This window comes from Flavobacterium sp. DSP2-3-1, assembly GCF_049896865.1.
Lineage (GTDB): Bacteria > Bacteroidota > Bacteroidia > Flavobacteriales > Flavobacteriaceae > Flavobacterium.
The window spans coordinates 115,344-230,686 of sequence record NZ_JAFCVD010000007.1 but is presented as its reverse complement, the minus strand read 5'-3'; the positions used below and the strand labels follow the sequence as shown (position 1 = coordinate 230,686).

At 34.1% G+C, this 115,343-nt stretch carries 100 protein-coding genes, 5 tRNA genes and 2 pseudogenes (1 of these 107 only partly in view); 58 read left to right on the top strand and 49 right to left on the bottom strand.

The window, feature by feature from the left end; all coding sequences use genetic code 11:
* The 3 genes from gpmI to ACP7AT_RS10170 all read right to left on the bottom strand — a co-directional run.
* Positions 1 to 302 carry the 5' end (the start) of a 2,3-bisphosphoglycerate-independent phosphoglycerate mutase gene (gene gpmI / locus ACP7AT_RS10180; RefSeq protein WP_426064213.1) on the bottom strand. 1,216 nt of this gene lie to the left of the window's left edge, so only the first 302 of its 1,518 coding nucleotides appear in the window; the start codon lies at positions 300 to 302; its stop codon lies off the left edge, out of view.
* A gap of 140 nt (positions 303 to 442) precedes the next feature.
* Entirely contained in the window at positions 443 to 2,848 is a 2,406-nt protein-coding gene (locus ACP7AT_RS10175; protein ID WP_426064212.1) for a DUF5916 domain-containing protein, read from the bottom strand.
* A 147-nt stretch (positions 2,849 to 2,995) separates the two neighbouring features.
* Positions 2,996 to 5,389 carry a DUF5916 domain-containing protein gene (locus ACP7AT_RS10170; RefSeq protein ID WP_426064211.1) on the bottom strand — a complete coding sequence of 798 codons (2,394 nt, stop codon included), beginning with the start codon at positions 5,387 to 5,389 and terminating at the stop codon, positions 2,996 to 2,998.
* A gap of 189 nt (positions 5,390 to 5,578) precedes the next feature.
* On the opposite strand from ACP7AT_RS10170, the gene ACP7AT_RS10165 reads away from it, so the two are divergent.
* On the top strand, positions 5,579 to 6,319 hold the full coding sequence (locus ACP7AT_RS10165; RefSeq protein ID WP_426064210.1) for a murein L,D-transpeptidase catalytic domain family protein: 741 nt from the start codon (positions 5,579 to 5,581) through the stop codon (positions 6,317 to 6,319).
* Here ACP7AT_RS10165 and ACP7AT_RS10160 read toward each other — a convergent pair.
* Entirely contained in the window at positions 6,308 to 7,816 is a 1,509-nt protein-coding gene (locus ACP7AT_RS10160; protein ID WP_426064209.1) for a L,D-transpeptidase family protein, read from the bottom strand. The two genes, ACP7AT_RS10165 and ACP7AT_RS10160, sit on opposite strands and share 12 nt — an antisense overlap.
* A gap of 328 nt (positions 7,817 to 8,144) precedes the next feature.
* The gene (locus ACP7AT_RS10155; RefSeq protein WP_426064208.1) at positions 8,145 to 8,333 is read right to left on the bottom strand and encodes a hypothetical protein; all 189 of its coding nucleotides are present in this window, start codon (positions 8,331 to 8,333) and stop codon (positions 8,145 to 8,147) included.
* A 172-nt stretch (positions 8,334 to 8,505) separates the two neighbouring features.
* Between ACP7AT_RS10155 and ACP7AT_RS10150 the strand changes: the two genes are divergently transcribed.
* Both ACP7AT_RS10150 and ACP7AT_RS10145 read left to right on the top strand, forming a co-directional pair.
* Positions 8,506 to 8,578: transfer RNA gene (locus ACP7AT_RS10150), tRNA-Gly, on the top strand.
* 45 nt (positions 8,579 to 8,623) lie between these two features.
* Positions 8,624 to 8,699, top strand: a tRNA-Gly gene (locus ACP7AT_RS10145).
* A 158-nt stretch (positions 8,700 to 8,857) separates the two neighbouring features.
* On the opposite strand, the gene pepE is transcribed toward ACP7AT_RS10145, so the two are convergent.
* Positions 8,858 to 9,565 (bottom strand): dipeptidase PepE, encoded by a 708-nt coding sequence (gene pepE / locus ACP7AT_RS10140; protein ID WP_426064207.1) that lies wholly within the window; start codon positions 9,563 to 9,565, stop codon positions 8,858 to 8,860.
* Positions 9,566 to 9,710: 145 nt separating this feature from the next.
* Here pepE and ACP7AT_RS10135 point away from each other — a divergent pair, with 145 nt between their 5' ends.
* From ACP7AT_RS10135 to ACP7AT_RS10100, 8 genes are all read left to right on the top strand, one after another.
* The gene (locus tag ACP7AT_RS10135; RefSeq protein ID WP_426064206.1) at positions 9,711 to 10,466 is read left to right on the top strand and encodes a hypothetical protein; all 756 of its coding nucleotides are present in this window, start codon (positions 9,711 to 9,713) and stop codon (positions 10,464 to 10,466) included.
* Entirely contained in the window at positions 10,456 to 11,184 is a 729-nt protein-coding gene (locus tag ACP7AT_RS10130) for a hypothetical protein (protein WP_426064205.1), read from the top strand. Before ACP7AT_RS10135 ends, ACP7AT_RS10130 begins: the two co-directional genes overlap by 11 nt.
* Positions 11,171 to 11,932, top strand: a complete 762-nt coding sequence (locus ACP7AT_RS10125; RefSeq protein ID WP_426064204.1) for a hypothetical protein — start codon at positions 11,171 to 11,173, stop codon at positions 11,930 to 11,932. The genes ACP7AT_RS10130 and ACP7AT_RS10125 overlap by 14 nt, the downstream gene beginning before the upstream one ends.
* A gap of 34 nt (positions 11,933 to 11,966) precedes the next feature.
* The gene (locus ACP7AT_RS10120) at positions 11,967 to 12,722 is read left to right on the top strand and encodes a hypothetical protein (protein WP_426064203.1); all 756 of its coding nucleotides are present in this window, start codon (positions 11,967 to 11,969) and stop codon (positions 12,720 to 12,722) included.
* Positions 12,719 to 13,222, top strand: a complete 504-nt coding sequence (locus ACP7AT_RS10115) for a DUF6702 family protein (RefSeq protein ID WP_426064202.1) — start codon at positions 12,719 to 12,721, stop codon at positions 13,220 to 13,222. The genes ACP7AT_RS10120 and ACP7AT_RS10115 overlap by 4 nt, the downstream gene beginning before the upstream one ends.
* A 64-nt stretch (positions 13,223 to 13,286) precedes the next feature.
* The gene (locus ACP7AT_RS10110) at positions 13,287 to 15,530 is read left to right on the top strand and encodes a M1 family metallopeptidase (protein WP_426064201.1); all 2,244 of its coding nucleotides are present in this window, start codon (positions 13,287 to 13,289) and stop codon (positions 15,528 to 15,530) included.
* A gap of 112 nt (positions 15,531 to 15,642) precedes the next feature.
* Positions 15,643 to 16,044 carry a Sec-independent protein translocase subunit TatA/TatB gene (locus tag ACP7AT_RS10105; RefSeq protein ID WP_426064200.1) on the top strand — a complete coding sequence of 134 codons (402 nt, stop codon included), beginning with the start codon at positions 15,643 to 15,645 and terminating at the stop codon, positions 16,042 to 16,044.
* Positions 16,044 to 16,619, top strand: a complete 576-nt coding sequence (locus tag ACP7AT_RS10100) for a phosphatase PAP2 family protein (protein WP_426064199.1) — start codon at positions 16,044 to 16,046, stop codon at positions 16,617 to 16,619. The genes ACP7AT_RS10105 and ACP7AT_RS10100 overlap by 1 nt, the downstream gene beginning before the upstream one ends.
* A gap of 115 nt (positions 16,620 to 16,734) precedes the next feature.
* Here the strand turns inward: ACP7AT_RS10100 and ACP7AT_RS10095 are convergent, their stop codons facing one another.
* Positions 16,735 to 17,376: an O-methyltransferase gene (locus ACP7AT_RS10095; RefSeq protein WP_426064198.1), complete on the bottom strand. Its 642-nt coding sequence runs from the start codon at positions 17,374 to 17,376 to the stop codon at positions 16,735 to 16,737.
* Between the two features lie 82 nt (positions 17,377 to 17,458).
* Between ACP7AT_RS10095 and rlmN the strand changes: the two genes are divergently transcribed.
* From rlmN to ACP7AT_RS10070, 5 genes are all read left to right on the top strand, one after another.
* Entirely contained in the window at positions 17,459 to 18,502 is a 1,044-nt protein-coding gene (gene rlmN, locus ACP7AT_RS10090; RefSeq protein ID WP_426064197.1) for a 23S rRNA (adenine(2503)-C(2))-methyltransferase RlmN, read from the top strand.
* A gap of 209 nt (positions 18,503 to 18,711) precedes the next feature.
* Positions 18,712 to 19,689, top strand: a complete 978-nt coding sequence (locus ACP7AT_RS10085; RefSeq protein ID WP_426064196.1) for a polyprenyl synthetase family protein — start codon at positions 18,712 to 18,714, stop codon at positions 19,687 to 19,689.
* Between the two features lie 214 nt (positions 19,690 to 19,903).
* Positions 19,904 to 20,464 carry an RNA polymerase sigma factor gene (locus ACP7AT_RS10080; RefSeq protein WP_426064195.1) on the top strand — a complete coding sequence of 187 codons (561 nt, stop codon included), beginning with the start codon at positions 19,904 to 19,906 and terminating at the stop codon, positions 20,462 to 20,464.
* Complete coding sequence (locus tag ACP7AT_RS10075; protein ID WP_426064194.1) at positions 20,451 to 21,170, top strand: hypothetical protein; 720 nt, start codon at positions 20,451 to 20,453, stop codon at positions 21,168 to 21,170. Before ACP7AT_RS10080 ends, ACP7AT_RS10075 begins: the two co-directional genes overlap by 14 nt.
* Before the next feature lie 34 nt (positions 21,171 to 21,204).
* Positions 21,205 to 22,800 carry a hypothetical protein gene (locus ACP7AT_RS10070; protein ID WP_426064193.1) on the top strand — a complete coding sequence of 532 codons (1,596 nt, stop codon included), beginning with the start codon at positions 21,205 to 21,207 and terminating at the stop codon, positions 22,798 to 22,800.
* 124 nt (positions 22,801 to 22,924) lie between these two features.
* Here ACP7AT_RS10070 and ACP7AT_RS10065 read toward each other — a convergent pair whose 3' ends face one another.
* The 3 genes from ACP7AT_RS10065 to ACP7AT_RS10055 form a co-directional block, all read right to left on the bottom strand.
* Positions 22,925 to 23,068 (bottom strand): hypothetical protein, encoded by a 144-nt coding sequence (locus tag ACP7AT_RS10065; RefSeq protein ID WP_426064192.1) that lies wholly within the window; start codon positions 23,066 to 23,068, stop codon positions 22,925 to 22,927.
* Positions 23,069 to 23,708: 640 nt separating this feature from the next.
* Positions 23,709 to 24,776, bottom strand: coding sequence for an ATP-binding response regulator (locus ACP7AT_RS10060; protein WP_426064191.1), 1,068 nt, complete (start codon positions 24,774 to 24,776; stop codon positions 23,709 to 23,711).
* A 7-nt stretch (positions 24,777 to 24,783) separates the two neighbouring features.
* Positions 24,784 to 26,751: a PAS domain S-box protein gene (locus ACP7AT_RS10055; protein WP_426064190.1), complete on the bottom strand. Its 1,968-nt coding sequence runs from the start codon at positions 26,749 to 26,751 to the stop codon at positions 24,784 to 24,786.
* Positions 26,752 to 27,422: 671 nt separating this feature from the next.
* On the opposite strand from ACP7AT_RS10055, the gene ACP7AT_RS10050 reads away from it, so the two are divergent.
* On the top strand, positions 27,423 to 28,202 hold the full coding sequence (locus ACP7AT_RS10050) for a response regulator transcription factor (protein ID WP_426064189.1): 780 nt from the start codon (positions 27,423 to 27,425) through the stop codon (positions 28,200 to 28,202).
* A gap of 1,630 nt (positions 28,203 to 29,832) precedes the next feature.
* Here the strand turns inward: ACP7AT_RS10050 and ACP7AT_RS10045 are convergent.
* Positions 29,833 to 33,381, bottom strand: a complete 3,549-nt coding sequence (locus ACP7AT_RS10045) for a PAS domain S-box protein (protein ID WP_426064188.1) — start codon at positions 33,379 to 33,381, stop codon at positions 29,833 to 29,835.
* 312 nt (positions 33,382 to 33,693) lie between these two features.
* Between ACP7AT_RS10045 and dnaG the strand changes: the two genes are divergently transcribed.
* Positions 33,694 to 35,676, top strand: coding sequence for a DNA primase (dnaG, locus tag ACP7AT_RS10040; protein WP_426064187.1), 1,983 nt, complete (start codon positions 33,694 to 33,696; stop codon positions 35,674 to 35,676).
* A gap of 157 nt (positions 35,677 to 35,833) precedes the next feature.
* Here dnaG and ACP7AT_RS10035 read toward each other — a convergent pair whose 3' ends face one another.
* Complete coding sequence (locus ACP7AT_RS10035) at positions 35,834 to 36,463, bottom strand: LuxR C-terminal-related transcriptional regulator (protein ID WP_426064186.1); 630 nt, start codon at positions 36,461 to 36,463, stop codon at positions 35,834 to 35,836.
* Between the two features lie 97 nt (positions 36,464 to 36,560).
* Entirely contained in the window at positions 36,561 to 37,358 is a 798-nt protein-coding gene (nadE, locus tag ACP7AT_RS10030; RefSeq protein ID WP_426064185.1) for an NAD(+) synthase, read from the bottom strand.
* A 100-nt stretch (positions 37,359 to 37,458) separates the two neighbouring features.
* On the opposite strand from nadE, the gene gldB reads away from it, so the two are divergent.
* Positions 37,459 to 38,415 carry a gliding motility lipoprotein GldB gene (gene gldB, locus ACP7AT_RS10025; RefSeq protein WP_426064184.1) on the top strand — a complete coding sequence of 319 codons (957 nt, stop codon included), beginning with the start codon at positions 37,459 to 37,461 and terminating at the stop codon, positions 38,413 to 38,415.
* Complete coding sequence (gene gldC, locus ACP7AT_RS10020) at positions 38,415 to 38,750, top strand: gliding motility protein GldC (RefSeq protein WP_426064183.1); 336 nt, start codon at positions 38,415 to 38,417, stop codon at positions 38,748 to 38,750. The genes gldB and gldC overlap by 1 nt, the downstream gene beginning before the upstream one ends.
* 80 nt (positions 38,751 to 38,830) lie before the next feature.
* Here the strand turns inward: gldC and yihA are convergent, their stop codons facing one another.
* Together yihA and ACP7AT_RS10010 are read right to left on the bottom strand one after the other, a co-directional pair.
* The gene (gene yihA / locus ACP7AT_RS10015) at positions 38,831 to 39,451 is read right to left on the bottom strand and encodes a ribosome biogenesis GTP-binding protein YihA/YsxC (protein WP_426064182.1); all 621 of its coding nucleotides are present in this window, start codon (positions 39,449 to 39,451) and stop codon (positions 38,831 to 38,833) included.
* 31 nt (positions 39,452 to 39,482) lie between these two features.
* Positions 39,483 to 40,256, bottom strand: a complete 774-nt coding sequence (locus ACP7AT_RS10010; protein ID WP_426064181.1) for an alpha/beta fold hydrolase — start codon at positions 40,254 to 40,256, stop codon at positions 39,483 to 39,485.
* A gap of 382 nt (positions 40,257 to 40,638) precedes the next feature.
* Here ACP7AT_RS10010 and mraZ point away from each other — a divergent pair, with 382 nt between their 5' ends.
* The 16 genes from mraZ (at position 40,639) to ACP7AT_RS09930 (ending at position 58,280) form a co-directional block, all read left to right on the top strand.
* A complete protein-coding gene (mraZ, locus tag ACP7AT_RS10005) occupies positions 40,639 to 41,112 on the top strand; it encodes a division/cell wall cluster transcriptional repressor MraZ (RefSeq protein WP_426064180.1) in 474 nt (157 codons plus the stop codon).
* Complete coding sequence (gene rsmH / locus ACP7AT_RS10000) at positions 41,087 to 41,995, top strand: 16S rRNA (cytosine(1402)-N(4))-methyltransferase RsmH (protein ID WP_426064179.1); 909 nt, start codon at positions 41,087 to 41,089, stop codon at positions 41,993 to 41,995. The genes mraZ and rsmH overlap by 26 nt, the downstream gene beginning before the upstream one ends.
* A 108-nt stretch (positions 41,996 to 42,103) precedes the next feature.
* On the top strand, positions 42,104 to 42,451 hold the full coding sequence (locus ACP7AT_RS09995; RefSeq protein WP_426064178.1) for an FtsL-like putative cell division protein: 348 nt from the start codon (positions 42,104 to 42,106) through the stop codon (positions 42,449 to 42,451).
* The gene (locus ACP7AT_RS09990) at positions 42,442 to 44,445 is read left to right on the top strand and encodes a penicillin-binding protein (protein WP_426064177.1); all 2,004 of its coding nucleotides are present in this window, start codon (positions 42,442 to 42,444) and stop codon (positions 44,443 to 44,445) included. Before ACP7AT_RS09995 ends, ACP7AT_RS09990 begins: the two co-directional genes overlap by 10 nt.
* Positions 44,442 to 45,905, top strand: coding sequence for a UDP-N-acetylmuramoyl-L-alanyl-D-glutamate--2,6-diaminopimelate ligase (locus ACP7AT_RS09985; RefSeq protein ID WP_426064176.1), 1,464 nt, complete (start codon positions 44,442 to 44,444; stop codon positions 45,903 to 45,905). The genes ACP7AT_RS09990 and ACP7AT_RS09985 overlap by 4 nt, the downstream gene beginning before the upstream one ends.
* Positions 45,906 to 45,911: 6 nt before the next feature.
* On the top strand, positions 45,912 to 47,141 hold the full coding sequence (mraY, locus tag ACP7AT_RS09980) for a phospho-N-acetylmuramoyl-pentapeptide-transferase (RefSeq protein WP_426064175.1): 1,230 nt from the start codon (positions 45,912 to 45,914) through the stop codon (positions 47,139 to 47,141).
* 1 nt (position 47,142) lies between these two features.
* A complete protein-coding gene (gene murD / locus ACP7AT_RS09975; RefSeq protein ID WP_426064174.1) occupies positions 47,143 to 48,474 on the top strand; it encodes a UDP-N-acetylmuramoyl-L-alanine--D-glutamate ligase in 1,332 nt (443 codons plus the stop codon).
* A 73-nt stretch (positions 48,475 to 48,547) separates the two neighbouring features.
* Entirely contained in the window at positions 48,548 to 49,834 is a 1,287-nt protein-coding gene (locus ACP7AT_RS09970; RefSeq protein WP_426064173.1) for an FtsW/RodA/SpoVE family cell cycle protein, read from the top strand.
* Positions 49,835 to 49,884: 50 nt separating this feature from the next.
* Positions 49,885 to 50,976, top strand: coding sequence for an undecaprenyldiphospho-muramoylpentapeptide beta-N-acetylglucosaminyltransferase (gene murG, locus ACP7AT_RS09965; protein WP_426064172.1), 1,092 nt, complete (start codon positions 49,885 to 49,887; stop codon positions 50,974 to 50,976).
* A 35-nt stretch (positions 50,977 to 51,011) separates the two neighbouring features.
* Positions 51,012 to 52,361 (top strand): UDP-N-acetylmuramate--L-alanine ligase, encoded by a 1,350-nt coding sequence (gene murC / locus ACP7AT_RS09960; RefSeq protein WP_426064171.1) that lies wholly within the window; start codon positions 51,012 to 51,014, stop codon positions 52,359 to 52,361.
* The gene (locus ACP7AT_RS09955) at positions 52,348 to 53,070 is read left to right on the top strand and encodes a cell division protein FtsQ/DivIB (RefSeq protein ID WP_426064170.1); all 723 of its coding nucleotides are present in this window, start codon (positions 52,348 to 52,350) and stop codon (positions 53,068 to 53,070) included. Before murC ends, ACP7AT_RS09955 begins: the two co-directional genes overlap by 14 nt.
* A gap of 6 nt (positions 53,071 to 53,076) precedes the next feature.
* On the top strand, positions 53,077 to 54,456 hold the full coding sequence (gene ftsA / locus ACP7AT_RS09950; RefSeq protein ID WP_426064169.1) for a cell division protein FtsA: 1,380 nt from the start codon (positions 53,077 to 53,079) through the stop codon (positions 54,454 to 54,456).
* A 56-nt stretch (positions 54,457 to 54,512) separates the two neighbouring features.
* Entirely contained in the window at positions 54,513 to 56,450 is a 1,938-nt protein-coding gene (gene ftsZ, locus ACP7AT_RS09945; RefSeq protein ID WP_426064168.1) for a cell division protein FtsZ, read from the top strand.
* A gap of 355 nt (positions 56,451 to 56,805) precedes the next feature.
* Complete coding sequence (locus tag ACP7AT_RS09940; protein ID WP_426064167.1) at positions 56,806 to 57,255, top strand: GatB/YqeY domain-containing protein; 450 nt, start codon at positions 56,806 to 56,808, stop codon at positions 57,253 to 57,255.
* Positions 57,256 to 57,322: 67 nt separating this feature from the next.
* Positions 57,323 to 57,396 (top strand) — tRNA-Arg (locus ACP7AT_RS09935).
* 83 nt (positions 57,397 to 57,479) lie between these two features.
* Complete coding sequence (locus tag ACP7AT_RS09930; RefSeq protein WP_426064166.1) at positions 57,480 to 58,280, top strand: zinc-dependent peptidase; 801 nt, start codon at positions 57,480 to 57,482, stop codon at positions 58,278 to 58,280.
* A 35-nt stretch (positions 58,281 to 58,315) separates the two neighbouring features.
* Here ACP7AT_RS09930 and rpe read toward each other — a convergent pair whose 3' ends face one another.
* From rpe to ACP7AT_RS09905, 5 genes are all read right to left on the bottom strand, one after another.
* A complete protein-coding gene (gene rpe / locus ACP7AT_RS09925) occupies positions 58,316 to 58,978 on the bottom strand; it encodes a ribulose-phosphate 3-epimerase (protein WP_426064165.1) in 663 nt (220 codons plus the stop codon).
* A 546-nt stretch (positions 58,979 to 59,524) separates the two neighbouring features.
* On the bottom strand, positions 59,525 to 60,388 hold the full coding sequence (locus ACP7AT_RS09920; protein ID WP_007137700.1) for a sigma-70 family RNA polymerase sigma factor: 864 nt from the start codon (positions 60,386 to 60,388) through the stop codon (positions 59,525 to 59,527).
* 164 nt (positions 60,389 to 60,552) lie between these two features.
* Entirely contained in the window at positions 60,553 to 62,688 is a 2,136-nt protein-coding gene (locus tag ACP7AT_RS09915) for a polyribonucleotide nucleotidyltransferase (protein WP_426064164.1), read from the bottom strand.
* A gap of 235 nt (positions 62,689 to 62,923) precedes the next feature.
* Entirely contained in the window at positions 62,924 to 63,190 is a 267-nt protein-coding gene (rpsO, locus tag ACP7AT_RS09910) for a 30S ribosomal protein S15 (RefSeq protein ID WP_091202563.1), read from the bottom strand.
* Positions 63,191 to 63,302: 112 nt separating this feature from the next.
* On the bottom strand, positions 63,303 to 63,758 hold the full coding sequence (locus ACP7AT_RS09905; RefSeq protein ID WP_426064163.1) for a GAF domain-containing protein: 456 nt from the start codon (positions 63,756 to 63,758) through the stop codon (positions 63,303 to 63,305).
* Between the two features lie 75 nt (positions 63,759 to 63,833).
* Between ACP7AT_RS09905 and xrtF the strand changes: the two genes are divergently transcribed.
* The 5 genes from xrtF to ACP7AT_RS09880 all read left to right on the top strand — a co-directional run bounded on the left by xrtF (position 63,834) and on the right by ACP7AT_RS09880 (position 67,994).
* Positions 63,834 to 64,370, top strand: a complete 537-nt coding sequence (gene xrtF / locus ACP7AT_RS09900) for an exosortase family protein XrtF (protein WP_426064162.1) — start codon at positions 63,834 to 63,836, stop codon at positions 64,368 to 64,370.
* Entirely contained in the window at positions 64,360 to 64,803 is a 444-nt protein-coding gene (locus tag ACP7AT_RS09895) for an exosortase F system-associated membrane protein (RefSeq protein WP_426064161.1), read from the top strand. Before xrtF ends, ACP7AT_RS09895 begins: the two co-directional genes overlap by 11 nt.
* Positions 64,804 to 64,861: 58 nt before the next feature.
* On the top strand, positions 64,862 to 65,692 hold the full coding sequence (locus ACP7AT_RS09890; RefSeq protein ID WP_426064160.1) for a restriction endonuclease: 831 nt from the start codon (positions 64,862 to 64,864) through the stop codon (positions 65,690 to 65,692).
* 43 nt (positions 65,693 to 65,735) lie between these two features.
* Positions 65,736 to 67,091, top strand: a complete 1,356-nt coding sequence (locus ACP7AT_RS09885) for an MBL fold metallo-hydrolase RNA specificity domain-containing protein (protein ID WP_426064159.1) — start codon at positions 65,736 to 65,738, stop codon at positions 67,089 to 67,091.
* Between the two features lie 222 nt (positions 67,092 to 67,313).
* Positions 67,314 to 67,994, top strand: coding sequence for a DedA family protein (locus ACP7AT_RS09880; RefSeq protein ID WP_426064158.1), 681 nt, complete (start codon positions 67,314 to 67,316; stop codon positions 67,992 to 67,994).
* Between the two features lie 81 nt (positions 67,995 to 68,075).
* On the opposite strand, the gene groL is transcribed toward ACP7AT_RS09880, so the two are convergent.
* The 13 genes and pseudogenes from groL to ACP7AT_RS09815 all read right to left on the bottom strand — a co-directional run bounded on the left by groL (position 68,076) and on the right by ACP7AT_RS09815 (position 80,116).
* Entirely contained in the window at positions 68,076 to 69,704 is a 1,629-nt protein-coding gene (groL, locus tag ACP7AT_RS09875) for a chaperonin GroEL (RefSeq protein WP_091202549.1), read from the bottom strand.
* Positions 69,705 to 69,840: 136 nt separating this feature from the next.
* Positions 69,841 to 70,116: a co-chaperone GroES gene (locus ACP7AT_RS09870; RefSeq protein ID WP_426064157.1), complete on the bottom strand. Its 276-nt coding sequence runs from the start codon at positions 70,114 to 70,116 to the stop codon at positions 69,841 to 69,843.
* A gap of 135 nt (positions 70,117 to 70,251) precedes the next feature.
* The gene (secG, locus tag ACP7AT_RS09865) at positions 70,252 to 70,596 is read right to left on the bottom strand and encodes a preprotein translocase subunit SecG (RefSeq protein ID WP_426064156.1); all 345 of its coding nucleotides are present in this window, start codon (positions 70,594 to 70,596) and stop codon (positions 70,252 to 70,254) included.
* Between the two features lie 3 nt (positions 70,597 to 70,599).
* Positions 70,600 to 71,451, bottom strand: coding sequence for a tetratricopeptide repeat protein (locus tag ACP7AT_RS09860; protein ID WP_426064155.1), 852 nt, complete (start codon positions 71,449 to 71,451; stop codon positions 70,600 to 70,602).
* Positions 71,452 to 71,479: 28 nt separating this feature from the next.
* The gene (locus ACP7AT_RS09855; RefSeq protein ID WP_091202539.1) at positions 71,480 to 71,983 is read right to left on the bottom strand and encodes an LptE family protein; all 504 of its coding nucleotides are present in this window, start codon (positions 71,981 to 71,983) and stop codon (positions 71,480 to 71,482) included.
* Between the two features lie 100 nt (positions 71,984 to 72,083).
* The gene (locus tag ACP7AT_RS09850; protein WP_426064154.1) at positions 72,084 to 73,340 is read right to left on the bottom strand and encodes a sigma-54 interaction domain-containing protein; all 1,257 of its coding nucleotides are present in this window, start codon (positions 73,338 to 73,340) and stop codon (positions 72,084 to 72,086) included.
* 56 nt (positions 73,341 to 73,396) lie between these two features.
* A complete protein-coding gene (locus tag ACP7AT_RS09845) occupies positions 73,397 to 73,771 on the bottom strand; it encodes a GxxExxY protein (RefSeq protein ID WP_426064153.1) in 375 nt (124 codons plus the stop codon).
* Positions 73,772 to 73,856: 85 nt separating this feature from the next.
* On the bottom strand, positions 73,857 to 75,302 hold the full coding sequence (gene miaB, locus ACP7AT_RS09840; protein ID WP_426064152.1) for a tRNA (N6-isopentenyl adenosine(37)-C2)-methylthiotransferase MiaB: 1,446 nt from the start codon (positions 75,300 to 75,302) through the stop codon (positions 73,857 to 73,859).
* A gap of 163 nt (positions 75,303 to 75,465) precedes the next feature.
* Positions 75,466 to 75,630, bottom strand: a complete 165-nt coding sequence (locus tag ACP7AT_RS09835; RefSeq protein ID WP_426064151.1) for a hypothetical protein — start codon at positions 75,628 to 75,630, stop codon at positions 75,466 to 75,468.
* A gap of 269 nt (positions 75,631 to 75,899) precedes the next feature.
* A complete protein-coding gene (locus ACP7AT_RS09830) occupies positions 75,900 to 76,238 on the bottom strand; it encodes a hypothetical protein (RefSeq protein ID WP_426064150.1) in 339 nt (112 codons plus the stop codon).
* Positions 76,239 to 76,261: 23 nt separating this feature from the next.
* A complete protein-coding gene (locus ACP7AT_RS09825) occupies positions 76,262 to 76,993 on the bottom strand; it encodes an MIP/aquaporin family protein (protein WP_426064149.1) in 732 nt (243 codons plus the stop codon).
* A 60-nt stretch (positions 76,994 to 77,053) separates the two neighbouring features.
* Positions 77,054 to 78,509, bottom strand: a pseudogene (glpK, locus tag ACP7AT_RS09820) (glycerol kinase GlpK).
* Positions 78,510 to 78,533: 24 nt separating this feature from the next.
* Positions 78,534 to 80,116, bottom strand: a pseudogene (locus tag ACP7AT_RS09815) (FAD-dependent oxidoreductase).
* Between the two features lie 143 nt (positions 80,117 to 80,259).
* Here ACP7AT_RS09815 and ACP7AT_RS09810 point away from each other — a divergent pair.
* From ACP7AT_RS09810 to ACP7AT_RS09775, 8 genes are all read left to right on the top strand, one after another.
* A complete protein-coding gene (locus ACP7AT_RS09810) occupies positions 80,260 to 81,024 on the top strand; it encodes a DeoR/GlpR family DNA-binding transcription regulator (RefSeq protein ID WP_426064148.1) in 765 nt (254 codons plus the stop codon).
* A 239-nt stretch (positions 81,025 to 81,263) separates the two neighbouring features.
* Positions 81,264 to 83,792, top strand: coding sequence for a type I DNA topoisomerase (topA, locus tag ACP7AT_RS09805; RefSeq protein ID WP_426064147.1), 2,529 nt, complete (start codon positions 81,264 to 81,266; stop codon positions 83,790 to 83,792).
* Positions 83,793 to 83,795: 3 nt separating this feature from the next.
* Positions 83,796 to 84,947, top strand: a complete 1,152-nt coding sequence (locus tag ACP7AT_RS09800) for a formimidoylglutamase (protein ID WP_426064146.1) — start codon at positions 83,796 to 83,798, stop codon at positions 84,945 to 84,947.
* A gap of 271 nt (positions 84,948 to 85,218) precedes the next feature.
* Positions 85,219 to 86,622: a gliding motility lipoprotein GldK gene (gldK, locus tag ACP7AT_RS09795; RefSeq protein WP_426064145.1), complete on the top strand. Its 1,404-nt coding sequence runs from the start codon at positions 85,219 to 85,221 to the stop codon at positions 86,620 to 86,622.
* A 44-nt stretch (positions 86,623 to 86,666) separates the two neighbouring features.
* Entirely contained in the window at positions 86,667 to 87,314 is a 648-nt protein-coding gene (gldL, locus tag ACP7AT_RS09790; protein WP_426064144.1) for a gliding motility protein GldL, read from the top strand.
* Positions 87,315 to 87,359: 45 nt separating this feature from the next.
* Positions 87,360 to 88,904: a gliding motility protein GldM gene (gene gldM, locus ACP7AT_RS09785; protein ID WP_426064143.1), complete on the top strand. Its 1,545-nt coding sequence runs from the start codon at positions 87,360 to 87,362 to the stop codon at positions 88,902 to 88,904.
* A gap of 47 nt (positions 88,905 to 88,951) precedes the next feature.
* Complete coding sequence (gene gldN, locus ACP7AT_RS09780; RefSeq protein ID WP_426064230.1) at positions 88,952 to 89,842, top strand: gliding motility protein GldN; 891 nt, start codon at positions 88,952 to 88,954, stop codon at positions 89,840 to 89,842.
* 99 nt (positions 89,843 to 89,941) lie between these two features.
* Positions 89,942 to 90,994: an NAD(P)/FAD-dependent oxidoreductase gene (locus tag ACP7AT_RS09775; RefSeq protein WP_426064142.1), complete on the top strand. Its 1,053-nt coding sequence runs from the start codon at positions 89,942 to 89,944 to the stop codon at positions 90,992 to 90,994.
* Between the two features lie 2 nt (positions 90,995 to 90,996).
* Here the strand turns inward: ACP7AT_RS09775 and ACP7AT_RS09770 are convergent, their stop codons facing one another.
* Entirely contained in the window at positions 90,997 to 91,380 is a 384-nt protein-coding gene (locus tag ACP7AT_RS09770) for a DUF983 domain-containing protein (RefSeq protein ID WP_426064141.1), read from the bottom strand.
* 85 nt (positions 91,381 to 91,465) lie between these two features.
* On the opposite strand from ACP7AT_RS09770, the gene ACP7AT_RS09765 reads away from it, so the two are divergent.
* Positions 91,466 to 93,373, top strand: a complete 1,908-nt coding sequence (locus ACP7AT_RS09765; protein ID WP_426064140.1) for an ATP-binding cassette domain-containing protein — start codon at positions 91,466 to 91,468, stop codon at positions 93,371 to 93,373.
* 30 nt (positions 93,374 to 93,403) lie between these two features.
* Here the strand turns inward: ACP7AT_RS09765 and ACP7AT_RS09760 are convergent, their stop codons facing one another.
* A complete protein-coding gene (locus ACP7AT_RS09760; RefSeq protein ID WP_426064139.1) occupies positions 93,404 to 94,372 on the bottom strand; it encodes an App1 family protein in 969 nt (322 codons plus the stop codon).
* A 64-nt stretch (positions 94,373 to 94,436) separates the two neighbouring features.
* On the opposite strand from ACP7AT_RS09760, the gene ACP7AT_RS09755 reads away from it, so the two are divergent.
* A complete protein-coding gene (locus ACP7AT_RS09755) occupies positions 94,437 to 95,327 on the top strand; it encodes a diacylglycerol/lipid kinase family protein (RefSeq protein WP_426064138.1) in 891 nt (296 codons plus the stop codon).
* On the opposite strand, the gene ACP7AT_RS09750 is transcribed toward ACP7AT_RS09755, so the two are convergent.
* The gene (locus ACP7AT_RS09750; protein ID WP_426064137.1) at positions 95,320 to 96,468 is read right to left on the bottom strand and encodes an 8-amino-7-oxononanoate synthase; all 1,149 of its coding nucleotides are present in this window, start codon (positions 96,466 to 96,468) and stop codon (positions 95,320 to 95,322) included. The genes ACP7AT_RS09755 and ACP7AT_RS09750 overlap by 8 nt on opposite strands.
* 212 nt (positions 96,469 to 96,680) lie before the next feature.
* On the opposite strand from ACP7AT_RS09750, the gene ACP7AT_RS09745 reads away from it, so the two are divergent.
* On the top strand, positions 96,681 to 96,842 hold the full coding sequence (locus tag ACP7AT_RS09745) for a 4a-hydroxytetrahydrobiopterin dehydratase (RefSeq protein ID WP_426064136.1): 162 nt from the start codon (positions 96,681 to 96,683) through the stop codon (positions 96,840 to 96,842).
* Between the two features lie 58 nt (positions 96,843 to 96,900).
* On the opposite strand, the gene ACP7AT_RS09740 is transcribed toward ACP7AT_RS09745, so the two are convergent.
* Entirely contained in the window at positions 96,901 to 97,383 is a 483-nt protein-coding gene (locus ACP7AT_RS09740) for a DUF1761 domain-containing protein (protein WP_426064135.1), read from the bottom strand.
* A gap of 179 nt (positions 97,384 to 97,562) precedes the next feature.
* On the opposite strand from ACP7AT_RS09740, the gene ACP7AT_RS09735 reads away from it, so the two are divergent.
* Positions 97,563 to 98,417: a leucine-rich repeat domain-containing protein gene (locus tag ACP7AT_RS09735; RefSeq protein ID WP_426064134.1), complete on the top strand. Its 855-nt coding sequence runs from the start codon at positions 97,563 to 97,565 to the stop codon at positions 98,415 to 98,417.
* Positions 98,418 to 99,125: 708 nt separating this feature from the next.
* Here the strand turns inward: ACP7AT_RS09735 and ACP7AT_RS09730 are convergent.
* Together ACP7AT_RS09730 and ACP7AT_RS09725 are read right to left on the bottom strand one after the other, a co-directional pair.
* A tRNA-Met gene (locus tag ACP7AT_RS09730) sits at positions 99,126 to 99,198 on the bottom strand.
* A 32-nt stretch (positions 99,199 to 99,230) separates the two neighbouring features.
* Positions 99,231 to 99,303: transfer RNA gene (locus ACP7AT_RS09725), tRNA-Met, on the bottom strand.
* A gap of 117 nt (positions 99,304 to 99,420) precedes the next feature.
* Here ACP7AT_RS09725 and era point away from each other — a divergent pair.
* Positions 99,421 to 100,302 (top strand): GTPase Era, encoded by an 882-nt coding sequence (gene era / locus ACP7AT_RS09720; RefSeq protein ID WP_426064133.1) that lies wholly within the window; start codon positions 99,421 to 99,423, stop codon positions 100,300 to 100,302.
* Between the two features lie 161 nt (positions 100,303 to 100,463).
* On the opposite strand, the gene ACP7AT_RS09715 is transcribed toward era, so the two are convergent.
* On the bottom strand, positions 100,464 to 100,961 hold the full coding sequence (locus ACP7AT_RS09715; RefSeq protein ID WP_426064132.1) for a hypothetical protein: 498 nt from the start codon (positions 100,959 to 100,961) through the stop codon (positions 100,464 to 100,466).
* A 107-nt stretch (positions 100,962 to 101,068) separates the two neighbouring features.
* Here ACP7AT_RS09715 and der point away from each other — a divergent pair, with 107 nt between their 5' ends.
* Positions 101,069 to 102,379, top strand: coding sequence for a ribosome biogenesis GTPase Der (der, locus tag ACP7AT_RS09710; protein WP_426064131.1), 1,311 nt, complete (start codon positions 101,069 to 101,071; stop codon positions 102,377 to 102,379).
* 81 nt (positions 102,380 to 102,460) lie between these two features.
* Positions 102,461 to 103,252, top strand: coding sequence for an SDR family oxidoreductase (locus ACP7AT_RS09705; protein WP_426064130.1), 792 nt, complete (start codon positions 102,461 to 102,463; stop codon positions 103,250 to 103,252).
* Between the two features lie 68 nt (positions 103,253 to 103,320).
* On the opposite strand, the gene ACP7AT_RS09700 is transcribed toward ACP7AT_RS09705, so the two are convergent.
* The 9 genes from ACP7AT_RS09700 to ACP7AT_RS09660 all read right to left on the bottom strand — a co-directional run bounded on the left by ACP7AT_RS09700 (position 103,321) and on the right by ACP7AT_RS09660 (position 111,289).
* Positions 103,321 to 103,563, bottom strand: a complete 243-nt coding sequence (locus tag ACP7AT_RS09700) for a hypothetical protein (protein WP_426064129.1) — start codon at positions 103,561 to 103,563, stop codon at positions 103,321 to 103,323.
* Positions 103,564 to 103,696: 133 nt separating this feature from the next.
* Positions 103,697 to 104,437 (bottom strand): DUF2490 domain-containing protein, encoded by a 741-nt coding sequence (locus ACP7AT_RS09695; protein ID WP_426064128.1) that lies wholly within the window; start codon positions 104,435 to 104,437, stop codon positions 103,697 to 103,699.
* Positions 104,438 to 104,626: 189 nt separating this feature from the next.
* Positions 104,627 to 107,170 carry a TonB-dependent receptor gene (locus tag ACP7AT_RS09690; protein ID WP_426064127.1) on the bottom strand — a complete coding sequence of 848 codons (2,544 nt, stop codon included), beginning with the start codon at positions 107,168 to 107,170 and terminating at the stop codon, positions 104,627 to 104,629.
* Between the two features lie 246 nt (positions 107,171 to 107,416).
* Positions 107,417 to 107,827, bottom strand: a complete 411-nt coding sequence (locus tag ACP7AT_RS09685) for an RrF2 family transcriptional regulator (RefSeq protein ID WP_426064126.1) — start codon at positions 107,825 to 107,827, stop codon at positions 107,417 to 107,419.
* Positions 107,828 to 107,959: 132 nt separating this feature from the next.
* Complete coding sequence (locus tag ACP7AT_RS09680) at positions 107,960 to 108,772, bottom strand: TPM domain-containing protein (RefSeq protein WP_426064125.1); 813 nt, start codon at positions 108,770 to 108,772, stop codon at positions 107,960 to 107,962.
* On the bottom strand, positions 108,772 to 109,209 hold the full coding sequence (locus ACP7AT_RS09675) for a TPM domain-containing protein (RefSeq protein WP_426064124.1): 438 nt from the start codon (positions 109,207 to 109,209) through the stop codon (positions 108,772 to 108,774). The genes ACP7AT_RS09680 and ACP7AT_RS09675 overlap by 1 nt, the downstream gene beginning before the upstream one ends.
* 11 nt (positions 109,210 to 109,220) lie before the next feature.
* Positions 109,221 to 109,808 (bottom strand): LemA family protein, encoded by a 588-nt coding sequence (locus ACP7AT_RS09670; protein WP_426064123.1) that lies wholly within the window; start codon positions 109,806 to 109,808, stop codon positions 109,221 to 109,223.
* Positions 109,809 to 109,879: 71 nt separating this feature from the next.
* On the bottom strand, positions 109,880 to 110,212 hold the full coding sequence (locus ACP7AT_RS09665) for a MerR family transcriptional regulator (protein WP_091202441.1): 333 nt from the start codon (positions 110,210 to 110,212) through the stop codon (positions 109,880 to 109,882).
* A 99-nt stretch (positions 110,213 to 110,311) separates the two neighbouring features.
* A complete protein-coding gene (locus tag ACP7AT_RS09660; protein WP_426064122.1) occupies positions 110,312 to 111,289 on the bottom strand; it encodes a M23 family metallopeptidase in 978 nt (325 codons plus the stop codon).
* A gap of 340 nt (positions 111,290 to 111,629) precedes the next feature.
* On the opposite strand from ACP7AT_RS09660, the gene alaS reads away from it, so the two are divergent.
* On the top strand, positions 111,630 to 114,278 hold the full coding sequence (gene alaS, locus ACP7AT_RS09655; RefSeq protein ID WP_426064121.1) for an alanine--tRNA ligase: 2,649 nt from the start codon (positions 111,630 to 111,632) through the stop codon (positions 114,276 to 114,278).
* 234 nt (positions 114,279 to 114,512) lie between these two features.
* Complete coding sequence (locus ACP7AT_RS09650) at positions 114,513 to 115,292, top strand: hypothetical protein (protein WP_426064120.1); 780 nt, start codon at positions 114,513 to 114,515, stop codon at positions 115,290 to 115,292.
* Positions 115,293 to 115,343 lie beyond the last annotated feature (51 nt).

Genomic DNA, 115,343 nt, shown 5'->3' with positions numbered 1-115,343 from the left:
GTAAAGGCATCAACTAAAACTTGCTCCTTGGCTAAAGTATCGTGTGCAACAGCAAGATTAATTTTGGCTAAATCCTGATATACAATTCTTCCGGCACCTAGATTCATATGACCTACTTCACTGTTTCCCATTTGGCCGTCAGGAAGTCCAACATTTAAACCATCTGTTCGAAGTTGAGCACTTGGATAATTTCTATAGAGACTATTGATAAATGGGACGTTGGCATTGTCAATTGCTGATACCTTAGGGTCAGGAGATTTTCCCCAACCGTCCAAAATCATAAGAATTACTTTTTTGTTCATTGTACTTTATTTTAAACAAAGGTAAAGTATTTCTAAAAATGTTCGAATGAATGGAAATCACTATTATACATTCAGAGGTGATCCACAACAAAAAATGATTATTTTGTTGCGGATAGTTATCTTTTTTATAGTTAATGCATTTAGAATTTATTCTTAACCTGATTGTAGTCTATAAAATATCGCACACTTATCGAGAAAACATGACTCAAGGCATCGTTATTCAGTAAATTGGTGATATTCTCAGTAAATTTTTTATTGATGTTTCGGTCAAAACCGCCTGAATTATTTCGATATAAAACTGAAACTTGACTTCCCGGCGCGAACCACCAAGAGTAAGACAAATCAGCATTCCAGGAATAAAAACTCGAGTTTTTGTTGTCTGTGTATCCCGCAAAATCAGCCAGTCTTCCGTTTTGTAATAATGATAAAGCGTTTTTATTTTCGGCATACGACCAGTATTGACGTAAAGCAATATTAAATGTCATTTGACTGTTCAGTGAATACTTCCCGGAAAGCGCATTGGAATACGTAATTACATTTCTATTCGCAAAAATTATAGTATTTGGCGTAGCTGAATTGAGGTCGTCATTAATGCTGTCAATGTAGCCTTTATTATTGTTTTGTCTAAAAAAGTTGAAGTTATAGTTCAATGATAATTTATCATTAAAACGATATCTTGGACCCACAGAAAAACCATAGGAATTTCTTCCAGCCTCATCAAAAACAGCGTAAGATGGATTAAAATCAAAAGCGAAACTATTGTTGTAATTGGTTGAAATGTATATAAATCCGCCAATCTTTGTAGGTTTTATAACGTATCTGTCAGTGGTTCTCGGTTCATAATAATCATAAGTTTCGATAGGGTTAACATCAAAGCCTATTCCTAAATAATGATTTTTTTTAGTATTCGAATTAATCTGGAAGTTGATATTGCCGGACTGTAACTTACCGGTTTCTTTTTGAAATTGCGAATACGTGTTTATTCGGGCATTAAAGGAGTTGAAATACTTCGTTGGATTAAGGATTCGATAACTGCCGTTACCATATAGACTGTAATAGTTAGTCTCAAAGTTGATTCCTAAATCATTGTTGTCAAAATCTTTGGTTGTGATGTCAGCTCCCACACCATAACGGAATTTGCCACTGGTTTCGGAGAAATTCAATTGAGAATTAATTCCTTTTTTATCTTCTACACGATTGATGTAACTGTATTTGAAATCACCCGCAAGGTTGTAGGTGTTTTTCTTGGTATTTAAATCCCAGACTAATGCCGTCACATTTCCATCTCTAAAACTTCCGTTTCTGGTAACATTTGTGTTTACAAATGCAACGGAGGAATTTTTGCGAAAGCGCTGGTCTAGTACCAAAACATTGTAATTGGCAAGTGGTTCTATTTCATTTCTGATTTCGCCGCTTTCACCGTTGTATATAGACGTGGGTGTTTTTTTCGTGACAGCGTTTAAAATCCCTACTCCTAATCCATCTTTAGTTCTGCCCGAAATTTTAAATGCATTGATAAGACTAACATTTGGCGTCTCTGTAAATGATTCATTTTCATTTAACTTGTATGTTGGAACGCCCCCAATTCGTCTTGAATAAACTAAATTCCCTTTACTGAACAAATCAGTTCCTTCCGTGAAAAAAGGTCTGTTTTCATTAAATTGTTGTTCAAATGGACCTAAATTCAGGATTTGATCATCGTATTTTGTTTGTCCAAAATCAGGAATTAAAATCATATCCAGAGTAAAAGCATCATTTATTCCATACTTTAAATCCAATCCGCCTTTAAGCGTTCCGTATGTTTTTTGTCTCGCGTCAGCATTTACATAAAAAGAAGAATATGGTAAAAGAAAAAGTCGGGTAGGTGGTTTTATGTTTTCAATTCCTTCCAAAACTCCGGTTTGTTGGGTGAAAGTTCCTAGTTTAGAATCAATGAAATTCCAAGTGTATTTGTGACGGTCTCGTCTTATTTCTCTGAAAAAATTAAGTCCCCAAGTTTGTTTGTTTTCTCCGGAGAAACGCAGTGCAGCATACGGAATCCGCATTTCTACCACCCAACCTTTATCCGTAATAACAGCTTTGCTTTTCCAAACTGCGTCCCAAGAATAATCCTCGCCATTAGTATCAGTAGTGATACAATCGGCCTGACCGTCAGCAGCATTTACAAAAAACTGAAAATCTTGCTGTCCGTCATTGAACCCATTAATAAAAACACCAAAAACGTCTGAAGTACCAAAATTATCCCGTTGCGTAATTTCTCTTAAGATTTTTTTAGGATTGTCATCGAGCATCAGCGCTCCGATGTAGATCGCGTCATTATCGTATAATACCCGAATTTCAGTTTTCTTATTTTCAGGAATTGTTTTGCCGTTATCAGGTTCAAACATAATGAAATCTGAAGCTACTGCCGCAGATTGCCAAATCGTTTCATCTAAGTTTCCATCAACTTCAATTTTTTCTGAAATGAATTTGGTTTGTAATGTTTTTTTTTGGCTGTAACCAATAAAAGATAGTAATAAACAACAAAAGAGGAAGTGATTTTTCATGAAACGATTGATTGATTGATTGATTGGTGATTGATGCTAAATTATAAAAACCAAAATAGTTTCACAGGCAGCAATCACCAGTCCACTGAATAGTTTGAATGAATAGACTCCATTTTCAATGATATGTTACAGTTTGATTTAAAAAAATTAAAATTTATTTTTTACTGAATTGTAATCAATAAAATAGCGAATGCTTACAGAAAGCACGTTAGTAAGGTCACTATTGAAGATGTTTTTAAGATTTTTGGACAAATCTTTTTCTACTATGCTGGCTCTTTCTAAACCATAATTACGGTACAAAATAGATATTTCGCTTCCCGGAGCAAACCACCATGAATACGATAAATCGAAGTTCCAGGAATTAAAATTTCTATCTTTATTTTGTGCGTAAGTGCTGTTTGGGGTCAGATAACCGCTGTCTTGTAAAGTGAAAAACTCATGGTTTTTAGAATACGACCAATAATACCGTGCGGTTAGATTGATGGTCATTTTGTTGTTGAGAGCATATTTTCCAGTAAAATCATGCTGAGCAGTTTCTCTAATACGTTCGGCAAAAAAGATTCCGGTTTTGTCAGTATCAACCCAGCCACGATCGTTAGTTTTGTTAAAATATTCCAATACATAAGCAAGAGAAAATCTGTCATTAAATCTGTATTTTGGACTTATGTACAACCCATAAACGTTTCTGTCTTTCTCATTAGATATTGTTACTGACGGTTGCAGAACGATGGTGAAAGGATTATTGTCATTGGAAGTGAAATTTACAGCTGTAAAAACTTTTTGTGGCAAAAACACATATTTACCATATTCACGGGGTTCATAAAAATCATATGTTTTGAATGGTGAAAATTCAACAACAAACTCTAAAGCGTCGTTACTTAATGTTCTTGCTTTAATTTCTGTCCCAAAAGCTCCGGTTTGTAATTTTCCAGAGGTGTTGTCCATTTCAAAATTAATATATTGATTGATTCTGAAAGTATTAAAAAGTTTAGTTGGATTTACAATTCTGTAGCTTCCATTGGCATAAGCATTATGATAATTGGAATAAAAATTGATTCCCAAATCATTAATATCATAATTTTCTGAAACATATTTTCCGGAAAACCCATAACGATATTTCCCACTCGTTTTTGCAAAACCTATTTCGGTTTTAAAACCATCGTAATCTTCAATAGCATTGATAGCGCTGTATTTGAAATCTCCATACAAATTATAGGTATTTTGTTTTGTGTTTAAATCAAATAACAAAGCAGAGGAATTTGCATCTCTGAAATCGTCATTTCGGGTGGTATTTGCATTTACAAAAGAAACAGATGAGTTTTGGTTGAAACGCTGATCCAAAACAAACATATTATAATTAGTCAATGGTTCAATTACTTCTTTTCTAATTTCTCCTGTTTCATTATTTTTTATAGTAGCCTTTGTTTTTTCAGTAACGGCATTCAGGAATCCAATTCCTAATCCTTTCTCAGTACGACCTGATATTTTTATGGCATTCAGTAAATCTACGGTACTTGGATAATTAATGGTTTCTTCTTCATTGGCAAGGAGTAATTCAGTAGTGGAACCGCCACCAATTCTTCGAGAATAAAACAATCCTCCTTTGCTAAATAAATCAGTTCCTTCAGTAAAAAAAGGTCTGTTTTCTTCTAATTGTTGCTCGAAAGGTTCTAAATATAATATTGCATTATCAAATTTTGTCTGTCCAAAATCAGGAACCAAAATTGCATCTAATGTAAAGGAATCGTTGATGCCGTATTTTATATCCAACCCAGCTTTTAAAGTAATACCTGAACCAATATCACTTTGTTGGTAATAAGCAGAGGAATACGGAATCAAGAAAAGTCGAGTTGGAGTTTGTATTTTTTCAATTCCTTGAAGAATTCCTGCTTGTGGAATTACCGCCCCAATTTTAGTGTCAATCCTGTTCCACGTATATTTTTGCACATCCCGCTTTATTTCGCGCATAAAGTTTAATCCCCAATTTTGTTTGTCAGCTTTTGAAAAACGTAAAGCAGCGTAAGGAATTTTCATTTCCACAACCCAACCCAATTCGGTGATCACAACTTCACTATCCCAAATGGCATCCCAAGTAAAATCTTCATAATCCTCGGTCGCTAAACAATCCATTTGTACACCTGCAGCACTCACGAAAAATCTAAAATCCTGTTGGCCATCATTGAAACCATTGATGTAAACGGAGAAATGATCCGAAACCCCAAAAACATCTCTGTTGGTTATTTCTTTCTGAATTTTGCCGGGTTCGTTATCATACAGCATTGCCGATATGTAAATAGCATCATTGTCATAGAGCACTTTTACTTCTGTTTTTTTATCATTGTTTATGGGTTTTCCATTATCAGGTTCAAACATGATAAAATCTGAAGCGATCGACGCTGATTCCCAGATTTGCTCATTGATCTTTCCGTCGATTGTAATGTTTTCTGTGATGGATTTTGCTTGAAGTGTCTTTTTTTGACCAAAGGTGTTAATACTGCAAATAATTAAAAAAAGTAATGATAAATAAATACGTTTTGCCATGAATTATTGTTGTATGTGGGCAAAAATAACAAAAATAGTAGATAATGTATTTTTATTTTCTTGCGTTTAAACAATTTTTTTCACTATATTTTGTTATATTAAGATTAAAGTTTTTATAATTTTTGTTTTTACGGTGCTATTATGTGTAGGTTTGCCACCGAGAAATAAAGTTTAACTTAAAAAGAATCAATGATATATAAAATATTTCCTGCTGTTTTGTTTTTGCTGTTTTCATTTTCTACTAGCAAACCAAATTCTTCTGAACCAAAAAACAGTAAATCTGCAACACACGCAGAAGTAATTACTTCTGGAAAATTAATGGCCTCAAGAATAGATGCAAAAGTTGAAATGGTTTACAGCAGCTTACATTCCGACAAATTTGCGTTACCAAAACTAGAAAGTTTTGCTGTTGCCTTGAAAGGATATTATTCTTTGAAAGAAAAAGGATTGATTAAGAAAGACATTTTAACTTTGGTCGATTTTAGTTTATCATCTAATACCAAAAGACTTTGGGTAATTGATTTAACTACCGGAAATGTATTGTTTCATTCTCTTGTTGCTCATGGAAGAAATACAGGCGAAGAATTCGCTAATAATTTTTCAAATGCAGCTGAATCTTTTAAAAGCAGTTTAGGATTTTATGCTACAGGTGAAATTTACAATGGCAAACACGGCACGTCACTTCGTTTAGACGGTTTAGAAAAAGGAGTAAATGACAATGCAAGAGCAAGAGGTGTAGTAATGCACGCGGCTGATTACGTTTCTAATTCGTTTATTAAAAATAACCACAGATTAGGAAGAAGCCAAGGCTGTCCTGCTGTTCCTACTGAATTATCCAAAGAGATTATCAGCGTTATAAAAGACAAATCATGTTTCTTTATTTATCATCCTTCCAGAGTTTCTAATTTTGGAGCAAAATCAATTTCGTAATTTATCGTACAAAGCAGCATCAAGATTGTAAATGTCATCTCTGAAAATTAATTTATTGTTTTCGCTCCAAGCTGTCCAATACAACAAGTGAAATGCGATTTCTTTTTTGATGTTAACAAATTTTGTTCTCTCGTTTTGTAACGTCTCTGTAATTTTTGCCAAATTCCAATTGACTTCGTCATCTAATATATATTCTGTTAATTCTAATGGATTGTCTACTCTAACGCAGCCAGAACTTAATGAACGGTCTATTTTGTCAAAATAATCCCTGTGATTCGTATCGTGTAAATAAACCGAAAAACGATTTGGAAAAATAATTTTTACCATGCCCAACGAATTGAAAGTACCCGGGCTTTGCACGTAGCGATACGTTTTAGCCTGAGACAGTTGCCATTCATAAGGACTTACAATTCTTCCATTACTATCGTAAACTTTAATATTTGATTGAGTCAAGTAGCTTCGGCTTTTTAGAATAGCAGGAATTACATCTTCTCTCAGGATGGTTGGCGGAACCGTCCAAGTTGGGTTAAAAACGACTTGTGTCAATTTAGAACTCAATATCGGTGTTTTTCTTTTTGCTCTTCCCACGATGACTCTGTGCGTTCTCAACGTATCGTTGTTGTTAACCAGTGTCAACTTGTAATCAGGAATATTAATGATTAAGTATTCCTTTCCCATTTGTTTTGGATACCATTTCCAGCGTTCAAGATTTACGAGAATTTGTTGTATTCGTTGGTTTTTAGAAAAATTGAGAGATGCAATTGTTCCTGCTCCAATTTTTGCATCTGCGGCTAAACCGTGCCGACTTTGAAATTTTTTTAATGCATTCACCGTTTCTTCATCGTAAACTGGGGAAAGGCTGTCTTTAGGTTGCAATTCTTTCCAATAAATTAATCTCTTCTTGATGGCAATTAGTGAAGGATTGGTGTCATTAGGCGTTATTATTTTTGTAAATTTTATCGGCTTGAAATCATCTTTTGGAAAAGTATTAATTTGTCGAAGTGCTTTTTTTAATCTTTTGTAAACAATATGACTGGGTTTCAGTTGTTGTATTTTATAAGCCAAAGAATCGGTTTGAAGTAATAGGGCAACAGTTGCGTTTAAGTCAATATAGTTTTCTTTCAAATCCCATTTTTTGTATAATTTTCGGGGATTTAGTCTTCCATTAGTAAGATGTGAGATGTATTTTTGCAAACAGGAGGTCAATAAAATGTCATATTTTACAATGTCTAAAGAGTCTAAAGTTGTTGCTCTTTTTTCAAAATTATATAATGTTTTTAAGTTGTAATCCTCCGGATTGAGTCCCTCTTCACTTGATTTGAGAAGCTCGGCTAAAACTATTTTCCTCTTTTTTTCTGATTGCCAAACCGTTCTGTAATTTGTGGAGCTATAAAAATCCTTTAGCACTTTGTTGTGCGACGAAATTACAACAGCAGAATCAATGTTAGTTGGTTTTCCTTCCGGTTGCACACGAGGTTTTACAGTCTTTTTTTCCAAGATTAGCTCACTTTTTAGTGCTTCTTTCTTGCAGCTAATAAAGGTACACAGTAACACAATCAGAAATAAATTATTCATCATTTATAGCTTTAAACGTGACAATATGTTTCTCGACTCCTTGTATTTCAAAAGGCAGTCCTTTTGTTTGGTATTCCATTTTTGTATGAAAATAAATGGATTCCTTTGTGATATTGAGCCAGATTAAATCTGGTTTTTGTTTACTGTATTATTTTTCAGCATGAATAATCAGTTTTTCGCCCAAACCTTTTTTTTAATGCTGTTTCAAAACGGATATTCCATGAATTTGCAATTGTTTTTTGAATGTAAACTAATCATTTTTTGCTTCAAATAAGGAAATCACTTCCAAGAGATTGTCGGAGTCATACAGTCCAGAATGAACAGTAATTTCTAAAGTATCGCTATCAAAATAACAACTTTCTATGGGTTTTTCAGCCCGAAGGACAGCATGTCGTACCGCAGATGTCTTCAAAGCAATTATTTGTTCGATGTTTTTCACTGTTTTGTAAAAATATTTTTTGGGTATTATAAAGGTATAATATTTTCATATTAAATTCTTTATGATTTGTATCTCCTTAAATAAAAGAAACTCTGGGAGTGTGTTTGCGACTTTTTAAGAAAAAAACTTGCATTGAAGCAAACTTATTAATTATATTTGCACCGTTGTTAATGCGAAAGTAGCTCAGTTGGTAGAGCTCCAGCCTTCCAAGCTGGTTGTCGCGAGTTCGAGCCTCGTCTTTCGCTCTAAGTTTCAAGTTTTATTTTGAAATTTTATTTTATTGTTATAATGCGAAAGTAGCTCAGTTGGTAGAGCTCCAGCCTTCCAAGCTGGTTGTCGCGAGTTCGAGCCTCGTCTTTCGCTCCAGAAACCTCAAACTTTTGTTTGAGGTTTTTTATTTTAAGGTTGTGCGAGTCCCGAAGATTTGAAATATCCGCTTAAGAGATTGATATGGGAAGTCTCGGCTTTAACTCTTCATAGCCGAAACTTTATTGTTTCGGCTTTTTTTATTTAATTTTTCAACATTACTTTATAAAGTTCAAATCAGTTCCCGTTTCTAATTCTTCAATTTCTTGATTTTGTCTAAAGAGTCTGGCGGTAAGATTGCCTTTCAAAATGATTTTATCTCCTTTTACGTCAAGCCAACTGCCTTCTCTCAAACCTAAAACCGGAACAGTATTAAAAGCATGGTATTCCATAATTCGGGTTTCTCTGGTTTCGCCCATGTGTTTGAAACTGGTGTCGGGGTCTAAATAATGAGGATTTAAATTAAAAGGAATTAATCCCAGAGTTTTAAAACTTGGCGGATAAACAATGGGCATGTCGTTAGTAGTTTGCATTGTAAGTCCACAAATATTGCTTCCTGCGCTTGTTCCTAAATAAGGAGTGCCGTTTTTCACAACTTCCGAAAGGATTTCCATAACATTGTTCTTATGTAATTGAGATACGAGTACAAATGTGTTTCCGCCGCCCGTGAAAATTCCTTCTGCATTTTTTATTGCTTGTACGGCATCCTCAAATTCATGAATTCCGATTACTTTTTTATTTATTTTGGCGAAAGCTAAGCTTACCATTGTGGTATATTCCTCATGCGAAATACCGCCAGGTCTAGCGTAAGGAATAAAAAGAATCGTATTGCAGTTTTGAAAATGCAATTGCAATTCCGGTAATAAATACTCCAGATAATTCTCGTTTGCAAGCGTAGAGGTACTTGCGATTAGTATATTTTTCATTTTTGGTGGATAATTTGTGCAAAGGTATTAAATCGGTCTTTTTTATTTCAAATTTTTAATTAACATTTTTTTACCAACCCATTAATAATTAATTTGGAATGCATTAAGATACTTTTACGAGGTGTCAATAATGACTGTTTGCGTGATGATTAGAATTGTGTATTTATTTTTGGCTTTTGCTGCTACGAACGTTCTGTCGCAAGAGGCGCCCCGAACGCAATTATACGGAAAAGTGACTGCTGAAGTTTCGGTTTTGGAAGGTATTTATGTCATAAATAAAAAAACACAGAAGGCTTCTGTTACAAATCAAGAAGGTAATTTCTCCATTCAGGCAGCGGTGGGTGATACGTTACTGTTTTCGGCATCGCAATTCAAGGAAACTAAGTTACTTTTGACCCACGACCATTTTGCTAAAGGAATTCTTAATGTGAAAGTGACGCCTTTGATGAATCAATTGCGTGAGGTGATTGTCCGAAATGGGATTAACGCTGTTTCATTAGGAATTGTTCCCAAAGGACAAAAAATATATACTCCAGCAGAACGAAAGTTGTATACTGCCACTCATCTCAATGCGAGTGCTAATATGGGTAGCATGATGGGAGGATCTATTTCCGCAGATCCATTATTGAATTGGTTTTCGGGAAGAACGAAAATGTTGAAAAAAGAACTTGAAGTCGAGAAGAAAGAATCCTATTTGAGACAATTAGAGAATCTGTTTGCCACGGATTATTTTGTGAGTACATTAAAAATACCGGCGGAGTATGTCAAAGGATTTCAATACTATAGCATCGAAAATGAACGCTTTGTCACTGTTTTAAAATCTAAAAACGTTACAATGACTACTTTTTTGATAGGAGAATTAGCAACAAAGTATAAAGAAATAATTGCCAGTGAAAATTAAATATACGCTACAGTTTATAATCCTTTTATTGGTTCAAGTTACTTTTGGGCAGACCAATATTATAAAGGAAATTCGGGGAAAAATCACCGCAGATTCTGTTGCAGTGGATCGCATTACTATTGTAAATGTGTCAACAGAAAAAGCAACGGTTTCAGATGTTAATGGCTTTTTTACAATTCCCGTAAAAGAAGGCGATGTTCTGGTTTTCACAGCCGTTAATTTAGAAGGTCTTCGCAGGAAAATTAACAAACAGGATATGCTGCAGGAAGTTATTTCGGTTTTGATGATTCCTAAAAGCATTGTTTTGAAAGAGGTTGTGGTCAATGAATCTGCTATTTCGGCCGAGAGTTTAGGCATTATTCCCTATGGTCAAAAAAAATACAGCGCTGCTGAAAGAAAATTATACACGGCAACTTCCGGTGGAGGAATCGATGGATTGCTGAACACTATTTCAGGACGAAAAGCCATGCTGAAAAAAGAAATTATAATTGAGAAGAAAGAACAGTTATTGGCGAGAATTGATGTACTTTTTGAAGATAAATATTATACGGAAACATTAAGAATACCGGAGGATTATATCAAAGGGTTCCAGTATTATTGTGTGGATGATGCTGCTTTTGCAAACGCACTACGAGATAAAAACAAGACACTGGTTATGTATTTAATTGTCAAACTTGCAGAAAATTATAACGAAATTATAGTCCTTGAAAATAATTAGCATTTTAACGGGAATGTTGTTAGTACTGTGCCAGATTTCTTTTGGACAAATTCTCGATGAAAAGCTGCTGCAAGGAAAAATCAGCGTAGATTCTGTTGGCGCAAATGGAATAAATATCTTAAATTTAACAAACGGAAAAACAACGCAAACAAATAGTTCTGGTGAGTTTTTTATTTTGGCGAAAGCCAATGACATATTGGTCTTCACTGCTGTAAATCTTAAAAAGTATAGGGAAACAATCAGCTTTAGTGATTTTGAACTTGGGAAGCTTTCAATTATTCTGGAGCCCAAAATTACAGAATTGAAGGAGGTAATTGTAAATAAAAATGAAATTAACGCGCTTTCATTGGGTGTTGTAACTAGAGATGCGGTGAAATATAGTCCTGCAGAACGAAGGTTAAGAACCGCTGGAGATTTCAAACCGATAGAATTATTGCAGCTTCTGGGTGGTTCGATGCCACTGGATCCTTTAATACACAAGATCAATGGAAGAACGAAACGGCTTAAGAAATTAGTTATTTTGGAGAAAAAAGAAAACTTTATTAAATTGATTTCTGAATTGTACAGTCAAGAATTTTTTACGGTTCAACTTGGAATTGCAAATGATTACGTAAATGGGTTTAAATATTTCATAGTGGAAAATGAAAATTTTTTGAAAGTTTTAGAATCCGAAAATGAAGAAAGAACCTCGTTTTTTATGGTAACTTTGGCGCAAGAATACAAAGACATACTAAACAATGAAAATTGACTGGAATATAAAATACAAAACTTAAAACATCGAGATGAAAACGACAATAAAAATTCTTTGTTTGCTTTTCTTTTGCCAACATTGTTTTGGGCAAAACGAAAACAGAAAGTCACTGCACGGTCAGTTTGTAAATGAATTAGCTTTGGTGGACAACGGTTATGTTTTTAATCTGAACTCGAAAACGAGAACTTTTATCAGCAATCAGGGTTTTTTTGACATTTTGGCTAAGGCCAAAGATACTTTGCTGGTTTCGAGCCCTTCTTTTAAATCCAAAAAAATAGTGCTGCAGGGGAAAGATTTTTCAAAACCGTTGTTTGTGGTTGCTTTAGAAATGCAAACTACACTTTTGAAAGAAGTAATTGTAAAAGGTAAAACCGATATAAAGCCAGCCATTGGTAATTCTCAAGGAATTGTAGACATGCAATTTACTGACGATGCGAAATCTTCCCCGGTAAACAGAACCATGCCTTCGGACGGAACTATAGAAAATGGAATGGATTTTGTTAAAATATTTAAGATGGTTTCCAAAGTATTTAAAAAAGATTCGGCTGAACAAGCAGGATTGAATGCGCGAGTAGATTTTTCTGATGCAGTTTCCAAAGGTTTGGACCGCTATTTTTTTACCAATACCTTAAAGTTGAAAACTGAAGAAATTGGCCTTTTTCTGGATTATTGCGAAAACGATCCAAAATCAAAAAATCTTTTGAAAGAAGAAGATGAGTTTTTACTAATTGATTTTTTAATCACCAAGAACGAAGAATTTAAAAGAATTACTACTACACAAAAATGAAAAAAACAATCTTAATTATTTTTTTTGGGTTACTGTCTTTAACGTTAGCATCTTTTAATGTACATAAGTTTTATGTGGCATTGTATCAAGTGAATTACGCTCCGGAAAAGAAAATGCTTCAAATAACAGCTCGTATATTCGTTGATGATTTAAATAATGCCGTGGGAAAAAAGTATGGTAAGAAAAGTAATTTGGGTTCAGAAAATGAAACTGTCGAAGATGTAACTCTTTTGAAAAAATACTTCAATGAAAAATTCTACATCAAGGTAAACGGTCAGGCAAAGCCCGTCAATTTTTTAAGCAAAGAAATGGAAGGCGATGTTCTCATCTGTTATTTCAGCATGAAAGAAATCCAAAAAATAAATGCGCTGCAAATCTATAATGCAGTAATTACCGAAGGTAATTCAGAGCAACAGAACATTATGCATTTTAATGTTTTGGGAGTCAAAAACACGTTACTTTTTACGGAGTCTTCGTCTAAGGAAGTGTTAAAATATTAATTAATTTAGATACATCTACTTAAAATTATTATTTTCACACATTGAAATAACCAGATTTCCAACTATGAAAAAATTATCTTTATTATTATTTTTCCCTGCATTATTGTTTGCACAGGAAAAAACGGCTCCAGTCGCGCCAAAACCAGCAGGAAAGTACGACACCAATAAGTTTAGCCAAATGTATGATTTGTTAGCAACACCTAATATGTTTCGTACTGCTTCAGGGGCACCAGGTCCAGCTTATTATCAACAACAAGCGGATTATAAAATCAACATTGAGCTTGACGACAAAAATTCTAGATTAAGCGGTTCCGAAACCGTTACCTATTACAATAATTCCCCTGACACTTTAGAATATTTATGGGTACAATTAGACCAAAATCAAGCTGCGAAAAACTCACAGACTCCATTGGCAGAAAGCCAAAGAATGGAACAGGTTTTTCCGGCAGGAAACTTTGCTAATAAATTTTTGAAACAAGAATTAGAGCGCGGCTTCAACATCGAGTTTGTGAAAGATGCTAAAGGAAACTCATTGTCGTATACCATCAATCAAACGATGATGCGTATCAATTTGGCAGCGCCATTGAAACCTGGTGAAAAATTTTCTTTTGCAATCAAATGGTCTTACAACATCAATAATTACAGACAAGATGGTGGTCGTTCAGGATATGAACTATTCGAAAAAGACGGAAATAAGTTATATGTAATTGCTCAGTTCTATCCTAGAATGGCGGTTTATAATGATGTGGAAGGATGGCAGAATATGCAGTTCTGGGGAACGGGAGAATTTACATTGCCTTTTGGAAATTTTGATGTAAATATTACCGTGCCTGCGGACCACGTTATGGAAGCAACAGGAGAGCTGATGAACAGAAGTGAAGTGTTTACTCCGGAACAAGTGAAAAGATATGAATTAGCTATGAAATCATACGATAATCCAGTTGTTATCGTAACACAAGCAGAAGCAGAAGCAACCGAAAAAGGATTTTCTGATAAGAAGAAAACATGGAGATTTAGCGCTAAAAACGTAAGGGACTTTGGAATTGCCACTTCCAGAAAATTTATTTATGATGCTATGGCAGTTAAATTAAGTGAGAAAACGGTAATGGCAATTTCAGTTTATCCTAAAGAGAGTAATCCTTTATGGGGAGAAACTTCAACAAGAACGGTAGCACATACGCTGAAAAGTTATTCTGCACATACATTTGATTATCCTTATCCAAAAGCGGTTTCAGTATCTGCGGAAGATCAAGGTATGGAATACCCAATGATTTGTTGGAATTACGGTCGTCCTGACGAAAAAGGAGTGACCAGCGAACGTATTAAAAACGGTATGATTGGAGTGGTGGTGCATGAAGTAGGACACAATTTTTTCCCTATGATTGTCAATTCTGATGAGCGTCAGTGGTCTTGGATGGATGAAGGATTGAATACCTTTATGCAATACATGGCCGAACAGGAAATGGGAACGAATTTCCCTTCTAGTCGTGGTCCTGCAAGCAAAATTGTTCCTTATATGAGTGGTGATCAAAATTTTTTAGAGCCTATTATGTCTAACTCTGAAACAATAGTTCAATTTGGTGCAAACGCTTATGGTAAGCCGGCAACAGGATTGAATATTCTTAGAGAAACAATCATGGGAAGAGAATTATTTGACCATGCTTTTAAAGTATACGCAAACCGATGGAAATTTAAGCATCCTACTCCGGAAGACTTTTTTAGGACCATGGAAGATGCATCAGCAGTAGATTTAGACTGGTTTTTCAGAGGATGGTTTTACTCCACTGATTTTGTAGATATCGGAGTGAAAGAAGTAAAACAATATTACGTATCTGAGGCTGCAACTAAAGAATTAAAAGACGCTGTCGTAAGAAGAGGACGTTTTGGTCAGGAAAAAGGACCTTTCGTATATTTAGTTCCTGGATCAAGCGAAGAATTATCCGCTAAAGATAAGAAAGCATTAGCTATTTCAGATGTAAATTTATTATCCGAGTATGTAAATAAAAACTTTACAGCTGATGAAAAAACAAAATTAAAATCGCCTAAATATTTCTACGAAGTAGAGTTCAACAAACCGGGAGGAATGTTGATGCCAATTATTGTTGAGTTAACTTATAATGATGACTCAAAAGAAACGTTCAAATATCCAGCTCAAATTTGGAGAAAAAACAATGATACCGCTAAGAAAGTTTACGCGACTGAAAAAGCAATCAAAAAAATCCAAGTAGATCCAAAGTTAGAAACGGCGGATATCGATGTGACTAATAATACGTGGCCAAAAGAAGAAGTAAAGTCCAAATTCGACTAGACAAACAAATATTGCAAAAAAAGACTCTGAAAAGAGTCTTTTTTTTTATGAAAAAATTAAAAGTCAAAGATTCAAAATTTAATATCTTTGTAGTAATCAAAAATAAAAAAATATGTTTGGCATAGGTGGAGGCGAATTAATTTTTATCATGTTTATAGTACTCATGCTTTTTGGGTCAGATAAAGTACCGGAAATTGCCCGCACTATGGGTAAAGCAATGGCACAACTGAAAAATGCTACAAATGATATCAAAAGTGAAATTCAAAAAGGAGCAGAGGCCAATGGATTTGATACAAAATCATTGAGCGATTTCAGAGGCAATATTACTTCAGAAATTAATAAAGCCAAGGACAATCTATTGGGTGATACGACGCAATTTAACGATATCACCGGAAATATTACCTCCGAAATTAATAAAGCTAAAGACAGTTTATTGGCAGATACTACCGCTCCGATTGAAACTGCGAAAGAAGAGACAGAAGACATTTCAGGGCCTATAAAACGTCAGGTGTAATGTTGAAAAATTTTCTTTCCTTGGATACGGAATTATTTGTATTTTTAAATGGTTTAGGATCAAAGACCTATGACGGGCTTTGGTTACTCATTACCAAACAAAGCAATTGGATTCCACTATTTCTACTTTTGCTGTATGTTATTTTTAAAAAACTGGGAGCAAAACAAACGCTTTATTTACTATTGTTTGTAGCGGTATTAGTTACGTTTACAGATCAAACGACAAATTTGTTCAAAAACGGATTCCAACGTTTACGTCCTTGTAATAATCCAGAAATCAATTCGTATATACGCATCGTTCAAATCCGAAACTCATTTAGTTTTTTCTCGGGACATGCAGCAAACTCGATGGCAGTCGCGACATTTTTATATTTTAATTTTAAAGATAAAATCAAATTTTTCGGTTTTCTGTTTTTATGGCCGTTAATTTTTGCTTACAGCAGAATTTATCTGGGATTGCATTATCCATTAGACATTTTATCCGGCTATTTGTTCGGATTCATTTCTGGATTTTTAATTTTTATTGTATACAAAATAGCACAAGAAAGATATTTTCCGCAACCTATTAAATGGTAGGAGCAATTTCCTGCTGTCCGCTGTATCTTTTCTAGTCCTGAAAAAAGCTCAGGACTAGAAAAGGATGCCGCTTCCATCAGGGCTAGCACATTTGTTATTAATAGAACTTTTTATATTAAAGAACTCTGCTTACCGTTAATCCATCGCGAATAGGTAGTAAAACGGTTTCTACGCGGGGATCCGTTGCTAATAATTGATTGTATTCCAGCAATATTTTTGTGCTCAAATCTTTAGGATTCAGTGGTTCCAAAACTTTTCCGCTCCACAGGACATTGTCCGATAAAATTATGCCGCCTTTATTCATTTTTGGAAGAATCAATTCAAAATAGTTGAGGTAATTTTCCTTATCGGCGTCAATAAAAACCAAATCAAATTTTAAGTCAAGCGTTGGAATAATGCCAACTGCTTCCCCCAAATGCTGAATGATTTGTTTCCCCCAAACTGATTTGTCAAAATGTTTTCTTTGAAAATCAAGTAATTCTTCTTTGATGTCAATTGTATGCAACTGTCCGTTTTCCTGCATGCCTTCGCACAAACACAACGCGGAATAACCAGTATAGGTGCCAATTTCCAAAATATTAACCGGTCGAATCAATTTAGACAACATACTCAAAACCCGACCTTGAAAATGCCCGCTCAACATTCTCGGCAGCAGAATTTTTTGGTAAGTTTCTTTGTTTAAAGCCGCCAGTAAAGCCGGTTCTTTTTCAGAATGTTGTTCGATATAATCTTCTAATTGTTGGGAAATGAAATGCATTATTTTAAACTTTTTTCAATTGAGAGCAAAGTTATCAAATTATCAAATCAACAAATCAACAAATTGTCATTAAATTTGCAGCATGGAAATTGAGAAAAAAGACATACGATCTTTATCAAAAGAACAACTACGCGATTTTTTTGTCGCTAATAATGATAAAGCCTTTCGGGGTAACCAAGTCTATGAATGGTTGTGGAGCAAGGGTGCACATAGTTTTGAGGACATGACAAATGTTTCTAAAGGAACACGTACCATGCTGGAAACACATTTTGTTATCAATCACATTAAAGTAGATACGATGCAGCGCAGTGAAGACGGAACCGTGAAAAATGCGGTACGTTTGCATGATGGTTTGGTCGTTGAGTCGGTTTTGATACCCACAAATACAAGAACTACAGCTTGTGTGTCCAGTCAAGTAGGTTGTAGTTTGGATTGTAATTTTTGCGCCACAGCGCGCTTAAAAAGAATGCGAAATCTGGAGCCAGCTGAAATCTACGATCAGGTTATTGCTATAGATAAAGAAAGTCGTTTGTATTATAATCATCCGCTGTCAAATATTGTTTTTATGGGAATGGGAGAACCGCTCATGAATTACAATAATGTCTTGAAAGCAATCGAAATGATTACGTCTCCGGAAGGTTTAGGGATGTCTCCCAAGAGAATTATGCTTTCAACGTCTGGAGTTCCCAAAATGATAAAAAAACTCGCAGATGATGACGTGAAATTTAAATTAGCAGTTTCATTACACTCAGCAATCGATGAAATACGTTCCCGAATTATGCCGTTTAGTGCTAATTTTCCTTTGGCAGATTTACGTGAATCCTTAGAATATTGGTACCGAAAAACCAAAAGTAAAATTTCTTACGAATATGTCGTTTGGAAAGATATTAATGATAATAAGGCTTCAATCGATGCTTTGGTAAAGTTTTGTAAATATGTTCCTTGTAAAGTGAATCTGATCGAATACAATCCAATTGACGATGGAGAATTTCAGCAAGCTTCAGAAGAATCAATTAATGCATACATAAAAGCACTGGAAGCAAGCGGAATTGTGGTAAAAGTGCGAAGAAGCCGCGGAAAAGACATCGATGCTGCCTGTGGGCAACTCGCCAACAAAGAAGCATAAAAAGGTGTCCACGAATTATGAAAATTCATAGCGATAACTATTGCTTTGAATTACGTAATTTTTTTTAGCAATACAATTTCGTGGAATTCAACTTAAATAATCAATACAATTTGGGTCAATTCAAGTAATTTATAACTAAAAATTTTAAAAGCGAATGCTGTCAAATAGTTGCTGTTTTTTTATTTGGAAAGCAGTATATTTGAACTCCAATGAACATTACTTCACAAATAAAACAGCCCATCTTTGACGAAATGGAACTTTTTGAAAAAAAGTTCTACGAATCGATGACTTCACAAGTGGCTTTGTTAAATAGAATTACGTATTATATCGTCAACAGAAAAGGAAAACAAATGCGTCCGATGTTCGTTTTTCTGACTGCTAAAATGGTTTCAGCCGGAATTGTAAATGAAAGAACCTATCGTGGAGCTTGCGTTATCGAGCTGATTCATACCGCCACATTAGTTCACGATGATGTTGTAGATGACAGTAATCGCAGAAGAGGTTTTTTCTCCCTTAATGCACTTTGGAAAAATAAAATTGCTGTTTTGGTTGGTGATTATTTATTGTCCAAGGGATTATTACTTTCTATCGATAATGGAGATTTCGATTTGCTCCGAATTATTTCTGTCGCGGTTCGTGAAATGAGCGAAGGCGAATTACTTCAAATTGAAAAAGCAAGAAGACTTGACATCACAGAGGATATTTATTATGAAATTATTCGACAAAAGACAGCGACACTTATTGCTGCTTGTTGTGCTCTAGGGGCGAGATCCGTTATCGAGGATGAAATTCAGGTAGAAAACATGCGGAAATTTGGAGAACTCATTGGCATGGCTTTCCAGATAAAAGATGATTTATTCGATTATACCGATGAAGCTATTGGGAAACCAACAGGAATTGATATCAAAGAACAAAAGATGACTTTACCGCTCATTTATGTTTTGAATACATGTACTTCAAAAGAGAAAACATGGCTTATCAATTCCATTAAAAATCATAATAAGGATAAAAAACGCGTGAGAGAAGTTATTGCTTTTGTAAAAAACAATAACGGTTTGCTTTATGCGGAACAAAAAATGGTTGAATTTCAGCAAGAAGCACTTTTGTTGCTGGATAATTATCCAAATTCAGAGTTTAAAGACGCATTAATTTTGATGGTTAATTACGTCATTGAAAGAAAAAAGTAATTTTTTTTTAGAATATTTTCTCTCGTTACCGATTGCTTTCATTGACTTTTTTTATATTCCAACTTCAAAATCAAAAAAATTTATAGATCAGATGCAACCTTTTTGCATTGTCAATCGTCTATGTTAATAGAGATGAGGTTCAATATCAAGAATCAATTGCAATAGCAATGAGAGATATTGAAATTGAAATTGATTTTTGCCATTGAAATTATTTATGAAAGTAATCAACTTACATCACGGGGAAAATGAATTAATCCAGTTGGCTGTCGAAAACAATCGACAGGCGCAACAGCAGATTTATACTCAATTTTCTCCAAAAATGTTAAGCGTTTGCCGCCAATACATAAAAGACATTCATCAAGCCGAAGATATCATGATTACTGCTTTTATGAAAGTGTTTACGAATTTGAAGAATTTTCAGCACAAAGGAAGTTTCGAAGGTTGGATTAGGAGAATCATGGTAAATGAATGTATTTCTTTTATCCGAGTTGAAAAAAAACTGAAATATAGTGAAGATGAAACCTATTTTGAAGAAAGCTGCAACAACATCGAAAGCCAATTTTCAATAGATGATATTCAATTTATGATTGATAGTTTGCCGGATGGCTATAAAATGGTTTTTAATTTATATGCTATTGAAGGATACAAACATCACGAAATTGCAACTATGTTAGGGATTAAGGAAGGAACATCCAAATCGCAATTATCACATGCAAGGAAAATGCTGCAAGGGCAGATTAGTAAAATGAAAAATTATGAGTATGGAACTGAATAATTTAGAAACACAGTTCAAGGAGCAATTAAATTCTAGGGAAATCAAACCATCAGAAATGGCTTGGAGTAAACTGGATGAGCTGCTTACGGTGGCTGAAAAACCAAAAGCGAAATTTCCTTGGTTGTTTATGGCGGCAAGTTTTGTTGGATTTTTATTGATAGGAACAGTTTTTTTTAATAATTCTGAAACTGTAAAAATAAGTACGGTTACTCCGGTAGTTTTGGAACAAAAAAAAGATGTCAGTAATTTAAATGAGCCAGAAATAATCAATGAAGCAGTTTTGCCTGGCCAAATTAAAAAAACAACAGTGCAGGAACATGAAGTTGTTGCCGACAACACTATTTTAAAAAAGCATCCAAAACAACTTAATACTAAAGAGGAGGAGGTTTCAACCATCAATCCAACAAAAGAGAATAACGACATAGTTAATACTTCTGAAAACAAGAATTTTCCATTAACAAGCGGCAATAGATACGTTTCAGCAGAAAAATTATTGGCAGACGTTAGCAATACTAAATTTGAACCAAAAGTTGCCGATAGATCAATTGAAAAAACTAGAAAAGCTATTTCAATAAATCCAAACAGTTTATTGTCAAATGCTGAAACAGAATTAAATCAATCTTTTAGAGAATCAGCATTGGACAAATTCAACAAAAATTTTAATGCTATAAAAACAGTTTTAGTCAATAGAAATTACGAAGAATAAATATAAATCAATCATCAATCAAAAATCGAACATTATGCAAAAAATTATTTTAATCACAGTACTACTTTTATCTGCCTTTTTAACAAAAGTAAATGCGCAAGAAAAAGGCAATTATAAAAATATTCTAGACTGGACTTATTGGCAACCTGCGTCACCAAATTATGAAAGGAGTTTTGAAAAGAACCCCGAATTCAAAGAAGAAAATATTTTAACCATTAAATCGATTAAAAACAAAATCAATGGTTTTGGTACAATCATGAAAACAATAAAACCAGACTTATACTTAGGGAAAACGGTAAAAATGTCAGGATATTTAAAATGTGAAAATATTAAATCTTGGGCTGGTTTATGGATGCGTGTGGATTACTATGATGTGGCTGTTTTGGCTTTTGATAACATGCGCAAAAATCCCATAAAAGGCACAAAAGATTGGGCTAAATATGAAATTGTATTGCACGTACCAGCAGATGCAACTTCTATTTCATACGGAGTTTTATTAGATGAAACAGGTCAGGTTTGGTTTAAAGATATTGTTTTAGAACTAGTTGATGAAACTATACCTGAAACTGGATTTACTAGAGGAAGAGATCATAAATCAATTCCATTTGAGACCAAAGCCAAAGCAATTGGTAATCAAATTAAAACAATAACGGACACTCAGAAAAATGCTTTAAAAACTGAAATAGATGCTTTAGATAAAGAAGTTGCAAAAGGAATAATTTCTAAAGAAAAAGTAGAAGAACTCAAATTGAAAAAAGCGGAAGAACGCGCCGCTAATATTGAAACAAAAGTCGCTATTGAAGAGGGAAAATTAAATCAATTAATTCAAGATAAAGTTGATGGAAAGTTTGATGAAGAAAATGGAAATAATAGTGGTAGTACAAGTTTCATTATAGGAAGTAGTACTGATTCCATTGGGAAGAATAAAAGAGAAATCAATATTACATCCATGAAAGTTTACAACGGCCAAAGGGACAAAGATGACCGACAATCAAAACGAACTACAAGTCAGGTGGTTTTTGCTACAGGATTGAATAATGTGGTGACTAATAAAAGTGTCGAAAAATCAGATTTCAGGTATTTAGGTTCTGATTTTTCTGAAATAGGCGTTTCTTATAATAGCAGAATCGCAAAAAACAACAATTTACTTCATGCTAAATATGGCTTGTCCCTAATGTACAATAATCTTCGTCCTACTGATAATCGTAGTTTTGTAATCAATGGGAAAGAGACTAATCTGGTTATTAATTCTATTGATATTACAGATTCTCGTTTCAGAAATGTATATTTAGTGGCGCCAATTCATTTAGAGTTTGATTTTTCGGGTAAAAAAATGAAAGACAATATACCATTTTTCAGAACGCATCAAAGTGTTCGTTTTGGTATCGGTGGTTATGCAGGAATCAATTTGAAGTCAAAGCAAATTATAAAGTATGATGACAATGATTTGAAAGCTACTGAAAGAACTAAAGGGGATTTTAATGCCAGTAATTTTATTTATGGTTTGAGTTCTTATATTGGATATAGATCGACCAGTTTGTACTTGAAATATGATTTGAATCCTTTGTTTAAAGAGAATTTGGTAAAGCAAAACAACGTTTCGTTAGGACTGCGTTTTGATTTCAATTAAGATTTGTTTTGGTTAGTTTTATACTTTATAAAGCACTTTGAAAGAAGTGCTTTTTTTTTGTTTTAGGTACTCAAGCATTAGCCATTTTGCAAATAATCTGCCAGCGAATTGTGTATCGGAAAAATTAAAGTGATTGTAGTGCCTTGGTTTTTTTTATTTTAATTTCAAATTTCACTTCAAATTTTGGTACAGTTTTTTTACTAGGAAATATACCTTGTTCCAGACTCGTTTTATTTCTTTTGTTTACATCGGGGACTTTTTTATTCATTACAGGAAAAACTTTTTTAGTGGTAGATCCATCTCTAAAATTTCGGATTGTAATTACATATTGATGATCCCATTTTTTTCTTGAAATAAGTACTTTAAAATAATCTTCGAAAAATTCCAGAACACTTTTAATAAATTGATATAAAATTTAAAAATATTATTGTTCATTGATTTTTGAATTATAAATAGCAACGTTGGATGTTATTATAATATTCGCATTGACTTTAGTTTTTAAAATTTCTAGTGCAACTATAAGGGAAATATTAAGAGAATTTGCTCAATAATTTTGGTAGTATAATGACTTCATATTTTAAGTTGTGATACAATTTTACTTTAGGTATTTTCGGTAAATATTTTCGCTATAAATATTGTTTTTTATTTAAAGTAGAAGCTTTTTATCTCTTTATTTCATCATTTTTGGGTGATATTAAAACAAATAAGTTTTGAGTTATATTACAAAGGGCCATTTGAAAGAATGATTATCCGAATCTATTGTGCCGTCAACTAATTTAATTCTAAAAAAAGTGTTTCAATTTACACTGTAAGCTTTATTTTGTATCAATGTTAAAAACAAAATAACTATTCATATCCTATATTTTTTTAAAGATTACTGAGTTGTTAGTTTTAAACATTTCCTGAAATTAATTAGAGTTTTTTTGATTTAAAGGAAGTAATATTTTTATTCTAGTACCTTCATTTACTTTTGAGACGATAGAAAAAATACCATCTGATTTCTTAACAATAATTCTACTTAAAAAAAGTCCCAGACCTAATCCTTGATGCTCATTTTCTTCACGATTAAATTGCTGCGCTGCGCCTATTCGGCTTAATTCCTGCTTACTTAAACCAATCCCAAAGTCTCTAATCACTAATTCATAATATTCATCATTATGTTGTTCTCCTGAAACAATTATGATTTTATTATCAGATGAGAATTTTAATGCGTTGTCAATTAATTCATAAAATATAAATTGTAAATGTTTTTGACTAACTTTTATTGTTGCTTTATCAATTTCGAACGTGATTCTTTTCTCCTGACCTTCATGAATTTTAAATATTTTTTCTTTTGTATGTAGAAATGTATTGAAGATTTCACAAGTAGAATTATCATTAAATTCAATTAAGTTATTTTTAATATTTTGATAAAGAAGTACATTTGTTAATGTTCGATACAGCCGTTCTCCTGAAACTTTTATGGCATTGTTTAGATCCATAACCTCTTTTTTGTTCAGATGTTCTTTATATCCAGTTAGTAGTTCAATAGAACCTAAAATTCCATTAAGCGGAGTGTTTATTTCATGTAGAAATGAATTTCTTTTACCAGGATATAGATTATTGCTCGTGTTTTTTATTTTCTCAAATCTGTTGATTTTTGATTCAATCACGGTTGTTAGTTCTTTTATTTTAAATGGTTTATGCAAGAAGTCATCTGCCCCTTGTATTAAGCATTTGCGCATGAGATTGGTTTCTTTTTTGGCTGTCAAAAAAATAAAGGGAATAGTGTTTAAAGAAGGAATATCTTTAATAATTTCATGTAAGGCATTGCCATCCATAACTGGCATCATGATATCACATAAAATTAAGTCGGGGTCCCAATACTCTAATATATCGAGAGCTTCTTGACCATTTTTGGCCGTTTTTACATCGTAGTCTTGATAGAGAAGAAGTTCACTAATGGTCTCTCTTAGGTTTAATTCGTCATCAACCAAGAGAATTTTATTTTTGTGCATAAGGGAATAGTAATATAATTTGTGTTCCAAGGTTTTCTTGGCTTTGCAGTTCGATTTTGCCTTCGAGAAATTCTGTGAATTGTTTTACAATCACTAATCCCAGACCAGAGCCTATAATTGTAGTGGTGTTTGAAGCTCTGAAAAAGGATGTAAAAAGATTTTGCATTTCTTTTTTGGGAATTCCGATACCATAGTCTGTAACTTGAATTTCAATTTCTTTATCTAAATAGTTAATTTTCAGTTGTGGATTTGCTTTGCCTGCAGAATATTTAAATGCATTGCTTATTAAGTTTGTTAGTATATGAGTTAACAAAGTCTCGTCTGAGTAAAATATTTTCGCACTACCAGTTATTTCCATATTAATTTTGCGACCGCATCTTTCATTATCAAAATAAGTTAAAATTAGTGTACTTAAGAATTGTTCAAAGTTTAGAGGTTGAATTTCTTTTTCGATATTTCTTGATTCATATTGTCCAAAAATCAAAATATTATTCATAAGTAGTGTCATTCTATCTACTTCACTTTTTATTCTTTTTGTTATTGCACCAAAATCGTCAATAATAGTAGTACTTAAGTGTTTAAGTTTTATGTCGAGAAGTTCTGAATTAGAATAAATAACCGCTAATGGTGTTCTAAATTGATGTGAAGCCATGGATACAAATTGAGCCTTCAATTCGTTAAGTTTTTTTTCCTTAATGAATGCTACTTTCATGATTCGTTCATTTTTTACTCTTTCACTTATATCTCTAGAAGAGGTTTGAAATCCAACAACTTCATTGCTTGCTGTTATTATGACTTTAGTTGACAATTCTAGCCAAATGTAGCAATCTTTTTTATTTTTGAATCGAATCGATATTTCGCCAATTAGTTCGTTCTGAATGATCTTTTCGTAATATTTTTGAATAGATTTTAAATCTTTCTTCATTATAAAATTGCAAGGAGATTTGCTCAATAATTCTTGTGGTTTATACCCAAGGATTTCACAAAAAGAAGGCGATAGATAAGTAAAATTGCCGTCTAAGTCATGTTGACAAATTAAATCATTAGAATTTTCAGCTATAAATCTAAATTTTTCTTCAGATAATTTTAGTTGGTGTTCTTTATCTGTCAGTTCACTGATATCAATATACGTTCCTATAATTTTTACAGGTATTTTATCTTTATCTTTTTTAATCATGCCAAAATATTTTACTGTAACATAATGACCTTTTTTGTGTAATATTCTTCTAACACCACCATAATTTTTAGATTTACCAATGATGTAATTATTTATTTCACTTGAAATTTTATCGATCTCATCAGGATGGGAATTTTTGAAGAATAAATCATAAGCATCTAAAATCTCGTCATTTGTATACCCTAATATACTCGGCCAATTATTAGATATAGAACCAATATTGGTAGCAAGGTCTAATTCCCACATAGCTTGATTAGAATTTGACATGTAAAAATCAAATTTTTCAATGTTTGTTTTTAACTTCGAAGCGGTTGCATCTTGATTCAGGCGAAGACCTATGTTTTTGGCAATAGTATGAAGCGCATAAACTTCTTCTTCAGTCCATTGTCTTTTGTTTTTGCAGTCATCATATCCTATCCAGCGCCAGAAATCATTGTTAGAAAATATGGGAGTGAAAAGGTAAGATTGGATACCTTGCATTTCCATTGTAGCTTTGAATAAAGTATTATCACTATCTCTGACTACTCCAAAAATTGGCTCATCAAGAGATAATGAATCGTAAAGTCCTGGAAATTCATCATACGATAATCCGCTTAAAGCGGGGTTCCCGAGATAAGGTTCAATATTAGTATTACACCATTCATATTGATAATAAAGTTTCAGGTTACCGTTGATAATTTTATTAATAAAAATATAACACCTATCAATATCTTGTTCAGCTCCAATACCACTGATACAAAAGTTAAGTGCATCATTTATATTTGTCTCTTTTAACAAATGATGTTGGCTTTTGAAATACAACGCAATAGACTCTTCACTTGCTGGTTCCAGTATATAAATTGGGTATTATTTTTGGTTTTATCATTATAATGGTTGTTTGTTTTACGCTATGTAGATTAATTTAGTGAATTATAAGTGTTATTAATATTATTGTTAAAAATGGAATATTGCATATTTAATAATAGTTCTTTAGGATAAAATTTAATTCATTATTAAATTGTTGTCGGCAGCGTTTCTGTTGTCTTAGATTATATTTTTTCTTTCAATTCAAAACCATTCTGTTACGCTTTCTATCAATTAGTATTCAATGATCCGTTATAAAATGAATTACCTTTTAATGTTGCTCTGAAAAGGTCTTCAAAGCAAAAAAAGAGCTCCATGCCATACTCGCAGTATCACTTTTCAATGATTTTTTTTGTTATCAGTTCACATCGGAATGGTCTTTTAAAAAGAGCTAAAATGACTTTATTAAAAATATTAAATAGATGCTCTTGTCCGGTGGCAGTGAGGTCAATACAATTTATATTAAAGAATTTGTTTGACGCTACAAAAATATCATTATCAATGAGCAACGAAAATATAGAAAAGGTAACGGAGAAATGATTTAACTACTTATAAGTTAAAGTAAAAAACGAATAACTTAAAATTTAATTAACTAATTTTACTTAGTGATAAATTTAAAAACAAAGATTGCGTTAATTGAGGATGACCTCGCTTTGGGGGAAGCAATGTTAGAACTTCTGGTTTTGAGTGATTTTGAAGTAAATTGGCTTAAAGATGGAGCTAATGCTTTACTTTATTTTAAAAATAACATCCCTGATGTTATCATAAGTGATTTAATGATGCCAATTATAGATGGTGAGGAACTGTTTTTAAAAATCAGAAAAAACCGTAAGTTTAAAACTATACCGTTTATTGTTATCACCGCAAATATAGATGATAATATTAAGTTTAAGCAATTGGAAAATGGAGTCAATGATTTTATCACTAAACCCTTTAAAGTTCAGGAGCTGATCTATAAAATTAGAAATGTTGTTGAACTAAAAAAAAATATAGAGAAAAAATATTCTCCTGATCCGTTTTCAAAAGTAACTGTTAAACTGTCTACAAAGGATTTTTTAACAACTCTTAATGAGATAATTACAAAAAACGTAAAATCAAAAATTAATATCAACGAGCTATCTAATCAACTGTTTATTAGTAAGTCAACATTAGATAAAAGAGTAAGAAAATTGACTAATAAAAATATCAGTCAGTATATTCGGGAGTTTAAACTTGATTATGCTGTATATCTGATTGACTTAGGAGAGAGAAATATACAGTACTTAGTTGAGGAAACAGGATTTAACTCTTTTTCTTATTTCACCACTAGTTTCAGAGCTTACCTAAAAGTAACGCCCAGAGACTATATTAAAACAATTATAATTGAAAAACAGCATTTAGTATAAGATTGAACTGGAGTACTGGATATACATCAATTCTAATACAATCTACAAGAGCATATATATATTTAACACTTTTTTCAAAGTGTTTTTTTATGATTTTAAATTATTGATAAATTATTGTAACGTAAAAGGAATATCTACATGTTATCGCGGATGGTAAATTAGTTTTACCTGCTCAGTGAAAATAGGATTGTTTAAACGGAAATTATTAAAAAATGAAAATCAGTCCAATCCGAAGATTTGTGGAATTATTTAGACCTTGGGTCATTTTACGACAATGGAATGAAAGCTGAAACAAAAAAATGTTAAGTAAGAATTCTCGCGCTTGATATCGCGTTGTTTTTGGTAATATTAGAATTACTGCTGTCAAATTATAATATAGTAAGTGATTGAAAAGCGCAAGAAAGTTTCCAATTGTTTTTTTAGGGATCTATTTTACCGTCGGTAATAATTTGGACTTCTGTAAGTTTCAGTGATTGAAGGCGAATAAATTGACGGTACATACTACATAGCTAAATTTTTATTAGCAACAGTTGCTCTCTGGTTTGAGACAAAAATTATGAAACGGTAATTAACGATGTTTTTAAAAAAAGTTAAGATGATGAACGATAATACAAATCTAAAGAGAAGTCAAAATGTGGTACAAGAGAATCCGCTATACCTTGTTTCAGAATCAAAACTTATTTTTCGAAACAAGTATACCATAATAAACTTAAGTCAAATATCAAATATAAGGCTGATCAAATACAGAAGCTTTCGTTTAAATATTACCCTTTTAGTATTATTTTATGTATTGTACATAATTGTGTCATCTTATCTCAATTTTGATTGTATTTTGCTAGATATAACTATTGGACTTATCCCAATATTAGTCTCATTTACCATTAAAAGATATCCCTGTAAATTGCTTATAAATGTGAACAATTGTAATTATAATGAAATAGCTGTTAGGAAAACTAATCTTAGCTTTGCGAAAATGTTAGTCGATAGTTTTTCGCCTGTGATTAGTTTGCCAAACGATTCCAGTCAACACTCTAAGACGACTTTTCTGAAAGCGTTATAGTACCTTCCTTAACTATCAGTGTGTCTTTGCAATAATAAGTTTTTATACCTCAATGAACTTAGAGTCTAGTTAATTAAAGGTAAAATATAAAACAATTTATTCTTTTTGCCTGAAATAATTTGAGTCTTAATTTAGATAGTATTGTAAGCACAATAAAAAAATATAGGATAAAGACAACGATAAAAGCTTAAAAATTTATCATGGGCGTTGTCGTTTTTTTGTTGTGAAAAACACCATTAATTTTTGCATTATTTTTTTTATACTTGGCGATAAACATTTTTACAGTAACAGTAACTAAAAATTTTAAATTATACTTCTTTCTTTTTAACAGATCTGTCAAAAAAAGGGAAAACACATATTGCTTAATATATTTGTGCACAACAATGCATTTCTTACCTGACAGCTTGCTTAAAATTTGTTGTAAGTAATAAATTTTATAATTAAGATTTGGTTGATTATCGTAAGCTGTCGTGGTAGGAATACCAAGGTTTGTAAACACAGTAATTAAGTTTATATAAACTAAGAAGATTATTTTTTTGTCTTATGAATTATTTAGACCATTTAAAACCGTTAATTTATGGTTTTTTTACTTTTGTTTTTGTGTAACGGAAATTGTAACGTTACCTTTGTTCCCTCATCAACTGAACTTTCTACTTTTATAGTTCCTGAATTTTTTTCTGTAAACGTTTTAACAATAGAGAGTCCCAAGCCTGTGCCTTGAATTCCAGTGGTGTTGGACGCCCTAAAAAAGCTGTTGAAAAGTTTATGTTGATCGGCTTTTGGAATTCCGATACCATCATCGATAATTTCTAATTTAATAGTGTCTTCTGAAGTGAAAATATTAAGTACAACATCACCACATCCGACAGAATATTTGAACGCGTTATCAAGTATATTAAACAGCGAGTATTCCATTAGGTTTTTATCAGCAAGAATAGTAAAAGATTCTCCTTGATTTAAAATTTTTACTTTTCGTCCGTCTTTTTGGTCCGAATAATTGACGTTAATTATGTTTTGACAAACTTGCTTTAAATCAAAATGGATTGGGTTGAACTCCGTTTTTCCTGCATCCTCTTTAGAAATTATTAATACGGTATTCATTAAGTCAACTATTCGATCGATTTCTTCTGTGATTATTGTAACTCGTTTTTTTAGACGATTATCATTAGAGGGATTATTATTTTCTAAATACATTGTGATTAATTCGGCGCTAGTTCTTATAGTGGTCATTGGCGTTCGAAACTCATGTGATATTGTGGCTACTAAATTGGTTCGTAATTCATTTAGTTCTCGTTCTCTTGTCAAAGTATTTATGATTATTTCTTCTGCTTCTTTTTGTTGAGTAATATCGCGACTACTAGATTGAAATCCTATAGTCAAGCCATTGTCAGTGAGCATGCTAGCTTTGGTTTCGAGCCATTTATAATCACCTTCTTTGGTTAAAAATCTACATTGTACAGATTCATCATCTTTCTTTTCAATGAAGTTATAAAATTTTTCTAACAGTTCTTTTAAATTATCGGGATGAACATAATCTAAAGCAGATTTGCCTAAAAGCTCTTCAGGGGTATAGCCTAAGAGTTTTTTTATGGAGGGTGAAATGTATTCAAAAATGGTGTTTAAGTTATGTAAACAGACCAAATCGACTGTATTGTCAGCTAATAAGCGATACATACTTTTAGCTTCGTTAAGCTGAATAGTTTTGTTTTTATTGTTTTCATCGGTTAATAATTTGTTTTCCTCTTCAATTTTTTTTCTTTCGGTAATATTAACAATTTGTGGAATATAATGCTGAATTTCTCCAATATTATTTCTTACCAAAGAAACGGAAAAATGCACCCAAACTAATGATTTGTTTTTATGAATGTACCTTTTTTCTATATTGAAATTAGAAGCTTTTCCTAAAACTAATTTTTCTTTATTTGCTAAATCTTGGGCTATATCTTCAAAATAAGTGATTTCTTGACAAGTAAATGTTTTAAACTCTTCTTTAGAATATCCCAACATTTCACACAAGCGATCATTCACCTCGATCCAATAGCCATCAATATCTACAATAGCCATTCCTACGGCAGAATGCTGAAATGCTCCTTTAAATTGTTCTTCGCTTTGTTGTAATTCATTTTTTAGCTTTTTTTCTTGTGTGATATCTTTCATGGCACCAATAATACGAATGGCTATCCCTTCTTCATTTCGAACGATTACTACTTTGTCACTTATAGAGGCATACGTACAATCGGATTTTAAATAGCGGTATTCAAACGAGCATTTGTGGGTATTACTATTTAAGGCTTCAGTAAGCGATTCGAGATAGGATACTTTGTCTTCTGAATGAATAAAATTTTCGTATTCTTGTCTTTTTATAATATTGTTCTCAAATTGATGTCCAAAAAGATCGCAATAGCTCCCCCCAACATAAATTTCATCAGTAATTATGTTCCAATCCCAAAGCGCATCCGAAGTAGCTTTACTAGAATAAGCAAAACGTTCATTGCTGATGATTAATGCTTCCTCAGCATTTTTAAGTGCTGTAATATCATTGAAGGAGCTTATTACATAAAGTAATTCATTTGAGTCTCCAAAGACGGGAATAGCGTTAACTAATAACCAAATTAGGTCGTTATGGAGGGGGCGATGAACACCCATAACAATATTATTTATTGGTTTTAAATGTTGTATCGCCTGTGCTACAGGATGATTATCAGCTAGGAAAGTTGATCCATCTAGATGAATTACTTTCCACGGAGCATCAAAACAGGTTTTGCCAAGCAATTGATCTTCGGTAAGACCGAGCATTTCGCATGCAGCTTTGTTGTTTTTCAGTATTTCAGATTGGGGTCCCTGAACTAAAATACCAACAGCTACGTTCTGAAGAATACTTTGAGTAAGTTGTCTGCTTTGCAGGATTTCTTCTTGAATCTTCTTGTTCTCAGTAATGTCAACGCCAAAACCTACCATCATTTCAAGGGATCCATCGTCGCGAAAAACAGGAGTTAATTTTCGTGTATAAATTGCTTGTTTACCATTCAAACTCTCAATGGTGTCCTCCCATTCAATTAAACGCTTAGATTCTACGGCTTGTAAAAACTTGATACGTCTCATTTTTGCAAAAGTATCATCCCTGCCAGTATGTTTTGCGTATTCAAAATCATTTTTCCCTAAAATGAATTTTCTTAATTCATTATTTTTAATGGCTGCTGGATTTAAATATGTGTATCTATAATCACTATCAAAAACAGCAACATCAGTAGGAAGTCTGTCTAATATTTTTTCATAAAAGTCCTTTTGTAATACAATTTTTTGTAATGCTTCACTATATTCTGTTATATCTCTACAATTTCCTCTATAAATTTTCTCTCCTTCCTTTATAAATGCTTTTATGCTAAATACATGCCACACATAGTATCCATTTTTATGTAAAATTCGATAGTTAATTTCGTTTAATATTTCTCCGAAATCACTTGTAATGAAAAAAGTATTAACCATTTCTAAGTCATCTGGGTGCAAGAATAAAAGGTTTTTTTTACCAATTACCTCATGAGGTTGATGTCCTAAAAGAGTTGTCCAGTTTGTAGAAACATAAGTGATTATTCCGTCAGAATTCAGTTCGAAAAAAATCTCTTTTGAATTGTCGATAAAGGATTGAAATTGAGTTTTTTCCGCATTAATTTCCGTTTCCAGAATATAAATTTTTTGCCATAATTTGATAGTAGCTTGAATTTGTGAAACGGAATAATCTAATGTCTTTAATTCTGTCTCGGATAGTTTTTTAGGAGTCGAATCCATGATGTAAAGTATTCCTATACAATTGTTATTAATTGATATGGGAAATCCGGCCAAGAAAGACAAGTCATTAAAAATAGTATTTTTAATTGATTTATGAAGGGGATTTTTATTTATATCGGGAAAAATACAGATCGTGTTTTTTTTGATTATTTGATCATTATAAATCGACAACCCTTCAGGGATATTAAATGAATAATCTAACCCTTTTTTAGCAATAAAAAATGGTGTATCAGTTTTAGTCAGTATGATAGCTATATATGGAACTTTACAAAGTTCCGCGGTATGGGATAGGATAGTACTGAATTCTTGATGCAAATTTTTATTGTTAAACAAAATGGATGGGTTTTTATTTAAAATTAAAGGACGTAATTTTTATACATTAACAGCTTATAATAGAATAAATGGAACGCTTAATTAGACTTAGAAGTGCAAAATAACTCTTATTTTATTGTAAACAAAAATGTATCAAATATTAATTAAAAATTTAAGAAAAACGAGGATAATTTGCAGTTATTTTTTGGGATATTAGACTTGTAATTTTAAAATCTTTAGTTTGAATTATTGTCTTTTTTAATGTGTTTTAATTATTTAATGAATAATAAGTTTGATTAAACTTTGTAACTTTGGATTTTAAAAATAAATAATTTGATTTCAAAAGCTACTATTGATATTGTTTTCGAAACTGCTCGAGTAGAGGAGGTTATTGGTGATTTTGTAAACTTAAAACGTGCAGGAAGTAACTGGAAGGGTTTGAGCCCTTTTTCTGAAGAGCGTTCTCCCTCGTTTATGGTTTCGCCGGCTAAAGGGATTTGGAAAGATTTTAGTTCTGGAAAAGGTGGAAATTCCGTGGCTTTCCTAATGGAGCATTCTCATTTTACGTACCCGGAAGCCATTCGGTACTTAGCTAAAAAATACAATATTGAAATTGAAGAAACGGAGCAAACCGATCAAGAAAAAGCGCTTACGGATGTTCGGGAAAGTATGTATTTGGTATCGGAATTTGCAAAAACCTATTTTAATAACACCCTTTTAAATTCGGAAGAAGGGAAAGCAATTGGGTACTCTTATTTTAAAGAAAGAGGATTTACGAATGAGACTATCAAGAAATTTAGTTTAGGATATTCGCCTGAAAGTTGGGATGCTTTTACCAAAGAAGCTTTAGGCAAAGGATATAAATTAGAGTTTCTGGAAAGTACGGGACTTACAATTCCTAGAGATGACAGGCCATTTGATAGGTTTAAAGGCCGTGTGATGTTTCCTATAGAAAGCATGTCAGGACGAGTTCTTGGTTTTGGAGGTCGTATTCTTACCAATGATAAAAAAGCGGCAAAATACCTGAATTCCCCTGAAAGTGAAATTTACCACAAAAGCAAAGTGTTGTATGGTATTTTTCAAGCCAAACAATCCATTGCGAAATTAAATAATTGTTATCTTGTTGAAGGATATACGGATGTAATTCAATTCAATCAATCTGGGATTGAGAACGTTGTAGCTTCATCTGGAACTGCATTGACGCCTGACCAAATCCGATTAATTAATAGATTGACTAAAAATATAACGGTGCTTTTTGACGGGGATGCAGCCGGTTTACGAGCATCAGTTCGAGGAATTGATTTGATTCTTGAAGAAGGTATGAATGTAAAAGTCTGTACTTTTCCTGATGGTGAAGATCCGGACAGCTTTGCCAAAAAAACATCCTATGATGATTTAGTTTTATATCTCGAAAATAATGCTAAGGATTTTATTCAGTTCAAAGCATCGCTTTTGATGAATGAAGCCAAGAATGATCCTATCAAAAAAGCCGACTTAATTCGGGATATGGTCGTAAGTATTTCAAAAATTCCAGACAGGATTCAACGTGAAATTTATATTCAGGAATGTTCCCGAATTATGGATATTTCGGAGCAGGTTTTACAAAGTACCTTGGCGCAATTAGTTCAAAAAGATGTTGCTGAAGTTGGAAAAAAACAAAAGCAAAAAGATTTGCAGAATGCTTTTGACTATGTTAAAAATGAAGACGGAGTTGAGACCGATAAAGTCGATTCTTTATATGGATTTGAACGTAAAATAATTGAAATTCTTTTGCTTTACGGTAATAAAACTGAAAATTTTGAAGAAGTTCTATTAAAGTCAAATGATGAAGGAGAAATAGTAGATGTTACTGAAATTAGAGAATTGAAAGTTTTTCAGAAAATTTATTTAAGTTTGCAAGACGATGAAGTGGAATTTGCCAGTCCTATATTTAGGGAGATTTATAAAAATTTGATAGATTATTATTTGCAGAATGAGGATTCTGGACTTGAGAAATATATAAATCATTTTCAGTCAGGTATTCCAGTTGAAGTGACTAACATAATAATGGAGGATGAGAAAAATATATTGCATAATTGGGTAGGTCAAAATATTTTTCCTAAAACTAAAGAAGAAATGCTAAATCAGGATGTCTCTGATACATTACTTACTTTAAGATGGTTTTTACTCAGTGAAATTATAGAAGGGCTAAAAAATTCTGTCTCCAATGATCCAGATTCGAATAATACGGAGTCACTTTCTTTAGTGATGAATTATATTGAATTAAGAGGGAAATTTTCAAAAAAATTAGGGAGAGTTGTGGTGCGTTATCATTGAAGGAATATGATTTTTTCTTCCAATTTGATAAATTAAAAAGCTCTGTATCATCTGAACCTGATACAGATAATACAGAGCCTCTCTGTTTGAATATGTGTTACAACACATTAAATCATTCTTTTTCAAAAAAAATAGGAAGAGTAATTTTTAGATATTACTAAACAATCTCTAATTTTTTAGCTTTGTCTACTAAATCTACAAGATTAGTAACGTTCAGTTTGGTTAACAATCGTAATTTATACGTAGAAATCGTTTTTTCGTTGAGGTTTAAAATTTCAGCAATTTCATGATTCTTTTTTCCTCCACTTAAATAACGTAAAACTTCTACCTCACGGTTAGAAAGCTTGCGGTACAAACGTTCGCTTTTACTTTGTTTAGCAATCAAGGCTAAGTTTTTCTTCACGGTTTCATTCATGATTATCTTACCTTGGGAAACTTTTACAATCGAAATTCCTAAAGTTTCTAACTTTTCTGATTTATGCACAAAGCCAGATACTCCGGCTTTTATGGCATTTGGCGCATAAATTTGTTCTGAAAGCCCACTGAAAATAATAATTTTTGTTTTTGGAAAGTTTTTTAAGACCGCTTTAATCTCAAAAATACTGGAAAGACCTTCCAGCTCCAAATCTAATACTAATACATCAATGTCTTTTGTTTGAAGGATATCCCGTACCATCAAGAAATTGCCGACATTGGCAACTATTGAGATGTCTGCATTATCTTTAAAGTAAGATTTTACTCCAAAATGCACAACAGGGTAGTTATCGGCTATACATACTTTAATCATAATTTTAAATTTTTAGAATTGTTTGTAATTGGAAATGTAAAATTAATAAATAAATTCTGTAATTAATTGTAAATCAATATAAAATATCATTTCTTTATCATTTTGTGATAAAACAAACGGGAATTGGCATTATTTTATGTTGATTAATGAGATTTAATCGTTTGTAAATTTCAAAAACAATTTTTTCTCTTCCTGAAAAATCTTTCGCTGTTTTACCGGCCTCATTTGCTAACATCGCCGACTCTAATTCATCATAAGTGGCTCCTAACTGATCTTCATCGCTTCGGTCGTCACCAAATAATCCATCAGTTGGTGATGCTTTTAAGATAGACTCTGGAACTTTTAAATAATTTCCCAAAAGAAAGACTTCAGACTTCATTAAATCAGCAATTGGACTTAAATCTACTCCGCCGTCGCCATATTTTGTGTAAAAACCCACTCCAAAATCTTCTACTTTGTTTCCGGTGCCGGCAACTAATAATCCATGTATTCCTGCGAAATAATATAAAGTGGTCATCCTTAATCTCGCACGTGAATTTGCGAGTGCGAGATGAACTTTTTCGGTATTTGAATCATCAGGAATTGCATTTTTGAACGTTTCAAAAAGATTCGTCAAGTCGGCTTCGGTACTTATTACGTTAGGAAATCGTTGTTTTAATTGTCCTATGTGTTCACGCGCTCGTGTTACATGGCATGCTGCCTGATGAATGGGCATTTCCACACATAAAACTTTTAATCCTGTTTGAGCGCATAGTGTTGAGGTAACTGCTGAATCAACACCACCTGAAATGCCAATTACAAATCCATTTACTTTTGCATTTTCAGCGTACGTTTTTAACCAGTTTACAATTTGATTATTTACTTTTTCAACTTCGATTTTACTTTTTTTAGTCATAATAATTAACGTTTTAAAAAGCAGGAATGTATATTTGCAAAATCAATTCGTTATGCATTCGTTTCCCAGAATTCTTTGGAAACAAATTTAATTAATATATATGAAAAAATATGTGTTTCTTGTAGTCTTTTGTCTCGTTATTTTATCCTGTGACAAGAAAACTAAAGTTGAAAGTGCTGTGACAGCAATTCCTTTGAATATAAAGGTGGAGCGTTTTGATAAGATATTTTTTGAAAACGAACCAAAAGATTTAGAGAAAGTAAAAAAAGAATTTCCATTTTTTTTCCCGGCCGGAAATGACAACAGTGTTTGGTTGAATAAAATGCGGGATCCGTTATGGAGAGAATTGTACACGGAAGTTCAAAAAAAATATGCTGATTTTGAACCTGTAAAACAAGAGCTAAATACACTTTTTAAACATATTAAATATTATTTTCCAGAAACAAAATCACCAAAAGTAATTACCATAATCTCCGAAATGGATTATAATAATAAAGCTATTTATGCGGATAGTCTGGTAATTGTTTCACTGGAATTGTATTTAGGAAAAGGACATAAGTTTTATCAGTTTCCAAATTATTTAAAACAAAATTTTGAGGAAAGACAAATCGCTCCGGATATAGTTTCAAGTTTTTCAACACGCAAAATCCCACCTGTAACGGAAAAAGATTTGTTGAGTCAAATGATTTATTACGGAAAGCAATTGTATTTAAAGGATTTACTTTTGCCTGAATATACTGATGCCGAAAAAATGGGGTATACTCCTGAGCAAATAACGTGGTGTCAAGAAAATGAAAGTTACATGTGGCGTTATTTTATTGAGAAAGAAATACTTTACAGTAATGATCAAAAGTTAATTCCCCGATTTATAAATCCAGCTCCATTTTCTAAATTTTATTTAGAAATTGATAATGAATCGCCGGGACAAGTTGGAGCCTGGATTGGTTGGCAAATGGTTCGCTCTTACATGAAAAATAATGAAGTGCCTATTGCTGATTTGCTAAAAACAAGCGCAAAAGAAATATTTGTGAAATCAAAATACAAACCCAAAAAATAATGTCAAATAAAAATACATCAGAAATTAAATTTCTAATTGAATTAGATGAAAATCGTGTTCCGGAAAAATTAATGTGGTCTGCAAAAGACGGTGGAGTAGAACTAGAAGAGGCAAAAGCAATTATGCTGTCGGTTTGGGACAGCAAGGCAAAAGAAAGTATGCGAATCGATTTATGGACCAAAGATATGCCAGTGGATGAGATGAAAATTTTCTTTCACCAGACTTTAGTAGCCATGTCAGAAACATTTAAGCGCGCTACTGATGATGAGAAAATGGCGGATACGATGAAAGATTTCTGTGATTATTTTGCAGAGAAACTGGATTTGACAAAATAGAGTAAGTTCAATTCTAAAAATAAAATCTCAAAACTTTAAAACTTAAGTTTTGGGATTTTTTATACTTTCTTTATTGGTTTCTAAAATTGACTGTTATTCTTGAAAACCTCTTGATTTACTTCGTCAATATAGCTTAGTAATTCTTCTTTACCTGTTGATTCAGTTGCTGAAGTCACAAAGTAGTGTGGCATTTCGGCCCAATTGTTAGCGAACATTTTCTTTTTGTAAGCTGCAACATGCGAATCTATTTTTACCTTACTGATTTTATCTGCTTTGGTGAAAACAATGCAAAAAGGAATTTCGCTTTCGCCCATATAGGACATAAATTCGATATCGATGGTCTGAGCTTCATGACGAATGTCAATCAGAACAAATGCACAAACCAGTTGCTCTCTGGTTTCAAAATAATCAGTGATGAATTCCTGAAATATAGATTTCGTTTTTTTAGAAACTTTGGCATAACCATAACCGGGTAAATCGACTAAGAACCAATTGTTGTTAATCAAAAAATGATTGATCAGTTGAGTTTTTCCAGGTCTTCCAGATGTTTTTGCTAATTTTTTCTGGTTCGTTATCATGTTGATCAACGAAGATTTCCCCACATTTGATCGGCCAATAAAAGCATATTCAGGTAAAAAATCTTTTGGGCATTTAGTTACATCAGAGTTGCTGATAACAAATTCGGCGGTATTAATTTTCATTTTTTCTAGGTGTAAAGTTCTCCTATTGAGTTTAATGTACTGCTAAATGGGTGTTGGTCAACCATTCTTCTAACAAACGATTAAACTCATCTGGATGTTCCATCATCGCAGCATGGCCGCATTTGTCAATCCAGTATAAAGTAGAATTAGGTAATAATTTATGAAACTCTTCTGCAACATCTGGAGGCGTAACTTTGTCATTTTTCCCCCAAATGATACAAGTTTGAACATGCATTTTTGGCAAATCTTTTGCCATATTATGACGGATGGCACTTTTGGCAATTGTCAGTGTTTTAATCAGTTTTATTCGGTCATTTACAGACGCGTAAACTTCATCAATTAGTTCTTTTGTAGCTACTTTCGGGTCATAAAACACATCTTCGGCTTTTTTCTTAATGTATTCGTAATCTCCTCTTTTTGGATAACTGTCACCCATGGCACTTTCATAAAGTCCTGAACTACCCGTTATAACTAGACCTGCAACTTTTTCGGGATACATTTTAGTGTGGTACAAAGCGATATGACCACCTAATGAATTTCCTAAAAGTATGACGCGTTCTAAACCTTTGAATGTGATAAAGTCTTTAACATATTTTGCAAAACTTTTTACATTCGTTTTCAGAATATTTTGAGTGTAAATGGGTAAGTCTGGAATGATTATTTTATATCCTCTTGTAGAGAAGTAACTGGCAACCGCGTCAAAGTTACTGAGTCCTCCCATCAATCCATGCAAGATGACAATTGGAGTTCCTTCACCAGCTTCATAATAGCTGTATCTACCTTCTTTTTTATAGTGTTTTTCCATTTTTTTTGAATCCCGATTTTCAATTTTGACAAATATAGGTTTTAATAAATAAAAATGAATTTTTACAACAATTTTTAATTGTAAAATTATCCTTATTGATATAAAAACAGCGTAGTTTTTTTCCAAAATGAAGGTGTTTTTTCGCTTTTTTTTACTTTTGTTATTACTACATAAAATTGAAAATTCTTTGTGTTTTATTCTCTTTTTTTTATAACATTATGTTTCTTACAAATAAAATAAAACAGAGCTAATGTTCTGATTGTGCATAAATTATACGTTTTTGTCCAAAAGCGGTTAAACTTATTAACAAAGTGGTATATAGTGGTAGATTGTGGTAATATTTTTTATATTTTTGCTCTACACCATTTAACACTTCTTTTGTTTGGATACAATTGTCGGGACATATGAATGTAAAGTCGATGCCAAAGGAAGGCTGCTCATGCCAGCACCCTTAAAAAAGCAGTTGGCTACTTCACTTCAAAACGGATTTGTTTTGAAGCGTTCTGTTTTTCAGCCGTGTCTGGAATTATATCCTATGCAGGAATGGAATTTGATGATGCAAAAAATCAATAAACTAAACCGATTTGTAAAGAAAAACAATGACTTTATCCGCCGGTTTACTGCTGGTGTCAAAGTGGTTGAAATCGATGCTTTGGGACGATTGTTGGTACCTAAGGATTTAGTGACTTTTGCCAGTATTGCAAAAGAAGTGGTATTCTCATCAGCAGTGAATATTGTTGAGATTTGGGATAAAGATTTATACGAAAAATCAATAAGTGGCGAAGATGTTAATTTTGCAGATTTGGCCGAGGAAGTAATGGGAAATATAAATGACGACGACAATGGAATATCATAATCCAGTTTTGCTTCAAGCATCTGTAGATGGTTTAAATATTAAGCCTGACGGCATTTATGTTGATGTAACTTTTGGCGGAGGCGGTCATTCAAAAGAGATTTTGAAACGGCTTGGGCCAAACGGAAAGTTATTTGCTTTTGATCAGGACGAAGACGCGCTGGCAAATACCCTGAAAGACGAAAGATTTACGCTGATTAATGAAAATTTCCGTTTTATAAAACGGTTTTTGCGTTTTTATGGGGTGAAAAGTGTGGATGGAATTTTAGCTGATTTAGGAGTTTCGTCCCATCAGTTTGATGTTCCTGAAAGAGGTTTTTCTACTCGTTTTGATGCAGGATTGGACATGCGAATGAGTCAGAAAAATGATTTGAATGCCTTCCGCGTGGTGAATGAATATGATGAGGCAAATTTAAAGAGAGTTTTTTTGGATTATGGAGAATTAAAAAATGCTCCCGTTTTGGCAAGAACAATTTTAGAAGCCAGAGAGTTAAAGCCGGTCAAAACAACAGATGAATTGAAAGAGGTTTTGGCCCGCTATTTACCCGAAAGAGTCAAAAATAAAATATTGGCACAAATTTATCAGGCCATTCGAATTGAAGTGAATCAGGAGATGGATGTTTTGAAAGAGTTTTTGGAACAATCGCTAGAAATACTGAATCCGGGCGGAAGATTGAGTGTAATATCTTACCATTCTTTGGAGGATAGATTAGTAAAAAGGTTTGTAAAAAACGGAATGTTTGAGGGAGAACCTGAACGAGATTTTTTTGGAAATTTTTCTGTTCCTTTTAAAACCATTGGAAAACTAATTGTTCCGGATGCTGCTGAAATAAAAGAAAATAATAGAGCCAGAAGTGCAAAATTAAGAATTGCTGAAAAGCGATAAGTACAACTCAGTTTCCCAAAAATGGAATTTTCCTAATTGAGACAAGACAAATACTAATTTTTAACATCCCGGCGCCCTTTCCTTTGGAGAGAATCGGAGAGAAGACTTATGAAAAACGGAGTTTACAGCCTATTAAAAGCAAGGTTTCTTATCAATGATGATGCGGTTAAAAATTGGCGTTTCATCGTTTTTATAATTCTTTTGGCTATCGTTATGATTGCAAATACCCAGCGATTTGAGCAAAAAGTTTTTAAGATTGCGGAGTTGACCAATAAAGTTAAAGAATTGCGTTCTGAATTTGTTGACAGACGTTCCGAGTTAATGAAATTAAAAATGGAATCGACTGTTTCTGAAAAAATGATAGAAAAAAAAATTTTTCCATCAACAGTTCCACCTTTCAAAATAAAAGTTAAAAAAGAAAAAGAGAAAAATCTTTTAGAAAAAATATGGCAGTAGAAGATAAATACATATCCTACAGAATTTATCTGGTAGCTTTTGTCATTTTTTTGATGGCCATAGCAATTGCTGTAAAATTAACAAATATTCAGTGGGTTGAAGGCGACTATTACAGAAAGTTAGCTAAAGAAAGAACCGTTAGAAATTTTGTGATTCCTGCCAATAAAGGAAATATTTATTCTGCGGATGGAAGCCTTTTAGCTACTTCAATCCCGAACTATGAAATCCGTTTTGATGCTATGGCTCCAAAAGCCGAATCTTTTGAAAAAAATGTTAAATCACTTTCGGATTCATTGGCTACTATTTTAGGAAAGTCATCTGGTTTTTTTGAAAACGAATTGCGAAAAGCCAGAGCAAATAAAAATAGATATTACTTGATAGCTCGTAATTTGAGTTACACGCAATATTTTAAAATAAAAGGATTTCCGTTGTTCAATTTGGGTGCTTACAAGGGAGGAATTATAATTGAACAAGAAACCGTAAGAGAACATCCGATTGGGAAAATCGCGGAACGTACCGTAGGTTACGAACGAACTTCTCACGGCGAATCACTCGATGGAAAAGGAATCGAATGGGCTTTTAGAAAATATCTGAATGGAAAAGACGGTAAGATTTTAAAGCAAAAAATAGCAAAAGGGCAGTGGAAACCCATACGCGATATCAATGAAATAGATCCTCAAGATGGGTATGATGTCATATCGACCATTGATGTTTATGTCCAGGATATAGCACATCACGCTTTGCTAAAACAATTGGAATTATATCAGGCTGATCATGGTTGTGTAGTTGTTATGGAAACAAAAACGGGTCATGTAAAAGCAATTTCTAATCTGGGAAGAGCGAAAGACGGAACCTATTATGAAACTACAAATTATGCAGTAGCCGAATCGCATGAGCCGGGTTCTACCTATAAATTGGCAGATTTAATGGCGCTGCTTGAAGATAAAAAAGCGGATACCAGTACTGTTTATGACAGTAAAGGCGGAGTTATCATGTATTCCGGAAAAAAAGTGCGCGATTCACATGAAGGCGGTTACGGAAAAATTTCTTTAGCGCGAGGCTTTGAACTTTCATCTAATACGGTTTTGGTTCAAGCGGTGTACAATGCGTATAAAGAAGAGCCTTCAAAATTTGTAAATCATCTTAATAATTTTGGATTAAATAAACCATTAGGACTTTCGATAAAAGGGGAAGGAAGACCATATATTCCGCAGCCAAGTGATAAAAATTGGTCAAATATTTCACTTCCTTGGATGGCTTTTGGATATGGTGTTTCTATTACGCCCATGCAAACACTGGCTTTTTATAATGCAGTAGCCAATGATGGTGAAATGGTAAAGCCTCAATTTGTTTCTGAAATCAAAGAATGGAACAGAACCATCAAAAAATATGAGAAAGAAGTTTTAAATCCGAGGATTTGCTCGCCAGAAACTATTTCAAAATTAAAGGCAGTTCTGGCCAATGTTGTAAAAAAGGGAACGGGTTCAAAACTGTATTCTAAAGATTTTTCTATGGCAGGTAAAACAGGGACAGCACAAGTAAATTACGGAAAGGCTGGAGGAGTTGGAAAATATTATGCTTCGTCTTTTGTAGGGTATTTTCCGGCAGATAAACCGATGTATTCTTGTATAGTTGTAGTGCACAAGCCTAGTACTGCACTCAATAATTATTATGGTGCAGATGTGGCAGGGCCAGTTTTTAAAAGGATCGCACAAAAGATTTTTACCGATGCGCCTTCGACGAATGAAATTAAAAACTTAGACAGAAAGATTCCAAAACAAGAAAGTAATTACGATTCCTATTTTGTAAAAACCCAAAAGAAACAACATTTAATTCCAAATTTAAAAGGAATGTCCGGAATGGATGCTGTTGCTTTATTGGGGAATTTAGGATTGAGAGTAAAAGTAATTGGAGTTGGAAAGGTCAAAAAACAATCGTTACAAGCGGGACAGAATTTAGTAAAAAATACAACGATACTATTGGAATTATCATGAGTATACTAAAAGATATATTGTACAAAGTAGCTACCGAAGCTGTAAAAGGTTCGACGGATATTGCTATCAATAAAATGGATTTTGATTCTAGAAAAATTGAGGCTAATGATATTTTTGTGGCTATTCGTGGTTCTATTTCAGATGGTCATGATTTTATTGAAAAAGCAATTCAGCTAGGAGCTGTTGCCATTGTATGCGATACATTTCCAGAAAATATTGTCAAAGGAATTACCTATGTTCAGGTTAAAGATACTAATTCAGCGCTGGCATTTATGGCTGCAAATTATTTCGGGGATCCATCTCAAAACTTGAAATTGGTTGGAATAACAGGAACAAACGGTAAAACTACCATTGCTTCTTTATTGTACCAATTGTTTAAAAAAGCAGGTTTTAAGGTAGGATTACTTTCGACAGTTAAAATATTGGTTGACGAAATAGAATATAAAGCGACACACACTACTCCAGATTCAATTACGATAAATTATTATCTGAAAGAAATGGTCAAAAACGGAGTTGAGTACTGTTTTATGGAAGTAAGTTCTCATGGAATTCATCAAAAAAGAACGGAAGCATTGCATTTTGTAGGTGGAATTTTCACCAATTTGTCTCACGACCATTTGGATTATCATCCAACTTTTGCAGAATACAGAGATGTGAAAAAATCATTCTTTGATAATTTGCCTAAGACAGCCTTTGTATTGTCCAATATTGATGATAAAAATGGGCAAGTGATGTTGCAGAATACTGCGGCAAAAAAATTGACGTACGCTTTAAAATCGTATGCCGATTATAAGGCTCAAATTCTCGAAAATCAGTTGTCAGGTTTGTTGTTGAAAATAAACGGAAATGAAGTTTGGGTAAAACTGATTGGAACATTTAATGCCTATAATTTATTGGCTATTTATGGAACTGCGATTGAATTGGGAATGGAAAGTTTAGAAGTACTTCGCTTGTTGTCTGATTTAGAAAGTGTTTCAGGACGTTTTCAATTTATTGTTTCGACTTCAAATATTACGGCGATTGTGGATTATGCGCATACACCGGATGCATTAGAAAATGTGCTAAAAACCATCAATGACATTCGTACCAAAAACGAACAACTAATCACGGTTGTAGGTTGCGGAGGAAATAGAGACAAAACCAAGCGACCAATTATGGCTGCCATTGGATCGAATTTAAGTGACAAAGCAATTTTCACTTCGGATAATCCAAGAAATGAAGATCCTCAAGTAATTATTACTGAAATGGAACATGGTGTTGCTCCTCAGAATTATAAAAAAGTGTTGACCATAACCGACAGAAAACAAGCTATAAAAACGGCATGTCAATTAGCGCAGCCCAATGATATTATTTTAATTGCCGGGAAAGGGCATGAGACATATCAGGAAATAAATGGTGTTCGTCATGATTTTGACGACATGAAAATAGTAAAAGAGATATTAGACCAACTCCAAAAATAAAGAAATATGCTGTATTATTTATTTGAATATTTAGACAAAACATTGGATGTACCGGGCACCGGTGTATTTCAGTATATCACTTTTAGATCAGCATTAGCATTTTTGCTGTCTTTGCTTTTGTCAACCATTTATGGGAAAAGAATCATCCGTTTTTTGCAAAGACAACAAGTGGGAGAAACTGTTCGTGAACTTGGTTTAGCAGGTCAAAACGAAAAAGCGGGAACACCAACGATGGGTGGATTAATCATCATATTTGCCACTTTGGTTCCAGTTGTTCTTTTTGCAAAATTGCATAACATATATATTGTTTTGTTGATTGTTACCACACTTTGGATGGGGACAATTGGATTTATTGATGATTACATTAAAATTTTCAAAAAAGATAAAGAAGGTTTAAAAGGAATTTTCAAAGTTGTTGGGCAAGTTGGTTTGGGTTTAATTGTAGGGATTGTTCTTTATTTTCACGCAGGTGTGACGGTTCGTACGGATACTTCTACGTCAGATATTTTTAGAATGCCAACAGAAACTGTGATTTTGCCGGCGCCAGTAGAAGAAAAATCTACGGCAACGACAATTCCTTTCTTCAAAAACAATGAATTTGATTATGCGGAATTACTGGCTTGGACAGGTGAAGGATATGAAAAATGGGCTTGGTTGATTTTTATCCCGGTGGTGATTTTTATCATTACCGCAGTTTCTAACGGAGCTAATCTGACCGATGGTATTGACGGCTTGGCTGCGGGAACATCAGCAATTTCAGTGCTGGCCCTAGGAATATTTACATTCGTTTCGGGGAATATTATTTTCTCGAATTATCTGAATATTATGTACATCCCTAATTCAGGGGAGATGACGGTTTTTATAGCCGCATTTGTGGGATCATTGATAGGATTTCTTTGGTATAACTCGTATCCGGCATCGGTATTTATGGGCGATACAGGGAGTTTAACTATAGGCGGAATTATTGCGGTTCTTGCAATAGCGGTTCGTAAAGAAATGCTGATTCCATTATTGTGCGGAATTTTTCTGGTCGAAAATTTCTCAGTAGTGCTTCAGGTAAGTTATTTTAAGTATACAAAGAAACGCTTTGGCGAAGGCCGAAGAATATTTCTAATGTCGCCTTTACATCATCATTATCAGAAAAAAGGATATCACGAAAGTAAAATTGTCACCCGTTTTTGGATTGTTGCTATCATGCTGGCCATATTGTCAATTGTCACTTTAAAATTGAGATAACATGAGACTAGTAATTTTAGGAGGAGGAGAAAGCGGTGTTGGAACTGCGATTTTGGGTAAGAAAAAAGGATATGAAGTTTTTGTGTCTGATTTTGGAAAAATAAAAGAAAATTACAAAGAGGTTCTTATTATAAATGGAATAGCTTGGGAAGAGGAGAAGCATACGGAAGATTTGATTCTGAATGCAGATGTAGTTATGAAAAGTCCCGGAATTCCGGATAAATCTCCAATAGTGAAAATGCTTTTGAAAAAAGGAATTTCAGTAATTTCAGAAATTGAATTTGCTGCACCTTTTACTGATGCAACAATTATAGGAATTACCGGCAGTAACGGAAAAACAACTACGACCATGCTCACGCATCATTTGCTGAAATCAGCAGGATTAAATGTTGGACTGGGAGGAAATATAGGTAAGAGTTTTGCCTGGCAAATTGCTGATAATAAATACGATTCCTATGTACTGGAGTTGAGTAGTTTTCAACTGGACGGAGTAGTAAATTTTAAACCGCACATCGCCATTATTACAAACATCAGTCCAGATCATTTAGATCGATACGATTATAAATATGAAAATTATATTGATTCAAAATTTAGAATTACGATGAATCAAACTGAGGACGATTACCTCATATATGACGGGGATGATGAAGCCATGAACAATTGGTTCAAAACACACACAACAAAAGCAAAATTAATTCCTTTTTCACTGACTAAAACTTTCAGCGAAGGGGCTTATTTAAAAAACAATAAAATGGAAATAAAGATCAATCAAGAAGAGTTTACAATGGACACAGAACACATTGCTTTAGAAGGAAAACATAATATGAAAAATGCAATGGCAGCAACCTCTGTGGCAAAATTAATGCAAATAAGAAAGGCTACAATTCGAGAGAGTCTTTCTAATTTTCAAGGAGTAGAACACCGTCTTGAGAAAGTTTTGAAAATCCAGAACGTTCAATACATTAATGATTCAAAAGCAACGAATGTAAATGCTACTTTTTTTGCTTTAGACAGTATGAATACGCCTACAGTTTGGATTGTTGGTGGTGTTGATAAAGGAAATGATTACAATGAATTAATGTCATTAGTTCGTGAGAAGGTAAAAGCTATTATTTGCCTTGGAGTAGATAACAAGAAAATTATCGATGTTTTTGGGAATGTGGTCGATATGATGATTGAAGTAGATAATATGAATGATGCAGTGCGAATGGCACAACGATTATCAGAAAAAGGCGATACCGTTTTATTATCACCAGCTTGCGCCAGTTTCGATTTATTTGAAAACTACGAAGACAGAGGACAGCAGTTCAAACAGGCCGTTAAGAATTTATAGAAATGTTTAAGGTTTAAATCGCAAGGTTGAAAAACTTTAAATTTTAAACATAAAAACTTTAAACAAATAAAAAATGAAACAACTAATAAACAATTTAAAAGGGGATAAAGGAATTTGGTCATTTGTGGCCTTATTGGCCTTGTTTTCGTTTATGCCTGTTTTTAGTGCGAGCAGTAATTTGGCCTACATTGGTCAGGGAAATGGGAATACATTAGGTTATTTGGTAAAGCATATCATGCATATTGGTATTGGTTTCACCATAATTTTTATGGTGCACAAAATACCGTATCATTATTTTAAGGCTGTTTCTAAAGGAGCACTGTATATCGTTTGGGTATTATTGGCATACACATTAGTAAAGGGAACAGTAATTGCCGGTGCTAACGCGAGCCGATGGATTCAGGTGCCATTTATTGGGGTTACGTTTCAAACTTCAACATTGGCGGCAATGGTTTTGTTTATATTTGTTGCCCGCTATCTGTCTAAAACAAGAGAAGTTCCTATTGATTTTAAGTCTTCAGTTTGGGAGCTTTGGGTTCCGGTTTTCGTTACGTTACTATTTATTTTACCGGCTAACTTTTCTACAACGGCATTGATTTTTTCGATGGTATTAATGTTAGTTTTTATTGGTAAATATCCATTGCGTTACATTGGAATTGTTGTGGGTTCAGGAATAGTTTTTTTGGCTTTTTTCATTTTTATTGCTAAAGCATTTCCAGATGCATTTCCTAACCGGGTTGATACTTGGATAAACCGTATTGATAATTTTACCAGTGATAAACCAGGCGAAGATGATTATCAAATAGAAAAAGCTAAAATTGCGATCGCTTCGGGAAAAATATACGGTTTAGGTCCGGGGAAAAGTATCCAAAAGAACTTTCTGCCACAATCATCTTCCGATTTTATTTTTGCGATAATTGTCGAAGAGTATGGGCTCATAGGAGGTTTAGGAGTTCTAGCATTGTATTTATTGCTGCTGTTTCGATTTGTAATTGCTTCACATAAAGCCAAATCCCTTTTTGGAAAATTAGTAGTGGTTGGGTTGGGTTTCCCCATGATATTCCAGGCAATGGTAAACATGGCTGTTGCGGTAGAACTATTACCAGTAACTGGGCAAACGTTGCCATTGATAAGTACTGGAGGAAGTTCTATATGGATGACCTGTTTTGCACTAGGAATTATTATTAGTGTAACCAAAAAAGAAGAAGAAATTGCACAAGAAATGAAAGATGCTGCCAAAAGAGAGGAAGCGCTTCAAAAATTAATAGATAGAGAGTTAGACGAAGAAGGTGCTATAGCGGGAGGATATTCTATTGAAGACAAAGCTTCAAATCCAATGCAGGCAATATTAAATAAATAATTTATTCGTACAGTAGTTTAAAAAAATACAACTCAGTAACTCAAAAAGAAATGAAACAGTATCGATTCATATTAAGCGGTGGCGGAACGGGAGGACATATTTATCCGGCAATTGCTATTGCAAATGAATTAAAATCTCGATTTCCAGATGCAGAATTTCTTTTTGTTGGTGCCAAAGATAAAATGGAAATGCAAAAAGTTCCTCAGGCTGGTTACAAAATCATTGGACTTTGGATTGCAGGATTGCAAAGAAGAATAACCCTTGATAATGCGCTTTTCCCTGTTAAACTTCTGTCAAGTTTATTGCAATCCAGAACAATAATTAAGAATTTCAAACCAGATGTGGTTATTGGTACGGGAGGATTTGCAAGTGGTCCTTTATTGCAGGTAGCCGAGATTGCAGGTATTCCTACCGTTATTCAAGAACAAAATTCATATCCTGGAATTACAAATAAATTGTTGAGCAAGAATGCAAATAAAATTTGTGTTGCTTATGAAAATTTAGAACGTTTTTTTCCAAAGCAGAAAATGATTTTGACCGGAAATCCAGTACGTCAGGATTTAATTGCTATTGACGGTAAAAGAGAAGAGGCGCTACGTTATTTTAAGTTGGATCCTAATAAAAAAACACTTTTAGTTTTAGGAGGAAGTTTGGGTTCGAGAAGAGTAAATCAGTTAATTGCGAAAGAGATTTTAACTTTTGCTGCTCATAATGTACAAGTGATTTGGCAATGTGGTAAACTGTATTTTGAAGATTACAAGCGTTTTGAAGAGAATGAAAATATCCAAGTTCACTTTTTCATTGACAAGATGGATTTAGCGTACGCGGCTTCGGATGTTATTATTTCCCGTGCTGGAGCTTCTTCAGTTTCGGAATTATGTATTGTGGGTAAACCGGTAATTTTCATTCCATCTCCCAATGTGGCTGAAGATCATCAGACTAAAAATGCTCAGGCTGTTGTTGATAAAAAAGGAGCTATTTTACTTAAAGAATCGGAGCTTGATTCGCAATTTGGTTCGGTATTTGAATCCCTGCTGAAAGATCAGGAAAAGCAAAATCAATTGGGAGCACATATAAAACTGTTGGCTTTGCCCGAAGCAACAAAACAAATTGTTGATGAAATAGTAAAGTTGATTAAATAGAAAAAAAAGATAACAGACCAAAGACACATACGAAAATGAACTTGAATCAAATACATAACGTCTATTTTATAGGAATCGGAGGCATCGGAATGAGTAATCTTGCGCGTTATTTCAAGAATTTGGGTAAGCAAGTTTCGGGATATGATAAAACGCCTTCAGTTCTTACAAATGAATTGATGAAAAGCGGAATTACAATTCATTTTGAAGATAATATTGATTTGATTCCAAAGGATTTTTACATTGAAAATACTTTGGTGATTATCACGCCTGCTGTTCCAATCACGCATTCAGAATGGAATTATTTTTTGGAAAGAGATTATGAAATAAAAAAGAGAGCCGAAGTTTTAGGATTAATTACCAAAGACACTTTTTGTTTTGCGGTAGCCGGAACACATGGTAAAACAACAACATCAGGAATTTTAGGGCATATTTTGCACGAAAGTGGTGCTGATGTCACAGCCTTTATTGGTGGAATAGTCGAAAATTACAATTCTAATTTGATAGGAAGCGGAAAAACAGTAACTGTTGTTGAAGCAGATGAATTTGATCGTTCATTCCTGCATTTGCATCCTAATATTGCCTGTATTACCTCAATGGATGCAGATCATTTGGATATTTATGGAACTAGCGAGGCTTTACAAGAATCTTTCATAGAATTTGGTTCAAAAATTGAAGATAAAAGCAAGCTTTTTATAACTAAAGAATTACCGTTAGAAGGTATTATTTGCGCGGTAAATGAAGAGGCAGTTTATAAAGCATTTAATGTCAGAATAGGAAACGGCAGTTATGTTTTTGATGTGCAGACTCCGTCTGAAACAATGAAGGATTTGCATTTTGGATTGCCAGGAAAACATAATTTAATGAATGCGCTAATGGCTATTGCAATGGCAAATTTATTCGGCACCCCAACCGATGCCATTGCAAAAGCCATAGCATCATTTAAAGGAGTAAAAAGAAGATTTTCGTACCAGATTAAAACAGATGCTAAAGTTTATATAGATGATTATGCACACCATCCTACGGAGATAAACGCAGTGCATCAAGCGGTGAGGGAATTGTATCCAAACCAAAAAGTTTTGGCAGTTTTTCAACCACACTTATTCAGCAGAACAAGAGATTTTGCCGATGATTTCGCTAAAAGTTTATCTGCTTTTGATGAGGTTGTTTTATTAGATATTTATCCCGCTCGAGAACAACCTATAGAAGGAATTACTTCGCAGTGGTTAATGGATAAAATGACAAATAATAACAAGAAAATTGTTGCTAAAAATAATGTGATTTCTGCAATTTTAGAAAGTACAGCAACCATTATTGTGACTATTGGAGCGGGAGATATTGGAGAATTGGTTCCGTCAATTAAAAAAGCGATAAATGAAACTCTTTAATTGGACAAATATTCGATTATTACTAATGATCGTGTTGGTTATTTTCCTATTTTCATTTACGTCAAAACGAAATGGAAGTAGGAAATTAAAAAAATCCGTCATTGTTTTTGTAGGAGATAGCGCTCCTTTTGTGAAACAAGAAACGGTTAATAAATTGTTAATAGAAAATAACAAAGAAGTATCCAGCATTCAAAAAGATAATTTAGATTTGAATAAACTGGAAGGAGTTATCGACGCGCAGGAAATGATTGAAAAATCAGATGTATTTGTGAGTATTGATGGCATACTAAAAGCGGTGATAAAACAAAAAACTCCTGTTGCTAGAGTTTTTGCCGATGGCAATTCTTTTTATATTGATTATAAGGGAAATAGAATGCCGTTGTCAACTAATTTTACAGCGAGAGTTCCACTTGTTTCAGGAGGGATTAATAATAAAAATAACGAAGATTTAGCCGACTTATTTCGCGTAATTTATGATGATTCATTTTTGAAAAAAAACATCATCGGAATTGAAATTATGCCTAACGGAAGCTTAAAAATGCATAACAGGAATTTTGATTATCAAATAGATTTTGGTAAATTGATAAATGTGGAGCGTAAATTTAAAAATTACAAAGCTTTTTTTCAAAAAGCAGTTTTAGATAGTTCGTTATATAAATATAAAAAAATTGACCTCCGATTTACGGATCAAGTAGTTTGCACTAAATAATAGATAATGGAAAAAGAGAATATTGCAGTAGGTCTAGATATTGGGACGACTAAAATTGTTGCCATGATAGGCAAGAAGAATGAATATGGCAAACTAGAAATTTTAGGTGTTGGAAAATCTAAAAGTTTAGGTGTGGCTAGAGGTGTCGTAAATAACATCACACAAACCATACAGTCAATACAGCAAGCAATTCAAGAGGCAGAGAATAATTCAGGCTTTAAAATAAAAGATGTTGTAGTGGGAATCGCGGGGCAACACATCCGCAGTATTCAACATACTGATTACATCAGCAGACACAATCCCGAAGAAGTTATTGGCGGGAATGATATTCAGCTTTTGATTGATCAAGTCAATAAATTGGCAATGTTACCTGGTGAAGAAATAATACACGTATTGCCTCAGGAATTTAAAATTGACGGACAATCTGAAATAAAAGAGCCTATAGGAATGTACGGCGGGAGATTAGAGTCCAGTTTTCATGTTGTAGTCGGACAGGCTTCTTCGATTCGAAATGTAGGCAGATGTATTCAAAGTTCTGGAATTGAATTGTCAGGTTTGACATTAGAGCCTTTAGCTTCTGCTGATGCCGTTTTAAGTCAGGAAGAAAAAGAAGCAGGAGTTGCATTAATTGATATCGGTGGTGGAACAACTGATTTGGCTATTTTCAAAGATGGTATTATTCGTCATACAGCAGTAATTCCTTTTGGAGGAAATGTGATTACGGATGATATCAAAGAAGGTTGTTCAATAATTGAAAAGCAAGCTGAATTGCTGAAAGTTAAATTTGGTTCCGCTTGGCCGGGAGAAAATAAAGACAACGAAATTGTTTCTATTCCAGGATTGAGAGGCAGAGAGCCAAAAGAGATTTCATTAAAAAATCTTTCTAAAATAATTCATGCCCGTGTTGTAGAGATTGTTGATCAAGTTTTTACCGAAGTAAAAGCATACGGTCACGAGGATCCTCGTAAAAAACTTATTGCAGGAATTGTACTTACTGGCGGTGGCGCACAATTGAAACACATCAAACAGTTAGTGGAATATATCACAGGAATGGATACTAGAATTGGATATCCAAACGAACATCTCGCTGGAAATTCAGATGAAGAAATTTCAAGTCCTTTGTATGCAACTGCAGTAGGATTAGTGATGAAAAGCATTGAGAATAAAACACAAAGCGCCGTGAGATTGGATATCGTGGAACAGCCTAAAATCCCTGTTTACAGACAGGCAGTTGTTCAAACTCCAGTGTATGACGCTCCGGAAGCGGTAAAGGAAGAAGATCAAAATGCGAGTGAAAAACAAAATTCTACCGTAAACAGAATACAGCGAAATTTCTTTGATCGTTATGTCGACAAGATAAAAGACTTTTTAGATAATGCAGAATGAGGGAGCAGCCCCGAAAAATATAAGGATTAATATAACAATTTCAAAAACCAAATAAAATGATGAGCGACTCAGAATTTGGAAGTATTTCATTTGATTTACCAAAGAACCAATCAAATGTGATAAAAGTTATAGGAGTAGGTGGAGGTGGAAGTAATGCCATAAATCACATGTTCAAGCAGGGAATTAAAGGGGTGGATTTTATCGTATGTAATACGGATTCTCAAGCTTTGCAGAGCAGTTCTGTGCCTAATAAAATTCAGTTGGGAGTACATTTGACAGAAGGACTTGGTGCAGGAGCAAACCCTGATGTAGGACAGCAATCTGCTATTGAAAGTATTTCCGAGATTGAAAAAATGTTGGACCGCAATACTAAAATGGTTTTCATTACTGCCGGTATGGGTGGTGGAACTGGAACTGGTGCAGCACCTGTAATTGCACAATTGGCTAAAGAAAGAGATATTCTTACGGTTGGAATTGTGACATTGCCTTTCCTTTTTGAAGGGAAAGTCCGTCAGGAACAAGCCTTGATTGGTATCGAAAAATTACGCAAGCAAGTTGATTCATTAATCGTTATCAACAACAATAAATTAAGAGAAGTATACGGAAATCTTGGTTTCAAAGCCGGGTTTTCAAAAGCAGATGAAGTTTTGGCTACAGCCTCACGAGGAATTGCTGAAGTAATTACGCATCACTATACTCAAAATATCGATTTACGAGATGCTAAAACAGTATTGTATAATAGCGGGACGGCTATCATGGGGTCTTCTATTTCATCAGGTGAAAATAGAGCTAAAGAAGCTATTGTTGCAGCCTTGGATTCTCCGTTGTTGAATGATAATAAAATTACAGGTGCCAAAAACGTATTGTTGCTTATCGTTTCTGGAACTAATGAAATCACGATTGACGAAATTGGAGAAATCAATGATCATATTCAAATTGAAGCGGGTCATAATGCTAATATTATCATGGGAGTTGGTGAAGATGAGTCTCTTGGAGACTCAATTGCAGTAACTATCATTGCTACAGGTTTTGATATTGAACAACAAAATGGAATCGTCAATACGGAACCAAAAAAAATAATTCACACACTTGAGGATGAACAAAGAAGTGTGCACAATTTAAGTAACAAAACGGTTGCTGGATTTGATTTTAATATGGAATCTTCACCGGTTTCTAATTCAAATGACAGAATTGTCTTTGATTTACTCGAAGATACAGTTGTTGTGCCGGAACCTGTTGTTACTGCGCCAACAATTAATAATGATGAATTAATCGTTATGTCTGAATTTATTAAAAATTTAGATATTACTTTCGAAATCGTTTCTCCAATTACAGATATTGATTTCACTTTTTCTTCTCCTGTAGCGGAAGTAAAAGCGGTACAGCCAAAAATAGTTGAAAGACAAGAGCAAACGACGTTCTCGTTTGATTTGCCGCTTTTTAAAACAGAGCCGGTAGCACAAATTGAGGAAAACAAAGTGATGTTTGAACTAACAAATGAAACGTGTGAAATTAAAGTAAATGAAGCAGTTCAGTTTGTTCCCGTAACCGAATTGTCAGAAAACGGAATTATAAAATATTCTTTGGAAGAATACATGGAAGCGGAGCCTGATTTCATAACTAAGCCAGTTGCAAAAGCACCAGAATTTGTTGTTCCGGCTGAGTTAAATATTACAATGAAACATGTAGAGCGATTTGACAATACGGCGGTTGATTTTGAAGACATTTCTGCTACTGAAATGACAATCGAAGAATCGTTGCGAATGAGAGCTGATGAAAGAAGAAAAAAGTTAAAAGAATTCAATTATAAGTTTCATAATAATGTTTCTAAAATTGATGAGTATGAAAAAGAACCTGCTTACAAAAGATTAGGAATTGACATCTCAAACAATCAATTGAATACTACAAATTCAAGAATATCTGTTGGAACTGACAGCAATAACGATTTGCAGTTGCGTTCAAACAACTCATATTTACACGACAACGTGGATTAATTAACTCAAATCAAAATGAGGTAGCCCGAAAATTAAATTCAATTTTCGGGTTATTTTTTGTAGTTGCGGGCAGTTTCCAATAACTATTGGTATGAGCAAGCAAACAGTTGTTGTAAATGCGAGTAAAATTCTTTAAATTTGTCGGGCCTTAATCCAGCTGTCGTTACAAGCTTTTTCTCGAAAATGCTTTTTTCAAAGTCCTTAAAAGAGCTTCCTTTGGTCGCTTTTTAAGTCCAAGAAAAAATACATTTTCTCCTAAAAAGGCTTTTCACTAACATCTGGGGCATTCAAAAAAATAATCAGTTTGCAGTATTCGATTTTAGATTGAATACCAAATTTAAAATTAAATAGTAGTATGAGTTTATCAGAACAAATTATGGACGAAATAAAAACCGCCATGAGAGCCAAAGATACAGTTGCACTTGAAGCTTTGAGAGCTATCAAATCTGAAATCTTATTAGCACAAACAGCAACAGGATCTAAGGAAGAAATTACAGAAGATGATGAGGTTAAATTGCTTCAAAGATTAGTAAAAACCCGTAAGGAAAGCGCTAGAATTTTTACAGAGCAAAACCGAATGGATTTAGTTGAACCAGAATTGGCTCAAATTGCAGTAATTGAGAAATTCTTGCCAGCACAACTAACTGAGGCTGAAGTAGAAGCTGTGATTGCAAAAATCATCGGCGAAACAGGTGCGTCAGGAATTGCATCAATGGGAAAAGTAATGGGTTTAGCAGCAGCACAATTAGGAGGAACTGCAGAAGGAAAAACTATTTCTACTATTGTAAAAAAATTGCTAACATAAATTAAATTTTTAGATTATTTGATATTTAAATTTTTCCAATATTCTAAAAATCTAAAAATTTTAAAATGGCTGCGTAGTTCAACTGGATAGAATATCAGATTTCGACTCTGAGGGTTGCAGGTTCGAACCCTGTCGCGGTCACAAAGGCAGAAACAAATGCTTCAAAAAAATTCAAGTAAACTTGGTTGTTTTGAAGCGTTTTCATTTTGTAAAGATTACAAAATATGACAATTCAACTTTTTATTTCCCTTCTGTTTGGTGTGTTATTCCTTGTGGTAATTATTTTCGGAATTTTGGAGCCTATTTATTTGTTGCTGTTCAATAAACCGTTTTATATTCATTGGTATCCTTTTTCCAAGAAATTGAAATCAAACCAACGCCAAATTTTAGTAAATTATTTTCCGTTTTATTCTAGGCTTTCCCCAAAAAGAAAAATTTATTTTGAACATCGGGTAAATGTGTTTATTGCGAACTATCAATTTACCGGTAAAGAGATTTTCATTACTGAAGACATGCAAATTTTGATTGCCGGAACGTATGTGATGTTAACTTTTGGAATGAGAAATTATCTAATCGGTTTGTTCGACAAAATAATTATTTATCCTTCCAGTTATTTGTCTACTGTGAATCAAGTGTATCATAAAGGAGAATTCAATCCTAAAATGAAAGCAATCGTTTTTTCATGGGAAGATTTTTTACTGGGACATGCGACTTCAAATGATAATATTAATCTGGGTTTACATGAGTTTTCGCATGTGTTGCATTTCCATTGTTTAAAAAGTAATGATCCAAGCGCCATTGTATTTTTTGATGCGTTTAATGAGGTCATAAAATATTACAGCGATCCAGTTTTAAATATCGAGTTGACTCAAAAGGATTATTTTAGATTGTATGCGTATGAAAATCAATTCGAATTTTTATCGGTAATTTTGGAACATTTCTTTGAGACGCCCCGCGTTTTTAAAAGTTCCCATCCTGAATTGTATGCACATGTTGCTAAAATGATTAATTTCAAAGAGGAATAGTTAAAATAAAAAATGGCGCTTCAAGCGCCATTTTTTTAGAAGTTTGTGAGCTTCTTTAAATCGTGTATCGTTTGAGTTGGATTTTCTGCTTTGAAAACAAAGCTTCCTGCTACCAGAACATCTGCACCGGCTTTTACCAATTGTTTTGCATTTTTGTTGGTAACGCCGCCATCTACTTCAATAAGTGTTCTGGCCCCTTTTGTGGTGATTAAAGCTTTTAGCTTTTCAATTTTAGAATAGGTGTTTTCTATAAAAGATTGTCCTCCAAAACCGGGATTCACACTCATGATACATACTAAATCGATGTCATTGATTACATCTTCCAGTAAGTCAATATTAGTGTGTGGATTAATGGCAACACCAGCTTTCATTCCTTCGGCTTTGATCGCTTGTAGTGTTCTGTGAAGGTGCGTACACGCTTCATAATGTACGCTTAGAATATCAGCGCCTAACTCGGCAAAAGTTTTAATGTATCGGTCTGGATCTATAATCATCAAGTGAACGTCAATTGTTTTTTTTGCATGGCGGTTAATGGCTTCCAGAACTGGCATTCCATAAGAAATGTTTGGAACAAAAACACCATCCATGATATCAATATGAAACCAATCGGCTTCGCTGTTGTTGATCATTTCGATGTCGCGTTGCAGATTACCAAAGTCGGCAGCAAGCACTGATGGTGCAATAAGTGTATTCTTCATTGTGTTTTTGTTATGAAAAGATGCACTGCAGTGAATCTTTACAGTTTGTGTTGTTTGTGCAAAAGTAGTTTTTTTGCAGCAATTGGAGTAAATTTTTTATAGATTCAATTAGCGAATTATCCTGCGATTTGCGTAAAGGATAGAGGCGGTATCCTCGAAGTGTAACGGAGAGATAAAGCCGAAAGCCTGACCCGAAGTTTTTACGGAGGGGTACGCCATATTAGTGAAAAGTGAAAAGTGAAAAGTGAAAAGTGAAAAGTGAAAAGTGAAAAGTGAAAAGTGAAAAGAGAATTCCGATTATAAAATTAAAATTCAGGACTCGAGACTGAAAGTCGAACAGCGCGTAGCTAAACCCGAGAGAGAAGCTCGTACTAACCGGAGTTATGCTGAAAAAAATAAAACTCCGGTAATCAGCCGGAGTTTCAATCATCAATCAAAAAACGAACAGTTAATCAGACCGTCGTTACTTATTAATCAAAAGCCGAAAGTCAACTATCATACAGTTGTTGGGCGATATGATTTTTGACTTTATGGCACTTGAATGTATTATCCTAAATACGTTTTTAGTATTTTGCTTCTAGAAGTGTGTTTCAATCTACGGATTGCTTTTTCTTTGATTTGACGCACACGCTCACGAGTTAAGTCGAAAGTTTCTCCAATTTCTTCCAATGTCATTGGGTGTTGGTCGCCAAGACCAAAGTACAAACGAACTACATCAGCTTCTCTTGGCGTCAATGTTTCTAATGATCGCTCGATTTCGGTGCGTAATGATTCGTGGATTAATTCTCTGTCTGGATTTGGAGATTCACCTGAACGTAAAACGTCATAAAGATTAGAATCTTCGCCTTCTACAAGAGGCGCATCCATTGATAAGTGACGACCAGAGTTTTTCATGCTCTCTTTTACGTCATTTACGGTCATGTCCAATTCTTTTGCAATTTCCTCAGCAGATGGTGGACGCTCGTTAGATTGTTCTAATAAAGCGTACATTTTGTTGATTTTATTGATAGAACCAATTTTGTTCAAAGGCAAACGAACGATACGGGATTGTTCAGCTAATGCTTGTAATATAGATTGACGAATCCACCAAACTGCATACGAGATGAACTTGAAACCACGTGTTTCATCAAAACGTTGGGCTGCTTTTATCAATCCTAAATTTCCTTCGTTAATCAAATCGGGAAGTGTTAATCCTTGATTTTGATATTGTTTTGCTACCGAAACCACGAAACGTAAATTGGCTTTTGTCAATTTCTCTAATGCTTTCTGGTCACCGGCTTTAATCTTCTGTGCTAATTCTACCTCTTCGTCAGCGGTAATAAGGTCAACTTTACCAATTTCTTGTAAATACTTGTCTAATGAAGCAGTTTCACGATTGGTTACCTGCTTGGTGATTTTTAGTTGTCTCATGTTTTTTTGTCTCCTAAATTTTAAGTGTACAAATGATTATACGTAGGAAGTTGCAAAAAAGTTACAATAGTTTCTAAAATAAATTAAATAAAAACAAAAATCCCGTTTCAAATTCATGAAACGGGATTTCCTATAAATAAACCTTTAGTAAACTTAAGATCTGATTACTCTTTTCTTTCCTCACGTGGAGGTCTTGGCATAAGTGCTTTTCTTGACACTTTTTCTTTTCTAGTTTTTGGATCCAATCCTAAGTATTTCACTTCGAATACATCACCCATTTTTACCACATCAGAAACATTTTCAGTGCGTTCCCAAGCAAGTTCTGATACGTGTAATAGAACTTCATTTCCTGGAGCGGCAGCATATTCTACAACTGCACCAAAATCTAGCATTTTGATTACTTTCACTTCGTAAGCTTCTCCCATTTGTGGTTTGAAAGTGATTGACTTAATTTTAGCCAATACTGCTTCAATTCCGGCAGGATCCGTTCCTAAAATTTCAATAACTCCTTGCTCATCTACTTCGTTGATAACAATTGTAGTTCCAGTAGCTTTTTGTAATTCTTGAATTACTTTTCCACCAGGTCCAATCAAAGCACCAATAAAGTTACCAGGAATAGTTCTTGTAATAATTTTTGGAGCATACGTTTTAACATCTGCTTTTGGCTCAGCTAATGTTTCGATCAATTTTCCAAGGATATGCAAACGACCGTCACGAGCTTGCGCTAAAGCAGCTTCCATAATCTCATATTTCAATCCGTCAATTTTGATGTCCATTTGACAAGCTGTAATTCCTACAGAAGTACCAGTTACCTTAAAATCCATATCTCCTAAGTGATCTTCATCACCAAGAATATCAGACAATACAGCAAAACGTTCTCCATCAGTAATTAATCCCATTGCAATTCCAGAAACTGGACGAATCATTTGGATACCTGCATCCATAAGTGCTAATGTTCCAGCGCAAACGGTAGCCATAGAAGAAGAACCATTTGATTCTAAAACTTCAGATACAACACGAATGGTATAAGGACAATCAGCAGGAATCATGTTTTTTAATGCTCGTTGAGCCAAGTTTCCGTGACCTACTTCTCTTCTTGAAGTTCCTCTCAACGGACGTGCTTCGCCAGTTGAGAATGGAGGGAAGTTGTAATGTAAGTAGAATTTTTCTTCACCTTGTTGTGATGGAGAGTCAATTTGGTTTGCTTCTCTAGAGGTTCCTAAAGTTGCTGTTGCCAATGCTTGTGTTTCTCCACGTGTAAACAATGCTGATCCGTGTACAGATGGTAAGTAATCTACTTCACACCAGATTGGTCTGATTTCTGTAGTTTTTCTTCCATCTAAACGTGTTCCTAAATCTAGGGTTACGTTACGAACCGCTTCTTTATTAGTTTTGTAAAAGTATTTAGAAACTAAATCGCCATTTACGGCTAATTCTTCTTCTGTAAATAATGCTTTTACTTCTTCTTTTACTTCTGCAAATGAAGCAGTACGTTCTTGTTTTGAAGAACCTTTGCTTGCGATAGCATAAATTTTATCGTAAGATGCATCTTTTACTTTTGCATAAATAGTCTCATCTTCTCTTTCTTGTTCGTAAGTACGAACTTCTTTTTTACCAAAAGCAGCTTGCAAACGTAGTTGAGCGGCAATTTGGTTTTTAATGTGTTCGTGTGCAAATTTAATTGCTTCTAACATTTCTGCTTCTGAAATTTCTTTCATTTCACCTTCTACCATTGCGATAGAATCCATGGAAGCTCCAATCATCATATCAATGTCAGATAATGCTAATTGTGCGCGACTTGGATTGATGATGAATTCACCATCAATTCTTCCAACTCTGGCTTCAGAGATTAATGTTTCAAAAGGAATGTCAGACAAAGCTAAAGCTGCAGAAGCGGCTAAACCTGCTAATGCATCTGGCATTACATCTTCGTCATGAGACATTAATTGAATCATCACTTGAACTTCGGCATGATAATCATCCGGGAAAAGTGGACGCAATACACGGTCTACTAAACGCATTGTTAACACTTCATTATCGCTTGGACGCGCTTCTCTTTTGAAGAAACCACCAGGGAAACGTCCTGCTGCAGCAAATTTTTCACGATAATCTACCGTAAGTGGTAAAAAGTCGATACCAGGACTTGCTTTTCTTGAAGATACAACTGTTCCTAAAATAACAGTTTTACCTATTCTTACTACTACAGATCCATCCGCTTGTTTGGCTAAACGACCTGTCTCGATTGTGATGTTTCTGCCATCACCTAAATCGATACTTTCTACAAATAATTGTGGAATCATAAATTTAATTTATTAGTTAAACATGGGTTCTAGTTGTGTTGTAGTTGTTGTTTTGCGTAGTTAATGCCTAAAACCCAATGAAAAACAAACTTTTTTTATTGATCTATACTAATTAGTACAGACTTTATGGTGAAGTCTTGATTCTAATCCCTTTTGTGTCAGGACTAAAATAGAATCATTAAACTTTAAATTGTAAAATAAAAAAAGAGGCACTTTCGCACCTCTTTTATATTGATTATTTTCTGATATTCAATACTTTGATAATTTCACGATATCTGTTGATTTCTGTCTTCTTTAAGTAATCCAATAAAGATCTTCTTTTACCTACTAGCAATACTAATGAACGCTCTGTATTATAATCATGACGATTTTTTTTCAAGTGCTCTGTTAAGTGGCTAATTCTGAAAGTGAACAAAGCAATTTGAGCTTCTGATTTTCCAGTATTTGTTTTTTCTCCGTGTTGAGCGAAGATTTCTTCTTTAATCTCTTTAGTTAAATACATTCCAATATTTGTTTAATGATTTTTATGTATGCCTTACAGCTATTGTAGGACGGGTGCAAAAGTAAAAAATAATTATCAATTATGAATTATGAATTATGAATTATTTTAAATCTTAATACAATTTCGCAATTTCCTCATTCACAAACTCTAAGAACTTTTCATCCTCTTCAGTAAAAGGATCCAAGACGTGGCTGTCAATATCAATTTGTCCTATGTTTTCTCCGTTTACAAAAAGAGGCACCACAATTTCTGATTTTACAGTAAAACTGCATGCTATATAATTGTCCTGTGCAGCTACGTCAGGGACTACGAAATTTTCGTTGGAGACGGCAACTTGTCCGCAAATTCCTTTTCCGAAAGGGATTATAGTGTGATCTGTTTCAGCCCCAACGTAAGGCCCTAAGTGCAATGTTTTAGACTCGTGATTTGCAAAATAAAATCCAACCCAATTATAATAATCTATGGAGTCACTTAACAATTGACAAATTGACAATAGTTTTTCGTCTCTTGATAGCGTTGTATTTAAAGTGATTTCGGTTACTTTTGGCTGTAATTCTTGAAATGTCATGTTTTTTATTTTTATTTATGCAAAAGTATTTAAAGTCAGTTTCAAAAATTACATAAATTTGTTAAAAGATAGATTTTGAAAAAATATTTTATTCTCTACAGACCGTTTTTGCTTTTTCTGGGCACGTTTTTTTTGACATATTTAGCACTGACTTTTTTGTATCAGCATTATCTTAATAGTTTTGAGGAAAATAAAATAGATTCGATTACAAGAATGGTGAGTGAAAATACGGGACAAGTGCTGCAGCTTTTTACTGACGAATATTCAATAGAAGAAAGTGTGGAACAACCTTATATGAAGTTGTTTTATGAACAGAAATATGTTGCCCGAATTGTGGAAGGCTGTAATGCAATCAGCGTAATTATTTTATTCATTTCATTTGTGGTTGCTTTTTCAGGTAAATTACAAGCGACTTTACTTTTTATCTTTGGCGGAAGCCTACTTATTTACGCACTGAATATTTTGAGAATTGCAGCTTTAAGTGCGCTTATTTTTTATTTTCCAAAACAAGAGCCATTTCTACACGGAGTCTTTTTTCCTTTATATATTTATGGTGTAGTTTTTATTTTATGGTTAATTTGGGTTCGTAAATTTTCAAGATATGCTTCTTAAGATATTAAATAACAAACTAAGACTAATACAATTCCTTTTTTTGGTTGTACTGTTAGTGCTTATTCGTGCTTTTGAAAATCAGTTGTTTTATGATCCTTTTTTAGATTTCTTCAAAAAAGATTTTGCTAAATTAAGGTTGCCAAGTGTCAATTCAACCCAATTGTTCCTAGCATTATTATTTCGCTATACGTTAAATACTGCTATTTCATTGGGTGTTATTTATGTCATTTTCAAAGAAATAATGATGGTGAAATTTGCCTTTATTTTGTATTATTTCCTTTTTATGATTTTAATTGTTGCTTTTTTTTACATTATTTTCTTCACTCGTGAAAACCATACTTGGATTCTGTTTTATATCCGTCGGTTTTTGATTCAGCCTATTTTTTTATTATTGTTTGTCCCCGGATTTTATTATCAAAAACAAAATAGATAATCTTTTTTATCAGTTTTTAATATTGGTTTAAGTAATTGTTTAACATTACATTGTCAACATGAAAATAGTAAAACATTCTGGAGATATTGTCGAATTTAATTCGGATAAACTTAAAAAATCACTTTTAAAGTCTGGCGCCAATGCTCTGGAAGTAGACTCGATTTTACATGCCATAAAAAAACAAATGTATGAGGGAATTGCTACTAAACAAATTTATAAAATGGCTTTTTCATTATTGAAGAAAACGGCCAATTCTCATGCGGCACGTTATAATTTGAGAGAAGCAATTCGGCTTTTAGGTCCTGCCGGGTTCTTTTTCGAAAAATATATAGGACGGATTTTTTCTTCGGAAAATTATAAATCGATAACCAATTTGACTTTACAAGGAAAATGTGTTTCACATGAAATAGATGTTTTGGTCAAAAAAAATGAAACTATTGCCATGGTTGAATGTAAGTATCATGCAGGCAGAGAAGCTGCTTCGGATGTGAAAGTTCCAATGTATATTTTATCCCGTTTCAATGACATTAAGGAAAGAAATCATCCCATTTTTGAAAGAAAAGACATCGTGTCTAAATGTTGGATTGTCATCAATAACCGGTTTACAGCAGATGCAATTACTTTTGCTAAATGTTCCGGATTGAGTTTGTTGAGTTGGAATTATCCTGAAGATAACAATTTGAAAACAAAGAATGACAATAATTCTCTTTATCCCGTCACCTGTTTGACGACCTTGTCCATTGCTGAAAAAGATAAATTATTGATCTTGGATGTTATTTTAGTAAAAGAAATTATAAATAATTTGGATTGTTTAAACAAAATAGGATTAAGTCCTAATCGGATAAAAAACGTGTTAAAAGAAGCGTCAGAATTGTGTAAGTATATTTAAAAGGAGTGATTACTGAGATTGTTAAATTTTAAATTTAAATCAAATGAAAGTTAAATTTATTGGTGGAGCGGGCACTGTGACCGGTTCTAAAACATTAATCGAAAGCAATGGAATTCGGATTTTGATTGATTGTGGATTATTCCAAGGATTAAAACCTTTGCGGGATCTCAATTGGGATCCGCTACCAGTTTTGCCTTCCACAATAGATTTTGTATTGCTGACACATGGGCATTTAGATCATTGCGGCTGGTTGCCCAGATTAGTCAATCAAGGATTTTCTGGGAAAATATATTGTACCAGTCCCACAAAAGATATTACTAAACTAATTCTTTTAGATAGCGCTAAAATTCAGGAAGAAGAAGCTAAAAATGCGAACGAAGGGAAATATTCTAAGCATGAAATTGCCGAGCCACTGTATAATGTGGAACAAGTTGAAAAAGTTTTTCCGCTAATTAGAGTAATCAAAACCAATGAGCAAATACCTTTGGAGGCGCAAATTGAAGCAGTGTATACTAATGCTGGCCATATTCTGGGTGCGTGCAGTATTGCATTAACCCTTGAAAATAAAACATTAGTTTTTTCCGGAGATATTGGTCGGGATGATGATGTGTTGATGTATTCGCCAACCAAACCTAAAAAAGCCGATTATGTTTTTCTCGAAAGTACCTATGGAAATCGGATTCATCCTAAAACGGATACTAAATTAGAATTGGAAATGTACATCAATAACGCGGTTGACAAAGGCGGAACGATTATTATTCCGAGTTTTGCTGTAGAGCGTGCCCAAACGATCATGTACTTGTTGTGGCAACTCAGGGAAGAAGATAGAATTCCTAATATTCCGTATATCATTGATACTCCAATGGGAATTAATGCACTAAATATTTTTTCTAATAACCAAAAATGGCATAAATTGTCGTCAGAAGAATGTGCCGAAATGAGTAAAATGTTCTCATTAGTTTCGGACTATAAGGAAACCATGGAGGTTATTTATGATGAACAACCTAAAGTAGTAATTGCTGCCAGCGGAATGCTCACAGGCGGAAGAGTATTGAGTTATTTAGAGCAGTATATCATTTTGCCACAAACTACTGTAATTATTATAGGGTATCAAGCCGAAGGAACACGCGGAAGAAAATTACTGGAAGGGGCAAAAGAAATTAAAATTCATGGGCAGTATTATCCAGTAAAAGCAAAAATTTTAGAAATACAGGGCTTGTCAGCACATGGTGATCAAAATAATTTACTCAATTGGCTATCAGAATTAGAAAATAAACCAACCAGAGTGTTTTTAGTTCATGGTGAGAATGAGCCGCTGGATGAACTCCGTATAAAAGTGCATGAAAAATATGGTTTTGATTGTAAAGTTCCTTTAATCGGCCAAGAGTTTGAGTTGTGATTAGTTTTGCGTAAGTGATTTCCGTTTCTAGCGCCAAGTAGCTTAGTGGAGAAAAATACAATTTTTTGGAGGATTTTTATAAATGAGCCTAAACTATGTTTTTCTAAATAGAAGTGTGGTATTCAACCGTTAATAAAACTTTAAAATAAAGCAATAAATTGTTCTTAAGATATATTATCCGTACTTTCACGCACAAATAATTTTAGCATAAAACACCGTAGAATGAACGATTTTGATTGGAAGAATTTAATTGACCCACTTTTTTATATTCATTTTGATGTTAATGGGATTAAACTGGGAATCTATATAGTTTTATTTATCGTATTTGCTGAAACAGGTCTCTTTGCGGGTTTCTTTTTACCTGGAGATAGTCTTTTGTTTTTGGCAGGAATTTACAGCCGAGAATTAATAGAAAACATTCTATTTATTGATAATGATTTTATAAATGTTGTGCTTTTATCAACGCTTGTGGCGTTATCGGGAATTTTAGGAAATATTGTAGGTTACTGGTTTGGATCAAAAAGCGGATACTATTTGTACAATAAGGAAGATAGTTTTTGGTTTAAGAAAAAATATTTGGTTCAATCAAAAGACTTTTTTGAAAAATACGGAGGGAAAGCAATCATTTTTGCCCGTTTTCTTCCAATATTAAGAACCTTTGCACCTATCGTAGCTGGAATTGTATCCATGGACAAACAAAAATTCATGTTTTATAATGTCTTAAGTTCATTTATTTGGTCTTTTACCTTAATTTTTGCCGGACATTATTTATATGGTTTTTTACTTGAAAATTATCAGATTGATTTGAAAAAGCATATTGAATTAATTGTATTGATTTTAGTTGGAATTACTGTTTTACCTGTAATTTATAAGTTCAGCAGAAAACCAAAAAATCAAGAATAAACAAATAATTTACAATTCACAAAAAAAAACCGTCCCGATTTATATCAGGACGGTTTTTTTAGGACTAGACTTGAATTGCTATTACATCATCCCTGGCATACCTCCACCCATCGGGTTTCCGCCACCATTATCTTCTTTGATATCAATCAAAGCACATTCAGTAGTCAATATCATTCCGGCAACCGAAGCTGCGTTTTCTAATGCTACACGCGTTACTTTTTTAGGATCAATAATTCCTGCTTTAAGCATGTCAACATATTCATCCGTTTTGGCGTTGTAACCAAAATCACCCGAACCTTCAGCAACTTTTGCAACAACAACTGAACCTTCAAGTCCTGCATTTTCAACAATAGTTCTTAATGGAGATTCTACTGCACGAGATACAATTTGAATTCCGGTTGCTTCATCAGCATTGTCAGCTTTAATAGCGCTAAGTGCGTTTTTAGCTCTCAATAAAGCAACACCACCACCAGCAACAATTCCTTCTTCAACAGCAGCACGAGTTGCGTGAAGTGCATCGTCAACTCTGTCTTTTTTCTCTTTCATTTCTACTTCAGAAGCAGCACCAACATAAAGTACAGCAACTCCGCCAGCTAATTTAGCCAAACGTTCTTGCAACTTTTCTTTGTCATAATCAGAAGTTGTAGCTTCCATTTGACCTTTAATCTGGTTTACACGATTTTTGATCATATCAGCTTCACCAGCTCCGCTTACAATCGTTGTATTGTCTTTGTCGATAGTCACTTTTTTAGCAGTTCCTAACATCTCGATAGTTGTATTCTCTAAAGTGTATCCTCTTTCTTCTGAAATTACAGTTCCTCCAGTTAAGATAGCGATATCTTCCAACATTGCTTTTCTTCTGTCTCCAAAACCAGGCGCTTTTACAGCAGCGATTTTCAGAGCTCCACGTAATTTATTTACCACCAATGTAGATAATGCTTCACCATCAACATCTTCAGCAATAATCAATAATGGTTTTCCAGATTGAGCAACTGGCTCCAAAACGGGTAATAATTCTTTTAAAGAAGATACTTTTTTGTCATACAAAAGGATGTAAGGATTTTCCAATTCTACTTCCATTTTTTCTGAATTAGTCACAAAATAAGGAGAAAGATATCCTCTGTCAAATTGCATCCCTTCCACAACATCAACATACGTATCTGTTCCTTTGGCTTCTTCGACTGTGATAACTCCTTCTTTTCCAACTTTTGCGAAAGCAGTAGCGATTAATTCACCAATTACTTCGTCGTTATTGGCTGAAATTGAAGCAATTTGTTTTATTTTTTCAGAATCACTTCCTACTACTTTTGCTTGTTTTGCTAAGTCAGCTACAATAGCTTCAACCGCTTTATCAATACCACGTTTCAAATCCATAGGATTTGCTCCCGCAGCAACGTTTTTCAAACCTTCTTTTACAATTGCTTGTGCCAAAACTGTTGCAGTTGTAGTTCCGTCTCCAGCTAAATCATTAGTTTTAGACGCTACTTCTTTCACCATTTGAGCGCCCATGTTTTCCAATGGATCTTTCAATTCAATTTCTTTTGCAACAGTAACACCATCTTTAGTAACAGTTGGTCCACCAAAAGCTTTTCCAATAATTACGTTACGACCTTTTGGTCCCAGCGTTACTTTTACTGCATTTGCTAATGCATCAACACCACGTTTTAATCCGTCACGTGCTTCAATATCAAATTTTATATCTTTTGCCATTTTTGTTGTCATTGCGAGGTACGAAGCAATCGCATCCTCATTGTTAATTTAATTTTTTTTAAGTTCCCTTCGCCATTTTCAGCAAAGCTCTCGAGTCAAGTTGTCTCGATACTTAATTTTTCAGATTGAATACTATTTAGATAATTGCTAAAATATCGTCTTCACGCATAATCAAATAATCTTTTCCTTCCAGTTTTAATTCAGTACCAGCGTATTTTCCGTAAAGGACAGAATCACCAACTATTACAGTCATGGTGTGGTCTTTTGTTCCGTTTCCAACAGCAACAACAGTTCCTTTTTGTGGTTTTTCTTTGGCTGTATCTGGAATAAAAATCCCTGAAGCAGTTTTGGTTTCAGCAGCAACGGGCTCGATAAGAACTCTGTCTGAAAGTGGTTTGATGTTTAAAGCCATAATTTTATATTTTATATTATTTATTTTAACTGCTGTAAAGATTTCAGAAATTATGCCATCCTAGTAACACTGACATAATTTCTTATAAAAAATGCCAGCTTTGACAGGCTGGCATTTAGAATACGTTGTAATGATTTATTTCGCTGGATTTGTTGCAGCAGGTGTATTTTGTGCAGGAGCAACTGGCGTGTTTGTTGTTGGTACGGAACTTCCTGTGTTTTCAATGATTTTCGAATCTGTATCACTTAATGTTCCTGTAAAGCTCAAGCTTGAAAGTAATATAAGTGCAATAAGTATAGTTGCTAATGTCCATGTGCTTTTGTCTAAAAAATCGGTGGTTTTTTGTACTCCACCTAACATTTGAGCACCACCTATTGTAGAGGATAATCCGCCACCTTTAGGGTTTTGAACCATGATAACTACGATTAATAGAAAACAAACGATAGTTATTAAAACTAAAAAAATTGAAAATGTGCTCATTGTTTAATTATTATTATGTTGTAAAATCTTAATATCCGATATGCGGTCTGCAAAGAAACTACTTTTTTCTGGATATTTCAAAATTAATATTTCATAAGCTTGAATCGCTTTTTGATATTTTTTTTGTTCCAAATAAACACGGGCTAAAGTCTCTGTCATCAACGAAGAATTGTCCACTGCATTTAGGTCGAAATTGACCGTGGAAGGCACACCATGTTTTACTGGAGAAATCTTCGGACTCTTTTCAATAAATTTGTCGATAAGTTCTGTTTTTTTCCTTTTGTCGGCATCTATAAGTGGAGCAGGTTTATTAGTTGGTTGCTCACTTTCTCTTTTGATAGGTTCCGTGCGCGAAAGCTGAAGCCATTCTTGGAAGGAATGTTGTTCTTTTTTGGAGAAATCCAACGGCGTACCAATGGCTAACTTTTCTTCAACTTTTGTTAAATGATCCTTCTTCGCGATTGGAGAAGCTTCCTTTATTGAAGTCAGGATAGATTGTTCTAACGTGGTTATTTTAAGTTCTGGTTTTTCTTCAGCAATAAGAATCTCGCTATCTATTACTTCGAGGTCTAGAATTTCGAGTGCTTTTCTATCATACAGACTTTTATGAATTGACGTAAACGTATCCGATGTGATGAAATCAAATAAAACCAATCTGTCCGTTGAATAGGCTGCCGTTATTTTTAAAGCAGCATTATATTTAAAACTATTTTGATTGTAAAGTCCTTTTAATTGAATAGCTCTGGCACTTTGAAAATAAGGAAACTGTTCCAATACTTTTTCTAAATCTTCCGTTTGCTTTTCATTGACAGCATCGGGTTTGTTAATCAAATAAGTATAATCGGTTACGTTCATTTTTAATGTTAAATAATTAAACTTTAATTTACCATTTAGCTAATGACTCATTAAAGATATCTTGTGTTATTCTTTCGAAAATATCTTTCAAAGCTGAGTTTAATGTAGCTCCTGTTAATTGTTGTTCTGCGGGATAATCATAGAAAAATGTGAATGGTTTTTCAAAATCATCTGCTTCTTTTTTCTTATTGGTAAAACGAACATTCACTCGAATCGTCAGACGGTTTTGAGCAGCTCGCTGATCCGCGGTTGCTGTCATTGGACTGATTCTGTAATCTACAATTTCTCCTTCATACGTCAAATCAGCACCGTTTTTGACCAAGTTCAAATTGGTTTGGTTCAAAATCAAATCTTGAAGTTCTAATGTAAAGGTGCGGTCAATTCCGGGTTCAATTAGTTCCGCATTATTCTGAAAAAAGCCCACTTGAAATGTTTCGGCATCAATTTTACCGGTTCCTGTAAAGTTATAAACCGAGCAACTGTTGATACTCACTATTATTATCGAAAGAAGAATAAGTTTTATTTGTTTCATTTTCTATTTTAAAAATTGCTTCGCCAGTGTGCTAAAACTCGGGTCAAATATATTGATTTTCAATCAAAGCATATGCGTCTTTATGTCTTTGTTAAAAAAACTACAAATCAAATTGCTTAATTTTTCTGTATAAAGTTCTTTCAGAAATGCCCAATTCATCCGCGGCAGCTTTTCGTTTTCCTTTGTTTTTTTCTAATGATTTTATAATCATTTCGATTTCTTTTTGTTCTAAACGCAAGGTTTCTTCTTCCTCGACAGTTTCTGCAAAAAGATAATTGTCGTCCTGTTCCTGATATAAATCCTCATTGTTTTGAGCCGCTATCAATGATGCTCTCGGTTCTTCTTCAAAATCTATTTCACTATCGCTTTCTTTTGAACCGTATATTTTTTTAATTAAATTTTGATTCGTCTCTTGCACTTTTGAGCCTCCATTTTGAATCAGTTCCAGCGTTAATTTTTTCAAATCATTCAAATCACTTTTCATGTCAAAAAGCACTTTGTACAAAATTTCCCTTTCGGTACTAAAATCACTTTCGCTTTTTTTGTCTTTAATTACAGAAGGTAAATTGCTTCCCTGCGCGGGCAAATAAGATTGTAATGTCACGGCAGATATATCTCTGTTTGTTTCCAAAACGGAGATTTGTTCCGCTACATTCCGCAATTGTCGAATGTTTCCGCTCCAACGAAATTTTTGCAGTAACTGAACCGCATTTTCGTCAAGTTTCAAAGGAGGCATTTTATATTTATGCGCAAAATCCGCAACGAATTTCCTAAACAATAAATGAATGTCATCTTTTCGGTCTCTCAAAGGCGGCAAAGTAATATCCACCGTACTCAAACGATAATATAAATCTTCACGGAATTTACCTTTTTCAATCGCATCAAATAAATTGACATTCGTAGCGGCTACAATTCGTACGTCTGTTTTTTGAACCTGAGAAGAACCTACTTTTATGAATTCACCATTTTCGAGAACACGTAATAAACGTACTTGAGTGGTTAACGGTAATTCACCAACTTCATCCAGAAAAATTGTTCCGCCGTCAGCCACTTCAAAATATCCTTCACGGGTTCCTGTTGCTCCGGTAAAAGCACCTTTTTCATGACCGAAGAGTTCACTGTCAATCGTTCCTTCTGGAATCGCACCACAGTTAACGGCAATATATTTTCCGTGCTTTCTATGCGAAAGCGAATGAATAATTCTGGGAATATTCTCTTTTCCAACTCCGCTTTCTCCCGCTACTAATACCGTAATGTCAGTAGGAGCTACCTGAATGGCTTTTTCTATCGCACGATTAAGTTTCGGATCATTTCCGATAATCTCAAATCGTTGTTTTATCGCTTGAACTGATTCCATATTTTATTTTTTTTGCCACAGATTAAAAAGATTCTCACAGATTTACTTAATTTTATTTACAAAACATATCTTTTATATTGTAAAGATTTATTTTGAAAATTAACTAATAATCCAACTTCTGAATCTGCTAATTTCAAATAATTTAAAATTTGTGCAATATGTTCATTGCAAAATTCTTTCACAGCTTTTATTTCTAATACAATATCTTCACATACAATAAAATCGGCGTTAAATTTACTACGCAAAATCTCACCTTTATAATTAATCGAAAATTCTTTTTCTCTTTCATAAGAAATATCGTTTAGCTTGAATTCTATTTCTAATGCATCTTTATACACAATTTCAAGTAAACCAGGTACTAATATTCGATGGACTTCCATACAAATTCCTATTATTTTATACGTTTCTTGCTCTCTGTATCCTTCTATCACAACGTTTTAATTTTTTGTAGCAGATTATAAAGATTAAAGAATTAAAAAGAAATCTGTGAAAATCTTTTTAATCTGTGGCTAATTTTTAATTCATTTGACTCAAACCAACTGCTTCTCCTTTCAAAGTTCCGCTGGTGCAAGAAGTAATTCTCACATTTACAAAATTTCCAATTTTATAATCTTCTTTTGGAAAAACTACGGTAATACTTTGTGAATTCCTTCCAGAAAACTCTTCTGTTGATTTTTTTGAAACTTTTTCTACCAAAACCTCTACAGTTTGACCAATGAATTCTTCACTGCGGAGCCAAGCGTGCTTTTGTTGTAAATCGACAATTTCCTGTAATCTTCTGGCTTTAGTTTCGTCGGTAACATCATCTTCCATTTTTCTTCCTGCCAAAGTTCCCGGACGTTCTGAATACGAATACATATAACCAAAATTATATTTCACATACTCCATCAAACTCAAAGTGTCTTGATGATCGTCTTCGGTTTCTGTTGGGAAACCTGAAATCATATCCTGTGAAATTGAACCATTCGGAATAATAGTTCTGATTTTGTCAATCAAAGTCATGTATTCTTCACGCGTGTGCAATCGGTTCATTTCTTTTAGGATTCTATTACTTCCTGACTGAACCGGTAAATGAATGTGTTTGCAAATATTTTGGTGTTTTGCAATCACGTGCAAAATACTTTCGTGCATATCTTGTGGATTTGAAGTCGAAAATCGGATTCTCATTTTTGGGAAACCAACCGCTACCATTTCTAGTAATTGATCAAAATCAACTGCAGTAACTCTTTGCATTTCGGTTGCATTTTCAAAATCTTTTTTCAATCCGCCGCCGTACCATAAATAACTATCTACATTTTGTCCCAAAAGTGTAATTTCTTTAAACCCTTTATTCCACAAATCCTGAATTTCGGTCATGATACTCTGCGGTTCTCTACTTCGTTCTCTCCCTCGGGTAAAAGGTACCACGCAAAACGTGCACATATTATCACAACCACGGGTGATAGAAACCAAAGCCGTAATTCCGTTGCTCATCAATCGAACGGGCGAAATATCACCATAAGTTTCGTCTTTCGACAAAATCACGTTAATCGCATCGCGTCCTTCTTCCACTTCTTGCAAAAGGTTCGGTAAATCTTTATAGGCATCAGGACCCACAACTAGGTCTACAATTTTTTCTTCTTCAAGGAATTGACTTTTTAAACGCTCGGCCATGCAACCTAAAACGCCTACTTTCATTTTTGGATTGATGCGTTTCACCGCATTGTATTTTTCCAAGCGTTTGCGAATAGTTTGTTCCGCTTTATCCCGAATCGAACAAGTATTTACCAAAACTAAATCGGCCTCTTCCAGAATTTGCGTTGTATTGTATCCGTTTCCGGATAATATAGAAGCTACAATTTCGCTGTCTGAAAAATTCATTGCGCAACCGTAACTCTCAATAAAAAGTTTCTTTGTGTTCTCGGGTTTATTTTCTAAAACAAGACTTTCTCCTTGTTTGCTTTCTTCAATAATCTTTTCCATCCTATATTTTCAAAGTGCAAAGATAAGGGAATTCAAATAAATATGACAAGATGTCAGATTAAGAATTAACAATGTTTTGTGTTTTTATTTGGGGATAAAAAAAAGTTCTTTTATTTTTAAAAGAACTTTTTCGTTAACAAACAATATGCTGTTGAATTTGTTATCAAAACAATACTACACCCAATTGAATTCGGGCAATTTTAAGCGTTGGATTCCACATTGCTATTGCAGAAACGGGAACATTAGAATGTAGAATCTGAATGTTTTTGTAAATCCGGATTCCAGTATTTACGATATCAAAATTACTGTTTGGGTCATTTGTATACAAATGGGAGGTACCATTTAAGGCAAATCTGGCTCCTAAATAAGCCTCTTAAATGATTTTTTGATTTTTCAACAGTGGATAGCCTAATTCTACATAGGTTGAATACCTATTTTTATAATCGAGGTTGTCCAGCAATTCAAGATCATTGCCATAAAACAGAAAATCAGCTTCTATACGCAAAGGAAATTGGTAGGATGTTCTTAAATCAAGAATGTGCGTGGTTGACTTTCGATCATAATTAAAAACAGCTGAATTTTCAATATTTGTAGCATTCAATAGGTCCCACTAAGCAATTGAAAAACCATTATTTTGGTATTGAATGTAGTAATTAATTTCTTTGTACCCCTGTCAAACTCCTTTCCGCCCCAAACATCAACGGTAAGATTTTGTTTTTTATCTAAAGCATAATGAATGTTAACCATGGCAGTCGTGCTTGCATTGATGACTAGTCCCCTCCATAGGTGCCTCGTTTTTAATACTACATCAAAATTTATTAGGTTTGGTTTTTTGCTTTTTGTAGCTGTTGGAATACTGTCAGAAATACTTATTTCTCGGGCGTATCCAGCCAGCGCTATAATAGAAATTATAGTGGGGAAAAATAATTTTCGCATGATTATACTTGTAAATAAAAAGGTTAGAGCAGCACCACATAAAGGGCTGCGGCCAAACAGGATCCTATTATTGGACCAATAAGAGGGACCCAGGAATAGCTCCAATCGCTACTTCCTTTTATTGGTAAAATAGCGTGCATGATTCGAGGGCCCAAATCTCTTGCAGGATTTATAGCGAATCCTGTGGTACCTCCCAATGACAATCCAATAGCCCAAACTAAAATAGCTACTGGTAGAGCACCAACAGTCCCAAGTCCAATTGTAGCACTAGTATCAGAACTCATTACAAGCTCTGGACCTGCGATATAAAATATTACAAAAATCAAGACAAAAGTAGCGATGATTTCACTCATCAAATTGGAAGAGTAATTCCGAATCGCGGGTACTGTGCAAAAGCAGGAAAGTTTATCGCTTTCGCCCTCTGTAGCAGAAAAATGATCTTTATGAGAAAGCCATACCAAAAGCGCACCTAACATAGCTCCAATCATTTGAGCCAGTATGTAAGAAGCAACTTGAGACCATGCAAATTTCCCGATGAGCGCCAGACCTAAAGTGATAATTGGATTTAAATGTGCGCCACTAATCGGGCCTGCGACGGCAACGCCTACAAAAACGGCAAAGCCCCATCCTGTACTAATGACAATCCAACCGGAATTATTTCCTTTGGTTTCTTTAAGAACGACATTCGCAACGACACCGTTACCTAATAAAATCATAAGCATCGTCCCTAAAATTTCTGCTGTAAATGGAGTCATAATTTTTGGTTTTAGTGATTAATCTTCTGTCCAGTTTCCAGCTCGGCCTACCGCTTTATCTCAGTTTTTAACCAATTCAGTGACAGTCTCGCTGGGCATTTCGGGTAAAAATTCACGGTCTGTTGTCCATTGTTTTTGTAATTCATCTACGCTGTCCCAATATCCGATAGCTAAACCGGCTAAATAAGCGGCTCCCAAGGCTGTTGTTTCTAATGTCTTCGGACGTATCACTTTAAAATCAAAAATATCCGATTGAAATTGCATCAATAAATTATTGGCAACCGCTCCGCCATCTACTCTTAATTCTGTTCCCTTTTTTTCGAAATCAGCTTCCATGGCTTTTACTAAATCATAAACTTGACAGGTTATTCCTTCGAGAGTTGCTCTCACAATGTGTGCGTTTGTGGTTCCTCGAGTTATCCCAGTTATGGCTCCTCGAGCATATTGGTCTTAGTAAGATGCTCCCAAACCTGTCAGTGCGGGAACAAAATAGACACCCCGCGTTGTCTGGAACACTGGCTGATAATTCTTCAATTTCATGGGCGGCGTCAGTCATTATAGCACCATCTCTCAGCCATTGTAAGGAAGCACCACCAACAAAAACACTACCATCTGAGGCATAGGTTGTTTTTCCGTTAATTTTCCAGGCTATGGTTGATAATAAATTGTTTTTAGAATAAACGGGCTTTTCGCCAGTATTCATCAACATAAAACAACCGCTTCCATGCGTGTTTTTTACCATTCCAGGTTCGATCCATAGTTGACCAAAAAGGGCTGCTTGCTGATCTCCGGCAACTCCGGCTATAGGAATTTTTGTAGAAAATAGCGTGGTTGAGGTCACTCCATACACCTCGCTACTTTGTTTTATTTCGGGCAATATCGATTGCGGGATATCGAATAAATTTAATAGTTCCTGGTCCCATTCAAGAGTATGAATGTTTAACATCATGGTACGACTTGCATTAGAAACATCAGTCAGGAACATTTTACCTCGGGTCAGTTTCCAAATAAGCCAAGTGTCGACCGTTCCAAAACATAATTTTCCTTGTTCTGCTTTTTCACGTGCTCCTTCCACATTGTCCAAAATCCATTTTAATTTTGTGGCAGAAAAATAGGCGTCTAAAACCAATCCTGTTTTTTCTTTAATTATATCTCCGTGGCCTTGAGCTTTCAATGTGTCGCAATATTTTGCAGTTCTTCTATCTTGCCAAGCGATGGCATTATAAATTGGTTTATTAGTTTCTCTATCCCAAACAATTGTGGTTTCTCTTTGATTGGTAATGCCAATGGCGGCGATTTCTTTTCCTGAGATTCCCACTTTAGCAATAACTTCAGCGGTTACGCTCATTTGTGAGGACAAAATTTCGTTTGGATCGTGCTCTACCGATCCTGGTTTAGGGAAAATTTGTTCAAAGGATTTTTGCAAAACGTTGACAATTTCTCCATCGTGGTTAAAGACAATTGCCCTTAATGAAGTAGTCCCTTGGTCAAGGGCAAGAATTAGTTTATTTTTCATTTTTGGCGTTTTTAGGTTAATAGATTATTTTACATGAAATTCGGTCAAAAGAAAATCGTTGGCTAGAGCTCTAAATTCATCCGTTTGAGTTTCAGCCCAAGCGTTATCATATCCTAATTCTGTCGCTAATAATTGGGCAACTTTTTTAGAAGAATCAATGGCTGCTCGGGCGTCTAAAACCAAAAGACGTACGCGTCTGGCTAATACGTCCTCTATGGTTCTGGCCATTTCGAAACGAATAGCCCATGCTACTTTAGCCATTGTGTACTCATAATTGGGATGTAGCTTTTCTTTTAAAAAAGGCTCGTCTTCCTGTAATTTCAATATTTTTGGAATGTCAGTTCCATAAATGTATAAATGATTTTCGCGGTCAGTTTCTGAGCTTGCTATATTTCCATGAATGGCAATATGTTCCGTTTTACATCCGTTTTTAGGTAGATTATGGACTTTGATCGCTTTGACAACAACGTCCTCAGCAATTTTTCGGTTCGTTGTCCATTTTCCTCCAGTGATTGTGATTAATCCAGTATCCGAAACAATTATTTTATGGATTCTGGAAACTTCTTTGGTCCGTTGTCCTTTTTTTTCTGGCGCTGCCAATGGTCTTAATCCTGCAAAGACAGATAAAACATCCGCTCTGGTTGGTTTCTTCTCTAAAAATCTTTGGGCAATTTCTAAAACGAAATCAATTTCTTGTTCCAAGGCAATTGGTTCCAGACTTGATTTTTTCACCAAAGTATCGGTGGTTCTTACCACAATTTTATTATGCCACGGTACCGCAAATAAAACGCGCCCTTCACTTGTTTTTGGAATCATTAAAGTGTTTTGACTTGGTAAGAAAGATTTGTCAAAAACCAGGTGAATTCCTTGGCTTTAAACAAAATATTTTTTGTATTCCAAATCGTTCATCTTCATGATTGAATTCGTAAAAACCCCAGTAGCGGTAATAACCGCAGTTCCGGTCAGTTTATATTTAATACCGGTTTCTTTATCTTCAAATGCTACTTTTGTAACTTGATTTATTTCATCTTTTAATAAATTAATCACTTTCGAATAGTTCAAAAGCGTGGCTCCTTTTTCAACGGCTGTTTGTGCAATGTTGATCGCCAAACGCGAATCATCAAACTGGCCGTCTTGATATACAACGCCGCTAACCAATCCTTTTTGTGTAATGGTTGGAAGCAATTCTATTGTTTTTTTCTTGAAATATATCTAGAGGCGCCTAAATTTAATCTTCCGGCTAACATATCGTAGATGGTTAATCCTACGGCGTAGAAATATCCACCCCACCAATTGTAATTTGGAATCACAAAGGATTGGTTTTTTACCAAGTGACTGGCGTTTTGAGCCATTAGACCTCTTTCTTTTAGGGCTTCACGTACCAAAGCAATATCTCCTTGTTCTAAATACCGAACCCCGCCATGAACTAACTTTGTGCTTCGACTGGAGGTTCCTTTTGCAAAATCAATTGATTCTAACAATATGGTTTTAAAACCTCTGCTAGCTGCGTCTAACGCTATTCCTAATCCGTTAGCGCCGCCGCCAATTATGATTGCATCCCAATTTTTGGTGTTCGTAAGTTGGGCTATTTGTTCCGATCTTTTCATTTTATTGTTTTTATTTCGCAACACAATATTTCGTTTTACAAAAATAACGAAATAAGTCGAAACAAAGTGAAGCTGTTCAAAGTAAATAGTTTTTTTTTATTTCTAAAAGAATACCTATCTTTATTTGAATTTTAAACAGTAATATGGCTATAATTAATATCAGACAGGGACTAATAATTCAAGAATTAAATCAAAAGGGGTATGTCAATGTAGTGGAACTTTGTGAAACTCACAAGGTTTCATCCGTAACCATACGAAAGGACTTGAGTTTTTTAGAAAACAAAAATCTGTTGCATCGTACTCATGGAGGTGCAAGTAAACAACCCATTTATGCGTTCGAAAGAAATGTAAGTGATAAAGAATTGCTTCAGGTAGAACAAAAAATGCTTATTGCAAAAGCGGCTTTAAGTTATATTAGCAACAATGATTATATTATTATGGGCTCCGGGACTACTATACATAATTTATCCAAAATGATGGGAGGGTTTCAAAAATTGACCGTGCTAACTCCTTCGCTGAAAGTTTCTTTAGAACTTTGCAAACATTCAGAAATTGACACCATTCAATTGGGTGGAGATATTAGAAAAGCATCAACTTCAGTTGTGGGTGCTATTGCAGAAGGAATTTTAAGTCAATTTTCCTGTAATAAATTATTTATAGGCACGGATGGGCTTCATTTAGAGTTTGGGTTGAGTACGTCAAATGCGATGGAGGCCCATTTAAATCAAGCGATGATTGATGTTGCCGAAAAAGTTATCGTGTTGGCAGATTCGACTAAAATGAATGTCAGAGGATTTGGGAAGATTTGCAATTTAGAAAAAATTGATGTTTTGATTACGGACTCTGGTATCGACATCGAAACTAAAACGAAACTGGAAGATCTGGGTTTAAATGTTGTCGTGGTATAAGAAGAACGAATTTGAAGGAGGATTTATTTAATTTAAGTATTTAATTAGAAGGATGCTTTAATAAATATTGCGTCAAAAACTTTTTATTTTGGATCAAATAAAATTGTTTAATTTGTTTTTAAATCAAAGAATTCAAATCATTCAGAACCTGTAATTCATCGAGAAAATTTACTTTTCAAATTTAAAAAACTCAAAATTTAAAAAAATCATATACTTTTGCCGACATAAACAATCGGAATATGGCAAAGAATTTAGTTATAGTGGAATCACCTGCAAAGGCAAAAACAATCGAGAAATTTCTAGGAAGTGATTTCCAAGTGGAGTCAAGTTACGGGCATATTGCCGACTTGCCATCTAAAGAAATTGGTGTAGATGTAGAAAATGGTTTCAAACCTAAATATGAAGTTTCAGCCGATAAAAAAGCATTGGTCACCAAATTAAAAGGGTTGGCAAAAAAAGCTGAAATGGTTTGGTTAGCGAGTGATGAGGATCGTGAGGGTGAGGCTATTTCTTGGCATTTAGCCGAAGAATTAAAATTAGACAAAACCAAAACTAAGCGAATTGTTTTTCACGAAATTACTAAAACAGCGATTTTAAAAGCGATTGATAATCCAAGAGAAATCGATTATAATTTAGTCAATGCACAACAAGCACGTCGTGTTTTGGACCGATTAGTTGGTTATGAACTGTCACCAGTACTTTGGAGAAAAATAAAAGGAGGACTTTCTGCGGGTCGTGTACAATCAGTATCCGTTCGTTTGGTTGTAGAGCGCGAAAGAGAAATTCAAAACTTTAATGCAACTGCATCGTATTCTGTTGTAGCTGAATTCACTAACGAATCCGGAAAAACATTCAAAGCCAAACTTCCTAAAAATTTTAGTACTAAAAAAGAAGCTGAAGATTTTTTAAATAAAAATATAGGTTCTACATATAAGGTAGCCGATTTAGAAACGAAGCCTACCAAAAAATCACCGACTGGTCCATTTACAACGTCAACTCTGCAACAAGAAGCCGCACGTAAATTGTATTTGCCTGTTGGAATTACCATGCAACTCGCACAACGGTTGTACGAAGCCGGACTTATTACGTACATGAGAACGGATAGTGTGAACTTATCCAAAGATGCGATGGAAGCTGCTCAGGCTGAAATTATCAAATCCTATGGGAAAGAGTTTTCTAAACCTCGAACTTTTGTCAATAAAAGCAAAGGAGCACAGGAAGCACATGAGGCGATTCGTCCTACGGACATGTCGCGTCATACGGTAGATATCGACAGAGATCAAGCGCGTTTGTATGATTTGATTTGGAAGAGAACGTTGGCTTCGCAAATGAGTGATGCACAATTAGAACGTACTAACGTGAAAATTGAAGCGAACAATCACGGTGAAATTTTTACTGCATCAGGTGAAGTATTGCTTTTTGAAGGTTTCTTAAAAGTATACTTGGAAGGTCATGATGACGATGAAGAAGAGCAGGAAGGCATGTTGCCGGCGATGAAAGTCAATGAAAAATTAGGAAACAATTACATTACAGCGACAGAAAGATATTCTCGCGCAGCTGCAAGATATACGGAGGCTTCTTTGGTAAAAAAATTAGAAGAACTTGGGATTGGTCGTCCTTCTACTTACGCACCGACGATTTCTACGATTATCAACAGAAATTATGTCGAGAAAGGAAATCTTGACGGTCAGGAACGTAATTATACGCAGCTAATATTGCAATCCGGGAAAGTAGGAGAGAAGTTGCTAAAAGAAAATACAGGTTCTGATAAAGGAAAATTAGTGCCTACAGATATTGGAACGATTGTTACTGATTTCTTGGTAAAGAATTTCGGAAACATTTTAGATTATAATTTCACTGCAAAAGTGGAACAGGATTTCGATGAAATTGCCGAAGGAAATATTGAATGGACAAAAATGATGCAGGAGTTTTACGATACATTTCACCCAACAGTGAAAGATGTAGAGGCGAATGCTGAAAGAGAAAGCGGTGAACGAATTCTGGGAACAGATCCAAAAACCGGTAAGCCAGTTTCGGTGCGTTTAGGGAAATTTGGACCAATGGCTCAAATTGGAGCTGCAGATGATGAAGAGAAAAAATTCGCCAGTTTAATGACGGATCAAAATATTGGAAATATCACTTTAGAGGAAACGTTGAATTTGTTTTTGTTGCCAAAAAATTTGGGTGAATATAAAGGAGAAGAAGTTGAGGTAAGTAATGGACGTTATGGTCCTTATATTCGTCATGGTGCGGCTTTCGTTTCTTTGCCAAAAGGCGAAAATCCATTAGACGTAGATTTTGAAAGAGCCCAAGAATTAATTGATGAAAAAGCTCTGGCAGATGCGCCAATAGCAGTTTACAAAGGCGAAGGCGTTCAAAAAGGAACGGGTCGTTTTGGTCCTTTTATCAAATGGGACGGCTTATTTATAAATGTGAGTAAGAAATACAATTTTGATAATCTGTCTCAATCGGATATTGAAGCATTGATTGAGGATAAATTGCAAAAGAATATTGATAAAGTTTTGCACAACTGGGAGGACGAAGGAATTCTAGTCGAAAAAGCCCGTTGGGGACGCTCGGTTATTACCAAAGGGAAAATCAAAATCGAATTAAGCAAAGATGTTGATGCTACTAAATTGACATTGGCAGAAGTTCAGGAAATGATTGACAAGAAAACGCCGGCCAAAAAAGTAGCCGCTAAAAAAGCACCTGCAAAAAAAGCAGTAGCAAAGAAACCAGCAGTTAAGAAACCCGTAGCAAAAAAGTAAAGAATGGAATTTGATTTTCTGAAACCCGTAGACGATGAAATCCTAGAGTTTATAAACGGATTGACTTCGCAGCAACTGGGAAGTAAAATAGTTTTGCATACCAATGAACAATTCCCTGATTTAAACAAAATTAAAATTGCTGTAATAGGCGTTTTAGAAAATCGAGGAGATAAAAAAGCGGTGTCGGATGTTGATTTAATGCCGCTTAGAAAAGAGTTGTATGGTTTGTTTCCCGGTAATTGGGATGCTTCTATCGCAGATTTGGGCGATATTCTCGCTGGAAATTCAGCTGCGGACACTTATTTTGCAGTGAAAAAAGTTGTCGCAGGATTAATCAAGAAAAAAATAATGCCAATTGTAATCGGTGGTTCTCAAGATATAACTTATGCGCTTTATAGAGCCTATGATGATTTGGAGCAAATGGTAAATTTAGTTTCTATCGACAGCAAATTTGATTTTGGTAAAGATGAAGAGGAACTTTCTGCTGCTTCTTATTTGACAAAAATAATTGTGGACGAACCCAATAATCTTTTTAACTATTGTAACATAGGCTATCAGACTTATTTTAATTCGCAGGAAGAAATAGATTTGATAGAAAAATTATTTTTTGACAGCTATAGGTTGGGAGAAGTTTTTAATAACATTGCTATTTCAGAGCCAGTTTTCAGAGATGCTGATATAGTTAGTATCGATCTGACTTCTGTTAAATCGTCTGATTCCGGAAATTTTATTTCGTTTCAACCAAATGGTTTTAATGGAAAAGAGATTTGTTCTTTGTCTAGATACGCTGGAATAAGTGATAAAGTTTCTTCATTTGGGATATTCAATCACAATAATTCGAAACAAGAATCGGTACTGATTGCACAGGTAATTTGGTATTTTATTGAAGGTTTTCATTATCGTTCCACTGAGTATCCTTTCGGAAGTAAAGAAAACTATTTAAAATACATTGTTCCATTGGAGGAAGAGGAACTTGTTTTCTATAAAAGTGACAAAACGGATCGTTGGTGGATAGAAATTCCATTTATTTCAAATGTTAATAATAAATTAAAAAGAAACACGTTATTACCATGTTCTTATGACGAATATTTAATGGCATGCAATCAAGAATTACCTGAAAGGTGGTGGAAAGCACAGCGTAAAAATATTGTATAAACACTTGAACTAGGTTTACAATTCAATGTTTAAAAAAGGTTTGAAAATTAATGTGTTTTATAATAGGTTTATCTTTATGAAATACACAAAAAATTCGATTTAGATGTATTTAATCGGTTATTTTGGTATTTTGCCGATAAAATATTTTTTTTGTATTTTATTTAACATTATTTTTGAGCTTGAATTAATTTTATAATAAAAATATTGTTTTATAAATAAATAATAAATAGGTTTACACACTTTAAAATAATGAATAGATAACAAAATTTATATGAAGAAGTTCATTGCATATACGTCAATTTTGGCCCTTTTGATCGGCTGTGGTAAATCAAGCGATAAAGGAGAATTAGTTGGTATTAATGGAGGCAAATGGCATCCTGAAAAACCGTATGGAATGGCATTAATTCCTGGTGGTTCTTTTATCATGGGTAAATCAGATGCTGATTTAGCTAATGTGGAAGATGCTCCTACAAAAACAGTAACCGTTCGTTCCTTTTATATGGATGAAACAGAAATTACAAATAGTGAATACCGTCAGTTTGTAGAGTGGGTAAAAGATTCTACTATGAGAGTTCGGTTAGCAATTATGGCAGACATGAGCGGACAAACAGCTGATCCAACAGCTGCTAAAGGTAAAAATAGCGGAAGTATTGGTGATTTTGCTTTTAATGATTCTGATCCGGATAAAATGACGGCGTATGACAAATACATGTATGATAATTATTATAGTGTAGGAACTGCTGATGATCCTTACGCGGGAAGAAAACTGAACAAAAAAGTAAAATTAATCAAAGATACTAAGTTGTATCCGGATGCGGAATATGCTGAAGTGATGGACTCAATGTACTTGCCAATAGAGGAGTCCTACAATGGGTTAAGAACTATTGATGTTAATAAATTGAAATTCCGTTATTCTTGGATGGATATTCAGGCTGCTGCCAAAGCAAAAGTAGGAAGAAGAAAAGATTTCATCAAAACGGAAGAAGTTAACGTTTATCCAGACACTACTGTATGGATAAAAGATTTTGCTTATTCGTACAACGAACCAATGCATAATGACTATTTCTGGCACAAGGCCTACGGAGATTATCCTGTAGTAGGTGTAAAATGGACTCAAGCGAAAGCATTTTGTGCTTGGAGAACATTGAATAAAAATAGCTACGTAAAATCTAAAAAGAAAGGACAAGATTTGATTAATTCTTTCCGATTACCAACTGAAGCGGAATGGGAATACTCTGCCAGAGGTGGTCTTGAGTCAGCAACATATCCTTGGGGTGGACCATATACCAAAAATGACCGAGGTTGTTTTTTAGCTAATTTTAAGCCAAACAGGGGAGACTATGCCGCTGATGAAGCTTTGTATACAGTGGAGGCAAAATCGTATGAGCCTAATGGCTACAACCTTTATAATATGGCAGGAAATGTTTCTGAATGGACTGATTCTTCGTATGATCCTAATGCCTATGAATACGTTTCCTCAATGAATCCAAATGTTCAGGATGGCTCAAATAAACGAAAAGTGCTTCGCGGTGGTTCATGGAAAGATGTTGCTTATTTCCTACAGGTAAGCACAAGAGACTATGAATATGCAGATTCCGCAAGAAGTTACGTTGGTTTTAGAACTGTTCAGGATTACATGGGAGTTCAAACCACCGGAATCGGGAAAAAGAAATAATTAAAAAAAGAAACCAAATCTATTAAATTTTTAAAAACACTATTATGGCATTATTAAGCAAAAAAGCAATGAATTTCGCATACGGTATGGGAGCGGCGGTTGTAATCATTGGAGCATTATTCAAAATTACCCATATTGAATTTGGATTCTTAACGGGTAACTTAATGCTTACCATAGGTCTTGTGGTTGAAGCACTAATTTTTGCGCTTTCAGCATTCGAACCAGTTGATAATGATTTGGATTGGACTTTGGTTTATCCAGAATTAGCTAATGGTCAAGCTAAACCAGCCACCAAAAAAGTGGAGGCAACTTCTGATGCACAAGGATTATTGTCTCAAAAATTAGATGTTATGTTAAAAGATGCTAAAATCGATGGGGAGTTAATGGCAAGCTTAGGAAATAGTATTAAAAATTTCGAGTCAGCTGCAAAAGGAATTGCACCTACTGTAGATTCTATTGCATCTACAAAAAAATACAGTGAAGAATTAAGTTTAGCTGCCGCACAAATGGAATCATTGAACAGTTTGTATAAAATACAATTGCAAAGTGCTTCCAGAAATGCTCAAATAAATGAGGAAGTTGCTGAAAATAACTTAAAATTAAAAGATCAAATGCTGTCATTGACTTCTAACCTATCGTCTTTAAACAACGTATATGGTGGAATGCTTTCTGCAATGAATAATAAAGGATAATTAGTTTCGAACTATAAAAAAACAATAAACTAATTATTAGAAAATATGGCAGGAGGAAAACTAACCCCTAGGCAGAAGATGATTAACCTAATGTACTTGGTTTTTATCGCAATGTTAGCATTAAATATGTCCAAAGAAGTATTGTCAGCTTTTGGATTGATGAATGAAAAATTTGAAGGTTCAAACACTTCAGCTGAGCAGTCAAACGCTCAAATGTTAGCCGGTTTAGATGCAAAAGCTGCCGAAGCTGGTGGAGAATTTGCAATGGCGGCTACAACAGCTCACAAAGTAGAAGTTATTACAAAAAACTTTTACGATTATATTGCAAAAATAAAGTCGGAAGTTTTAGTAGGGACAGAAGTTGATCCTGAAACCGGTAAATTACCTTACGAGGCAATGGATAAAGGGGATAACATCGACAATATATGGTTTAGCCCTGCGGGTTATTCGGCTAAAGGAAACGAAGTGGTTGCCACGATTGAAAAGTACAAATCAGACATGAAGTTGGCTTTAGGTGATAATAAAAAATTAGCGACTATCTTATCTGAAGTGCAAACTAAGTTTAGTTTAGCAGATGTTAAGAATAAAGACGGGATAGCGATTCCTTATTTAGATTATCATTTTAAAGGCTTTCCAGCTGTTGCCTCTTTAGCAAAATTATCTGCATGGCAAAATGATGTTAAAAAAGCAGAATCAGATGTTTATAGTACTGCATTAGGTAAGGCAGCTGTTGCTGCTGCTTCGTACAGTAACTACCAAGCTATTGTGGTTTTAGATAAAAATGCATATTTTCAAGGAGAACAAGTTACTGGTAAAGTAGTCTTGGGTCGTTATGATGAGAATACAAAACCTACAAATGTTACTGGTGCCAGATTAGATCCATCTACCGGTCAAGCTAAGATTGCTTTGACTGCGGGCGGTGTAGGAGAGCAAAACATCAACGGTCAATTTACTTTTGTTGAAGACGGTAAAACTATTCCTTTGAAATTCTCAGGAAAATATGTTGTTGTACCAAGACCTAATTCTGCTACAATTTCTGCAGATAAGATGAATGTAGTTTATAGAGGTGTATCTAATCCTATGACAATATCATTTGCAGGTATCCCTGATAATGCTGTTAATGCTTCGGGTTCAGGTTTATCAAAGGTGGGTAACGGTAAATACGTGATGAATCCTGGTGGCGGTAATGAAGTTGTTGTAAGCGTTTCAGGAAAAATGTCTGATGGAAAAGTTGCTAATGATAAAAAAGTTTTTAGAATCAAAGGCATTCCTGGTCCTACTGGAACTATTAGAGGAGAAATGGGCGTGGTAAAAGGGCCTAAATCAAATCTAGAAATAGCAACAATCGGAGCCAAATTAGTTGATTTTGATTTTGAAGTAGGTTTGAATGTTGTCGGATTTAATTTAAAAGTTACTGGTCAACCTACTGTGGTTGTTTCTGGAAACAGATTGAATGCACAATGTAAAGCAGTTCTTTCAAAAGCAGGAAGAGGTGATCAGGTTACGATCTCTGAAATAAAAACAAAACTTGTAGGTGCAGGAAGCTATTTATTGCCAAGAACTGCTCCAGTAATTTTTGAAATACAATAATAAGTAGATTTTTATAAATCGACTTCAATTCTTATTAGGATAACATGATGAATGTAAGAAATTTTTTAATCGCTATTATCTCTATTACGGGAAGTTTTGCGTCATTTGCGCAATCTAATTTGCTTAATGCAAAAACTCCGGACCAAATAGGACTTAAAACCACTGCGCAACTTGACTCAGATAATGATAAACCATTAGCTTACGGTTATGTGCATGATAGAGATGTCTTAATGGGCAAGACTACTTGGGAGATTATTGATTTGAGCGAAAAAATTAATTTTGCTTTGTATTTTCCAATTGACACTGCAAATATTGGTTCTGGAAGAAGGTCATTATATGATGTCTTGACCAAGGCAATGAAAAATGGTGAAATCACTGAAGTGTATACAGATAGTTATTTTAATACTAAAAAATCGTTGCAAGACATACAGGGGTCATTAACGCGAATAGATACTACTGATGCAGGAAGAGAGCAAATTAACGCTGGAAATCAAATCTCTGATGAGTACATTTTAAGACAAGATTTATCTGCTCAAGATGTTTCTCAGTATAAAATAAAAGGGTACTGGTATTTTGATAAACGTCAGAGTGAACTTAAATACCGTTTATTGGGAATTTGTCCTGTTACTCCTGATGTTTATTCAATGAACAGCGAGGAGAAAGATTATATAGAGTTATTTTGGATATTTTTCCCTGCTGCAAGAGAAGTTTTGCATGATGCGAAAGCTTTTAACGACAAAAATTCAGCGATGCCTGTTTCTTTTGATCAAATCTTAAATTCAAGACGTTTCAATAGTGTTATCTATAAAGAAGAAAATGTTTATGGAGATAGAAATATCGATGAATACATGAAAGATAATGCGCAAAACCAATTGTTGGAATCAGAAAGAGTAAAAGACAAGATTCGAAATTTCGAATCAGATATGTGGAATTATTAAAATCTTTTTCGTAAATATATTAATCAACTCTTACCGTAATGGTAAGAGTTTTTTGTTTTAAAATGCTTTCTTTGTATTTAGTTTTAAATGAATTTTTAGATGATTGATTATTTAATTATTGGTTCTGGTTTAGCAGGTATTTCATTTGCAGAGGTTGCTTTGCGCAATGACAAATCTATTTTTGTTTTGGATAATAATTCGCAAAATTCATCGAAAATCGCTGGTGGATTGTATAATCCAGTAATTCTTAAACGTTTTAGTGAAGTGTGGAATGCGCAAGAGCAATTAATAATGATGAATGATTTCTATTCTTTATTGGAAGAGAAACTTAAATGTAAAATAGATTTTAAAAAGCCCATTTTAAGAAAATTTTTTTCAATTGAAGAACAGAATAATTGGTTTGCTGCTTCGGATAAAGTTGGACTTGCTCCATTTTTATCAACTAAACTGATTTTTAAAAAATATGTAGGCATTGATTCTCCGAATGGTTACGGCGAAGTATTGCAAACAGGTTATGTGGACACAGCTTTATTGTTATATAAATATAGAGAATATTTAAATCGAAATAATCTGTTTTTAGAAGAAGCATTTGATTACAACGAGCTCAAAAGAGAGTCAGATGGTATTCGCTATAAAGATATTCAAGCGAAACATATCATTTTTGCTGAAGGTTTTGGAATGCATGCAAATCCTTATTTTAATCATTTGCCTTTAGATGGTACTAAAGGAGAACTTTTTATTATAAAAGCACCTGATCTTGATTTAGATGTAATTGTAAATACTAGTGTCTTTATTTTGCCTCTTGGTAATGATTTATTTAAAGTTGGCGCTACTTATCATTGGAAAGACAAAACTGACTTGCCTACGGAAGAAGGAAAAACGGAATTGATAGAAAGAATAAAAGAAATTATTACGTGTGATTTTGAGATCGTGGAGCATTTTGCAGGTGTTCGTCCAACGGTAAAAGACAGGAGACCATTAGTGGGAACGCATAAAGATCATAATTCGATTCATATACTGAATGGATTGGGAACTAGAGGGGTAATGCTCGGTCCGTCAATGGCGAAAGCATTATTTGACCACATAGAAAAGCAAACTCCCTTAGACCCAGTGATTGATGTTAAACGATTTAAAACAAAAGAAAAGAAATAATATTACTTAAGTTTTGCGTTTGGGTCGTACGAAACAAACATATTGATGTAGATGTTTCTGGACAAACGTAAAACATAGGGGAAAGATAGTATCAAGGATGCTATGATAACGATAAAAGCCACTTTGAGATTGGTATCAAAAAATACAAACGAGATTATAAAAGCGGCAATACCTATGGCCACATTTAATCCGTAACTTACGTACATGGCACCATAAAAAAAAGAGGGTTCGATTTGATAACGTAAACCACAATGACCGCAATTTTCATGCATTTTTAATATTTTATTGAAATGTAGAGGATTTTTGTCCAAATACATACTCTCATTCTGACATTTAGGACAAGTTCCTGTTAAAATGCTATATAATTTGGATCCTTTTTTTAACATTTGCAAAAAATTTAATTTTCCTTTTTTGATACCGAAAATTCGGTACACAAATTTACACATTTGTAAAGGAATAAAATCACAATACATGCTTAATATACACAATTTATCCGTTTCATTTGGTGGTTCTTATTTATTTGAAGAAGTCACTTTTCGATTGGGTGCCGGGGACAGAGTGGGCCTTGTAGGGAAAAATGGAGCCGGTAAATCGACTATGCTTAAAATGTTGGCGAGAGATTTTGCCCCTGATTCTGGTGTTATTTCTCAGGAGAAAGATATCCGAATGGGATTCTTGCGTCAGGATATTGATTTTGAACAAGGAAGAACAGTTCTGGAGGAAGCCTACGAAGCTTTTACGGAGATAAAAATTGTTGAAAAAAAGCTTGAAGAAATCAATCATCTTTTAGTAACGCGTACGGATTATGAAAGTGACGAATATAGCCAGATAATAGAAGACTTATCCGAGTTTACACATCGTTTTGAATTATTGGGTGGTTATAATTATGTGGGTGACACGGAAAAAATCCTTCTTGGATTGGGTTTCAAAAGAGAAGTTTTCGATAATCAAACGGAGACTTTCTCCGGAGGATGGAGAATGCGTATCGAATTGGCCAAATTATTATTACAAGCCAATGACGTTTTGCTGCTGGATGAGCCAACGAATCACTTGGATATTGAAAGTATCATTTGGTTAGAAAGTTTTCTTCGTAATTATCCGGGAGTTGTGGTAATTGTTTCACATGATAAAATGTTTTTGGATAATGTGACGAATAGAACTATCGAAATTTCACTTGGTAAAGCCTATGATTTCAACAAGCCATATTCTCAATATTTAGAATTACGTCATGAAATTCGCGAAAAGCAATTGGCAACGCAAAAAAATCAAGCCAAAAAAATTGAAGAAACAGAGAAATTAATTGAAAAATTCCGTGCCAAAGCTTCCAAAGCTTCGATGGCACAGTCGTTAATTAAAAAATTAGATAAAGTTGAACGTATCGAAGTTGACGAAGATGATAACTCAGTGATGAATATTTCCTTTCCAGTTTCGAAAGAACCGGGTAGAGTGGTGATTGAAGCTGAGAATGTAACTAAAAGCTATGGTGATACTACGATTTTGAAAGATATCAATCTGTTAGTGGAGCGTGGAAGTAAGATTGCTTTCGTTGGACAAAACGGACAAGGAAAATCAACTTTTATCAAAGCTATCGTTGATGAATTTGAATACAAAGGAAATATTAAATTGGGTCATAATGTACAACTGGGTTATTTTGCGCAAAATCAGGCAGAATATCTCGACGGTGAAATTACATTGTTGCAAACCATGGAGGATGCCGCAGCGGACACAAACCGAATGAAAGTTCGTGATATGCTGGGATCTTTCTTGTTTCGAGGCGATGATGTGGAGAAAAAGGTAAAAGTCCTTTCTGGAGGCGAAAGAAACCGTTTAGCGTTGTGTAAATTATTGTTGCAACCGATTAATGTTCTGTTGATGGATGAACCTACGAATCACCTGGATATTAAATCTAAGAATGTTTTGAAAGCCGCACTTCAAAAATTTGGGGGAACTTTATTGTTGGTTTCTCACGACAGGGACTTCTTGCAGGGAATGTCAAATTTGGTGTATGAATTTAAAGACCAAAAAATAAAAGAATATTTAGGCGACATCAACTATTTCTTAGAGCAGCGCAATATGGAGAATATGCGTGAAGTCGAGAAAAAAGATGCTGAAAAAGCAGCTGCACCAAAAGAAAGTAACAAAGCTTCTTACGAAGATCAAAAGAAAGGGAAAGCTTTACAAAACAAATTGAGTAAAGTAGAAAGTCAAATTAAACAATTAGAAAAGGACATTCAACAAGATGATAAAATGCTGGCATCTAATTACGATAAGCACATCGAAGATGCGAAGTTTTTCACTGCTTACAACAAGAAAAAATCAGAGTTAGACAAACTGCTCTTAGATTGGGAAGTTGTTCAGGAAGAAATAGAAAATGTATAAAAAAGAGAGTTCCATTTTGGAACTCTTTTTTTATACAATAATTCCAATAGATTTGGAGTGCGCGATTGCTTCACTGCTATTTTTGAAGTAACAAATTGAAACGTTTAAGGTTTCTAAATTTTTCATCACATTTATTACTTTTTCTTTTTGCGTTGAACCAGTCTGTCTGATATATACGGCTTTTACGGTAACCGGAAAAATTTTGCAAATCGCTTCGTATAAATATGGATCATGTTGTGAATCATCGCCAAGAAGCACATATTCTAGATTGGGGTAAAACTCCAATATGTGTTTTATTTTATCAAATTTATGATTGTGATTTCCGCTGCCGGTGAAGAAAAAGTCAGTGAGACTCGTTTTAATGTCCTTCAAAAGTAACACCGCCTTAGGCAGCTCGTGAAGTTCGGTGAATTTTGTGATGAAACGGTATAAATTCCACTCGCTGCTGGAAACATAGAAAAAAGCATTAAACTCTTCCTTTTTTTCTCTTCCAGCAGTACTCAAAGCCTGATAATGGGTAACAACATCATCATATATTTTTCTCTTATTTACGTTTTTGAATAATAAAACATATAATTTTTTCAAAGGATTCAGTGTGTGAGATACTAAAAAAGTATCATCAATATCAGATATAATTCCGAGATTTCCTTTGTGTGGCCGAATGTAACTGTCTTTTGTAGTGATGGTTCCATTTTTATAAACAATGCTTACTTCGTAATCGATCCACCCGTAATTTTTGTCTTGGTCTAATGGAACGCAAAATTTAAAATAGCCATCCACAAGTGTTTTGGTATGAATTTTGGAATTGTTGTGTTTTAAATAAACATCGGCGTTAGCCTGCGTTTTTATTTGAAACATTTTAATAACAGAAGTAGCATTTTTTAGATTCTTTTTTTGAAAATTATATTCTTCTACCGATGTTGGTTTGAAAACATGGCCCATGACAATTAATTCTTGCTCATTCGCGTAGCCTCGGTATAATTTTAAAATTGGTTTCATATATTGTATTACTTTTGATAAAAGTTCAATTTATAGGTTTTTAATCAATAAAAGAAGAAAAAGTTTGAAAAAGAATATCATGTTAGTTGTAAATCCTATCTCTGGCGCTGTCGATAAGTCAGAACTAATTGATGCTGCTACTGTTTTTGCTGACAAAGAAAATTTAAATCTTGTAATTTACAATACTTCAGGAATTTCAGATAGTGAAAACATAAAGGTGCTTTATGATACCTACATTCCAAAACGAATTATTGTGGCCGGTGGTGACGGAACCATAAAAATGGTTGCTGAAGCTATGGAAACACACGATGTTATTATTGGTATTTTACCAGCTGGTTCTGCTAACGGTTTAGCGGTAGATTTGAATTTACCATCGACCATTGAAGAAAACCTAGAAATCGCTTTTCACAATGATTATATGGAAATCGATATGATTTCTATCAATGGAAAAAAAAGCATTCATTTAAGTGATTTGGGTGTAAATGCAGAAATGATAAAGAACTATGAAAGCGGAAGCATTCGAGGTAAATGGGGATATGCTTTGCAAACATTGTCTACTTTGATTGATTTAGACGATCCGTTTGTGGCAACAATTACCGGTAATTTTCCAACGATAGAATGTGAGGCAAGAATGATAGTTATAGCGAATTCTCAAAAATACGGCACCGGAGTTTCCATAAACCCGAATGGAATTATGGACGACGGAAAGTTTGAATTGGTTATTCTGAAAAATATGGATTTATTAGTACTAGGTAAAATTATCACTGGAAATATGCCCGTAGATAACAATGATGTTGAAATTATTTCTACTGATAAAGCATTTGTTACTACCAATATTCCGGTTAGTTTTCAAATTGACGGTGAATATTGTGGAACAGAAACAAAGTTGAATATAGAAATTTTACCCAAACAAATGAAAGTTGCAATTCCCAATCCAATAACTGAAATTATTTAAACGGATTGCGTTCTTGCCAGACAGTTTCAGGTTCTAAATATTTAAATATTTTAGGAAGATATACATTTACAATCTTAGAACTATGATGCATCAATCCGAACATTTTTAACGGTTTAGCACCAACAGAACTTTTAATTTCCAAAGCGGTTCTGGCAAAGATAATTTCGTTGAAATTTTTATTGATGGAGTATGCAATCATGTCGTACAGCATGTTGAGATACAGCATTTTTTCACGCTGAATACTTTCGTCGTAACCCAGAAAATAAGTGTCCATGACTTCTCCGTTTTTTATTAAAGTATTAAATCCGATGAGTTTTTCGTCGATAAAATAGCCGTAAAAAAGAAATTTTTCTTTAAAAGTTTCTTTAAAAACCCTAAAATGATTCTTTGGTAAAAAGAAAGTGTTAAAAGGTGCATTTTTGGCTACGTGAAAATACAACTCATAAATAGTATCTTCAAGAGCAATAATATCTTCTAAATGCAATTTTCTTTTCTCAATTAATGCTGCTTTTTTTCGGGCTCTTTTATGTTGATCTCTGTATTTTTTTGAAAGTGATTCTATGTAATCTTGTTCAGATTGCCAGTTTTTATTAATCGAGAAAACCATGTTGGGTTGCGTCGAAAATAGATAGTCATTTTGGAACTCAGGAATGTCAAAATTTTTGATTTCTTCCTTGTCGAAATCTTTGTACGTGGTAATGTGAATCTTTATGCCTTTGGATTTAAAGATTTTTTTTAATTCCGATGTTGCAGCATGCAAGCTTTGCATTGCTTCCTTGTGATGAACAGCATTGGATAAGGCAAATGAATTTTGGCCGGTTAGCATATTGTTACCAATAACAAGCACGTTGGAAGCAAAGTTTCCGAAAATAATATTACGTACAGCGGTTTTAATGCCGTTGTCGCGCTCCCCAAAAGATTCCAGTGCATTCAAATCCAAAAATTGCGAAAGTGCAATACCTACCAAAATCTCATTGTCGAAAATTCCTATGAAGTGACAAGTCATATTTTCAGGGGAAGATTTTTCTAAAACTTGTAAGTATTTTTTAGATAAAAAAATTGTCGAAACAGCTAAATCATCCCATATTTCAGGAAGTTGAGCAGTTGAGTTATAAATTTTGAAGGAATAAGCTGTATTCAAATTGTGTAGAAATATTTTTCCAAAATTAGTTAATAAAGTTAAAGAATTATAGATTGTCTCTAAATTACTTAACTATATAAAAATAAAAAAATAAATTATGAAAACTTATTTAGAGAAATCTATTCAAACCGATTTGAAAGTGCTAAAAGAATGAAAATTTATCAAGAACTGAATAGAGAAAAACTTTAAATTCTTAGATTTTACGCAAGTTATTGGTTTTAGTTCAAGTGGGATTAATAGCTGAAAAGAGCAATCACCACCCGGAATTATTCAATGTATACAACAAAGTTACGATTCGCCTTACTACACATGATGCTGGAGGTGTAACTGATATGGACATTGATTTGACAAAAGCAATTGAAAAAATTCAATAAAAATAAATTTCGATTAGCTTATTGATAGTCGAAATTTATTTTAAATCAAAACAAATGTTTATTTCCAGGCACATATAATTCCACCCATAATTGTAAAGCATAGTATCCAAAATCCACCGGTAACAAAAGTGTATTTGAAACTTCTTTTTTCGTATAAAGCATTTGTTCCAATAATTGGCAAAGCAAAAAAGAGCCCGCTCATAAATCCGTGTAAAGCTCCATGTTTGAAGGTTCTAAATACGGTTCCATAATCGGTCATAAATGCGGAGAAGGATGGTTTGGCAATACTGGGATCTCCTCCAACCATTCCTAGAGCACCAAATTGATGTATTGTTAGCATTTGAAGTGAAAAGCTAATAAAAAAAGCGTAAAGTAATGAGGTGCCAAATAGTAAAAGCATATTTCCTTCCTTCATATTTTCTGCTGTAAGGCGTGATTCTTTCATCCAAATAGTTCCAAAAACTTTTGGGTGGTACCAAAAAAATCCGATTACTAGTGTCGATAAAGCCGCAACAAATAGTGCTAAGAAATTGATTTCCATAAATTTGGTTTTGTAGTTATTAAAACAAATTTAATAAATTTTAAATTAACATCAAAAAAATCAAAATTGTAAGTTATTACAGTATATAAAAAACAAAACAATGTATTTTGTCGATTATATTTGCGGATTAACTATAATAAAAGTAGCTTAGATCTGTAAAAATTTAAAATATCTTAATTATGAAAAAAACAGCTACTTTATTATTCATCCTTTTGTTTTCCATTTCGATGTTTGCCAATGTATCTCAATCAGAAAAAGATGCGTTAATTAAATTGTACCAATCGACAAATGGCAAGGAGTGGACTGTAAAATGGGATTTATCTTCCCCTGTTTCGACTTGGTACGGAGTGAAAGTACTGGATGAAAAAGTAATTTCAGTTCGTTTAGCTGATAATAATTTAGTGGGTGACATTCCCGCTGAAATTATGAACTTGGTGAGTCTTCAAGAATTGGATTTACACAAAAATCAAATTTCAGGAAATATTCCTTCGACTATCGGGAAACTAAAAGAAATGAAAGTGTTGAATCTTTCTTTCAATAAATTATCAGGAATAATTCCATCTTCAGTTTGTGAAATGAGTAATTTAAAAGAATTAGAGTTGTATATGAATGCGCTATCAGGAGAATTACCAATGCAAATTGGAGCCTTGAAGCAGTTAGAAGTGTTATCATTGTTTAATAACGAGATTGTGGGAGAAATTCCAAATTCGCTATATGACATCAAAACAATAAAAACATTACTTCTTAATAGCAATAAACTTGTGGGAGAATTAAGTCGCGATGTAGAAAATATGACTTCTCTCGAAAACCTTAGTTTGTTTGATAATAATATGATTGGACAGGTTCCAATGGAATTGGAAAAATTAGACAATCTAAGAGAGATGAATATTTCTTACAACAGATTTAATGGTCTTGTGTCTAAAGATTTAGCCGTTTTGGACACCTTGAATATGACCATGTTAAATGAGCAGGGAGTTACCGTATTATTAGATGTGACAACCGGCAGAAATTCAGCAATTGCTTCAGAGGATTAATTTTCAAAAAACAACAGATACGTACTTTTAACAAAATAGAATTTAGTTGATTTTTGGTTATGTTAATTTTAATAAACGTAGTTGGTAAAAAACCTGTGAGACTTGTTTCACAGGTTTTTTTTATCAAATGAATTGAGAACTTTATTTTATACTTTTTTGCATTAATTCATTGGCTATAAGAACGTTTTTAAACGTGTTGGCTATTTAAAATTTTTAGCTGAATTTGAAAAGTTATCCAATTTAATATATACCATTTTTTTGTTGTTTGAATAAATTTTAAATCTGTCGACACATTTTCATTATTAATGTTTCTAAAGGTTAATTTCTTCAAATTAATTGTTCGAAACTTAATTGAAGTGTAAATAAGTTTCTTGATCTAATCCATTTTAATTTTCTCTTTTTGAAGTTCTAAAAGTGGCGTTCCAGAAAATAATTGAAAATGAAAAATTGCATAGATAGTTGAAGTTGTAAAAGCGAGAATATAAATCAGGAGGCTATTTCTTACGCTAGTTTTTTCCAAAAGGACTCTGAGAAGAGGTGAAGATCATATTTATATTTCCGAGAGGTGTTATTGATACTGTTTTGGCTTTTAAATGTAATACGTTTTCTTACGTTACTTAAATCTAAAAGATTTTACAAATTCTAAACAACAAATTTATCAAAGGTTTTATAACAAAAAAAGCTCCAGATTTCTCTGAAGCTTTTTAGTAGCGGGAACAGGACTCGAACCTGTGACCTTCGGGTTATGAGCCCGACGAGCTGCCTACTGCTCTATCCCGCGATGTTCGTTTGTAATTTCAATAAAATTCTTAGTAGCGGGAACAGGACTCGAACCTGTGACCTTCGGGTTATGAGCCCGACGAGCTGCCTACTGCTCTATCCCGCGTTGTTTCGGGTGCAAATGTACAACGAATTTCCGTATATCCAATAAAAATTTTTAAAAATGTTTTATTTCATCTATTAACTTGATATGTCTACCTTTGCACAATAAATTATAATAGAAATGTCACATAAAGCAGGTTTTGTAAACATCATAGGAAATCCAAATGTTGGGAAATCAACATTAATGAATGCCTTTGTTGGAGAAAGATTATCAATTATTACTTCAAAAGCACAAACAACACGTCATAGAATTCTAGGAATTGTAAACGGGGAAGATTTTCAATTGATCTTATCGGATACGCCGGGAATCATAAAACCAGCCTACGAAATGCAGGCGTCCATGATGAATTTCGTAAAGTCAGCTTTTGAAGATGCTGACATCTTGATTTATATGGTGGAAATTGGAGAACAGGAATTGAAAGACGAAGCATTTTTTAATAAAATTATTCATGCTACAATCCCAGTTCTACTTCTATTAAACAAAATAGATAATTCTAATCAGGAACAACTCGAAGAGCAGGTGGCTTTCTGGACTGCGAAAGTTCCTAATGCAGAAATTTTCCCAATATCAGCTTTACAGAATTTTAATGTACCGGAAGTTTTTGGACGAATTATTGAATTATTACCAGAATCGCCTGCGTATTATCCAAAAGATCAATTGACAGACAAACCGGAACGTTTTTTTGTCAATGAAACCATCCGCGAGAAAATATTGTTAAATTACAGCAAAGAAATTCCATACGCAGTAGAAATTGTAACCGAAGAGTTTTTTGAAGATGAAAACATCATCAGAATCCGTTCTTTGATTATGGTCGAGCGCGATACTCAAAAAGGAATCGTCATCGGACACAAAGGTGCTGCTTTGAAAAAAGTAGGTATGGAAGCCCGAGCTGATTTAGAAAAATTCTTTGGCAAACAAATTCATATTGAGTTGTATGTGAAAGTGAATAAAAACTGGAGAAGTAACGTGAATATGTTAAAACGATTTGGTTATAACCAGTAATTTTTTCTGGTACGTTTTTTTGAAAAATCAATATTGGAATTCAATTTCTGATATCGATTTTTTTTTTAGCCCAGATAGCAGCGGCATCCTTTTGTGCAGTCCCGAAACTTCGGGACAGTACAAAAGATATAGCGGAGAGCTGGAATTGCTCCAAATAAAAACTAAGATTCTATAATTTCCATAAATAAGTTTTCCAGATCATTCATTTGGTTGTGGCCGTTACTACGGATCTGTTTGGCTACAATGTATAGTAAAAACCAGGCAAAAACCATTAATCCCATTACTACTAAATCGAATGTTACGGGGTTTTTCAGAACATAATCAGAATAAGCAATTCCCGAAAAAATCAAAAAGATTCCCGCAATAATAAAATGGAAGAACATAAAAAGTGTCCATAAGGTTGGATCAGGGCCAAATAATGCTCTGATATGAGTCTCGTTTTGGTCTTTTGATTCCATTTCTAAATGCAAATGGGGAGACCAATACGCTTTTTTGGGGCCTTTGATGTTTAACCAAATGTGATAACCCCGAATTTTAACGAAGTAATCCTGAGACTTGATTCGGGTATAATTGGCAAATTTAACTCGCAAGGCATCGATGTTTTGCGGAACATCTTTGTAAAACCGTAAGCGAAGTCTGAGCTCATTATTAGTATCCATAATAGTAAACTTGTAAGTATTAAAAAGATAAGGGTTTGCTAATATATCAAAAAAATTGATATTCATGGTTATAAACACTACCTTTGCAAAATATTTGAATTTATATTATGAATAATATTGTTGCGATAGTAGGAAGACCTAATGTGGGGAAATCAACCCTTTTTAATAGGCTGATACAAAGAAGAGAAGCTATTGTAGATTCAGTATCGGGGGTTACCCGTGATAGAAATTATGGTAAAAGCGAGTGGAACGGAAAAGAGTTTTCTGTAATTGATACCGGCGGATACGTGCGTGGTTCTGATGATGTTTTTGAAGGAGAGATCCGCAAACAAGTGGAATTAGCTATTGATGAGGCTGATGTTATCATTTTTGTGGTTGATGTTGAAGAAGGGATTACCCCAATGGATGATGCCGTTGCGAGATTGTTGCGTAAAGTGACGAAACCGGTTTTACTTGCTGTAAATAAGGTGGATAATGCGATGCGTGAGAAAGATGCAATTGAATTTTACAATCTTGGTTTAGGCGAATATTACACGTTTGCCAGTATTTCTGGAAGCGGAACAGGAGATTTATTGGATGCATTGATTGATGCTTTTCCTATAAAACCAGAGCCAACACAGGAAGAAGTGGTATTGCCTCGTTTTGCAGTTGTAGGTCGTCCCAATGCTGGAAAATCAAGCTTTATCAATGCGTTAATTGGCAAAGACCGATATATTGTTACTGATATTGCGGGAACTACCCGTGATTCTATTGATACTAAATTTGACCGTTTTGGTTTCGAATTCAACTTAGTTGACACGGCAGGAATTCGTCGTAAAGCGAAAGTAAAAGAAGATTTAGAGTTTTACTCGGTAATGCGTTCGGTTCGTGCAATTGAACACGCTGATATTTGTATTTTGATTATTGATGCCACCCGTGGATTTGAAGGCCAAGATCAAAGTATTTTTTGGTTGGCTGAGAAAAACCGTAAAGGTGTTGTAATCTTGGTGAATAAATGGGATTTAGTAGAAAAAGAAACGATGTCAACTCGTGATTATGAAGCTAAAATTAGAGAAGAATTAATGCCGTTTACGGATGTGCCTATTCTTTTTGTTTCTGCTATAACGAAACAACGTTTGTTGAAAGCATTAGAAGCTACTGTAAAAGTTTTCGAAAACAGACAGCAACGTATCGCTACTTCAAAATTCAACGAATTCATGTTGAAAGTGATTGAAGCATACCCACCACCAGCAACAAAGGGGAAATATGTAAAAATTAAATATTGTATGCAATTGCCAACTCCAACTCCGCAGTTTGTGTTTTTTGCTAATATGCCACAATATGTAAAAGAACCGTACAAGCGTTATCTGGAAAATAAAATTAGAGAAAACTGGGACTTTTCAGGAGTGCCAATCGATATTTATATCAGAGAGAAATAATCTTTATTTCCATAATTAAATTAGAAAGTTTATTGAGTTTGTAAAAGCTTGATAAACTTTTTTTATTTTTAGGAAAAAAATATGAACGCAATAAACGATAAAGTTGTTTGGATTACTGGCGCTTCCAGCGGAATAGGAGAGGCTTTAGCGTATGAATTAGCTACTAGAAATTGCAAACTGATTCTTTCGGCACGAAATGGAGAAGCTTTAGAAACTGTAAAATCGAAGTGTTTAAACACAGAAATTATCATTTTACCTTTTGATTTAGTTGATTTTGACAATGCTAAAAATCATGTAGAAAAAGCTGTTGCTGCCTTTGGAAAAGTGGATGTACTTATCAATAATGGTGGCGTTAGCCAGCGTTCCCTAATTGTAGAGACCGATTTTGAGGTCGATAAAAAATTAATCGAAGTTGATTATCTCGGTACGGTTGCGCTGACAAAAGCTTTATTACCTCATTTTATTAAAAACAAGACAGGACATTTTGTTACTGTAACTAGTTTGATGGGGAAATTCGGGTCGCCCTATCGTTCCGGATATTGTGGTGCAAAACATGCCTTACATGGTTTTTTTGATGTGTTAAGAATGGAACATCAAAAAGACTTTATCAATGTGACGCTTGTTTGTCCTGGATTTATTCAAACGAATGTGGCCAAAAACGCAATGACGGCAGACGGATCCAAACAGAATATAGACGATGCGGCAACTCAAAATGGAATGTCAACAAGCGTTTTTGCCAAAAAATTTGTGAAAGCCGTTGAGTCTAAAAAATTTGAAATTTATATTGGTGGTAAAGAAATTATGGGAATTTATCTGAAACGATTTTTCCCAAAATGGTTGCATTATTTTGTTTTAAAAAGCAAAGTGAGATAAATTTTAATAGTGGCTAATAAAAAATCCCGAGCAATCGGGATTTTTTGCGTTAAAATGGATTTGAATGATTAGCTTTCTTCTTTTTCTTCTTCCAAAGTCTCCATAGGATGATCACCGTACCAATCTTTAAACGTTTTTGTAGTTTTATAATCATCGGTAAGGACGGTGTAGACCATTAATAGTATTAGTGGAATACCAATGCAATATAGGGTCATTATTACCGGTAAACCAACATTAGTTTGACATAAACCGGCAAATACAAAAACATAAATGGTAGTGAACCAAACGAGTTTAATTGCAAAATTTTTCATGGTCATATCTTTTTACTAAAGTTACGCCATGAATTGCAAATATTACGTTAATATATTGACAATCAATATTTAAAGTAATACTGATTATTTCTTTCTTGTAATCTTACAATCGATTACGGATTGTCAATCCAATTTAACCCTTTTTTTGGATTTTTATTTTATGGTAAATACTAAATCGAATGATGTCTCTGTTGAAGTAGTTGACTCCTCCAACTCGTCTTTGGAAGCTATTTAAATAACCTAGTTCAAATGCTAAATTGGTATTCATGCCATAATGTATTGCGGCATAAATTCTATTTTGATCAAACGTATTTTTGATGATTTTTTCTCCAAAATTGAACATTATTTCATCGGATACTACTGCTTTTAATAATTGTTTTTCTTTTCTCCAAAAAGTATAATCACCTTGAAGTCGGTATCTAAATCTCCACGAAAATGCGCTGCCTGGCAACAACTCTTCCTTATTGGAATTGTGAATAAATCGCCCTTCTATTTGAAACCGTTGCATCAATGTTACTTGCCTCACGTTTATTTTCAACGTAATATCTTGTTGTCCTCGGTATTCAGGTATGTTAAAATCATTGTTTGTTTCTTGGACTTGTGTGTCAACAGAGAAATAAGCAAAGCCACCACCGGTCTCTAAATAATCATTGATTTTATAACGTCCTTGAACGCGAACTACATATAAATTCCTTTGTATTGGTTTTATAAAAAGCCGGTTGTCAAATTCAGAATGCAAAGACCATTTATTATTTAAGAGCAATTGATTGTAATAGCGCGACCAAACGATACTTTGATGATCTATATTTTTCCCCGTTTGTGCTTGACAGAGTACCGATACAAATAAAAAGATAATGGTTCTAATGGTTTTCACGAAGTTTTATTTGAATTTTTGCAAATTTACATAAAGTCTACAAATCCTATAGGTTTTGTTACTTTTTTTTTAAGTATTTTAATAAGTTGAAATTATTAATTATGTTTTAGAAAAAGTAAAAACAGCATTGTTAAAACCTAAGTTTTAACAATGCTGTTTTAAATTAAATGTTTCTCGAAGTTATTGTGTTTACAATGAATAGCGAAGTGTAATTCCATAGGTTCTCTGATCGCCTAATACTCCTACATATTGTCCTGAATTTCCGCCGGCAGGTAATAGTTGTTCGTAATAATCTTTGTTTAAAAGGTTACGTCCCCAGAATTGTACAGAAAAACCATCTGTTGCACGAAAACCCAAACGAGCATTGAGTAGGGCATAACCTTGAACTACTAAATATTTTGAAGCAGATGGACTTGAAGAGAATTTAGAACGTGCGTAAGAATCAATTCCAAGGAATATTTTTCCCGTATTCCCAAAAAATCTTGCTTTGTTTGAAAATTCACCTCCTAAAGATCCTGCCCATTTTGAAGCACCTGGCAAAGCAGTTCCGGAAACATCTTTGAAGGATACTGAGGCTCCTGTTTCTTCCAACGGAAGAGGTGCATTTGTAAATTTAACATATTTACTATCTGTATAGGTCGCTGCACCATTAATGGTAAAATGTTTACTGATTACAAAACTGGCATCTAATTCTACTCCTTTTACCTTTACTTTATCTGCATTGGCAAGATATCCACGATTTACACCTAATTCTGCTGCCTGTACATTAGTTTGAAAATCTTTGATATCGGTATTAAAAAAGGTTAAATTGAATATTGCGTTTTTAAACGGTGATGTTTTTATTCCAATTTCATAATGATTTACTTCTTCCGGTTTAATTACGGCAAGTTCAAGAATTGGCTGTCCAGCAAGAGTAGGTAATCCCGCTACGTTTACTCCAACGGGTTTGTAGCTTTTTGCATAAGTCGCATATGCGTTAATCTTGTCAGTGGCTTTAAAAGAAACGGTTACGTTTCCGGAAAGGTCAGTATTATCTGTGTTAGATGAAAATGACTGATCCGTATAAACTAATTTTTTCAAAGCAATCAAGGCTGGCTCATTCGTTTGAAGTCCTCCGTATGTTGTACGGCTGTAATCCGCATCTTTTTTATCAAAATTATAACGTAAACCGGGTAATATGTGTAAACGTTCTGTTATAGCCCAGTCCAACTGACCAAATACTGCCGCACTGGAAGCTCTAATGCGTGCATCCGTTTTGATGCCGTAACCTTCAAATAGATTTGGTGTTTTCCATAAATTACTGGTGGTACTTTGGGCAAATCTCCATTGCGCATTACCGGATTCTTCAGTACCATCTGTTTGTGATGTTTGGTCAATAAAAAAGACACCAACAACGCCACTTAATTTAGAGGTAAGGTGACCTGCGTAACGTACTTCTTGTGTTATTTGTGTCTGTACGGTTGGGTTTTGCGATTTTGTTAATACTTGTAATCCTGTAAAATCTCTATCGTTTGATGGATCCCAATTCCAAAAACGCCAAGCTGTCGTTGCCGTAAGTGTTCCGTTTCCAATTTTTGTATCTATGTTAAGAGATATACCGCCCATATCTTGCCCTGAACGCCATGGCGTATCGTGATCAATTTTACGATCAAACGCATTTAAACTTGGCAGTTTATAATTCAAATCAGCAATAATAGCATCAAATTGACGGTAAGCTGCTCTTTGTGTCGGTGCGATACCTGCAACTACCTGTGCATATCCGTCGGGACGTTGAGCCGTAAAATCTGCAGCTAAAATGATATTAGTTCTTTCAGAAGGCGTAAAAAGTAATTGTCCTCTAATTCCTTGATTGTTGAGGGTGTTGGTAGGTTTTCCTGTTGCAATGTTATCAATCAGGCCATCACGTTGCGTACCAGAAAAAGAGATACGACCTGCAATTTTTTTACCTAATGCACCCGTTATCGATGCTTTGGCTTGGAGAAATGCGTAGTTTCCGTAGCTGATTTCAAATGTTGCACCTGAAGTAAAGCTTGGTTTACGAGTAGTGATGTTAAAAGCTCCCGAAGTTGTATTTTTACCAAACAATGATCCTTGCGGGCCTCGCAATACCTCAATTTGTTCTACATCGATAAAATCTAGAGTGGTTGCCGCTGGACGTGCATAATAAACGCCATCAACATAAAAGCCGACACCTGGATCGATTCCATCATTTGTAAGTCCAAAAGGAGAACCTAGGCTTCGGATGTTAATACCGGTATTTCTGGGGTTTGACGAATATAATTGAACGGATGGAACAAGTTCTTTTATACGATTAACATTAAAAGCTCCAGATTGTTCTGCCTGTTTTCCTGTAATTACTGATATTGCGATTGGTACATCTTGTACTTTTTCTATTCGGCGTCTTGAGGAAACTACAACCTCGACCAAAGCATTTTCTTCATCGAGCGTTATTTGTAATGAAGGTATTGGTAAAGAAATAATTTCTACTTCTGCAGTTTTGTATCCTACATATTGAACCAAAAGAGTTATAGGGAGTTTTCTTTTGGTGTCTATTATAAATTTCCCGTTAGAATCTGAAGTAGTGTTGGAGTTAGTTCCTTTTATGATAACATTTGCAGCTTCTAATGGAATGTTTTGGTTTGTAGTAATGACACCTTCAATGTTTTGTGCAAATGATATTGAGAAAGTTAAAAAGGATAGTATTGTAAGTATATTTTTTACAGAATTTTTCATTTATATAAATTATATGTAATTAGTAGAATTTAAATTAAATTTTTTTACTAACACATACACATCATTTGAGAACTCTTTTCTTCAATTACAATTAGTAGATTTTTTCGGGATTGCTTATTCAAAAAAGCAAGCTGACTTTGATGCGTTTTCATACTCTTAAATTTGGATTGTTAATGATGAATTAAATTTGAGGCAAATATATAATTAATTCTATAAAACTAGTAGGGTTTATAAATATTTTTTTTATTATCGTACTAAAGAAGCTATAGTAATGCCTTCCATCGCCTTTAGCGTTTCTTCTCTAATAGTAATTAATCCGTGTCTTAACAGGCATTTAGATTCATCGACACAATCTGAACAACGTTCATAAAAATTTAATGAGGCACAAGGGAGTAAAGCAATTGCACCATCAAAAAGTCTGTGAATATCGGCTAAAGTAATATCGTTTTTAGATTTTAAAAGATAATAACCACCACATTTTCCTTGTTTACTTCCAACAAAATGACCACGTTTAAGATCCAACAGAATTTGTTCCAAAAACTTTTTAGGGATTGAGGCTGACTCAGCAATTTCGAAAGTTTTAGAAACATGGGTTTCTTCCTGTTGCGCTAAATATAAAAGTGCTTTTAGCGCGTATTTGGCTTTGTGTGAAAGCATTTTATATAATTGATTTAATTTTTAATGAATTTTAAATAGTACAAATATTTAAAAATAAAAATTATTTGCAATCTAAAAAATCCTTTAATTTTTTGATTTTTAGTATTTGTTTTATCAAAAAGGAACTGGAAACTACCAGTCTCCACCAGATCCACCACCAGAGAAACCTCCGCCTCCAAATCCACCTCCGAAACCTCCACCGCCAAACCCACCACCCGATGAACCTCCGCCAAAACCACCTCCACCACTATTTCTACCTAGACTACTCAGAATAATGACATCCAATAAACTAGGTCCTATTCCGCCACCTCTATTGCCAGAATTTCCACCACCACCTTTGTTTCGAGCAATCAGCACTAGTACAATGATGACAATAATAATAATTGGTAAAATCGGAAATCCTTTATCTTTTGTCGTCTTTACACGCTCTCCTTTATACTTTCCTTTAAAAACGTCGATCAATGCATCGGTTCCTTTATCAAGCCCATTGTAATAACTTCCGGATTTAAATTCAGGGATTATAATATTTCGGGTAATTTCTCCACCGATACCTGCTGTTAATCGATCTTCAAGACCATATCCTGCGGAGATCCATATTTTTCTTTCGGCTTTAGCCAATAAAATTAGAACGCCGTTGTCATTTTTTGCTGTTCCTCCAATACCCCAAGTTTGTCCCCATTTTGGTGTAAGAATACCAATATCTTCGCCTTTGAGCGTTTCTATAGTAACAATCACAATTTGAGTGGTGGTAGAATCAGAATATTTTATCAGTTTTTCTTCCAGTTGCGCTTTTTCTTTTGCGCTTAAAACATTCGCATAATCATAAACAGAAGTCTGTAAAGTTGGTTTTTCAGGAATGGTAAGCTGCGCAAAGCCAATTTGTGTGAATAACAAACAAAGAAACAGCTTTAGGAAAATTATAGTATTCTTTTTTTGTAATAACATTATCCTCTAGATATTTCGTTTGATAATTCATTTGTGTCGCCTTCCAGAAAAGGGAAATATTTCTGCAATTGCTCTCCGGCTCTGGTAATTCCGTCAATAAGACCTTGTTTGAAATCTCCTTTTTTGAACTCTGCTACCATAATATCTCGGGTACAGTTCCAAAAATCATCTTGAACAACATCATTAATTCCTTTGTCACCACAAATTACAAAATGTCTGTCTTCAACAGCTAAGTAAATCAAAACACCATTTTGAAGTTCGGTTTCATCCATTTTTAGTTCATGAAAAACTTCCATGGCACGATCATACGCATCCATGGAAGTTGTTTTTTCTATATGAACTCTAATCTCGCCAGAAGTATTTTTTTCAGCCATACGAATAGCTTCAACAATTTTTTGTTCATCTTCTTTGGTTAAAAAATCCTCTACTTTTGACATTGCTTTTTAGATTAGAATTTTACTTCAACGGGTTTATCTGCACCTTCAACTGCAGTAAAGTATGCTTTCTCTTTAAATCCAAACAATCCCGCAAATAAGCTGTTTGGAAATGTTTTAATATGAGAATTATATGGTTTTACCGCTTCATTAAAACGCGTTCTCGCGGTTAGAATTTGATTTTCTGTACTCGCCAATTCATCCTGTAATTTCAAAAAGTTTTGGTTCGCTTTCAATTCAGGATATGCTTCAACAGTTACTAATAATCTTGATAATGCTGATGAAACGCCACTTTGTGCTTTGTTAAATTCTGCTAATTGTTCCGGAGTAATATTGGCAGGATCAACATTTACTGATGTTGCTTTAGAACGAGCTTCGATAACTGCCGTCAATGTGCTTTTTTCAAAATCGGCAGCACCTTTTACAGTATTTACCAAGTTTCCAATAAGGTCATTTCTTCTTTGATACGCAGTTTGGACATCACCCCAAGATTGTTCAACATTTTGGTTTAACGTTACCGCAGTATTGTTAATTCCTTTCACCCAGCTGTAAATTACAAAAATTACAACTGCTCCGATAATCCAAGGCAAAAATCTTCTCATGTTTATTTAATTTAATGTTTAATATTTAGTTTTTATTTTTAATTTGTTTTTTAGAAAAACAATTGATATTTCTAAAGTTCGTTTTTAATATTTGTTAATTGTGTGCGAATGGTTTCTAGTTTCCGAATAATTTCAAACTTATCCAATGTCTTCTTTTGTCCTTCTTTCAAATGGGTTTTGGCACCTTCCAGCGTAAAACCTCTTTCTTTCACTAAATGATAAATCAATTGTAAATTAGTGATGTCTTCCGGAGTAAACATTCGATTGCCTTTAGCATTCTTTTTTGGTTTCAAAATATCAAATTCATTGTCCCAAAAACGAATCAGCGATGCATTCACGTCAAATGCTTTGGCTACTTCGCCAATGCTGTGATATCTTTTGTCTTTAGAAAGTTCAATGTGCATGTTTTTTTATTTTTTTTGTCCAGTTGAATTAGTCACTGAATACTGTTTTTTATCTTCTCACTGAACACTGCCAACCGAATACTGAACACTATTTTTGCATTAGTCTAATGATTGATTCTCTTGGTTCGCCAATTGTGCGATGACGACATACTCTACTGCCGAAATATTTCCGTAATAAAAATTAAGCGGATTTACTACTTTTTTATCCTTATGAACTTCATAATGCAAGTGCGGCCCTTCGGATCTTCCCGTGCTTCCCACATATCCTATAACATCGCCTCGTTTTATGCGTTGTCCCGCTCTCGCTTTGTATTTGCTCAAATGTGCGTACAAAGTTTCGTATCCAAATCCATGCCGAATAACAATATGATTTCCATATCCTGAGGCTGTATTGTCTGCTTTTGCTACAACTCCGTCGCCCGTGGCATAAATGGGAGATCCAGTTTTAGCTGTAAAATCCATGCCTTCATGCATTTTTCGTGCTTTTGTAAAAGGATCCGTTCGGTATCCAAAACCAGAGGCCATTTGTTTTAAATTTTCATTTCGTACTGGCTGAATGGCAGGAATAGCTGACAAAAAATCACTTTTGGCTTCTGCCAATTTTAAAATCGCATCCAGTGATTTGGACTGAATCGACAATTCTTTGCTCAGGACATCGATCCTTTTCGTGGTATTGATAACCAACTGTGAATTGTCGTAACCCTCTAATAATTGATACCTGTTTTTTCCTGAGAATCCCGCTTTCCGAACAGAATCCGGAATAGCGGATTTGTTGAAATACACACGATACAAATTATTATCCCGATCTTCAATATTATCAACAACGTCATTTAGCTGATCCATTTTTTTATTTAAAATGGCATAATTCAATCTCAAATTTTCAATTTCACGCGCCTGCAAACGATCTTTTGGCGTTTCAAAATAAGGAGTATTCAATAAAATTACAAAACTCAAAAAACCAAATAACGCCGATGCCAATAAAAACAGGATAATAACACCAAATTTTCTTCTTTTTTGTGTCTTTATTTTTCTGTAAGCTAGATTTTCGGAATCGTAATAATATTTTACTTTCGACATATTTTAAAATACCCTATTTTTGCACACTGTAAAAGGTTAGACGAACAAATTTAAGAAATGTTTCATTTGTTACACCTTTTTTTTAGGAATAAATAAAATAATGTGCCTGTTCCAGCTATTCGTTGCAAGTTCTCGTTTATACCTCTTTTTTTCTAATGAGCCAGCAGGAGCTTCCTACGGTCGCTCTGCCACTTCAAGAAAAAATAGAGGTATAAATCTCGAAGCTTTTCACTGCTATCTGGGGCAAAAGAAATTAAAAGATTTAATGATTTTAAGATTGAAAATTTCAATTTTAAATAATCTTTAAATTTTTGAATCTTTAAATATTTAAATTAAAAAAATGAAATCACAAGACGTACGTAAACAATTTCTGGATTTTTTCGCATCAAAAGGGCACTTAATCGTTCCATCAGCACCTATAGTTCTAAAGGATGATCCAACCTTGATGTTCAACAATTCAGGAATGGCGCAGTTCAAAGAATATTTTTTGGGCAACGGAACTCCAAAAAGCAATAGAATTGCCGATACGCAAAAATGCCTTCGTGTTTCAGGAAAACATAATGATTTAGAAGATGTAGGTTTTGATACCTATCACCACACCATGTTCGAAATGTTAGGCAACTGGTCTTTTGGTGATTATTTCAAAAAAGAAGCCATCAACTGGGCTTGGGAACTTTTGACAGAAGTTTATAAAATCCCCAAAGAAAATTTATATGTTTCCGTTTTTGAAGGAAATAAAGAAGAAAATGTACCATTTGATCAGGAAGCTTGGGATATTTGGAAGGGACTAATTGACGAAGACCGAATTATTCTTGGAAACAAGAAAGATAATTTCTGGGAAATGGGAGACCAAGGACCTTGTGGACCGTGTTCAGAAATTCATGTTGACATTCGTTCTGCTGACGAGAAAGCGTTAGTGTCAGGAAAAAGTTTGGTGAACAATGACCATCCGCAAGTAGTGGAAATCTGGAACAATGTGTTTATGGAATTTAACCGTAAAGCAAATGGTACTCTGGAAAAGTTACCTGCAAAACACGTTGATACCGGAATGGGATTTGAGCGTTTGTGTATGGCATTACAAGGAAAAACATCTAATTATGACACTGATGTCTTTACACCACTTATTGAAAAAGTGGAACAAATTACAGGATTAAAATACACACCAAATGATGTCACTCTAAGCGAAGTCGAAGAAAGCGAAGAGCAAAATAAAACCAATATCGCTATTCGTGTAGTGGTCGATCACGTTCGTGCCGTAGCTTTTGCTATTGCCGACGGGCAATTGCCATCCAATACAGGCGCAGGTTATGTAATTCGTCGAATTTTGCGTCGTGCTATTCGGTACGGATTTACGTTCTTGAATACAAAAGAACCGTTTATCAACCAATTGGTAGCAGTTTTGGCGAATCAAATGGGTGAATTTTTTCCGGAAATCAAATCGCAACAACAATTGGTTACAAATGTAATTCGTGAAGAAGAAGCATCATTCTTGAGGACTTTAGATCAAGGTTTGCAATTGCTGGATAAAGTTATTGAATATGAAAAAGGAAAAACGGTAGCAGGATCAAAAGCATTTGAATTGTATGATACTTTTGGATTTCCTATTGACTTGACTGCATTAATTCTGAGAGAAAAAGGATTTGAACTGGACGAAGTTGGTTTTAACGCTTCGATGCAAGAACAAAAAACACGTTCTCGCGCAGCATCAGAAGTTTCAACCGAAGATTGGTCGGTTTTAATACCTGGAAATGTAGAAACATTTGTTGGGTACGATCAATCTGAAAGTGATGTAAAAATCACTCGTATTCGTAAAGTGGACAGTAAAAAAGATGGGGTTTTATACCAAATCGTTTTAGATAACACACCATTTTATCCAGAAGGTGGAGGACAAGTGGGAGATAAAGGAACCTTGATTTCTGCCAATGAAACGATCGAAATCATCGATACTAAAAAAGAAAATAACCTGATTTTGCATTTTACAAAACAATTGCCAGAGAATGTAAACGCTGGTTTTGTGGCCAAAGTGAATCAGGACTTGAGAAGCTTGTCTTCTAGAAATCACTCGGCGACACACTTGATGCATCAAGCATTGAGAAGTATTTTGGGAACGCATGTTGAACAAAAAGGTTCTTTAGTAAATCCAAACTACTTGCGTTTTGACTTTTCTCATTTTGCTAAAATGACAGAAACCGAATTGCAACAAGTGGAAGATTTTGTAAACGCAAGAATTCAAGAGCAGTTACCACTTATCGAAAGAAGAAACATTCCTTTTGCGCAAGCAGTTCAAGAAGGTGCAATGGCGTTGTTTGGAGAAAAATATGGAGATGAGGTTCGTGCGATTAAATTTGGCGAAAGCATGGAATTATGCGGTGGAATTCACGTAAAAAACACGGCTGAAATCTGGCATTTCAAAATCGTTTCTGAAGGTGCTGTTGCGGCGGGAATTCGTCGTATCGAATCGATTACAAGTGCGGCGGTAAAAGCACATTTTGCATCGCATGAAAATACATTGAATGAAGTAAAAGCAGCCTTGAAAAATCCTCAGGATATTTTGAAAGCCGTTCATTCGATGCAAGAAGAAAATGCCAAATTGGCTAAGCAAATTGAGTCTTTGGTAAAAGATAAAGTTAAAAATTTGAAAGCGAGTTTGATTGCTGAAATTCAGGAAATAAACGGTGTTCAATTCTTGGCAAAGCAAGTCGATTTGAATCCAGAAGGAGCCAAAGATTTAGCGTATGAACTAGGGAATTTAGGGAATAACCTGTTTCTTGTTTTGGCTACAGCCGACGAGGAAAAACCAATGTTAACTTGTTATATTTCTAAAGAATTAGTTGCGGAGAAAAACCTAAATGCAGGACAAGTGGTTCGTGAATTGGGTAAATTTATCCAAGGCGGCGGCGGCGGGCAGCCGTTCTTTGCGACAGCAGGAGGGAAGAATGTAGCTGGAATTCAGCAAGCTTTGGATAAAGCGATTGAGTTTGTAAAATAGAACAAATTTATTTTTAATTATAAAAACCCTTTTAGAATTATTTTCTAAAAGGGTATTTTTTTAACTACAATTCCTTGTTTTAGTATCCTTATGAGGCATTAGAATTAGTTTCAAAAGTAGTAGTTTAACCGAAATGTAGGGATTATAACGATGAACATTGTAGCGGAAATTATATTTGTGTAAACTTGAAATCTTTTGTGCCAAAAATTAAATGGTAGAAGCGATAAGTTTATTATGAAAAATAAAATAGTTCTACTTTGGGTCTTGTTGGTTTTTGTATTGACACAATTTTCGTGTTCCAATGATTTGGAAGATAATGTAAAATTATTGAAGAAAGTTGTTGAAACTTCAGAAGAAGGGACTTCAGAAACAACTTTATTCAGTTACAATGGCAATGAAATCGTGAGTATTGAAGGGGCTGAGAAACGTACTGATTTAACTTATACCGATGGTTTGATTACAAAAATGCAAACGCTAAATAAAAAAAATCAGCTTCTGGAAACTATTGAATACAGTTATCTAAAAGGTAAGTTGTCCCTAGTTCAATCTTTAGGTAATTACAGAATCAAGTACATTCGTAATTCCGATAAAACGGTATCTTATGAAAGATTTACGATTATTTCAACGAATCAGCAGGTAAAAGAATTTCACGGAATATTGTATTTTGAAAATGAAAATTTGATCAAAGACGATCGAATATTAGACAATGTTAACGCCGGAGTTATCTCGAATTACAGCGTAAGCTATGATTATGATGTTGAGAAAAATCCCATGATTAATGTTACGGGGTTCAGAGAATTATTAAATCAAAACGAAAAAATTTCGCTAAATAATACTTTAATTAGCACAGTGATTACAACTGTTTCAAAAGATGACCAAATATCGTCATCAGCTATTATGTATAAAAGCTTTTATACTTACGATTTGGAAAATTATCCAAAAGAACGGGTTTCAGAAACTGCAATTTTTGCTAATGGGAACACTGGTTATTTAAAAACACAATATTTCTACTAATGGAAACATTTATTTTATGGCAACCCTTTCAACGTTTAAAACTTTAAAGGG

What these genes read in the sequence shown, in the direction of transcription:
- ACP7AT_RS10175 (WP_426064212.1), bottom strand. Translation starts at nt 2,848, where the DNA reads ATGAAAAATCACTTCCTCTTTTGTTGTTTATTACTATCTTTTATTGGT.
- ACP7AT_RS10170 (WP_426064211.1), bottom strand. Translation starts at nt 5,389, where the DNA reads ATGGCAAAACGTATTTATTTATCATTACTTTTTTTAATTATTTGCAGT.
- ACP7AT_RS10165 (WP_426064210.1), top strand. Translation starts at nt 5,579, where the DNA reads ATGATATATAAAATATTTCCTGCTGTTTTGTTTTTGCTGTTTTCATTT.
- pepE (WP_426064207.1), bottom strand. Translation starts at nt 9,565, where the DNA reads ATGAAAAATATACTAATCGCAAGTACCTCTACGCTTGCAAACGAGAAT.
- ACP7AT_RS10135 (WP_426064206.1), top strand. Translation starts at nt 9,711, where the DNA reads ATGATTAGAATTGTGTATTTATTTTTGGCTTTTGCTGCTACGAACGTT.
- ACP7AT_RS10120 (WP_426064203.1), top strand. Translation starts at nt 11,967, where the DNA reads ATGAAAACGACAATAAAAATTCTTTGTTTGCTTTTCTTTTGCCAACAT.
- ACP7AT_RS10115 (WP_426064202.1), top strand. Translation starts at nt 12,719, where the DNA reads ATGAAAAAAACAATCTTAATTATTTTTTTTGGGTTACTGTCTTTAACG.
- ACP7AT_RS10110 (WP_426064201.1), top strand. Translation starts at nt 13,287, where the DNA reads ATGAAAAAATTATCTTTATTATTATTTTTCCCTGCATTATTGTTTGCA.
- ACP7AT_RS10105 (WP_426064200.1), top strand. Translation starts at nt 15,643, where the DNA reads ATGTTTGGCATAGGTGGAGGCGAATTAATTTTTATCATGTTTATAGTA.
- ACP7AT_RS10100 (WP_426064199.1), top strand. Translation starts at nt 16,044, where the DNA reads ATGTTGAAAAATTTTCTTTCCTTGGATACGGAATTATTTGTATTTTTA.
- ACP7AT_RS10095 (WP_426064198.1), bottom strand. Translation starts at nt 17,376, where the DNA reads ATGCATTTCATTTCCCAACAATTAGAAGATTATATCGAACAACATTCT.
- rlmN (WP_426064197.1), top strand. Translation starts at nt 17,459, where the DNA reads ATGGAAATTGAGAAAAAAGACATACGATCTTTATCAAAAGAACAACTA.
- ACP7AT_RS10085 (WP_426064196.1), top strand. Translation starts at nt 18,712, where the DNA reads ATGAACATTACTTCACAAATAAAACAGCCCATCTTTGACGAAATGGAA.
- ACP7AT_RS10080 (WP_426064195.1), top strand. Translation starts at nt 19,904, where the DNA reads ATGAAAGTAATCAACTTACATCACGGGGAAAATGAATTAATCCAGTTG.
- ACP7AT_RS10075 (WP_426064194.1), top strand. Translation starts at nt 20,451, where the DNA reads ATGGAACTGAATAATTTAGAAACACAGTTCAAGGAGCAATTAAATTCT.
- ACP7AT_RS10070 (WP_426064193.1), top strand. Translation starts at nt 21,205, where the DNA reads ATGCAAAAAATTATTTTAATCACAGTACTACTTTTATCTGCCTTTTTA.
- ACP7AT_RS10065 (WP_426064192.1), bottom strand. Translation starts at nt 23,068, where the DNA reads ATGAATAAAAAAGTCCCCGATGTAAACAAAAGAAATAAAACGAGTCTG.
- ACP7AT_RS10035 (WP_426064186.1), bottom strand. Translation starts at nt 36,463, where the DNA reads ATGATTAAAGTATGTATAGCCGATAACTACCCTGTTGTGCATTTTGGA.
- nadE (WP_426064185.1), bottom strand. Translation starts at nt 37,358, where the DNA reads ATGACTAAAAAAAGTAAAATCGAAGTTGAAAAAGTAAATAATCAAATT.
- gldB (WP_426064184.1), top strand. Translation starts at nt 37,459, where the DNA reads ATGAAAAAATATGTGTTTCTTGTAGTCTTTTGTCTCGTTATTTTATCC.
- gldC (WP_426064183.1), top strand. Translation starts at nt 38,415, where the DNA reads ATGTCAAATAAAAATACATCAGAAATTAAATTTCTAATTGAATTAGAT.
- yihA (WP_426064182.1), bottom strand. Translation starts at nt 39,451, where the DNA reads ATGAAAATTAATACCGCCGAATTTGTTATCAGCAACTCTGATGTAACT.
- ACP7AT_RS10010 (WP_426064181.1), bottom strand. Translation starts at nt 40,256, where the DNA reads ATGGAAAAACACTATAAAAAAGAAGGTAGATACAGCTATTATGAAGCT.
- rsmH (WP_426064179.1), top strand. Translation starts at nt 41,087, where the DNA reads ATGACGACGACAATGGAATATCATAATCCAGTTTTGCTTCAAGCATCT.
- ACP7AT_RS09995 (WP_426064178.1), top strand. Translation starts at nt 42,104, where the DNA reads ATGAAAAACGGAGTTTACAGCCTATTAAAAGCAAGGTTTCTTATCAAT.
- ACP7AT_RS09990 (WP_426064177.1), top strand. Translation starts at nt 42,442, where the DNA reads ATGGCAGTAGAAGATAAATACATATCCTACAGAATTTATCTGGTAGCT.
- ACP7AT_RS09985 (WP_426064176.1), top strand. Translation starts at nt 44,442, where the DNA reads ATGAGTATACTAAAAGATATATTGTACAAAGTAGCTACCGAAGCTGTA.
- mraY (WP_426064175.1), top strand. Translation starts at nt 45,912, where the DNA reads ATGCTGTATTATTTATTTGAATATTTAGACAAAACATTGGATGTACCG.
- murD (WP_426064174.1), top strand. Translation starts at nt 47,143, where the DNA reads ATGAGACTAGTAATTTTAGGAGGAGGAGAAAGCGGTGTTGGAACTGCG.
- ACP7AT_RS09970 (WP_426064173.1), top strand. Translation starts at nt 48,548, where the DNA reads ATGAAACAACTAATAAACAATTTAAAAGGGGATAAAGGAATTTGGTCA.
- murG (WP_426064172.1), top strand. Translation starts at nt 49,885, where the DNA reads ATGAAACAGTATCGATTCATATTAAGCGGTGGCGGAACGGGAGGACAT.
- murC (WP_426064171.1), top strand. Translation starts at nt 51,012, where the DNA reads ATGAACTTGAATCAAATACATAACGTCTATTTTATAGGAATCGGAGGC.
- ACP7AT_RS09955 (WP_426064170.1), top strand. Translation starts at nt 52,348, where the DNA reads ATGAAACTCTTTAATTGGACAAATATTCGATTATTACTAATGATCGTG.
- ftsA (WP_426064169.1), top strand. Translation starts at nt 53,077, where the DNA reads ATGGAAAAAGAGAATATTGCAGTAGGTCTAGATATTGGGACGACTAAA.
- ftsZ (WP_426064168.1), top strand. Translation starts at nt 54,513, where the DNA reads ATGATGAGCGACTCAGAATTTGGAAGTATTTCATTTGATTTACCAAAG.
- ACP7AT_RS09940 (WP_426064167.1), top strand. Translation starts at nt 56,806, where the DNA reads ATGAGTTTATCAGAACAAATTATGGACGAAATAAAAACCGCCATGAGA.
- ACP7AT_RS09930 (WP_426064166.1), top strand. Translation starts at nt 57,480, where the DNA reads ATGACAATTCAACTTTTTATTTCCCTTCTGTTTGGTGTGTTATTCCTT.
- rpe (WP_426064165.1), bottom strand. Translation starts at nt 58,978, where the DNA reads ATGAAGAATACACTTATTGCACCATCAGTGCTTGCTGCCGACTTTGGT.
- ACP7AT_RS09920 (WP_007137700.1), bottom strand. Translation starts at nt 60,388, where the DNA reads ATGAGACAACTAAAAATCACCAAGCAGGTAACCAATCGTGAAACTGCT.
- ACP7AT_RS09915 (WP_426064164.1), bottom strand. Translation starts at nt 62,688, where the DNA reads ATGATTCCACAATTATTTGTAGAAAGTATCGATTTAGGTGATGGCAGA.
- rpsO (WP_091202563.1), bottom strand. Translation starts at nt 63,190, where the DNA reads ATGTATTTAACTAAAGAGATTAAAGAAGAAATCTTCGCTCAACACGGA.
- ACP7AT_RS09905 (WP_426064163.1), bottom strand. Translation starts at nt 63,758, where the DNA reads ATGACATTTCAAGAATTACAGCCAAAAGTAACCGAAATCACTTTAAAT.
- ACP7AT_RS09895 (WP_426064161.1), top strand. Translation starts at nt 64,360, where the DNA reads ATGCTTCTTAAGATATTAAATAACAAACTAAGACTAATACAATTCCTT.
- ACP7AT_RS09890 (WP_426064160.1), top strand. Translation starts at nt 64,862, where the DNA reads ATGAAAATAGTAAAACATTCTGGAGATATTGTCGAATTTAATTCGGAT.
- ACP7AT_RS09885 (WP_426064159.1), top strand. Translation starts at nt 65,736, where the DNA reads ATGAAAGTTAAATTTATTGGTGGAGCGGGCACTGTGACCGGTTCTAAA.
- ACP7AT_RS09880 (WP_426064158.1), top strand. Translation starts at nt 67,314, where the DNA reads ATGAACGATTTTGATTGGAAGAATTTAATTGACCCACTTTTTTATATT.
- groL (WP_091202549.1), bottom strand. Translation starts at nt 69,704, where the DNA reads ATGGCAAAAGATATAAAATTTGATATTGAAGCACGTGACGGATTAAAA.
- ACP7AT_RS09870 (WP_426064157.1), bottom strand. Translation starts at nt 70,116, where the DNA reads ATGGCTTTAAACATCAAACCACTTTCAGACAGAGTTCTTATCGAGCCC.
- secG (WP_426064156.1), bottom strand. Translation starts at nt 70,596, where the DNA reads ATGAGCACATTTTCAATTTTTTTAGTTTTAATAACTATCGTTTGTTTT.
- ACP7AT_RS09860 (WP_426064155.1), bottom strand. Translation starts at nt 71,451, where the DNA reads ATGAACGTAACCGATTATACTTATTTGATTAACAAACCCGATGCTGTC.
- ACP7AT_RS09855 (WP_091202539.1), bottom strand. Translation starts at nt 71,983, where the DNA reads ATGAAACAAATAAAACTTATTCTTCTTTCGATAATAATAGTGAGTATC.
- ACP7AT_RS09850 (WP_426064154.1), bottom strand. Translation starts at nt 73,340, where the DNA reads ATGGAATCAGTTCAAGCGATAAAACAACGATTTGAGATTATCGGAAAT.
- miaB (WP_426064152.1), bottom strand. Translation starts at nt 75,302, where the DNA reads ATGGAAAAGATTATTGAAGAAAGCAAACAAGGAGAAAGTCTTGTTTTA.
- ACP7AT_RS09830 (WP_426064150.1), bottom strand. Translation starts at nt 76,238, where the DNA reads ATGCGAAAATTATTTTTCCCCACTATAATTTCTATTATAGCGCTGGCT.
- ACP7AT_RS09825 (WP_426064149.1), bottom strand. Translation starts at nt 76,993, where the DNA reads ATGACTCCATTTACAGCAGAAATTTTAGGGACGATGCTTATGATTTTA.
- ACP7AT_RS09810 (WP_426064148.1), top strand. Translation starts at nt 80,260, where the DNA reads ATGGCTATAATTAATATCAGACAGGGACTAATAATTCAAGAATTAAAT.
- topA (WP_426064147.1), top strand. Translation starts at nt 81,264, where the DNA reads ATGGCAAAGAATTTAGTTATAGTGGAATCACCTGCAAAGGCAAAAACA.
- ACP7AT_RS09800 (WP_426064146.1), top strand. Translation starts at nt 83,796, where the DNA reads ATGGAATTTGATTTTCTGAAACCCGTAGACGATGAAATCCTAGAGTTT.
- gldK (WP_426064145.1), top strand. Translation starts at nt 85,219, where the DNA reads ATGAAGAAGTTCATTGCATATACGTCAATTTTGGCCCTTTTGATCGGC.
- gldL (WP_426064144.1), top strand. Translation starts at nt 86,667, where the DNA reads ATGGCATTATTAAGCAAAAAAGCAATGAATTTCGCATACGGTATGGGA.
- gldM (WP_426064143.1), top strand. Translation starts at nt 87,360, where the DNA reads ATGGCAGGAGGAAAACTAACCCCTAGGCAGAAGATGATTAACCTAATG.
- gldN (WP_426064230.1), top strand. Translation starts at nt 88,952, where the DNA reads ATGAATGTAAGAAATTTTTTAATCGCTATTATCTCTATTACGGGAAGT.
- ACP7AT_RS09775 (WP_426064142.1), top strand. Translation starts at nt 89,942, where the DNA reads ATGATTGATTATTTAATTATTGGTTCTGGTTTAGCAGGTATTTCATTT.
- ACP7AT_RS09770 (WP_426064141.1), bottom strand. Translation starts at nt 91,380, where the DNA reads ATGTTAAAAAAAGGATCCAAATTATATAGCATTTTAACAGGAACTTGT.
- ACP7AT_RS09765 (WP_426064140.1), top strand. Translation starts at nt 91,466, where the DNA reads ATGCTTAATATACACAATTTATCCGTTTCATTTGGTGGTTCTTATTTA.
- ACP7AT_RS09760 (WP_426064139.1), bottom strand. Translation starts at nt 94,372, where the DNA reads ATGAAACCAATTTTAAAATTATACCGAGGCTACGCGAATGAGCAAGAA.
- ACP7AT_RS09740 (WP_426064135.1), bottom strand. Translation starts at nt 97,383, where the DNA reads ATGGAAATCAATTTCTTAGCACTATTTGTTGCGGCTTTATCGACACTA.
- ACP7AT_RS09735 (WP_426064134.1), top strand. Translation starts at nt 97,563, where the DNA reads ATGAAAAAAACAGCTACTTTATTATTCATCCTTTTGTTTTCCATTTCG.
- era (WP_426064133.1), top strand. Translation starts at nt 99,421, where the DNA reads ATGTCACATAAAGCAGGTTTTGTAAACATCATAGGAAATCCAAATGTT.
- ACP7AT_RS09715 (WP_426064132.1), bottom strand. Translation starts at nt 100,961, where the DNA reads ATGGATACTAATAATGAGCTCAGACTTCGCTTACGGTTTTACAAAGAT.
- der (WP_426064131.1), top strand. Translation starts at nt 101,069, where the DNA reads ATGAATAATATTGTTGCGATAGTAGGAAGACCTAATGTGGGGAAATCA.
- ACP7AT_RS09705 (WP_426064130.1), top strand. Translation starts at nt 102,461, where the DNA reads ATGAACGCAATAAACGATAAAGTTGTTTGGATTACTGGCGCTTCCAGC.
- ACP7AT_RS09700 (WP_426064129.1), bottom strand. Translation starts at nt 103,563, where the DNA reads ATGAAAAATTTTGCAATTAAACTCGTTTGGTTCACTACCATTTATGTT.
- ACP7AT_RS09690 (WP_426064127.1), bottom strand. Translation starts at nt 107,170, where the DNA reads ATGAAAAATTCTGTAAAAAATATACTTACAATACTATCCTTTTTAACT.
- ACP7AT_RS09685 (WP_426064126.1), bottom strand. Translation starts at nt 107,827, where the DNA reads ATGCTTTCACACAAAGCCAAATACGCGCTAAAAGCACTTTTATATTTA.
- ACP7AT_RS09680 (WP_426064125.1), bottom strand. Translation starts at nt 108,772, where the DNA reads ATGTTATTACAAAAAAAGAATACTATAATTTTCCTAAAGCTGTTTCTT.
- ACP7AT_RS09675 (WP_426064124.1), bottom strand. Translation starts at nt 109,209, where the DNA reads ATGTCAAAAGTAGAGGATTTTTTAACCAAAGAAGATGAACAAAAAATT.
- ACP7AT_RS09670 (WP_426064123.1), bottom strand. Translation starts at nt 109,808, where the DNA reads ATGAGAAGATTTTTGCCTTGGATTATCGGAGCAGTTGTAATTTTTGTA.
- ACP7AT_RS09665 (WP_091202441.1), bottom strand. Translation starts at nt 110,212, where the DNA reads ATGCACATTGAACTTTCTAAAGACAAAAGATATCACAGCATTGGCGAA.
- ACP7AT_RS09660 (WP_426064122.1), bottom strand. Translation starts at nt 111,289, where the DNA reads ATGTCGAAAGTAAAATATTATTACGATTCCGAAAATCTAGCTTACAGA.
- alaS (WP_426064121.1), top strand. Translation starts at nt 111,630, where the DNA reads ATGAAATCACAAGACGTACGTAAACAATTTCTGGATTTTTTCGCATCA.
- ACP7AT_RS09650 (WP_426064120.1), top strand. Translation starts at nt 114,513, where the DNA reads ATGAAAAATAAAATAGTTCTACTTTGGGTCTTGTTGGTTTTTGTATTG.